The sequence below is a fragment of the Bordetella hinzii LMG 13501 genome (assembly GCF_001548475.1).
GTDB classification, from domain to species: domain Bacteria; phylum Pseudomonadota; class Gammaproteobacteria; order Burkholderiales; family Burkholderiaceae_B; genus Bordetella; species Bordetella hinzii.
The window spans coordinates 55,119-166,575 of sequence record NZ_LRUJ01000006.1 but is presented as its reverse complement, the minus strand read 5'-3'; the positions used below and the strand labels follow the sequence as shown (position 1 = coordinate 166,575).

The following is a 111,457-nucleotide window of genomic DNA, read 5'->3' as shown; positions in this document are numbered from 1 at the left end:
TGCCGGCGCCGTCCGTGATGGGACTGCCAAAGGGCAGGCGCGCGCGATAAGACTCATCGATCACCAGCAGCGCCGAACGTTCGCGGCGCGTCTTGAATACCAGGGGCACCACGGCGCCCGCACGCGGGATCGCCTCTTCCACCGTGGATTGCAGTTCGACGTCCAGAGACAGGCTCTCGGGGGATAGCTGCACTTCATTGAGCGAATAGGGTGACAGCGGCACCAGGCCATAACCCTTGCTGTTCAAGCTCGCATTGCTCATATTGGAAATCTGCGCGCCGCCGGCCTCCCGCGCGTCGATCAGGCCGATGCTGTCGGGCAGCAGCTGTCCCAATGTCACGCCACCGCCATGCGCGACAATCCCGCCGCTGCCGTTGACCGCGACCTGCGTGCCATGCTGTTGCCGGTTGAGCGCGCCGGCGATCTGTCCATAGCGCCCCAGGTAATTGGCGTTGAACCCATAACCCGTGCCGTTGTCATCATTGCGCGTTACATCAATGCCGTACGACAGGGAGCGCCGCTCGCCAACCGTGGCGTCATACGAGACGCGCTGCGTATTGCCGCGATTGCGCTGCTGCAATACGCTGCTCCGGATGGCGCCTCCGCCCGACAGGGGGATGGCGAAGTTCAACATGACCTGCTGGTCGCGGCCGAAGCTGCCGTTGCTGGACGTCGCGCTCAGCGACACCCCGACACCCTTGATGCGCGTGCTGTAGCCCAGCTCCCATTGCGTCTGCCTGGCCGCCGAACGCCAGTAATTGCGCAAGGCCCCCGACAGGTAAAGACTGCCGTAGCCGCCCAGCGGCTGGCTCAATGCCAGGTTGAACTCGCCCCGTGGCCGTCCGGCGCGCAGGGCCGGGAATCCGCGCGAGAGGGTATCGGACAGCGTCCAGAATCCTTCGGAGGAATAACGCAAGGTCGCCAGGCGCACGACGGTCCGCGTGGGCTCGAGCGTCTTGCTGTAGGAAAGGCGATAGCTCGTGCCGAAAGAATCGGCCCGCTCCATGGGGCGCGCGCGCGCCCAGGTGGTATCCAGGCTGACCGCGCCGACCGGCGTGTTGAAAGCGGCGCCTATCGCCATGGCGGCATAGGCCTGGCCGGCGGCAAGCAGGCCCCCATACAGATTGACGCCGTCGTGCACGCCCCACCGGCCGCTCGCCTGCGCCACCCAGGGCGTGACCGCCGTGCGCTGGCCGCCCGCATAACGCCCGCCGCTCAGGGCATACTGGAGCTGGCCCTTGCGGATCAGGCGCACCGCATTGCCAAACGGAACCGTAAAGCGCTGAACCGATCCATTGGCCTCGGTCACGACCACGGTCAGGTCGCCGCCGTATCCCATTGGAGAGTAATCGTCGATGGCAAACGGACCGGGCGCGACACTGCCCTGATAGATGACACTATTGGCCTGCAGAATACGGACCGTGGCCTGGCTGGCCGCGACGCCTCTCACGGTGGGCCGATAGAGCCGCTCCGAATACGGCAACATGGCGGGGTCCGTGGACAGCATCACGCCCCGTATCTTGTAGGGGCTGAAGTACTCCGAGCCGGAATAGATGTCGCCCAGCACCAGCCGCGCGCGCCAGGACGGGATATCCGTCTGCAGGCTCGTGCGTTGCGAGCGGAAATCGGTTCGGCCGCCCGAGTGGCTGAAATAGGCGCTATTGCGCAGATACCAGCCGCCCACGTTCAAGCCACTGTCAAGCAGGCCCGTAAACGATTGGAACGAGCCGCCCTTGAAAGCGTAGTGGTTATAGCTATAGCTGTAGTTGCTACGGAAGGCCGTCACGCCGGCCTGCCACTGGTCGGGCGAAATGTCGCGTTGATAACGATTACGTATATAGGCCTGGGGCACGCTGATCGACAACTGCCCCGTGGAAAAGTCATAACTCTCCACACTATCCGGGTAGATCTCCGTCACGCCGACACAAGCACCAGCTGCCAACTCAGCCCGGAGTCCCGGGTCCAGCGCATCCAGATTGACCCCCAACGTTTCCAGCTGCCCTTGGTCGAAGCAGGCACGCGCGTCCGCGAAGTCACGCTGCGGCGGCGGATCGCGGAAACGCACCAGCATGGGCACGGCGCGCGCGCCGTTGAGCAAGACCTCGACCTGATGCCCTCCCGCTTCCAGTACATTGCGCCGCGCAAAACGCCGCAAGTCGGCCTGGCTGGCCGATCCCCACAGCATCCGGGGATCGAACTGGAGGTCGGCGTGCAATTCGGGTTGCGGCGTGGCCCGCGCATCTTGCAACGCCAGCGTGGCGCCCAGGATGGCTGGCCACAGGCCTGACCGAAACGTGATGGGAAAGCATTTGAAAACCATGATCGGACCCCCGGGCGTGCTAGTGCCTGCCCACCTCCCGCTCAAAGAAATGGATGGAGCCCAGGTCGCTGATGGCGGCGTAACGGATTTGGCGGGGCGTGCTACCGCCCAGGTCCAGCGTCTCGCTGCCGAAGGGCGCGATCATCAACGCGGGATAGCTGCGCGTAGGCTGCTTCTCGGGCCCAAAGGCCAGTTCGCGCAGATTCACGTAGTACGGTGTCGGGTTGGCCACAGCGAGCTTGCCGTTCGCACCGACCTTGAACTCGAGCGATGCCGGCGCCGTCTCGGCCGAACCGGCCAACCCCTTCGGACGGTAGAACAGCTTCAGGCGTGAACGCACGCTGATCTGCAAGATGGCGCCGGCGTCCTCGGCCCCCTCGGCCTTGGGCGGCACGTCCAGCACATTCAGCCAGAACAGTGACTCGCGGTCCTGGGGCAGCGCCTTTCCGCCTTCGGTGTGAAAGATGCGCAGGGCCTGGCCTTTGCCCGGCTCGACACGAGCCAGGGGCGGCGTCAAAAAGAACGGCACGTTCATCTCATCGGGGGTGGCCTCCGCCCGGCCGTCATCGATCCAGGCCTGCATCAGCGACGCCGTATTGCCGTCATTGGTCATTTTCACGACCACTTCAGGAGCGCCCGCCTTGTAGACCACGCGAGTGCCTTCGATCACGAGGCTGGCCTGGGCTACCGTGCTCACCGCCAGGCCCAGGGCGGCCGCGCATGCGCGCATCATGATGCGGCGCCAGAACGTTACTGCAGGCAAGACATCGCCCGCGCCGCGCATGACGCGCTGCGTTGAAATATTCATGGTCAGGATCCAATACAAGTGCCGTCGCCTACCGCGGCGTGTGGAGTACGACGCTGGGAGGCGCCAGCCAAGCCGTAGACGGGTGACTGCCGCCCCGGGGTCAGGGATACATCACGGAAAACTGCACGGCAGTACCGGCATGGCTCGGAGCAATGGCTCCGTCAGATATTCGCTTGTAACGGGCGATAAAGCGCGCGGTCGCGTTGTTATCCGCCACTCGGAAGGTATTGCCTGCAAGCGCTTTTTGCACATCCGGCGTGCTGCCCATGGGGATCTGCACGCCGTCCAGGCCCGTGAGCTCGATACGCAGATGCTCGTAGGGCGTGCCCGCCGCACCCGCGCCGGGGACAGCGGTGTCGGCCGCCGCCAGCTGATACGGGATCAGCGTATGGGTGGCATAGTCCGTGGTGTGCCCCGGCTCGAAGTAGATGTGCACATCCTGGCCATCAATGCCCGCGGGACATTCGCTCAGGTTGATGTTGAACACTGTCGCGCCGGCCGTGTCGTTGACATTCTTGATCGCCGCCGTGGATATCTTGGGCAGGCGGACATCGATATTGGCGGGCGGCTCGGCGCCCTCGATCTTGCAAGTGGTGTCAACGATTTCACCTCGGATCGTGATAGTGCCGTCTGCGGCATGAGACGCCCCGATCATGCCGAACAGGGGAATCAGAAGCAGGGTTTTTCGCATGGAATGCATGGCTTATTTCGCATGAAAAATTAAGGGAGATCGCTCTCGCTTCCATTCATGATGACGGACGCCACAATAGAAGACCCAGCACAGGGAAATCCCCTTTCAGGTGTTGCCTTGAATGGAAATGAGATAAGAAGAATCTTATTGAGACCAGCCTCATCCACCTATCAGCTAACGCCCTCTGATTCGTAGGAAATTTCTCATTAAAGACCGGCAAGCAAGACGAGTCCCAGACTCCAGAGATCGGATGACTGTTCTTATCGTCATCCCGGATCGCGCCAAAAAAAAAAGCGGAAAAGGGTCTCCCCTTTTCCGCTCAGGTCAGTAGGTCCGGTCTATTTGGCCGTTTTGTAGCTCACGCGATAGTTCTTGCCTCCGACGTCTTCGACCTTCAGCCGGAACTTCTGCGGCGCACCTTGTGATGGATTGCTCGTCAGCTCCTTGCCGTCAAGTGCCATCAACTGCTCGCGCTTGGTGATGGTGATGCTCTCCGGTCCATTCGGACCGGTGAATTTAAAGGTGAAAGGCTTGGCCAGCTTGCCTTTGATATCCTTCATCTGATTCATTTCCGACACCAGTTTCTGCGCCATCTTTACCTGTTCCTGTACGGCATATCGGCCGCCCTGGGGTTGAGGTTTGGACTTGACGGGAGGCTTTGGCTTGGGCAGAGGTTCCGGGTCAGGGTTGCGCTTCGGTCCACTATCGACATCGTCGATGTTCTGTGGATAGACCCATTCCGCACGCTGCGGTTTTGGCAGCTCCGTCACCGTCGCCATCTCGGTATTGATAACCTTGGTCCTGACGATCACTGGCGGGAAACCCGGATCCACCAACTCCGCATACTGCGGCTTGCGCGGATCCGTCACCGTCGCTACCTCGGTATTGATAACCTTGGTCTTGACGACCACCGGCGGATGTTCGATCACAACGTCTTCCTCTGGCTCGACCTTCCGCTTGAGCTTGTCCCCCAGGGGCTTGAGAGAGACCGACAGCACCGACTCGCCGCCCGCGTAGTACTCCTCGCGAGTGATCTCATGCTGCTTCTTCTTGTCGGTATTGAGCGTTCCCTCGACACCCTTGGCGGCGCGCACCTTGGAAGGATCACCGATGTCGATGGTGGCCTTGTTGGTCGCCTCGACATGGTCGCGCGCATCGCGCCCATACTCGACGTTGACCATGGGCAGGCCCGTCGTGGGATTGATCCCGGTCGATGCGCCGCCCTTGCCGCCGTCCTTGTCGATCTTGTCGTGCAGTTCGGTCGCCGTGATCTTGCCTCCCACGTCGACCGACCCCGAGCTTCCGGTCAGATGCGCTCCGGCGAGATCGAGGTCCCCGCCGGATCTCAGATTCAGGCTGCCGCCCGCGCTGATACCTGCCTGCTCTCCCACGACCTTGGCATTGTCGTGATGGTGCTCGGCCGCGAAGCCCACGGTGGCCGAGGCCGAGCCTATGGTCTTGGTGTTGATGCTGGCGACCGCGCCCACCGACCAGGTGCCGCCTTCAGCCTTCTTGTTGACATCATTTTGCAGGCTCACGATACGTGTATCGCCCGCGACATCGATATTGGCGTCCTGGCCGGCCTTGACCGTCGCGCCCTCCAGCGAGAGATCTCCGCCCGACTTGATGTTGACCTCGCCGGCCTCGATCTTGGCATTCTGGTAGGTCTTGCTGTCCTCGGTGGTCACCATGTGCGAACCCGAGAGGCCAGCGGAGAGCCCGACGCCAGCCGAGCCCAAGGCGGCATTGACTCCACCATTGATCGAACCCGCGAGCGACAGCGAATGGTCCTCGCCGTGTGTGACCGTCGTGGACTCCGCCGCCCGCAAGGAAACATCGCCCTTGGCCTCGAGGGAGACGATGTCACCGCCCTTGAACTGCGTGCCCACGAGCGAAATATCGCCCTTGCCGGCAACCAGCTTGATATTGCCGCCGAAGGTCTGGGTGTTCTCCTTGGTCTCCGTGGTGTCGCTGTGCCCCCACTCGCCGCCTATCTTGACCGTACCCGTAATCGAGCCGGTATCCGAGAACACCAACTGCGTCGCCTCGGTGGCCGCCATGGCGGCGGCCAGGGCCGGATCGATCTTGCGTTTCGGATCGTCGCGGGTCTGGGCGATCATGTCGCCAAACCGCGAAGCCGTGGTCGCGATGGAAGAACCGGCGCTGACTTCGCTGCCCAGCGTGAAGCGGGAGTACGAAGTCTGGGCCTTGAGCTCATCGACATACTTGGTGGTCTTGATATCGCCCGCCTCGATGGTCAATCCACCCGAAGCGTCGCCAGCCGGAAGACCAGCCCGGTCGCCGTTGATGTCGGCGCCCCCCAGATCGGCCGTACCGGCAACCTTGACCGTGCCGTCGCCGACATTGAATTGGGCGTTGTCATAGGTCTTGCCGTGCAGCGTGCTTTCCTCCGTCGACACGGAAAAGCCGACATTCAGGCGGGCGCCCGCCATCTTTCCACGCCCGGCCTTGGCCTGGCCACCCGCCTCGCTGCCCAGTGAAGCGCTGGCCTCATAGCCGCCCGCGCCCGCCGCGGCGCCCAAGGACAGCTCGCGGCGGCTTTCCTTGGTGTAGCCATACAGATGGTTCTCGCCCGCCTTCAGGGCAAGATTGCCACCGATGTCGATATCGCTCTGGCCGGCGCTCACCGTGCCGCCGGTGACCTCCATATCGCCCTGGGTCCTGACCACCAGTTTGCCCGCCGTCAGCGTGCTGCCCACATCGCTGGCACTCGCGGACTGCTCCACGGTGATGGTCTGCGACAAGGCAGCCAGGGCTTCGCCCAGGCCGTGGGTCACCTCGAACGAGAAATGCGAGCCCACTTCCTTGGCCGCCCCCAGCTTGATTGTGCCGGCCTGCATGTCGAGCGTGTCCTCGGCGTTCAGGACCGCACCCTCGGTCTTGATTTCCGAGGCGGCCAGCTTGACGGACTCGCCGTCGACCTGCGGCGCCCCGTCGCGCGTCACCAGGCGGCCCTTCTCGTCATAGCCCATGCCGACAATGATGTCCAGTTTGCCGGTGGCTTCGAGATCGACGTTCTTGCCCTCCACGACGCCGCCTGCCAAGAGGATATCCTTGCCCTGCACCTTGGCCTCGCCATCGCTGGATATCCCGCCGGAGACGCCGCCCGTGTTGGTCAGGTTCACCTTGCCCTCGCCGGCGCGGATATCCACATCGCCGCCCACGAATGCGGCGTTGTGGACCGCGACATCCTCTCCGCCGGTATTCACGCTGATCGAGCCGGCGGATGCCACGACGGCACCACCTTTCTTGCGCATCGCATCGGCAGACTTCTGGCTCGTGCCGGCCAGATAGACGCGCGGCATCAGTACCTGGGCGCCATCGATGGTGACCCAGGTGTACCAGACGATGTCTTCCTTCAGTTCGGCGATCTGCTCTGCCGTGAGCGGCTTTCCGACTTCCAGGCCCAGACGCGCAGCGGCGTCGGCGCCACTGTCCATCATGGCCTTGACCGTGGCGGCGCTGCCGCTGCCCATCCGGCCTTCCGTGCCGCCCAGTTGCCGGGCGCGTTCGCGCAGGATCATCTGCGTGTCGAAGTAGTTGTCGCCGCTGACAAGCGTACCGTGTTGCGGCACATAGCCCAGCCGCTTGAAGAAGTAGTCCGAGCCGTAAAACTGCTTTTGATCGATGAATTTCAGGCGCGTCTCGAAGAACGGCCTGGGCAGCGCCCCGGCGTCAGGCGTCGAGATATCCTCGCCCTCCTGGCGCGCTGTCACCCGGCCGAACATGAAGCGGTTGCTCAGCAGATCTTCCAGGACCGGATCTTCGAACGACAAATCGATGTCCTCCTCCGGATGTCCCAGGACAAAAGTGCCGTCCAGCGTACCGGCCAAGGTCGAGATCGAACTCTTGCCTATCTTGGCCGGCTGACGCCGCGTGGCGTCCGCGGCAGCCTCCGACGCGCTCTGGGTGGCGTTGCCGCCCATGATCATGCCGCCACCCGTGTGCTGGACGCCCTGCACGCCAGCCATCACCGTCTGCGCCATGGGATAGAAATCCAGCTTGCCTCCACGGCGCCCTGCCTTGAATTCCTTCCAGCGGCCGGCCACCTCATGGGGCGACAAGCCACGCCAGTCCGCGCCCAATGCCGCGCCCAGGACTTTTTGCAGCATGGGGGCCTTGCTCATATCGGCTGCCGCCAGTACCGGCGTCAGTGCGGCCGTGGGGTGATAACCGTAAGCAACGAAAAGACGGTGCCAACGATTGGGGTCCGCGAGGATATAGTCCAGCATCTCATAAAGGGAATCGAACCCCCCCCAATGGCCATGGGCGATCGCGCCCTGGTCCTGGACCCAGGTCTCATACCCGCCTTTCTTCCTGTTCATCTTCAGGAAATCCAGGACATCCAATTGACGGGACAAAGAGCGGTTCTCGACGCTGCCATCGACATGCAGCGTCCCGCCCGCCAGAATCGTGCCTTCGTTATAGACGCTGGCGTCCCGGCCTTTTTGCTCATGCTGATTCAGGTCGACATCCCCGCCGGCTCGCATCACGCCCTGCTTGACCTCGAGATCCGCGATGGGGCGGCGGACTTCAAAATCATGGATGATGGTCTTGACCCAACGCCCCGTCTGCCAGTAGCCCAGGCTATGCGAACCGGTGACGCGCTCTTCCGGCTTGTCGCTGATACGAATCTCGCCGCTCAGTTCGGAAACATTTTCAATCCACGGCGCGTCGACGACCAGCTTGCCGCCGGACTCGATCCGGCCCACCTCGTTGCGCACCTGGGCCGAGGCCTTCAGCGTGATATCGCCATTTTGGGCCAAGACCCAGGCATCCGGCCGATTGAGGATGTTGCGGCCGCGCATGCTGACATTGCCGCTCGCCCACATCAACGATCCGGCATGATTGGCGATATCCCCCGACGCGACCATATCGAGGTTGCCCAGCGCGGCGATCTGGGTGTGGTTATCGATATTGCCCGCGCGGGCCTTCATGACGACGTTACCTGGATTCTGCACCCCTTCGCCGCGCACCGCGATGGAGCGCGCATCGAGGGTGAGCGTGCCGTTGGCGGTGGGCGACTGGCGCCCGGCATCTATCGTCAAGCCCGCCGGGTCCGTAATGACCAGGGTCAGGTCGTGACCGGCGCTGAATGTCCCGGTATTGGCGTAGTCGTGGGTCGTGGCGTGCAGATCATGGCTGGCTTCGATGGCGCCGGCGTTGTCCAACGCCTGTGTGGTCAACGTGGCGTCATCGACGTGGATACTGCCTCCGGCGCGGTTATCCAGGGTGCGGGCGTCGGCCGTCAATTGCCCGACCTTGATCTCCCCGGCATTGGTCAGCGTTTGCGCCACCGCCAGCTCGGCCTGGGTGGCCGCCATCATGCCGGTGGCCTGGTTGTCGACGCTTTTCGCGCGCAGGTCCAGCGCCTTGGCCCGCAGCAAACCTTCGTTGACAAAATCGCCGCCCGCCTGCGCCTGCAGCGCGTCCAGGCTGCGCAACACCGCTTTCTGCCCCAGGTTGCGGATGTCCCCCTGGGCGGCCAGGCTCATTGCCCGGGCCTGGATCTTGCCCTGGTTTTCGATCCCGCCGTCCGCCTTGACGCTGAACGTGCCGCCGATACTGTGCACGCCCGCGTTGTACAGGTCGCGGGTCGAAATATCAAGATCCCTGGCCCGGAGTTCGGTGCGGGAGCCAAAGCGGGTGTCACCGGCGACCGTCAGTTTCATGAAGTGGCCGGCCTGGACCTTGCCATCGATGTCCACGCTGCCGGCGCGCACCTGCAGGCTGTTCCCCTCCCCGTCGTCTCCCACGGCGATGAGTTCGTTCGTCGAGCGATAGACGCCGTCGACATCGAACGTTGCCCCTCTCTCGCGCACCGTGACCTTACCCTCGCTGTCGAAGCTGTTGGCGCTGACTTCGAGCCCATGGCTGTCGAAGCGGCCGGTGGCCGCATTGCGGATCGCCGGCCGGGAGGCGTCAGGCGCCAGGCCCGCGACCGTGATCTTGTGCGAGGACGCGATGAAGCCGCTGTTGTTCAACTCGGCGCCGACCCGGATATTCAGCTGGTGATCGCCATCCGGCCGGCCGGCGCCACCCCGGCCTCCCAGGTTCGATATCTCCGCCAGATTATCCAGCTTGCCTCGCGCGGAGACGCTGACCCCTCCGTGAGAGGACAGCTCGAATTCGTTCTTGATGTTCTGCGCTGACACCGTCAGCTTCTGTTTACCGTCGATAAGGCCGAGGTTGTGCATGTCGCCGGTAAGCTCGACTGTCACCTCGCCCTCCCTGGTCGCGATGATGCCCCGCTGGTTCTCCAGGTGAGCGCCTTTGATCAGGACATCGCCCGCCAGCGCCCGCACGCCCCCGTCCGAACCAATGGATGCACCCGGAAGAAGCTCGCCCGAGCTTGCCTTCTCCACGATCGGACGGCCATCTTCCAGTCTGACCACGGAATCCACGATAGGGGCGTCGCCTTCATCGAGGCCATGGAAACTGCCCATCAGCACGACGCGCCCGGTCGCCTCGATATCCACGCTGTTGGCCGTGCCGGCCTTGCCCGAGGCCTCCACCATCGCATTGCGAAACACCACGTTGTGCGCCTTGACCGCCAGGGTATCGGTCTTGATGGCGCGCGACACGACGAGACTGCCTTGCCGGACCGATATATTCAGTCCGCCCCGGAACAGGGAAGCGTCTCGCTCGCCGGTACCGATGCCCGGACCCAATTGCATATCGCCTCGCTCGGCGGTCAGATCCGCGCCCTGCGCGCTCGCCGCACTGTCCAGGGTCAGGTGACGGCCCGCGTTGACGGAAAGCCGTCCCGTGGCTGCGGCCGCGGCAACCTTGATGTCCGCCCCGGAATGCATGTGAACCCCGCGGGCCTTCACGGTGCCGACCTCGACATTGCCACTCGCATCGATCGAAATGTCGCCGGGCGAGGCCAGCATGCCCGGCTGGCGCACTCCCAGGCCGGCGTCGGTGGCAATGAGCGCGATGGCCTTGCCGTGCATGGCGCCGGCGGCGCTGCCATCGATGGCATATCCGGTATGGGCCCCGGCCGCCCCACGAACACGGCCCACGGCGCTGGTCAGGTCGCGGGTCGACGTGTCGAAACTGCCGCTGCCGGCCACGGCCTTGATGTCGGTCAAGCCGCCGGTGCCATCACCGATCACGCCGTCGATCTGGATCATCTTGGCGATCAGGTCGAAGGTGCTCAGGCCGTCGGTGTTGACCCCGCCGCCGCCGACGGTGATCTTGCCCTGGTCAACGCCCAGCGTGACCCGGCCATCACGCGCGCTCGGCACGCCGGTGGACAGGGTCAGGCTGTTAGTGTTCAGGGTGCTCAGGCCGTTGACGCTGATGCCGTTGGGATTGGCGATGATGAGGTTGGCCTTGCCGCCAAAGACCTCCAGCGTGCCCTGCAGGCTGCTCGGGCCGGTGCCGGTGACTTCGGACAGGATGGTGCTGGCCAGCGTGGCGCCCAGATTCGGGTTGCGGCTGATCTGGCCGGCGATCTGCGAGCGGCCGTCGACCGTGCTGTTGTTGAACACGACCCCGGGCGCCACGGTATTGAGCTGCTGGAACTGGTTGTGCGACAGGCCATGGGCGTCGGGCGCGGCGATATTGACGATCGGCACGCCGGACGCCGAATGATGCGTCGTTGTCGCGCCACCTGCCGGGACGACCTGGGCGGATGACTGTCCCGCCAGGCCAAAGGCCAGACACAAGGCCGATGAGAGCAGGCTCAAGCGGGCCGGGCAGCTGTCGCCCTTGCGCGTGCGCGCGGTCTTGCGGCGGCCGGCGGTCTTGATCTCGGAGACGGGGACATACATCCCAAGCACTTTGCTGAATATCAATCGATAGAGCGAGGCGTTCACGGAGGATTCCTGTCAACGTTTTCAGTTATTGCGGCGGATCGGGCTTCTGCTTTGCCTGATGGCCGGGTTCGATAGGGAAAGACTGGCGCACATGATGCAGATCACGGGTTGGGCGCAACACTTGACGGTTTCCTAAGCAGATGTAGGATTTTTCTTAACAGGGAGAGAGCACATGCCCGCCCCTCTGGAATCCAGGACAAGGAGCTAGGCAATTACCCCGAGCAGCATCGGACAGCACAGGACTAATTAACCCTTGCGCCGGCCCGCGGGCCGCCAGTCCTGACTCGGGAAAAGCGTATGATTGACGGCGCGCTTGCGCCCACCGATAAAAACAGACTCAAGGAGATCCCCATGCAACAGGCCCGCGCCGGCCTGGGCACGCCATCCGGCTTGTCGACTTCCCAGGCCGCGGCCAGCCGTCCTCTGGTCGGCGTGCTGTTGCTGATCCTGTCGCTATGGACGCTGTCCTGCCTGGACGCCAGTGGCAAATGGGTCATGGCCGCGGGCGTGCCGCTGCTGGTGCTGTGCTGGGTGCGCTATGTCGTGCACCTGATCCTCGTGACCGCGCTTATCGTGCCGGCCCGCGGCAAGGGCATCCTGCGCGCCAAGCGGCCTCGCGACCAGATCCTGCGCGGCGCGGCCATGTTCTGCGCCACCCTGATGTTCTTCACGACCTTGCGCTATCTGCACCAGGCCGAAGCCACCGCGATCAATTTCCTGGCGCCCCTGATCGTGTTGTCCGTCGCGCCCTGGATCCTGCGCGAACCGCCGCGGCTGTCGCGCTGGATCGCCTGTGGCGTGGCCTTTCTGGGCGTGCTGATCGTCATCCGGCCGGGCGGCGGCCTGGACCCGGTGGGTGTGGTCTTCGGCCTGTTGACCGCGCTCTGCTTCGCGGCGCAATTCATCCTGACGAGGCGGGTGGCCAGCGACGACGCCTATACCTCGCTGATCTGGAGCGGCCTGGTGGGCACGGCCTGCCTGACGGCCGCCCTGCCCTTCATTCTGCCGCCCGCGCTGCCGGTGCTGGCGCAACTGAGCCCGCTCAACTGGCTGGTGCTGGTGTCGACCGGCCTGTCCGGCGCCTTGGGGCACTTGCTGCAGATCGCCGCCTATCGCAATGCCTCGGCCTCCACGCTAGCGCCGTTTGTGTATCTGCAGATCGTCAGCGCCACGACCATGGGCTGGCTGCTGTGGGGACATTTCCCGGATGCGCTGACCTGGCTGGGCATCGCCATCATCTGCGCCAGCGGCATCGTGATCGGCATGCTGGAATGGCGCCGCGCCGGCAGGCGCTAAAACGGCCGGCGCTAGGCCTGCAGGCGCCCGGCGGCCAGCACCAGCTGGCGGTCGCAGCGCGCCGCCAGGTCCGGATCATGGGTGACCAGCACCAGGGTGGCCCCGTGCTCGCGATGCAGATCGAACATCAGGTCGATGACGGTTTGCCCGGTGGCCGCGTCCAGGCTGCCGGTGGGTTCGTCGGCGAACAGCAATGAAGGATCGACCACGAAGGCGCGCGCCAGCGATACGCGCTGCTGCTCGCCGCCGGACAGCGTGCGGGGATAGTGGTGCAGGCGCGCGCGCAGGCCGACCCGTTCGAGCATGAGCTGGGCCGCCTGGCGGGCCTCGGCGCCGGGCTTGCCGGCCAGCTCCAGCGGCAGCATGACGTTCTCCAGCGCCGTGAGATTGGGCAGCAGCTGGAAGGATTGGAAGACAAAACCCAGATGGCTGGCCCGCAGCCGCGCCCGTCCGTCTTCGTCCAGCGCGAACAGGTCCTGTCCGGCCAGGCGGACCTTGCCTTCGGAGGGAACATCCAGGCCGGCCAGCAGTCCGAGCAAAGTGGACTTGCCCGACCCCGAGCTGCCCGTGATGGCGACAGCCTCGCCGGCACGGATCGTAAAATCGAGGCCATCCAGTATGGTGAGCTCACCCGTGGCGTCGGCCACGCGCTTGCCCAGACCCACCACTTCTATCGCGTTCCTGTTATCCATGCGCTCATTTTTCCGTGTTTTGTCCGCATCGCTGTTGATGCTGGCGATGCTGCCGGCGGCACAGGCTCAGACCGCGGCCGCCGCGCCGGGTTCCCATACCGTGCTGGTGGTGGGAGATAGCCTGTCAGCCGAATATGGCCTTGCGCGGGGCTCCGGCTGGGTGCCGCTGCTCGCCCGCCGCGTGTCTGAACAATACCCGAATTACCAAGTCGTCAATGCCAGCATCAGCGGCGACACCACCAGCGGCGGCAAGGCGCGCCTGCCCGCCCTCCTGGCCCGGCATGCGCCGGCCGTCGTCGTGCTGGAGCTGGGCTCCAACGATGCCTTGCGCGGCCTGGCCCTGGACATGACCGAAAGCAATCTCACCGCCATGACGCAACAGGCCAAGTCGGCCGGCGCCCGCGTGCTCATCGTCGGCATGCAGATTCCGCCCAACTACGGCCGGGACTACGCCGAGCGCTTCGCCCGCGTGTTCCAGACCGTGGCCCAGAAGGAGCAAGCCGCGCTGGTGCCCTTCCTGATGGAAGGCATGGCGACCGACCGCGCGCTTTTCCAGGCCGATGGCATACATCCCAATGAAAAAGCCCAGCCGACGCTGTTGGACAACGTCTGGCCGGGCCTGGAACCCTTGCTGCGCGCGGATCAGCCTTCGGCGGGCTGATCTCCCTTGATGACAGAAGCCGCGGCGGGCAGGATCTGGACTTTGTAGGCCTCACGCAGCATCTTGAGCACCGCCTGGTCTTCGGCCTCGCCCCAGGCGCTGCCCAGCTGGCGGCCCAGCATCGCGGCAGCCTGGGCATCGGGCTGGCCGGCCTCGACCTTCTCCAGGCGGACCAGCACATAGTCATTGCCCGAAGCCACGCCGGCATAGGCCGGCAGCTTGGCGGCATCCAGGCGCATGGCGGCGTCCACCAGGTTGCGCGGCAGGTTGGCCGGGTCCTGGCGGGAAATGGTCAGCGCGGCGGCAAAGCCTTCGGCCTGGTCCTGGGCTTGCAGCGCCTTCAGGGCCTGTTCGCCGGCTTCGCGGGCGGCCTGGGCCGAGCGCTCATCGAGCAGGCGAGCGCGGATGCTGTCCTTGACCTTGTCCAGCGGCGGAATCTGCGAGGGCTCGACCGCCGCCACGCGCAGGGCCAGCAAGGTGTCCGGCGCGAGCTCGATGACCCCGGTGTTCTGCTTTTCGCGCAGCACGTCGGCGGCAAACAGCGCCTGGCGCACGCGCGGGTTGTCCAGCATGGCGGCATCAGGGCTGGCCGAGGCCGAGCCGGCGCCCGCCTGGTCGGCCGGCAGCAGGCCGCCGCGGGTGATGCCGGCCGCCGTGCGCAGCTTCAGGCCCAGGGCGTCCGCGGCGGGCTGCAGGCTGTCGCGCTGGTCATAGACGGCGCCTTGCAGCTTGGTGGCCATTTCGGCGAAGCGGGCCGAGGCCAGCTGCTTGCGGATCTCGGCGGTGATCTGCTCCTTGACTTCGGCCAGGGGCTTGACCTGCGCCGGCTTGATCTCGGTGACTTTGAGAATGTGGAAGCCGAACGGGCTTTCCACCACGCCGGAGACGGCCTCTTTGGCCAGGCCGGCGATGGCCTGCTGTACGCTGGGGGGCACGGAGTTGGCGGCGATCCAGCCCAGGTCACCGCCCTGCGCGGCCGAACCGGCATCCTGCGACGCTTGCTTGGCGAGGTCGGCAAAGCCGGCCGGATTGGCGGCGGCCTGGCGGGCGATTTCCTCGGCCTTGGCGCGGGCGGCCTTGCGCGCGTCCTGCGACTCGCCGGCCGGAGCATTGATCAGGATGTGGCTGGCACGGCGCTGCTCGGGCGTGCCGAAGCGGTTCTTGTTTTGTTCGTAATAGGTGGCGACGTCTTCGTCCTTGACCTCGATGCCCTGCGTGGCGGCGGCTTCGTCCAGGACCAGGTATTGCGCCTGGACCTGCTCGGGCACGCGCAGCGACTCCTTGTTGGCGTCGTACCAGGACTGGATGTCCTGTGGCGTCACGGTGACCTTGGAACGGTAGTCCGCGGCGGCAAAGCTGCGCAGCTGGATGGTGCGCTTCTGGGTGAGGGCCTGCTCGACGTCCTGGACCACGGCTTGCGGCGCGCGGGCGGACAGGCCCACGGGTTCAAGCACGCGGGCCACGGCGAGATCGCGGCGCAGGCCGTTCTCGAAGGCCGTGGGCGACAGGCCCTGGGCGGCCAGCACTTGGCGATAGCGTTCAGGCGAGAAGCGGCCGTCATCCTGGACCTGGGGAATGGCGGCGATGGTGTTGCGCAGCGTCTCGTCGGAGACCGAGAAACGGTTGTCGATCGCGACCTGGGCCAGCAGGCGCTGGTCGATCAGCTGATTGAGCAACTGTTCGCGCATGGCGGGCGTATCCAGCACGGCCGGGTCGAATTGCGTGCCCAGGCGCTGGCGGAATTGCTCCAACTGGTTGCGGTGGGCCATGTCGAATTCCGACTGTTTGATTCCCTGCCCCGCGACGCTGGCCAGCTCGGGTTCGCCATTGACGAAATGGGTGTAGCTCTGCACGCCGACCAATGCGAATGACGGCACGATCAGAAGCAGCAGGATGAACTGCATCCAACGCCGATGGGTGCGAATAAATTCAAACATGTATTTCCTGTTGCCAGATTGGCGCGGCCCCGTGCCAAGCCAAAAACGCATAAAAAAAGGCGAAGACAATTCGCCCGGACGCTCGCCCGGACCCCGCAGCGCTCTTGATACAGAACCGTGCCGGGCCAGCCGCCGGAGTTTACCACCTCCGGGGCCCCTGCCCACCCCCCGTCAGGGCGAGCCCCGTCCCTCGTTAGGGAGTATGCTTGCATGCCGTGAAACCCGCTGTTTCCGACCCGTATTTCTTGCTTGAGGTCTTGCACATGACGTCCCCCCTGCCGGCCTGGCCCTATTCTCCTTATATTGCCCATCGCGGCGGCGGCCATCTGGCCCCCGAAAACACCCTGGCGGCCATGCATGTCGGCGCGGCGCAGGGGTTTACGATGTTCGAGTTCGACGTGAAGCTCAGCCGCGACAATATCGCCATTCTGATGCACGATGACGACGTCGACCGCAGCACGGATGGCAGCGGCCCGGCCCGGGACAAGACCTATACCGAACTCTCCCTGCTGGATGCCGGCAGTTGGCATTCACCGGCCTATGCGGGCGAGCCGGTGCCCAGCTTTGTCTCGGTCGCGCGCTACACGCGCGCCAACGGCATTGCCTGCAATGTGGAGATCAAGCCCTGCCCTGGGCGCGAAGCGGAGACGGGCGCCGAAGTCGCGCGCCTGTGCGCCGAATACTGGCAAGGCGCCGCGGTGCCGCCCCTGCTCTCTTCCTTCGAGGAGGCGTCGCTGGCCGAGGCCCGCCGCGTCGCCCCGCATCTGCCCCGCGCCCTGCTGGTCGAGAAAGTGCCCGCCGACTGGCGCGAACGCCTGGCGCGCCATGGCTGCATCGCCCTGAACATCAACCAGAAGGACGCCACGCCCGAGCTCATCGAGGCCGTGCACGCCGCGGGCTATCGGATCGCCGCCTGGACGGTCAATGACCCGTCCCGCGCCCGCGAACTGCTGGCCTGGGGCATGGACGCCATCTTTACCGACAAGCTGGCCGATATCCGGCCGACGGCGTAAAAGGGCCGCCGTGTTCAGCTATCGCCACGCTTTCCATGCCGGCAACCATGCCGATGTCCTCAAGCATGCCATCCTGATCCACACGCTGGAGTATTTCAATCGCAAGGACGCGCCCTACTGGGTGGTGGACACCCACGCCGGCGCCGGCCTGTATGCGCTGGATAGCGACTGGGCCAGCAAAAACGCCGAGTTCGCCGACGGCATCGGCCGGCTGTGGGAGCGCGATGACCTGCCTGCCTTGCTGGCCGACTATGTGGCGCGGGTGCGGGCCTACAATCCTTCGGGCAAGCTGCGTCATTACCCGGGCTCGCCCTGGCTGACGCTGGACGCCTTGCGTGACCGAGACCGCCTGCGCCTTTTCGAGATGCACCCGAATGAATCCGGCATCCTGGTCAACAACCTGGAGCAGCGCGACCGGGTGTCGCTGCGCCAGACCACGGTCTACGCCACCGACGGCTTTGAAGGGGTGAAGGCGCTGCTGCCGCCGCCCACGCGGCGCGGCATGGTGCTCATCGATCCTTCGTATGAAGACAAGCAGGACTACCGCCGCACCCTGACGGCGGTCAAGGAAGGCGTCAAGCGCTTTGCCACCGGCACTTATGCCGTGTGGTATCCGCTGGTGCAGCGGCGCGAGGCCGGCGAGATGGCCCGCATGCTCGAACGCCTGCCGGTCAAGAGCTGGCTGCATGCCACCCTGAGCGTCAAGCGTCCGGCCGGCGACGGCTTCGGCCTGCACGGCAGCGGGATGTTCCTGGTCAACCCGCCCTGGACGCTGGAGGCCGCCCTCAAGGAGGCCATGCCCTATCTGGCGCGCGAATTGGCCCAGGACGACCGCGCCGGGTTCACGCTGCAATACGTGGAGAATCCCGGCCGCGCCGCCTGAACGGCCGCCCTCAGGCGGCGCGCTTCGCGCCGGCCTGGGCCAGGCGGGCCGCCGCATCGCGCAGGGCGGTGCGCAGGCCCTCCTCCACCACGGGATGGTAGAAGGGCATCTCCAGCATCCGGGCGATGGTCAGCTCCTGCTGCGCCGCCCAGGCCAGCAGATGGCCAATATGCTCGGCGCTGGGGCCTATCATTTCGGCGCCCAGGAAGCGGCCCGTGGCAATGTCGGCATAGACGTGCAGCAGGCCGCGGTTTTTCAGCATCACGCGCGAACGCCCCTGGTCGCTGAAATCCACCGCGCCGGTCACATATTGGCCGGCCTCCAGGCGCGCATGGGGCGTGCCCACCAGCGCGATCTGCGGGTCCGAAAACACCACGCCCAGCGGCGCGCGCCGCAAACCCGGGCGCACGTCGGGAAAGCGCGCAGCATTCTCGCCCGCGATGCGGCCTTCGTCAGCCGCCTCGTGCAGCAAGGGCGCATCGGCGTTGGCGTCGCCGGCAATGAAGATGGCCGAGTCGCCGGCCTGCATGGTCAGGCGGTCAAAGCGCGGCACCCCGCGCGCGTCGAGTTCGAGCGTCGTGTTCTCCAGGCCCAGCTTGTCGACATTGGGCCGGCGGCCCGTCGCCACCAGCGCGTATTCGAAACGCTCGACATGCTCGGTATTGTCCAGGGCGATGTAGCGGACCTCGACCTCGTCGCCGATGCGCTGGGTCTCCAGCACGCGGGCATCCGGATCGAGGTAGAACTCGCCTTGGAAGATCTTGCGCGCCGCCTGGCGCACGGCGGGGTCGCTGATGCCGCCCAGGCTGCCGCTCACGCCGAAGACGCGCACTTTCACGCCCAGGCGCGCCAGCGCCTGGCCGAGTTCCAGCCCGATGACGCCGGGCCCGAAAACGGCCACGCTGGCCGGCAGCGTGTCCCAGGCGAAGACGTCGTCGTTGACCACCAGCCGGTCGCCCAGGGCCTGGAAAGGCGGGGGGATGGCCGGCCGCGAGCCGGTGGCGATGACCACGCGGCTGGCATGGACCTCGGTGTGATCGTCCACGCGCAGCACCCCATCGCTGACAAAGCGCGCATAGCCGTGCAGCTTATCCTCGGCGGGAAGGTTCTCCACGCCCTCGAGCACAAATCCCACGAAACGGTCGCGCTCGCGCTTGACCCGGTCCATCACGGCGGGACCGTCCACGCTCACCGGGCCGGCTACCTGCACACCGAAGGCATCGGTATGGCGGGCCGCATGGGCCGCTTCGGCGGCCGCAATCAGAAGCTTGGAGGGCATGCAGCCCACGCGGGCGCAGGTCGTGCCATAAGGACCGCCCTCAATGATGACGGCGCGCTTGCCGGCGGCGCGCGCGGCCCGGTAGGCCGCCAGCCCGGCCGTGCCGGCACCGACGACGGCGATATCGGTATGCAGGGTTTTCATGTCTTTCCTTTGATCTGCAAGCGCGCGTGCCCGCCGGCCACCGCGCAAGGCGGCCGGCGGGCACGACGCAAGGGAGAGGGAAGCGCGGGGCCTGGCCGCCCCGCCACGATCAGGCGAAGTGCGCCTTCAGGTCATCGAGGCCGCCGATGAGCTTGCCGTTGATGAAGACCTGCGGAGCGGTGCCGCGGCCCGAGACCGCGCCGATCACACGGCCACGTACCTTGTGCTCCAGCGGAATCTCGATGGGGTCATAGCCCTTGGCGTCCAGCAGGGCCTTGGCCTCGACGCAGAAGGGGCAACCCGGCTTGGAGAACACCACGACTTGGTCGGGCTTCTTGGCGGCCGGAGCGAGGTAGGCCAGCATGGTGTCGGCATCCGAGACCTCGAAGGGGTCGCCTTCTTTCTCGGGCTCGATGAACATCTTCTTGACCACGCCGTCTTCGACCAGCATGGAGTAGCGCCAGCTGCGCTTGCCAAAACCGAGGTCGCTCTTGTCGACCAGCATGCCCATGCCGGCGGTGAACTCGCCATTGCCGTCGGGCAGCAGCGTGATGTTGGCGGACTCCTGGTCCTTGGCCCATTCATTCATTACGAAGGTGTCGTTGACGGACACGCAGATGATGTCGTCCACGCCGTTGTCGAAGAAGGTCTGGGCCAGTTCGTTGTAGCGCGGCAAATGGGTCGAAGAGCAAGTGGGCGTGAACGCGCCGGGCAGGGAGAACACAACCACCGTCTTGTTCTTGAACAGGTCGTCGGTGGTGACCTTCTTCCAGGTATTGTTCTCGCGCACGGGGAACGTCACGTTGGGAACACGTTGGCCTTCGTGGTTTTGCAGCATCTAGCTCTCCTGAGGTGTTGGGAAGGTGGTGGGGCCACCGAAGGCTCTACTTTAAATTTTTACTATTGATTTATCCAATTCAATTATTTTAATTGATCAATAGTTAATCCCAATCACCCAGGAGAAATCAATTATTGTTTTTTGGGATCATAACCCGCTTCGCGGATGGCGGCCTCGATGGCGGCCGCCTGTTCGGCGGGACTGACCGTGACGCGGTGGGCGGACAGGTCCACCTCCACCGCGGCGCCGGGCACGGCGCGCTGCACGGCCTGGGTGATGGATTTGACGCAATGGCCGCAGGTCATATCGGCGACGGTAAAGACAACGCTCATGTTGGACTCCAGGAAAAGGTGGCGACAGGCCACCGCAAGACCCAGCTTAAAGATTCCCATAATGGGAAGGTCAAGCATAAAATAAAGGTTGACCTTCCCATTATGGCAAGGATCAGACTGCATGCATTGCAGACTCATGGGATTTTCCATCATGACCGCTTCCTCGCTTGCCTCCGGCCATCTCGAACTCGCCATCGAAGGCATGACCTGCGCCTCTTGCGTCAAGCGGGTCCAGAATGCGCTGGCCGCCGTGCCCGGCGTGAGCCAGGCCAATGTCAATCTGGCCACCGAGACGGCCCAGCTGGAGCTGCGCGATGCCGATCCCCAGGCGTTGGTGGCCGCCGTGGCCCGCGTCGGCTACGAGGCGCGGCCGCTGGCCGCCGATGACCACCATGCCGAAGCACTCGCCGGCCAGCGCGCCGCCGAGGCCGATCGCCTCAAGCGGGCCTTCGGCTGGTCGCTGGCGCTGACCCTGCCCGTCTTCATCCTGGAAATGGGTTCGCACCTGCTGCCCCCCATGCACCACTGGGTGATGGATACGCTGGGCCAGCAGAACAGCTGGCTACTGCAATTCGTGCTGACCACGCTGGTATTGGTGGGCCCGGGCCGGGCGTTCTTCAGCAAGGGCTTTGCGGCGCTGGCGCGCCGCGCCCCCGAAATGAACTCCCTGGTGGCCCTGGGCTCCGGGGCGGCCTGGGCGTATTCGGTCGTGGCCACCTTCGCGCCGCAGTGGCTGCCCGAAGCCTCGCGCAACGTCTATTTCGAAGCGGCCGCCGTCATCGTGACGCTCATCCTGCTTGGGCGCATGCTCGAGGCCCGCGCCAAGGGCAAGACGGGCGCGGCCATCCAGCGCCTGATCGGCCTGCAGCCGCGCACCGCGCGCGTGCTGCGGGATGGCCAGGCGGTGGATATCCCGATCGACCGCGTGCGCATGGGCGACATCGTGATGGTGCGGCCGGGCGAGAAGGTCCCCGTGGACGGCGAAATCACCGAGGGCCATTCCTATGTGGACGAGTCCATGCTGACAGGCGAGCCTGTGCCGGTCGAAAAGCAGGCCGGCGACCAGGCCACCGGCGGCACGTTGAACACCTCGGGCAGCTTCAGCCTGCGCGTGACCCATACCGGCTCGGACACCGTGCTGGCGCGCATCATCCGCATGGTGGAAAACGCCCAGGGCGCGCGCCTGCCCATCCAGGCCCTGGTCGACCAGGTCACCGCCTGGTTCGTGCCGGCCGTCATGGCCGCGGCCACCCTCACCTTCCTGGCCTGGCTGGTCTGGGGTCCCTCGCCGGTGCTGAGCCATGCCTTGGTGGCCGCCGTGGCGGTCCTCATCATCGCCTGCCCCTGCGCCATGGGCCTGGCCACGCCGACCTCCATCATGGTGGGCACCGGCCGCGCCGCCGAACTGGGCGTGCTCTTCCGCCAGGGCGATGCGCTGCAAGGCTTGCGCGAGGTCCGCAGTGTGGCCTTTGACAAGACCGGCACGCTGACCCTGGGCAAACCGACGCTGACCGATATCGCGGCGGCCCCGGGCATGGAGCGCGCCACGGTGCTGGGCTGGCTGGCCTCGGTACAGGCCCGCTCCGAACACCCCATCGCCCACGCCATCGTCACCGCCGCCCGCCAAGAGGGGCTGGCGCTGGCGCCGGCAGAGGCGTTCGAAGCCATCACGGGCGCCGGGGTGCGCGCCCGCGTCCAGGGCCGTAACATCGTCGCCGGCGCGGCCCGCCTGATGCAGGCCGAGCACGTGGATGTCTCCAGCTTTGGCGACCTGGCCCGCCAGTGGGGCGAGGCGGGCAAGACGCCCATCTACGTGGCCGCCGATGGCCGCGCCGTGGCCATGATGGCCATCGCCGATCCCATCAAGCCTTCGGCGCGCGCCGCGCTGCAGGCGCTGCACCGCCTGGGGGTGCGCACGGCCATGATCACGGGCGACAACCCCCATACGGCCGCGGCCGTGGCCCGCGAGCTGGGCATCGACGATGTGCGCGCCGAAGTCCTGCCCGACGGCAAGGTCGAAGCGCTGGAATCGCTGCGCGCCGCTTACGGCAAGGTCGCTTTCGTGGGCGACGGCATCAATGACGCGCCTGCGCTGGCGGCCGCCGACGTGGGCATCGCCATCGGCAGCGGCACCGATGTGGCCATCGAGGCCGCCTCGGTGGTGCTGATGGCCGAGGACCTGCGCGGCGTGCCCAATGCGCTGGCGCTCAGCCAGGCCACCATGCGCAACATCCGCCAGAATCTGTTCTGGGCCTTTGCCTATAACGCCGCCCTGATCCCGGTTGCCGCCGGCGTTCTCTACCCCGCCTTCGGCCTGCTGCTTTCGCCCATCTTCGCGGCCGGCGCCATGGCGCTGTCCAGCGTCTTCGTGTTGGGCAACGCGCTGCGGCTCAAGGCGTTGCGCCCCCTGGGAGACCACGCATGAATATCGGCCAGGCCGCGCAGGCCAGCGGCATTTCCGCCAAGATGATCCGCTATTACGAGAGCATCGGCCTCATCCATCCCGCCGCGCGCAGCGATTCGGGCTACCGGCGCTACGGGGAGGACGACCTGCACACGCTGCGCTTTATCCGGCGCGCGCGCAATCTGGGGTTTTCGGTCGAGCAGATGCAGGAGCTGCTGGCCCTATGGCGCGACCGCAGCCGCGCCAGCGCCGACGTCAAGCGCATCGCGCTGGAGCATGTGGCCGAACTGGAGCGCAAGGCCGCCGAGCTGCGCGAGATGGCCGATACGCTCAAGCACCTGGCCCATCATTGCCACGGCGATGACAGGCCGGACTGCCCCATCATCGCCGACCTGAGCCAGCCGCGGACTTAGGCCGCCTCCTGCGCCGCCTGCGCCTGTTCGGCCTTCAGGCGCGCCTGTTCCTGCACGCGCAGCACGTCCGCCTCGGGCAGCGACTCGAACACGGCGATGGATTCGACATGGCCGGTGTGCGGGAACATATTGATCACGCCGGCGGCCTTGAGCACATAACCGCCCTCATGGACCATGATGGCCGCGTCGCGCGCCAGCGTGGCCGGGTTACAGGACACGTACACGATGCGGCGCGGACGCTCGGCCGGCGTCAGCAGCGACAGGGCCTGCGCCACCGCTTGCGCGCCTTCGCGCGGCGGGTCGATCAGCATGCGGTCGAAGTAGCCCAGGCCGCGCAGCCAGGACACATCCACCTCGAACAGATTGAGCGTCGCGAAGCGGGTGCGGGCGGCCAGGCCGTGGCGCGCGGCGGCTTCGAGCGCCCGGTCGGTCAAGGCCTTGCTGCCCTCCACGCCCACCGCCTCGCGGCCGCGGGTGGCCAGCGGCAGCGTGAAATTGCCCAGGCCGCAGAACAGGTCCGCCACGCGGTCGGTCGGCTGGACATCCAGCAGGGTCAGGGCGCGCGACACCATGGACCGGTTGATGGCATGGTTGACCTGCGTGAAATCGGTGGGCCGGTATGGCATGCGCAGGCCGAACTCGGGCATGCTGTAGGCCAGGGCATCGGCGTGGGCCGGATCCAGCGCATGCACGGTGTCCGGGCCCTTGGGCTGCAGCCACCACTGCACATCGTGCTGGGCGGCAAAGTCGCGCAGGATGGCGATATCCTGGTCGCTGAGCGGCTCGAGATGGCGCAGGACCAGGGCCGTCACGGCGTCGCCCAGCGCGACCTCGATCTGCGGCATGCGGTCAGGGCGCGACATGGCCGCGATCATGCCGCGCAAAGGCATCAGCAGCGCGCTCACATGAGGCGGCAGCACATGGCATTCGCGCATATCGGCCACATAGCTGCTCTTGCGCTCATGGAAACCGACCAGCACGCCACCTTTCTTCGGCACGACGCGCACCGACAAACGGGCGCGATAGCGATAGCCCCAGGTCGGGCCGTGCAGGGGCGGCAGCACGCGCTGCGGCCGGATCTTGCCCACGTGCCAGAAAGTGTCCTCGAGCGCGCGCTGCTTGATGGCGACCTGGGAGGTCGGCTCCAAGTGCTGCATGGCGCAGCCGCCACAGACCCCGAAATGCGGGCAGCGCGGCGCCACCCGTTGCGACGAAGGCCTGAGCACCGTCTCGACGCGGGCGATCTCATAGGAAGGTTTTTTGCGCACGGTGGCGGCGAGCACGCGCTCGCCCGGCAGGGCGCCTTCCACGAACACCACTTTGCCATCGCGGCGGGCAATACCCCTGGCTTCCAGGTCCAGGGACTCGATATTCAGAACTTCGTCGGCCATCTTGCAAGCGTCCAGATTCTTAGACAGCCGAGCATTGTAATCGTGCCCGCGGCGCCGGGTGGCCGGAGCCCCCGCCCGGCCGGCACCCGGCGCCGCCGGGGTCAGAAGCTGCGCGATACCGAAAAGACGGCGCCCAGGCGGCCCGAGGGATGGCCGTACTTGGTAGGCAGCCAGTTGTCCTTGCTCGCACCCACGGCGGCCAGGCCCAGCACCCAGCCCTTCAGGTCCTTGGTGATGCCCAGCTTGTAGTCCACATAATGACCGATCTCGTCGCCGTTCATATTGACCTGGTTCTTGAGCTTTTGATAGCCCAGGTGCCCGACCAGGCCCCAGCCGTCGCCCAGGTCGAAGTTGGCCGTGCCGTCCAGGTACCAGGTGCCCTTGGTGTCCGGCGCGCTGAAGAAATCGCTGGGGGTATACGAGTACTTCAGCGAGTAATTGGCATAGCTCACGCCGATATAGAGATCGGTGTTGTTGTAGTTGCCGCCCTTGGGCGAGCTGGAGCCCGGGTAGTAATAGTGCAGCACGCCCACATCGAGGCCCAGGCCGCCGCCCACATCGCCCTTCCAGCCGCCGTAGAAATCCATTTCCAGGTTGCCGTCGGTGAACACGAAGCTGGAGACGTTGGAGTTCCAGTTGCCAAGGTAGAAGCCCGAGCTGTGGTTCAGGTCGAAGCCCAGCTGCACGGCCGGGCGGAAATCGGTCTGCGAGTATCCACGGAAGCGGTAGTCGCTGACGATGGCGGCATTGCCGCTCAGGGAGAAGCCGGCGCCCAGGTCAGTGGGTTCCGCATGCGCGGGGAACACCGTGACGGCGCCAAGCGCCAGAGGCAGGCAAAGCAAGGTCTTCTTCATCATTCCTGGATCCTGATTGATTGGATGTGGGGCAGACGCCAGGCGTCCGTCCTGCCGACCGTGTGGGCTGACCGGCGCACACAATCAGAAGCATTTTCCGTGCCAGGTTTTTGAAAGCGTCCTGCCCTATCTGCGCCCCTCTTCATTGCACTATTGCGGTGCCAGCTGCAATTCAGGGACAGGCCGATAGCCTTGAAATGGTGAAACCCTCGTCGCCACGCCCCAGGATGGCGCGCAAATTGAAAAACCCGGCCGAAGCCGGGTTTTCGTCATCCGCCGAGGACGGTTTACTGGGCCGCGGCGGCCGGTTGGGCTTCGGCGCCGGGTTGGGCGGGGCGGCCCGGACGGTGTTCGCCGCGCTTGGCGTGGCGCTCCTGCATCTTGGCCACGCGCTCTTTGACGATCTGCGTTACCTGGGCGCGTTGGCCGTCGTTCAGGCTATCCCACACGGCCAGCCACCGATCGCGCAGCTGGGTCTGCTGGCCTTCGAACTGCTGGCGGCGCTTGTCGCCTTCGGCGGCCAGGGCGCGCGGATCGAGCTTGCCCGCCTTGAGCTGGGCGTCAAGCAGCTCATGCTGGCCGCGGCCGGCATCGCGGCGCGCCTGCATCGCCTGGCGGGAGGCATCGCGGGCCTGGTCGAACAGGGCCTGCTGCTTGGCGTCGAGCTTGAGCGCCTCGACCTGCGCCTTGGACAGGGGCCCCAGGCCAGGCACCCACAGGCCGTCACGTTCCATCATGGGACCGCGATGATGGGCTGCCGCGGGCGCCGTGCCGGGCGCGGCGATGGCGGGCGCGACCGCCGTGCCGGCGGCAATCGCCATGGCCAGGGCGGCGAGCGAGGAACGAATAGCGGATCGGGACATGGTTGATCTCCTGAATTGAAAGAATGCAGGGTCATTGTGCGAGCCCGCGGATTTCATTCAGGTTTCAGTCAAGCCAGGCAATGTTTCAGTCGATTGCTTGCCGGCTCCGGCGGCGGCTCAGCTCGCGTCCCAGGCCGCCAGGTATTCTTTCCAGTGCGGCGCATCGCTGGCGGCCAGCGTGTCGCGCACCAGGGCGATCTCGGCGTCATAGGCCGCGTGATCCAGCTCGCCGCGCAAAAAGCGGAAGCGGCAATAGACCAGCCAGGTGTTGACGACGTCGGTCTCGCAATAGGCCCGCACGGCGTCGGCCTGGCCTTGGTTCCAGGCTTCCCAGACCTTGCTGCCGTCCATGCCCAGCTTGCCCGGAAAGCCGCAAAGCTTGGCCAGCTCGTCCAGCGGCGCATTGGCGCGGCCGTTGTACTTGGCCAGCACATCCATGAGATCGAGATGGCGGGTGTGATAGCGGCTCAGGTAGTTGTTGTACTTGAAATCGCGATCCTCGTCGCCCCAATCCCAGTAGCGCGGGGCGGGCACGCCATGGATGAGACTGCGGTAGTGCAACACGGGCAGGTCGAACCCGGAGCCATTCCAGCTCACCAGCCGCGGCGTGTAGCGCTCGATGGTCTTGAAAAAGCCGGCCAGCAGCGCGGCTTCGGGATCATCGGGCTGGCCCAGCGTCTTGACGCGAAAGCCCTGGTCATCGCGGAACACACAGCCCACCACCGCCACGCGGTGCAGGTGCAGCGGCAGGAAATCGTGGCCGACCGCCTCGCGGCGCGCCGCGAAGGCGCGCTCGGCGACTTCGGTGTCGTTGAGGTCCGGGCCCCAGCCGTGCAGCCGGCGCAAGCCGGCCACATCGGGCAGGGTCTCGAGGTCGAAAACCAGGGTGGGTGTCATCGCGCCGGCAGATATTGCATGGGATCGACCGGCGTGCCCTGGCGCCGGATCTCGAAATGCAGCTTGGGCGCGTTGGTGTCGGACTGCCCGAGCTCGGCGATCTTGGCGCCGCGCTTGACGTCCTGGCCGGTCTTCACGAGCAGGGCCCGGTTATGGGCATACGCCGTGATGAAGCCGTTCTGGTGATTGATGATGATCAGGTTGCCCAGGCCGCGCACGCCGTTGCCGCTGTACATGACCTTGCCGTCGGCGGCGGCCACGACCGGGTCGCCCGGATTGCCGGCGATGTCGATGCCCTTGCTGTTGGCATTGAAAGTCTGCAGGATCTGGCCGGTGGAGGGCCAGCCCCAGTTGATCACGCCGGCATCGGCAGCTCGCGTGACGGGCTTGGTTTCGGCCGGCGCGGGAGCCGGCGTGGCCGGGGTGGCCGGCGCCGGGGCGGGCTCGCCGCCCGTGGCGCCGCCTTCGGCCGGCTCGAGCGGCTTGGCCGGGATCTTGCCGCCGGTGATGGGTTGCGGCTGGCCGCCGCCGCTGCCCGACAGCTTGAGCACCTGGCCCACGTGGATCTGGTTGGGATCGGACAGGTTGTTCAGACGCTTGATCGTGTCGACGTCGACGTTGTTGGCGCGCGCGATCTTGAACAGGGTGTCGCCAGATTTGACAACATAGCTTCCCGGCGTGGCCGAGGCGGTGGAAGCCGGCGGGTTGGTCAGGTCGACCACCGGCGCGCGCTGGCCCTTGCTGGCGCAGCCGGCCAGGGCGATCAGGCCCAGCACGCCTAGCCAGCGCACGGACCGGTTGGTATTCATGAAAAAAGTCCCGGTCAGTGGCAACTGCCCGTTGAGCATACGTATCTCCTGTTTGCTCAAGATTGTATTCCTGCCTTCAAAGGAACGAACCGCACGGCCTCAAGCTCCGTGCGCTTCCAGCTTGCGGTGCCGGTTCGTTCTATTAGTACCAGCCGCTGGCTGGTCGAGCCCTCGGGCGCGATCAGCCGGCCGCCCGGCGCCAATTGGTTCAAGAGCGCCTGGGGAATGGCCAGGCCGGCGGCAGCCACAACAATAGCATCGAATGGCGCCACACCGGGAACGCCCTGGGTGCCATCGCCGTAGATCAGCCGCACGCGCGTGGTGAGCTTGAGGGCGCGCAGATTGGTGCGCGCCAATTCATAGAGGCCGCGGATGCGCTCGATGGCGTGCACTTCCCTCACGAACTGGGCCAGCACGGCGGCCTGATAGCCGCAGCCGGCGCCGACCTCCAGCACCCGCGTGGGCGTGCGGCCCTCGCAGACGGCGGCGATCATGCGCGCCACCGCCCAGGGCTGCGAAATGGTTTGGGAGTGCCCGATGGGCAAGGCGGCATCCTCGTAGGCGCGGCTGGCCAGGGCCTCGTCGACGAACAGGTGGCGCGGCACGGCGGCCATGGCGTCGAGCACGCGGTCGTCGGTTGCGCCCTGCTGGCGCAGGCGCTGCACCATGGCCTGGCGCAGGCGGTCGGAGTTCAAGCCCAGGTTGGCCGGGCCCGCGGCCGGCTTCAGGGGCTCGGGACGCTGCAGGGTGGCGGCCGAAATGCGGGTATTGCTGTTGGCCGGCGTGTAGCCCGGCCCCAGGCCCTGGCGCGGATAGCCGCCCGCGCCTTCCTTGGGGTCTATACGTTTGCGCATAGGGGGCTCGCCCATTGGCCGACCAGATCGAGCTGGGCGTGTTGTGTCAGGTCCAGCCGCAGGGGGGTGAGCGACACCGCGCCTTCGGTGATGGCGTGGAAGTCCGTGCCCGGGGCGGCATCGGCGGCCAGGCCCACCGGGCCGATCCAGTACACCGTATCGCCATAGGGCGTGGTGGTCCGGACCACGGGCTCGGAAGGATGGCGCTTGCCCAGGCGGGTCACGCGCAGGCCGCGCATGTCCTCGTAGGGCCGGTTGGGGATGTTGACGTTGAGCAGGATGGGCGCGGCCAGGGGCTCGGCGATCTGGCGCTCGACCACGCGGCGCGCGGCGCGCGCGGCCGACTCCAGGTGGGCCCACCCTTTTTCGACCAGCGAGAAGGCGATCGACGGGATGCCGAACAGATAGCCCTCGCTGGCGGCGGCCACCGTGCCTGAATACAGGGTGTCGTCGCCCATGTTGGCGCCGTTGTTGATGCCGGAGACGACCAGGTCGGGCCGCGCGTCCATCAGGCCGGTCAGCGCGACGTGGACGCAATCCGAGGGCGTGCCGTTGACATAGACGAAACCATTGGATGCCGTGCGTACGGTCAGCGGCCGGTTCAGGGTGAGCGAGTTGGAGGCGCCGCTGTGATTGGTTTCCGGCGCGACCACCGTCAGCTCGCCCAGGCCCGAGAGCGCGTCGACCAGCGCTTCCAGTCCGGGCGCGTTATAGCCATCGTCGTTGGAAACCAGAATCCGCATTACATCTCCACAAGGCGGCCAGCGGCCGACAGGCTGCGATTGTACCGTTACCACGATGACAATCGGCGCAAGAACGGGTGGACAGCGGCGGTCGGCGGGGTAGAATCGCCAGCCACGACACCATGCGGCGCTCCCGGCGCCGCCCACCAAAGGGATTCTGATACGCCATGGTTCTGACCGAGCCCTCGCCGCTGTTCGCCGTGCTTCTCATCGTGCTGGCCTACCTGGTCGGCTCCATTCCCTTCGCGGTGGTCGTCAGCAAGCTCATGGGCCTGCAGGACCCGCGCAGCTACGGGTCCGGCAACCCCGGCGCCACCAATGTGCTGCGCACCGGCAACAAGGCGGCCGCCGCCCTGACCCTGCTGGGCGACGCGGCCAAGGGCTGGTTCGCCGTCTGGCTGGCGGTCCAGCTGGCGCCGGGCCTGTCGGCCCTGACCTATGCGCTGGTGATGCTGGCCGTCTTCCTGGGCCACCTCTACCCGGTCTTCCTGGGTTTCAAGGGCGGCAAGGGCGTGGCCACGGCGCTGGGCGTCCTGTTCGCCCTCAGCCCCTGGCTGGCGCTGGCCACCGTGGCGACCTGGCTCATCGTGGCGGTGTTCTCGCGCTACTCGTCGCTGGCCGCCCTGGTGGCGGCCTTTTTCGCCCCGGTGTACTACTTCTTCGGCGGCGGCGTGGCCTGGAACATGAGCGCCCCGGCCGCCGCCGCCCTGGTCGCCATCAGCGCCCTGCTCTTTTACCGCCACAGCGCCAATATCGACCGGCTGCTCAAGGGCAAGGAAAGCCGCATCGGCAGCAAGAAGGCCTAGCCGGCCAGCTTGCGGAACATCGTGCGCCGCGTGTTGCAGAAGGCCGGGCGCACGCGCGAACTCCAATCGCTGGCGCGCACCGCCAGCCAGGGCTCGCTGCCGAAGGTCTCCCGGGTCACCAGGTCATAGGCCGCGTGATAGCGCGGGCTGCCGTCGGGGCAGCGCCAGCGTCGCGCGCGCACCGTGCCCGGCACCCCGGCCAGGCCGGGCAGGTGCTCGTCTTCGTACCAGGCATTGAAATCCGTCTCCCTCTCCGGCAGCACATCGGTCTCGACCACATAGTGCCAGGCGGCAGCCTGCCCGTCGGAGCGGCCCGGCAGGTCGGTCAACAGGTCCAGCACGCGGGTCTGCGCCCCGGGGTAGCGCTCATCGACCAGGGCCCGCATGGCCGCCAGGCCCTGGACCGAGGCGGAACTGCAATAGACATAACTGAAGTCGCTGCCGGCATCGACGGCAACGCAGATCTCCACGCGCGCCTGCGGGCAGGCCGCCAGCATATGGCCGCGCAGATCGCGGGCGTCGGCCTCATCGAGGGCCTGGCCCATGATGCGCAGCAAAAGGGTTTGCATCGGCATGGTCGTCATCCGGGTCAATGGCCCACCCGCAAGGCGACGAGCAAGCGGGAGACCATGTTATAGGCGGCCGCCGTGGCGGTCAGGTCCAGCAGCCCCTGCTCGGTGAAATGCGCGCGCAGGGGATCGAAGACCGCGTCAGGTACGTCGATGTCGCGCGTCATGGCGTCCGTATAGGCCAGGGCTTCGGCCTCGCCGGGCGCCAGGCCAGGGATCTCGGCCGGCGCCGGATGGGCGCGCAGCGCCTGCAACGTCCCGGGCGCCACGCCGGCAGCCAGGGCATGCGGCACATGGGCTTCGAACTCATAGGGCGCGCGGTTGAGGATGGCCACCCGCAGGATAACCAGCTCGCGCAGGCGCGCCGGCAGCGAATTGCGGTTGCGCACCGCGCTCAGCATGGCTTCCCACCCTTCGCAGACCGGGGGACTGTTGAGCAGCACCTGGTAAAGCGGGGAGATGCGGCCGCGCGCGGCCTGGATGCGGGCCTCCAACGGCGCCAATTCGGGGCGGGAGCCCGGCGCCACGGGCGCCAGGCGGGATGCTTCGGTCATGCGCTTACTCCGGTTTGATCTGTTTGCGCTCGATCAGCGAGGACCATTTCTGGCGGTCCTGCTGGATAAGGGCCGCGAACGCCTCGGGCGTGGACGGCGCCGGCTCGGCGCCGAAGGCCTGCAGGCGCTGGCGCGTGCCGGCGTCCTCCAGCGTGGCGCGCACGGCCTGGTTCAGTGTAGCGATCGTCGCGGGCGGCGTGGCGGCCGGCGCGAGCAAGCCGTACCAGTTATTGGATTCCACGCCGGCGATGCCCTGCTCGGCCAGGGTAGGCACCTGCGGCAGCAGGGGATGGCGGGCCGGTGCGGCCAGCCCCAGGGCCTTGAGCTTGCCGCTCTGGATATGGCCGATCAGGCCGGGCACGTCGCCGAAAAAGCCCGCGACCTGGTTGCCCATCACATCATTGATGACCGGGGCGGCGCCCTTGTAGGGCACGTGCATGACCTTGGCCTGGCTGGCATCGGCGAACATCTCCAGGGTCAGGTGCGGAATGCTGCCCACGCCGGACGAGCCGATCGCCACGGGCTGCGAGCCTGCCTTGGAACGCTGGACGAAATCGGCCGCGTCCTTGGCGGGATTGGCCGGATTCACCACGAAGACGGTCGCGTTATTGACCACCAGGGACACCGGCGCGAAGTCTTCCGTGGGCCGGTACGGCAGGTCTTTGTAGAGCGCCGGGCTGATGGCCACGGCCCCCACGCTGGTCAAGAACAGCACCGAGCCGTCGGCCGGCGCCTTGGCGACGAAGGCCGCGCCGATGTTGCCGTTGGCGCCGGCCTTGTTCTCGACGATGACTTGGCGGCCCAGCGCTTTGCCCAGGCGCTCGGCCAGCACGCGGCCCACGAGGTCGACCGGGCCGCCCGGCGGGAAGGCCACGATCAGGCGCACCGGCTGTTCGGCACGGGCGGGCGCGCCGCCGGCCAGGGCGCACAGGGCCAGCGCGCAGGCGATTAGGGATTTTTTCATGTCTGTCTCCTGTTATGGGATGGGCTAGGGTCAGTCGGATGCGTACAGCCGGGCGGGGTTGTCGACGAGGATGGCCTGGCGCAGCGCCGCATCGGGCACGGCCAGGAACAGGGCATCGGCCAGCTCGCCGTCGTCGGGCATATCGCCGCGCACATTCGGGTGCGGCCAGTCGCTGCCCCAGAGCACGCGCGCCGGCATGGCCTCGGCCAAGGCCCGCATGAAAGGCAGACCCTCGTGGAAAGGCCGCCTGCCCTGGCTGATGCGGTCGATGCCGGAAATCTTGACCCAGGCGCCGGGTTCGCCGGCCAGCCCCAGCAAGCCCCGGAAAGCCGGATCGTCCAGGCCGCGGGCGGCCTGCACCCGGCCCATGTGGTCCACCACATAGGGCAGCGGCAGGCGCTTGAGCAGGGGCAGGAGAGCCGGCAGGCCGGCCCCGTCGACGTGCAGGCACAGATGCCAGCCCAGCGGCGCGATGCGCGCGGCCAGGGCGAGCACCGTGGCCGCGTCGGGCGGCGTGCCCAGATGCGGCACGAAATTCAGACGGGCGCCGCGCACGCCGGCCGCGTGCAGGGCCCGCAGGCCGGCCTCGGCGATATCGGGCGCCACGACCGCCACGCCCCGGTAGCGCCCCTCGGAGCGCGCCAGCGCGTCCAGCAAGGCGCTGTGGTCCGAGCCATGGCAGGCGGCCTGCACCACCACCGCGCGCGCCACCCCGAGATGCCGATGCAGCGCGGCCAGTTTCTCGTAGGGCGCGTCAGGCGGCGTGTAGCTGCGGCCGTCGGCATAGGGAAAGCGCTCGTGCGGCCCGAACACATGGCAATGCGTGTCCCAGGCGCCCGGCGGCAAGGCATGGCCGGGAGGGCTGGGATGGTCTAGCGGAGGCAGGCAATCCGGCATCGTGCACCCAAGAAGAGAAAGACCGCCATGTTGCGCGCCCGGCCACCACCTAACAATGCTATATCTATGATTTCAGTTATGCTTTTGTTCTATATCGTCAGCGAAGCACCAGGCGCATGGACCTCAAACAGATCGAATACTTCGTGAACGTGGCCGAACGCCGCAGTTTCTCGCGCGCGGCCGAAGCGCTGGACGTGGCCCAGCCCACGCTCAGCCGCCAGGTCCGCCTGCTGGAGCTCGAACTGGAGCAGCATTTGCTCTACCGCAACGGGCGCGGCGCCGAACCCACCGAGGCCGGCTTGCGCTTTCTGGGGCATGCGCGCGGCCTGCTGGCCCTGGCCGAACGGGCGCGCGAGGATTTGCGCGGCCTGCGCGCCACGCCCAGCGGCAAAGTGGTCGTGGGCCTGCCGCCGCGTATCGCGCGCGTGCTCACCCCGCCCTTGGTGGCGGCTTTCCGGCAGGCCTATCCGGAGGCCGCCATCACGGTGGCCGAGGGCCTGTCGGCACAGATGCGCGAATGGCTGCTGTCGGGCCGCGTGGAGCTCGCCCTGCTCTATGACCCGCCGGCCACCCCGCAGCTGGCGACCGAACTGCTGCTGCGCGAGGAGCTGGTGCTGGTGGCCGCGCGCCAGCGCCAGCCGGCCTTGCCCGAGCGGCTGGCCCTGGCCGACCTGGCCGGCATCCCGCTCATCCTGCCCAGCCTGCCCAATGCCATCCGCACCCTGGTCGAAGGCGTGTGCCGGCGCCATGGCGTGCGCCTGAACGTGGTGACCGAGGTGGATGCCGTGCAGACCATCGTGGAGCTGGCCTCCCAAGGCCAGGCCTGCGCGCTCCTGCCTCGCTCGGCCGCCCTGGACGACGGCGCGCTGGCGGTCTGCCGCATCGAGGCGCCGCGGATCCGCAATCAGCTGGTGCTGGCCACGCCCCGCCAGCGGCCCGCCACCCGCCTGGCCGAGGCCACGGCCAGGCTGATGCGCGGCATGGATCTGCAGGCGCTGCTGTACCGGCAGCCGGCCTAGCGTTCAGGCCGCCTTGAGTTCGTCCAGGTCCCAGCGCGGGCGCACGGTGAAAGCGTGGTCGCCTTCGGCCAGGTCGGCCAGGCCGGCCTTGACACGTTCGGCCGCGGCGAAGGCGATCATGGCGCCGTTGTCGGTGCACAGCGCAAGCGGCGGAAAATAGGCGGTGGCCTTCATGCGGGGCAGCACCTCGCCCAGGCGCTGGCGCAGCAGCTGGTTGGCGCCCACGCCGCCGGCCACCACCAGCCGGCGCAAGCCGGTGTCTTTGAGCGCCCGGATGGACTTGGCGGCCAGCACCTCGATGATGGCCGCCTGCGTCGCCGCGGCGAGGTCAGCGCGTGTCCGCGCATCGAGTTCGCCATGCTGGGCGGCGGCCTTGACGCGGGTGAGCACCGCCGTCTTCAGGCCACTGAAACTGAAATCCAGGTCGCCGCTGTGCAGCATCGGCCGCGGCAGCTCGAAACGGCCGGCATCGCCCTGCTCGGCCAGGCGCGACAGCGCCGGGCCGCCGGGATAGCCCAGGCCCAGCAGCTTGGCCGATTTGTCGAAGGCCTCGCCCGCCGCGTCGTCCAGCGTCTCGCCCAGCAGGGTGTAGCGGCCCACGCCGTCGACCCGCATGAGCTGGGTATGGCCGCCCGACACCAGCAAGGCCACGAAAGGGAAGTCCGGCCGGGGATCGGCCAGCAGCGGCGAGAGCAGATGCCCTTCGAGGTGGTGGATGGCGATGGCCGGCAACCCCAGGGACCAGGCCAGCGATTGGGCCACGCTGGCGCCCACCAGCAAGGCGCCGGCCAGCCCCGGGCCGGCCGTATAGGCCACCGCGCCGATATCGGCGCGCCGCAGGCCGGCGCTGGCCAGCACTTCGCGCGTCAGCGGCACGATGCGGCGGATATGGTCGCGCGAGGCCAGCTCGGGCACCACGCCGCCGTATTCCTGGTGCATCGCGATTTGCGAATGCAGCGCATGGGCCAGCAGGCCGCGTTGCGTACAAACGGCAGCCACGCCCGTTTCGTCGCAAGAGCTTTCAAAACCGAGAATAATCATGGCCCTGGAGTTTACACGGTGCCAAAATACGCCATGCGCGGGGGGGCCGCGCTTTTTCTTAATCCGCACGCTACCGGGAATAATAATGCTGGAGAAGCTATTCAAACTGCGCGAGCACGGCACCTCGGCCAAGACCGAAGTCGTCGCCGGGCTGACGACCTTCCTGACGATGTCATACATCATCTTCGTCAACCCGGACATCCTGTCCTCGACCGGCATGGACCGCGACGCGGTCTTCGTGGCCACCTGCCTGGCGGCGGCGCTCGGTTCGCTCATCATGGCCCTGGTGGCCAACTGGCCGATCGGCATGGCCCCGGGCATGGGGCTGAACGCCTTTTTCGCCTTCACCGTGGTCAAGACCATGGGCTACACCTGGGAGCAGGCGCTGGGCGCGGTGTTCATCTCCGGCGTCATCTTCCTCATCCTGACCATCTCCGGCATCCGGGCCTGGCTGATCCGCGGCATCCCGCACTCGCTGCGCAGCGCCATCGCCGCCGGTATCGGCCTGTTCCTGGCCATCATCGCGCTGTCGAACGCCGGCATCGTCGTCCCCCACCCCGCCACCAAGGTGACGCTGGGCGACCTGCGCGGCCACGCGCCGCTGTTCGCCATCCTGGGTTTCTTCATCATCGCCGTGCTCGATGCGCTGCGCGTGCGCGGCGCCATCCTGATCGGCATCCTGGTGGTGACGGTGCTGTCCATGGCGCTGGGCTACAACGACTTCAAGGGCGTGTTCGCCGCGCCGCCCAGCCTGGCGCCCACCTTCATGAAGCTGGACATCATGGGGGCGCTGCATGCCGGTTTCGTGCACGTCATCCTGGTCTTCGTGCTGGTCGAAGTGTTCGACGCCACCGGCACGCTGATGGGCGTGGCCAAGCGCGCCGGGCTGGTCCCCGAAGACCGGCCCAACCGCCTGGGCCGCGCGCTGTTCGCCGACAGCACCGCCATCGTGGCCGGTTCGGTGCTGGGCACCAGCAGCACCACGGCCTATGTCGAAAGCGCCTCGGGCGTGCAGGCGGGCGGACGCACCGGCATGACCGCCCTGGTCGTGGCGCTGCTGTTCCTTGCCGCGCTGTTCATCTCGCCGCTGGCCGGGTCGGTGCCCGCCTACGCCACCGCGCCCGCCCTGCTCTATGTCGCCGGCCTGATGATGCGCGAGCTGATCGATATCGATTGGGACGACGTCTCGGAAGCCACGCCGGCCGCGCTGACCGCGCTGGTCATGCCCTTCACGTACTCCATCGCCAATGGCCTGGCCTTCGGTTTCATCAGCTATGTGGTGCTCAAGACCTTCACCGGCCGCATCCGCGACGTGCACCCCGCGACCTGGCTGGTGGCCGCGCTCTTCGTGGTCCGCTACGCCTTCTTCCCCGAGTGAATCCGGGCGGGGCCGGGGGCATTTGCCCCTGGCGCCGATGGGGTCGATATAGCGAGGCTATCGACCCGCCCGGCGGCAAGGTTGCTCGGACCCTGGCTTGAAAAGGCCGATACACTCCCCGTATTGAAAATCAGCTGTTCATAGCCGGCATCACGGCCGGCATGAAGACGGAGCCCGTATCAATGAGCGCATTGGCCAGCATCCCTTTTTCGGTCCTCGACCTCGCCCCCATCGTCCAGGGCGGCACGCCCGCGGACGCCTTCCGCAATACCGTGGACCTGGCCCGGCATGTCGAGCGCCTGGGCTACCGGCGCTTCTGGCTGGCCGAGCACCACAACATCACCGGCGTGGCCAGCAGCGCCACCGCCGTGCTCATCGGGCTGGTGGCAAGCCAGACCCGCACGCTGCGCGTGGGCTCGGGCGGCATCATGCTGCCCAACCATGCGCCGCTCATCATCGCCGAGCAGTTCGGCACGCTGGAAAGCCTCTACCCGGGCCGCATCGACCTGGGCCTGGGCCGCGCGCCCGGCAGCGACGGCGCCACGCAGCAGGCGCTGCGCCGCGGCCCGCGCAGCGGGCTGGAATTCCCGTCGCTGGTCGAAGAGCTGCGCGCCTACCTGGCGCCCGAGCGGCCCGGCCAGGCCGTGCGCGCGATTCCCGGCGCCGGCCTGGACATCCCGATCTGGCTGCTGGGTTCGAGCGACTTCTCGGCCCGCATGGCCGCCGAGCTGGGCCTGCCCTTCTCCTTTGCCGGGCATTTCTCACCCGAGGGCATGGCGGCCATGCGCCTGTACCGTCACCTGTTCAAGCCCTCGGCCGCGCTGGCCCGCCCCCATGCCATGATAGGCGTGCCGGTCGTGGCCGCGCCGACGGACGAAGAAGCCCGCTTCCTGTCGACGACGCAGCAGCTCAAATTCCTGTCCCTGATCCGCGGCAACCGCCTGCCGCTGCAGCCTCCGGTCGAAAGCATGGACGGCCACTGGAACGAATGGGAACGCGCCGCGGTCGAACAGAAACTGGGCGCGGCCATCGTCGGCGGCCCGGAGACGGTCAAGCGCAAGCTGGAGGACATCGTCGCCCGCACCGAGGCCGACGAGGTCATGATCGTGTCGGATTTCTATCGCCACGAAGACCGGCTGCGCTCCTATGAAATCGTCGCCGCGCTCAAGCAGGACGCCGGCGTCGCGCGCAGCGCCTGACGCCACCACCCGGGTTCGGATACCGAACCCGCACTTGAATCGCGGTCCCGGACCGCGCAAACTGGGTGAAACCCGCCCCTATCGCCGTCACCCGGCAAGGACTACGCCATGAGCATCGTCGAACTCACCAAAGACTCTTTCCAGGACGCCATCACGCCCGACGGCACGCTGATCATTGATTTCTGGGCCCCCTGGTGCGGCCCCTGCCGCGGCTTTGCGCCGGTGTTCGAGCAGGCCGCCGAAAAGCACGGCGACGTGACCTTCGCCAAGGTCAATACCGATGTCGAGCAGGAACTGGCCGGCGCCCTGGGCATCCGCTCCATCCCGACACTGATGGTCTTCCGTGAAAAAGTGCTGCTGTTTTCGCAACCCGGCGCGCTGAGCGCCGGCCAGCTCGATGAGCTGCTGACCAAGGTCAAGGACGTTGACATGGCCCAGGTGCACCGCGACATCGCCGAGGCCCGCGACAAGGCCGACGGCGAGCAGGCCTGAGCCTCAGCCGCCCGCCCCGGGCGGCCGCAACACCTCCCAGGCGGACTGGCCGCGCGTGATATTGGCCGCCACGCGCGCCAGCCCGGGCTCGGCCTCCACGGGCATCTCCAGCAACAGGGTCACGCCCGAGGCGTCGAACTGTTCTTCGAGGATCTGCGCCCCCGCTGGCGCCAGCCGCGCGCGCAGCAGCGGCTGCTCGGCAAAGCCGCAGCGGCAACTGACCCGCAAGGTGGGGACGATGTCCAGGTACTGGCCGGCGCGCAGGCAGTTGGCCGCGCAGCCGCCATAGGCGCGCACCAGGCCGCCCGCCCCCAGCTTGATGCCCCCGAACCAGCGCACCACCAGCACCGCGACGCGGTCCAGCCCCTGGCCGTCTATGGCCTGCAGGATGGGGCGTCCGGCCGTGCCGCCCGGCTCGCCGTCATCGTTGTAGCGGTATTCGTTGCCGATGCGATAGGCCCAGCAATTGTGGGTGGCCTCCGGCACGCTGTGCGCCGCGAAGAAAGCCATGGCCTCGGCCACGCTCGCGACCGGCGCGGCGTGGGCGGCAAAGCGGCTTTTCTTGATGTCTTCCTGGAAGGCGCAGGCGGCGGCGAGGGTTTGCGGCATACCGCCGGATTGTACCGCCCGGCTCAGCCGTGGCAGTCGGGCACTTCCTGGTCCAGGTAGACGTCGAAGGCGACGTCGCGCGCCCATTTGGCGGTCATGGCGTTCCAGCTGCCGTTGGCCTGCCAGGTGCGCATTTCGCTCTGCAGCCAGGCCGCCTCGGGCGCCGGCGCCAGCCAGCCCAGCTCGGCGCGGCGGCCTTCGGGCGGCAGGGTCGAGGAAAACTTGCGCCACTCGGGAAAACGCATGAGCGCGTTCCAGACCCCATCGTCGATCAGCGCGATGTCGCATTGCCCTTCGCGCACGGCGACCAGCGCATCGGACGGGACACGATACGGCTGCACCACGGCGTCATGGGCCCGGGCCAGGGCCTGGGCCCGCGTATTGGCCCGGGCCATGCAGACGCGCTTGCCGGCCGCCTGCGACCAGTTGCGCATCGGGGTGTCGCTGCGGATGACGGCCTTGGGCTGGACGGTATAGCGGCTGCCCACCCAGCCCTGCTCCGGCGCCGTGCCGTCGGCGCGCTCGGCGAGCACGACATCGGCGCGGCCCTCGGCCAGCGCGGCCTGCGCCTGCGCGGCAGGCACCTCGACCAGCACCAGCGGCAGGCCCAGGCGCTCGGCCAGGCGCGCGGCGGCGGGCTGCTCCAGTCCTTCGGGCGTGCGCAGCTTGGCGCCCGCCACGGGAGCCGGCGCCAGCGCCGGCACGCCGACGCGCAGCTCGCCGCGCGCCCGCGCCTGGGCGAAGGCCTCCTGGGCCTGCGCCGCCGTGCCGCACAGGGCGGCCAGGGCGAGCAGCAAGGACGGGAGCAAAGCCGGTTTCATGGCGTCATACGTATTGGTAGCGCAGCAGGCGGTGCTTGAGGTTTTCAAGCACGAACTGGTCGATCAGCGCGGCCAGGACGGCAATAACCAGGATGTTGGCCATCACGCCCGTCATGTCGGCGATCTCGCCCGAATAGGCGAGCGAACGGCCCAGGCCCTTGCCGAAACCGATCAGCATCTCGGCCGAGATCAGCGCCCGCCAGGCGTTGCCGAAGGCCAGCTGCGCGCCCGTGATCAGCTCGGGCATCACCGCCGGCAGGTAGACCCGCTTGACCAGGCCCCAGGGCGAGGCTCCCATGACGCGGGCCGCCGAGACATGCACGCGCTGCACCGACTCGGTGGCATTCATCACGCTCAGCGCGGCCGGGAAGAAAGCCGAGAGGGCCACCACCACGATGATGGGCGTATTGCCGAAGCCCATCACGATGAGAAACAGCGGCACCCAGGCGATCGAGGGAATCGACTGCAGGATGACGATGGCGCTGCGCAGCACCTCGCGGAAGAAGAACAGCAAGGCCGCGATCAACCCAAAGCCGATGCCGGCCAGCAAGGCCAGGCCATAGCCCGCCCCGAGCCGCGCCAGCGTCCCGGCCAGGGCCTGGTGGAAACTGCTTTTGCCGATTTCCTCGAACAGACGGCCCAGGACCGCGGGCACGCCGGGCATCAGGAAGTCGGGGAGGATCCAGGCTGCCGTCTGCCACAGCAGCAAAATGAAGAGCACGCCAAGCACCCCGGCCAGGTGCTTGCGCGTGCCGGTCACACGGGAGCTCAAAGTTTGCGCGCCTCTTGCCAGGACAGATCGACAATCGACGATACGTCATAGGGCTTGCCATCACGGGTCTTCAGCGAGCCCTGGGCCTGAAGGATATCGGCGATTTCCTGCATGCGCTTGGTGTCTTTGTCGGTCAGGGCCGGCGTGAACACCTGGGTGCGGATGGCCTCGCTGATCACCGTCTCGCGCGGCAGCTCGCCGCGTGCCAGGGTCTTGAGCGTGGGTTCGGCAATGAAGTAGGAGGCAATCAGCTTGGACGCTTCATCGGGCTTGTTCTGCAGCAGGTCGATGGCGGCCTTCTGGGCGTCCAGGGCCTTCCAGACGTCGTCCTTGCGCTTGGCCAGGACCTCGCCCGAGGTGATCACCACCATGCACGGGAACGGCCAGGACTGGCCCACTTCATAGATCTGCTTGACCGGCGCGACCAGCTGCGCGATGCGGTCATAGGGCTCGAACAGGAAGGCCGCGTCCACGCGCTTGCCCACCAGCGACTGCACGGCCACGGCGGGGCTGACGCCCATCACGTTGACATCGCCGTCGCCCAGCTTGCCTTCCTTGAGCACCACGCCCTTGAGCACCACGTCGGCGGTGCTGCCTTCGGCCTGCGAGGCCAGCGTCTTGCCCTTCAGGCCGGCGATGTCCTTGATGCCCGAATCATCGCGCACCAGGAGGGAGTGATAGCCCTGCTGGGCGCCGCCTACCACCTTCAGGTCGGCGCCCTTGGAGGCCCAGGCCACCGCATTGGTAAAGCCCAGCACGCCGATGTCGAGCTGGCCCCCGACGATGGCCTTGATGAGGTCGGTACCCGATTTGAACTCGATCAGTTCGGAGTCCAGGCCCGCTTTCTGGTAATAGCCGCCTTCCTGGGCGACGATGGCCTGCGCGTCGTCCATGACGCGCAGATAGCCCACGCGGAATTTCTCGGCCGCCATGGCCGGCGCGGCGGCCAGGAGCGCCGCCGCCAGGGGCAGCGACAACCATTGCTTGAACTTCATATGTGTCTCCAGTATTGCGGGTGAGGGCAAGCCCGGCTTGCCCGGCGAATCAGGCGGCCAGGGCCTGGGCGGCGTGGTCTTCGTCCACGGCAATGCCCAGCAGGCGCAGGATCTCGCGCTTTTCGCCGGCCAGGTCGGCCAGGTCATGCGTCTTGGCGCGATGGGCGAGATTGAACTCGCGCAGCACACGGGCCGGACGCGGCGAGAAGACGACGATACGGTCGGCCAGGAACAAGGCCTCGTCGACATCGTGGGTGACCAGCAGCACCGTGGGCTTTTCTTCGCGGATCAGCTGGCGCAGCACGTCCTGCAGGCTGAGCCGGGTGAGCGCGTCCAGCGCGCCGAAGGGTTCGTCCATGAGCAGGGTCTGCGGCTGGGCGATGAAGGCGCGGGCCAGCGCGGCGCGCTGGCGCATGCCGCCGGATACCTGGTGGGGGTAGTAGTGCTCGAAGCCGGCGAGCCCAACCCGGGCCAGCCAGGCATCGGCGCCGGCGCGGGCCTGGCGCTTGGGCGTCTTCTGGAACTCCAGGGCCAGGGCCACGTTGTCGCGCAGCGTCAGCCAGGGATAAAGCGCGTGCTCCTGGAAGACCAGGGTGCGGCTGGGATGCGGGCCGGCCACGGGCTGTCCATCGGCCAGCACCCGGCCTTGCGTGGCGCTCTCCAGGCCGGCGGCCAGGTGCAGCAAGGTGGATTTGCCGCAGCCCGAGGGGCCGACCAGGGCGACCAGTTCGCCGGTCTTGAACTCGCTGCTGAAGCCATCGACGACGCGCAGGTCGCCGAATTGCTTGTGGACGTGATCGAAAGTCAGATTCATGGGCATCTCGGCCGCCGCGAGGCGGCTTGGGGGTTGCTTCGTAATCTAACAATCAGTTATATGAACTCAAACGATATTTATCGCATGTTTTAACAACTTAAAGCTATATAACGAGGGGCGCGCCTTACTGCCGCGCCATCCAGTCCAGGAAGGCCGCCACCGGGGGATGCCGTTCGCGGCCGGGCGCGCACAGCACGGCATAGGCGGCACCGGGCACGCTGACCTCGGGCCGCAGGGGACGCAGCAGCCCATGGGCAACGCTGTCGGCCACCATCAGCGAACTGGCCAGCACCAGGCCCTGGCCGGCCACCGCGGCTTGCAGGGCGTGGTTTTCCTCTTCGTAGAGCCGCCGGGGCGCGGCCTGCCAGGGCAGGCCCGCCGCCTGGCACCAGGCCTCCCAGGCCTGGGCATAGAGCGTCGAGTCGCGCCAGTGCACGCTGATGAGCGTAGGCAGGCCGGCAACGGGCCGGGCCAGCAGCGCCGGGGCGCCATAGACGGAAAAGCGCTCGCGCAGTTCGGCGGCCTGGTAGAGGCCGGGATAAGGACCCTGCCCGTAGCGGATAGCCAGGTCCAGGCTGGCGTCCTGCAACAAATCCAGCACTTCGGGCCGCGTGTCCAGCCGCAGATGCAGGCCGGGATGAGCGTCGTAGAAGCGGCCCAGCCTCGGCACCAGCCAGAGGGCGGCGAAAGACGGCGTGGTGGTCACCGTCAAGCTGCCCTCGGCGGGCGCGGGACGCAGCCGGTCCAGGGTCTGGGCCAGCTCCAGGAGCGCGCCATGCACGGTATGGAACAGTTGCGCGCCCCGCGCGGTCAGGCGCGCGCCGCGCGGCAGGCGGTCGAACAGGGCAAAGCCCAATTGGCGCTCCAGGGCGCGGATCTGGTGCGACACGGCCGTGGGCGTGACCGCGAGTTCGGCGGCGGCGCGCTTGAAACTCGACAGGCGCGCCACGGCCTCGAAGACGCGCAGCCCGGGCAACGGCAGGCGGGCAAACATGGCAAGACCTCCACCAGCATGCAAAGAGATGAATTTATCTCACCCATGGCGAGCAAGCATCATTTGGCAACCCGTGGCGCGGTGAATAGATTGGCGCTTTCAGCCCAGGAGCCATGATGAAATCCGATCACCCTTCCCTGCTTATCCTCGTCGGCAGCCCGCGGCGCGACGGCAACAGCGCCCGGCTGGCCCGGGCCGTGGCCGAAGGCGCGGCCGAGGCCGGCAGCCGGGCCACCGTCTGCCACGCCGATGACTACATCGCCGGCGCCCTCGTCGACACGCGCCACCAGCCGCCCCCGGCCGACCGCTATGAGGCGCTATTCCTGGAACATTTCCTGCCCGCCGACGGAGTGGTCTTCGCCACGCCCATCTATTGGTATGGCATGTCGGCCCAGATGAAGGCCTTTTTCGACCGCAGTTTCAGCTATTACTCGGCGGCCAATCCACGATCGCGGCAGGTGCAACAGGCGATGTCGGGCAAGCGCCTGGGCCTGGCCGTGGCGTCCGAGGAAAGCTATCCGGGCGTGGCCCTGGGCATCGTGCACCAGGTGCAGGAGTACAGCCGCTACACCCATTCCGCCTTCGTGGGCTATGTGCACGGGGTAGGCAATGCGCGGGGCGAGGTCGAGCATGATCCGCGCCGGCCGCTGGAGGCGGCGCGGGAGCTAGGCAGGGAGTTTTTTGCGCGGCGCTATACGGACTATCGCATGGACAGCCCGCGCGCCACGCGGGTCTGGGACGATCAGCCCTCGATGCCGCGCGAGGACAGGTAGTCTTCGTAGCCGCCGCGGTAGTCGACGATCTCGCCCGAAGGCAGGATTTCGATCACGCGCGTGGCCAGGCCGCTGACGAATTCGCGGTCGTGCGAGACAAAGAACAGCGTGCCCTGGAACTTCTCGAGCGCGAACTGCAGCGACTCGATGGATTCCATGTCGAGGTGGTTGGTAGGCTCGTCCAGCAGCAGCACGTTGTGGCGGCCCAGCATCAGGCGGCCGAAGGTCATGCGGTTCTTCTCGCCGCCGGACAGCACCTTGGGCGCCTTGGGCAGGTCGTCGCTGGAGAACAGCAGGCGGCCCAGGGCCGATCGGATGGCCTGATCATCGTCGCCCGGCTGGCGGTAAGCCGCCATCCAGTCGAACAGATTGATGTCGGTCTGCTGGAACTGATCGGAGACGTCCTGGGCCATATAGCCCATGTCGGCGTTCTCCGACCACTTCACCGTGCCGGAATCCGGCGCCAGGTCCATGGCCAGCAGCCGCAGCAAGGTGGTCTTGCCCACGCCATTGGCGCCGATGATGGCGATCTTCTCGCCCGCCTCGACCATGGCCGAGAAATCGCGGATGACCGGCGCATCGTAGCTCTTGCACAGGCGCTCGACCGTCACGGCCTGGCGGTGCATGACCTTGTTCTGTTCGAAGCGGATATAGGGGTTCTGGCGCGAGGACGGCTTGACTTCGACCTGCTCGGCCTTGATGCGGTCGATCTGCTTCAGGCGCGAGGTGGCCTGGCGTGACTTGGACTTGTTGGCCGCGAAACGGCGCACGAAGTCCTGCAGCTCGCTGATGCGTTCCTTGGCCTTGGCGTTGTTGGCCGTCAGGCGCTCGCGCGCCTGCGTGGAAGCCAGCATGTAATCATCGTAATTGCCCGGGTAGATTCGGATATCGCCGTAGTCCACGTCGGCCATGTGGGTGCACACCTGGTTCAGGAAGTGGCGATCATGGCTGATGATGATCATGGTGCTCTGGTAGCCATTGAGCACGTTTTCCAGCCAGCGGATGGTGTTGATGTCCAGGTTGTTGGTCGGCTCGTCCAGCAGCAGCACATCGGGATTGGAGAACAGCGCCTGGGCGAGCAGCACGCGCAGCTTCCAGCCCGGGGCGATTTCGCGCATCAGCAGGTTGTGCTGGTCCACGGCGATTTCCAGGCCTAGCAGCAGTTCGCCTGCCCGCGCCTCGGCGGTATAGCCGTCATATTCGGCGAACTTGGCCTCCAGGTCGGCCGCCCGCATGTAGTCATCTTCGGTGGCTTCCGGATTGGCGTAGATGGCATCGCGCTCGGACATGGCGGCCCACATCTCGGTGTGGCCCATCATCACCACGTCCAGCACCCGCACGTCTTCGAAGGCGAACTGGTCCTGGCGCAGCTTGCCCAGGCGCACGCCCGGCTCGAGCGACACATTCCCGGCGGAGGCTTCGAGATCGCCGCCGATGATCTTCATGAAGGTGGACTTGCCCGAACCGTTGGCCCCGATGAGGCCATACCGGTTGCCCTCCCCGAACTTGACGCTGACGTTCTCGAAAAGCGGTTTGGGACCAAACTGAATGGTGAGATTGGCAGTAGAGATCACGGTGTCTGATGAATATGCTGATACAGGCCACGAGCGCCCGGACGAGATCGGCGCGATGCCCGGCCGATATGACGGCGCCGATCGACGGGCCGGCCCGGCAGGGCAAGCAAAGCGCGAAGGCGCAAGGCCACAGCCGGTGGAGTAAACCTGACAGTGTACCAAGCCCGGCGGATTTGTGCCCCGGTCCGTCCCCGGCCGGGGACGGAATCCGCCCAAAAGCGGGCTCAGTGGTGGTGTTCGTCGATCACCAGGTGGGCCAGGCCGCGCTCGGTCGCGATCCCGACCTTCTGCCCGATCGGCAGCGTGGCCTTGAGATCGCCATGGCCATAGGGCAGACCGGTGACGACGGGCACCTTGACCTCGCGGCGCAGCCACTTGATGACCTCGGGCAGATCGTAGCCCTGGTCATGGGCGGCCAGCTTGTAGTCGCTGAACCCGCCCAGCAGGATGGCCTTCTGCTTTTGCAGTACGCCGGCCTGGGCCAGCTGGGCCAGCATGCGCTCGATGCGATAAGGATGCTCGGAGACATCTTCCAGGAACAGGATGCCGCCGCGCACCTTGGGAAAATAAGGCGTGCCCAGCAGGGACATCAGGGTGGCCAGGTTGCCGCCCCACAGCACGCCGCGCGCATCGACCGCATCGGCGTCGCGCGTCTCGAAGCTCAGGATCTCCAGCTCGCCGCGCATGATTTCGCCGAACAACGCCACGGTGAGCTCATCGGTACGCTTGCCGCCGAAGTCGCGCACGGCGGTGGCGCCGGTATAGCTGACTGCGCCGGTGCGCGCCAGCAAGGCCAGGTTGAAGGCCGTGAAATCGCTCATCCCCACAAAGCGCTTGCCGCTGTCGGCCATGGCCTTCCAGTCGATATGCGGCAGCAGGCGCGACAGGCCGTAGCCGCCGCGCGTGGCCATCACGATGGGCTGTTTCTGGGCCGCCGCGCGCGCCAGGCCGGCCAGGCGCTGCTTGTCGGTGCCGGCAAAACGCTGGTGCGTGGCCAGCGCCGAGCGGTCGAGCACGGTCTTGAAGCCTTCGGCGGCCAGGCGTTGCCGGGCCAGCTCGATGGTCTGCGGATCGCGCACCGCCGAGGACGGCGACACCAGGTAGATGCCGCCGGCCGCGGCCGGATGATGTTCGCAAGCCGGCCCGCATTCATGGTCGTGGCCCTCGTGATGGGCGGCCTTGGTGTTTTTCTTCATGCTGTATTTTCCTTCTTGCGGCGTTCGCGGAAGAACGCCCGCAGCAGATCCGCGCAGGGCTGCGCGAGCACGCCCCCGCTTACCGTGGTGTGATGATTGAGTTGAGCCACCGCGCCGACGTCGAGCACGCTGCCGCAAGCCCCGGTCTTGGGGTCGTGGGCGCCATAGACTACGCGCGCCAGGCGCGCATGCAGCATGGCGCCGATGCACATGACGCAGGGCTCGAGGGTGACATAGAGCGCCAGGCCCGGCAGGCGGTAGTTGCCCAGCTGGCGGGCCGCCGCGCGCAGGGCCACGACTTCGGCGTGCGCCGTGGGATCGGCATCCAGGATAGTGCGGTTGTAGCCGGCGCCCAGCACCTGGCCCCGGCCATCGACCACCACCGCGCCCACCGGCACCTCGCCGGCCTCATAGGCCAGGCGCGCCTGGTCCAGCGCCAGCCGCATATAGACGTCGTCGGCCGCCACGGCCATGCCGTCAGCCACCGTAGGTCCTGGACTTCAGGGAGACGCTGCCGGCCAGGCCGATGAGGGCGGCCTCCAGCAATTGATACAACTCGGCTTCCTCGTCGTAGCGCGCGAAATTGAGATTGGACACCCGCCCCTGCTCGACAAAGCCCCAAGCCCGGCTGCGCTTGTCGCGGTGGCTGGGATCCCAGACGCCGAAGGCATAGCCGCCGGCGCGGCGGATGAGCGAGAAGCAGGGAATGTCGGTGTAGCCGTCACCGACGAAGACCATCTGGTCGAAAGGCACGCGCAGCCTGTCTTCGGGCACCTTGCGGTTGACCTCGAAGGGTTTGTTGCGGAACTCCGGTCCCACCAGCCCCTTCTGGATGTGGAAGAGATAGCGGGTCTTGTCGGTAAAGCTGACGATGCGGCGCGGGAAGCTGATGCCGCCGTCGTCGTCGTAGATGAATTCGGAAGCCCAGATGTCGGTGAATTCGGCCGCGATGGGCGTGGCGCGCACGATGTCGCCGATGCCGCTGGAGATCAGGTAGAACTCCAGCTGGATGCGGGGATGGGCGGCGCGCACGGCTTGGCGCAGACGGCCGAAAAGCGTGGCCACGCCCTTGTGCAGGGGCAGCCTGGCGCCCCACTCCCGCAGCCGCTCGCGCGTGATCGCCCCATGTCCGCCCTGGCGGGAGAGCTCGATCATCTTGTAGAGATAGGCGGGTACCGGATCCCAGTCGCCCTGCGACAGGAGGGGATCGACGGATTCTTTCCAGAAGGCGGCGGTGTCCACGCCCATGCTTTCCAGAAAGCCGGTGGTGCTGTCCGGGGCCAGCGTGTCGTCGAAGTCGAATACCAGGGCGATGACGTCGGACATTCGGGGGCAATTGAAGTGGGAGAGCCCCCATTTTGCCTGAATGCGGCCCGGGTTGCTGCGGGGCGGCCCCGGCCGCCCCGTGTCCGGGATCAGCGCATCGGCATGGGCGCCGGCTGCAGGCTGCCGGGCGCGGTGGCCGGCGCCCCGCCCTGGGGCATGGCGCCAGGCGTGCCCGCCGGCACCTGGATCACCGTCTCGCGCAGGATGCCGCCCCCGGCCACGCTGCCGCGCGTGGTGGTGTTGGCCGTATCGGTCATCTGGGTGATGCAGTCCTGGCGCTGCTGGCCAGGCAGGGAATCGCAGCGGCGCATGCGGTTCTGGTCGAGGCTGCCCGAACCATTGCCCAGGCGGTTGCGGCGCGCCTCGTCGCGCGCGGCACCCGCCTCGCGCAGGCAGGTCTTGCGATCCTCGGTGCTCATGCCGGCATTGCAGCGGGCCACCTCGCGTTTGTAGACGGCGTCGGGCGAGTTGTCGTCGGCGGCGTGGGCGGGGCTGGCGGCCCACAGGGCGGCGCCCAGGGCCAGCGCCGAGCAGGCGCCCAGCGACAGTCGGCGGAGGGAATATGCTTGTTTCATGGTCATCTCCTGTTTGGGTTGACAAGCCGGATACGATCCGGGGACCAAAGCTGACAGCTGTAACACCCTTACCTTACGCAAATCCGGCCCGCCGAGCATGCGCAAAATGTTACAGAGCTGTCCAAGCGTAATGCCGTCAAGGCTCGCTGCTGGCGCTGGTGCGGGGCACGTTGGGCCCCACCTCGGCGTCCCGGTTACGGTAGACCGCAGCGCGCATGAGCATCATGCCGGTGACCGGCGAGGTCAGCACCAGCAGGATGACGATGACCACTTCATGGAAAACGGGGCGCGACGCCTGGTAGGAAAACACCAGGATAGAGGCCAGCAACACGCTGCACGCGCCCAGGGTATTGCCCAGCGTGGGCGCATGGATGCGGGCGTAGAAATGCCCGAAGCGCAGCAGCCCTACCGCGCCGGTCAAGGCCAGCATGCCGCCGGCGACCAGCAGCAGGCTGGCCGGCACGGCGATCCACCACGGAATATCGGCGCCGATCATGGTTCGATGACCTCCCCTCGCAGCAGGAACTTGGCCATGGCCGTGGAACCGACGAAGCCGAACAGCGCGATCAAGAGCGCGATGTCGAAATACACGCCCGTGCCCACGCGCAGGCCGAAGACCAGCATGATGAGCATGCCCTGGATATAGACCGCGTCCAGGGCCAGCACGCGATCCTGGGCGGTGGGTCCGCGCAGGATGCGGATGACGGCACAGCCCAGGCCGATCCCGAAGCAGATCAGCGCGAAGGACGCCGACCAATAAAGTAACAGGCCCATTATTCGAATACCTCCATCAGCGTGCGCTCATAGCGTCCCTTGACCAGCGCCACCCACTCGTCTTCGTTCTGCAGGTCGAGCACATGCAGGGTGAGCGCGTTGTCGCTCGAGATGTCGACGACGACCGTGCCCGGCGTGTAGGTCAGGATGCAGACCAGCATGGCCTGGCCGTGCGGATCGCGCAGGGTCAGCGGGATGCGCATAAAGCCTGGCGACATGGCCGCATGGGGCCGCCAGATGAGCTGGGTGACCGCCCAGTTGGAGCGGACGATATCCACCAGCACGCGGCAGAACAGCCCGGGCAGCAGATAGAAGCGGCGCGGCTTGGCCTTGAGCGGCCGCAGCCGCGTGGAGGCCCAGCCCAGCCACAGCGCCAGGGCGCCGCCCAGCGCGACCTGCCCCCAGGACAGCGATTCGTTGAGCAGCAGCCAGAGCAGGAACATGCCCAGCGGCAGGAGCATTTTGCCGAAGAGGTCGCGCATCTCAGTGGTCCTCCCCGATCACGCGCACCGGCTGCTTGGAGAGCACGGCCTCGATATAGGCGGCCGGCGTATCCAGCGACTGGGCGGCCGCGTCCAGATAGGCCGACACCGGCCCGGCGGCGGCCACCAGCGCCACGCACAGCAGGATGAGCACGGCCACGGGGCCGGCCTCGAGCACCCGCAGCCGCGGCGTGGAGCGCTCTTCGCCGCTCCAGAAGATGCGGATGCCCGCGCGGCCCAGCGCCATCAGGCCGGCCAGGCCGGACAGGAGCACGGCGGCCACCAGCAGCCAGGCATCCAGGGGCGGCGCGGACGTATTGGCCGCTGTCACCGCCGCCGACAAGAGCGAGAACTTGGCCACGAAGCCCGACAGCGGCGGCAGGCCGGTGACCAGCAGCGCGCAGGACACGAAGGCCAGCCCCAGGAAGGCCATGGCCGCCGGAATCGCCACCCCGACCACGTCGTCCGAGCGATTGGGCGCGGCGGGGTCGTCGAGGTCGAAACTGTCCATGGTCACGGCCAGCACGTTGGCCCCGAAGCTGCGCGTGCGCTCGACCAACTCGGTCAGCAGGAAGAAAGCGCCGGTGGCCAGCACGGAGCTGAGCAGATAGAACAGGGCCGGCCCGGTCAGCGTCACGCCCGGCATGCCCAGCGCCGTCAAGAGCGTGCCGGCCGAGACGATGACGCAATAGCCCGCCAGTTTTTCCATCTGCTGCGAGGCCAGGATGCCCACGCCGCCGAAGATCAGGGTGGCCAGCCCGACGGCGAACATCCAGTCCAGGCTGAAGGCCGAAGGGGCCCCGGTGGGCAGCAGCAGCGAGCCGATGCGCAGCAGCGAGTAGATGCCGACCTTGGTCATGATGGAGAACATGGCCGCCACCGGCGCGCAGGCCGAACCATAGCCGCTGACCAGCCAGAAGTTCAGCGGCCAGGCGCCGGCCTTGACCAGGAAGGCCACGCCCAGGATGGCCGCCCCGGCTTCGAACAGGCGCCGGTCGGTGCCGACCAGCGTGCCCGCGCGCACGGCCAGGTCGGCCATGTTCAGCGTGCCGGTTACGCCGTAGATGAGCGCGATGCTGATCAGCAGCAGGAAGGACGCCACCAGGTTGACGGCGATGTATTGCAGCCCGGCGCTGACCCGGGCCGCGCCGGAGCCATGCAGCAGCAACCCATAGGAAGCCGCCAGCAGCACCTCGAAGAACACGAAGAGGTTGAACAGGTCGCCCGTCAGGAAGGCGCCGTTCAGGCCCATGAGCAGGAACTGGAACAGCGAATGGAAATGCACGCCCGCGCGGTCCCAGCGGGCCAGGGAGTAGATCAGCGTGGCCAGGCCCAGCGTGGCGGTGAGCGTGAGCATGACGGCCGCCAAGCGGTCGACCACCAGCACGATGCCGAAGGGCGCGGGCCAGTCGCCGGGCAGATAGACACCGATGCCGGTGGGCCAGATGCCGTGGGCGCCGCCGGCCAGGGCCAGGAGCGCGATGGCGCTGCCCAGCTGCAGCAGCGTGGAGACGACGGCGATGAAGGCGCGTTCGCGGCGCCGGGTATCGGCCAGCAGCAGCATGACGGCGCCGGCCAGCAGCGGCACCGCGATGGGATAGATGGGGAGATGTTGCTGCCAATCGATCAAGATTCGGGCTCCCGGCCGTCAACGTGGTCGGTGCCCGTCAGGCCCCGCGAGGCCAGCAGCACCACTAGAAACAAGGCCGTCGTCGCAAAGCCGATGACGATGGCGGTCAGGACCAGGGCCTGCGGCAGCGGATCCGCGTAGACGCTGGGGTCGGGCGGCACCAGCGGATCGACCACCGGCGGGCGCCCCACCGTCAACCGCCCCATGCCGAAGATGAAGAGATTGACGGCATAGGAGATGAGCGACAGGCCCATGATGACCTGGAAGGTCCGGGGCCGCAGCAGCAGCCAGACGCCGGAGCCGACCAGCACGCCGATGGCGATTGCGTATATCCATTCCATGTCACGCTCCCTTGATCGCGGTGTCGGCTTCGGCCTGCGCTTCGGCCGCCAGCTTGCGCTGCGCGCGCAAGGACTGGTGGGCCAGCGCCACCAGCACCAACACGGTCGCGCCGACGACCAGCATGTAGACGCCGAGGTCGAACAACAGCACGCTGGACAGATGGATCTTGCCCACCAGCGGCAGGTGGAGGTCCCAGGCCAGCGCCGACAGGAAGGGACGCAGGGCCAGCCAGGCCGAGACCGCCGCCGCGCCGGCGGCCAGCAGCCCCAGGCCGACCCAGTGCTGCGGGTTGAGCCGGCTGCGCGATTCCACCCAGTACACACCGCCCACCATGTATTGCAGGATGACCGAGGTCGCCATGACCAGGCCGCCGACGAAGCCGCCGCCCGGCAGATTGTGTCCGCGCAGCAGCAGATAGACCGACACCAGCACGGCCACCGGCAGCAGGAGGCGCACCAGCACGGCCGGAATGCGCATCGCGCCTTGCGGCAGCGGCGACTTGGTGTCTGGCGCGGGCGGCGCCTGGCCGGGCAGCAGCCCGTCCTGGTCGCGCTGCTGGCTCGGCATCTCGATGCTTTCCTGGGCCGGACGGAAGCGGCGCAGCAGCGCGTAGACCGTCAGGGCCACGATGCCCAGCACCGTGATCTCGCCCAAGGTGTCAAAGCCGCGGAAATCCACCAGGATCACGTTGACCACATTGGTGCCGCCGCCTTCGGGCAGGGCTTCCTCGACAAAGAAGGAGGAAATGGTGTCGCCCACCGGACGGGTCAGCATGGCGTAGGCGATGGCGCTCATGGACAGGCCGGCCAGCGCGGCCAGGCCCAGGTCGCGCGCGCGTCGCAGGCGCGCCTTCAGGCCGGGACGTTCATCCTCGCCCTCGCCCACGATGCGCCGCGGCAGCCAGCGCAGGCCCAGCAGCAGGAGCACGACGGTCACGACCTCGACGGCCAGCTGCGTCAGGGCGAGATCGGGCGCCGAAAACCAGACAAAGGTGAGGCAGGTCACCAGCCCCGCGCCGCCGGACAGCGTCAGCGAGGCCAGGCGGTGGTATTTGGCCTGGTAGGCCGCGCCCAGCGCGCAGGCGCCGCCGGCCAGCCAGAGCAATAGGAAGACCGGGTCAGCCGGCGTGCGCGGCCCCTGCCCGTCCAGCCAGCCCGGCACGCGCAAGGGCAGCCAGGCCACCAGCAAGGTGCCGATCACGATGACCAGCATCTGCACCTGCAGGCGCGGCGAGGCCAGGCGGCGCAGCAGCCAGCGCGCGGCCACGGAGCTGGCCTCGAAGAGATATTCGAACGTGCGCCGGCCATCCATGCGGTAGATGAAGGGCACATGTCCCGGATGGGCCGCCTGATGGGCGCGCAGCGCCAGGTAGAGCAGCACCCCGGCGGTCATGGCCACCAGGCTCATGACCAGCGGCAGGTTGAAGCCGTGCCAGACAGACAGGCTGAACTGCGGCATGTGCACGCCCAGGATGCTCTGCGCGGCCATGGTGAGCACGGGCCCGACGGTCAGTCCGGGCACGACGCCGATCACCAGGCAGAGCAGGACCAGCAACATGCTGGGAAACAGCATCCAGCGCGGCGGTTCGTGCGGCGCACGCGGCAAATCGGTGGCCGGCGGGCCGAAGAAGACCTGCAGGATGAAGCGCAGGGAATAGGTCACGCTGAAGGCGCCGGCCACGGTGGCCATCAGCGGCAGCCCATACTCCAGGAAGCGGTCGCCGGTGATGAAGGTGGTTTCGGCGAAGAACATTTCCTTGGAAATGAAGCCGTTGAGCAGCGGCACGCCCGCCATGGACGCGGCGGCCACCATGGCCAGCGTGGCCGTCAGCGGCATGGCGGAATACAGCCCGCTCAGGCGATTGACGTCGCGCGTGCCGGTCTCGTGGTCGACGATGCCGGCCGCCATGAACAGCGAAGCCTTGAAAATGGCGTGGTTGACCATGTGGAAGATGGCCGCCACCAAGGCCAGCGGGCTGTTCAGGCCCAGCAGCAGCGTGATCAGGCCCAGGTGGCTGATGGTGGAATACGCCAGCACGCCTTTCATGTCCTGCTGGAAGATGGCCGCGTAGGCGCCCAGCACCAGCGTGCACAGCCCCGCCCCGCCGATGATCCAGAACCATTCGTCGGTGCCGGCCAAGAGCGGCCAGAAGCGCGCCAGGAGGAAGACCCCGGCCTTGACCATGGTGGCCGAGTGCAGATACGCCGACACCGGCGTGGGCGCGGCCATGGCATTGGGCAGCCAGAACTGGAAGGGAAATTGCGCGCTCTTGGTGAGCGCGCCCAGGGCCACCAGGGCCAGGGCGGCCGGATACCAGGGGTCGGCGCGCACCAGGTCGCCCGAGCGCAGTACCACGTCCATGTCGTAGCTGCCCACGATATGGCCCAGCAGCAGCACCCCGCCCAGCAGACAGAGGCCGCCGGCGCCCGTGACCGTCAGCGCCATGCGCGCGCCGCGCCGCGCGTCGGCGCGATGATGCCAGTAGGCGATCAGCATGAAGGAGGCCAGGCTGGTCATTTCCCAGAACATGACCAGCTGGATCAGGTTGCCCGACAGCACCACGCCCAGCATGGCGGCCATGAAGGCCTGGAAAAAGGAGAAAAAGCGCGGCACCGGGTCTTCGGGCGACATGTAGTAGCGCGCATAAAGCACCACCAGCGTGGCCATGCCGGAGACGATGAAAGAGAACAGCCAGGCAAAGCCGTCCATGCGCAGCGCGAACTGCAAACCCAGCGCCGGCGCCCACGATATCTGGGCCCGTATCACCTCGCCTGCCGCGATCTGGGGGTAGAGGCTGGCCACCAGCAAGGTGGAGGCCAGCGCGACCAGGCCAGCCAGCCAGGCTTCCGCGTTGCGGGCATTTGCCGGCAACAACGCGGCGCACAGGCTGCCGGCGAACGGCAGAGCGAGAATGAGTATTAGCGACATGGCGCTCCGGGAAAGGTCCGGCTCTTCTCTTGCGGTCAGCGAGAGATGAGCGTGAAGCCTGATAGGCGGTCGGAAGACGCCCTGGTTCGACCCATACTACCGCTCGCCGCCGTCCTGAATAAGACAACACATTCCTCCAGGGCGGCGGGCGCGCTGGGGGACACTACGGAGGGGGTTCTGGCGAAATCGGCCAGGAGACTCAGACGAAAAATATCAGATTCTTGTAAGTTACGCACGAATAACTGCGATTAACCCGAGGATCATTGCACAATAATTGCGCAATCGACGGAGTTTGACGCGGCGCAATATTTCCGCCTGACTTCGGGTAAGCCCGGCTATCTCCCGGCCCGCTTTTTGTGTGGAATGCCGCGCCCGGCCCACAAAGCCGGATAGGCATGTTTTGAACTTGCGGCAAGGGGCGGACCGCCCGCCGCGCTGAGGAGATAGCCCCATTATGAAAATCCGTACCCTGCTGTGCGCGGCGCTTGGCGCCGCGGTGCTCGCGTCGCCGGCCATGGCCGACTACCCCGACCGGCCCATCCGCCTGATCGTGCCCTTCGCGGCCGGCGGCACCACCGACATCGTGGCGCGCGTGGTCGCCGAAAGCCTGGGCCGCGAGCTGGGCCAGGCCATCGTGGTCGAGAACAAGGGCGGCGGCGGCGGCGCCATCGGCGCGGAGGCGCTGGCCCGTTCGGCGCCGGACGGCTACACCCTGGGCATGGCCACCGTCAGCACCATGGCGACCAATCCGGCCACCAATCCCAAGACGCCCTACAACCCGCTGAAAGACTTCACGCCCATCATCAACCTGGTCAACGTGCCCAATGTGCTGACAGTCAACCCCAAGGTGCCAGCGCAGAACCTGCAGGAGTTCGTCGCCTTGCTCAAGGCCAATCCGGGCAAGTACAGCTATGCCTCGGCCGGCACGGGCGGCATCTCGCACCTGGATGGCGAATTGTTCAAGTCCCTGACCGGCACGCCCGATTTCATCCATGTGCCTTACCGCGGCTCGGGCCCCGGCCTGAACGACACCATCGCCGGCCAGGTGAGCGCGCAGTTCGACAACCTGCCCTCGTCGATGCCGCACATCCAGTCGGGCAAGCTGCGCGCCCTGGCGGTCGCCTCCAGCCAGCGCGTCCCGGGCCTGGAGAATGTGCCCACCTTCGCCGAGGCGGGCATGCCGGACATGAACAACATGGCCTGGTATGGCCTGGTGGCGCCGGCCGGCGTGTCCCCGGCCGTGGTGCAGCGGGTGCACGACGCCGCCGCGCGCGCGCTGAAGGACCCCAAGACAGCCCAGCGCCTGATCGACGGCGGCTCGCAGATCGACGGCGGAACGCCCGAGGCCTACGCCGCGCTCATCAAGCGTGAACTCGAACTGCGCCAGAAGATCGCGCGCGAGCAGAAGATCCAGCTCACCGAGTAAGCGCATCGAGGTGGCGCACCGCCACCCCCATGTCCTGCCACGCCTCGGCGTGGCAGGTGAACAGCAGGATCTGATGCCGCGTGGCGGCATCGAACAAGGCCCGCTTGACCCGCTCGCGCCGGCTGCCGTCGGCATGCACCAGGGCGTCGTCCAGCACCAGCAGGGTCGGCCGTCCCGCCTGCCGCAGAAGGTCCGCGTAGGCCAGGCGGGCCAGCAGCCCCAACTGCTCGCGCGTGCCGAAACTCAGGGCGGCCAGGGCATCCTCGGTCTCGGCGCGCGCCAGCGCCACGGGCAGCAGGTTGTCATCCAGGCGCAGATCCGCGCCCGGAAAGAGCAAGCCCAGATAATGCGACAGGCGCTCGGACAGCGGCCGCAAGAGGCGGCGCGTGGCGCTCTCGCGCTGTTCGCCCAACAGCCGCCAGAGCAGGTCCAAGGCCGCCGCGCGGCGCGCATAGTCGTCGCGCAGGCGCCCGGCGCGCTGCCATTCGGCCTCGGTCTCGGCCAGCCGCTCGCCCAGCCCCTGGGCGCCGGCCTGCTCCAGCCGGCCCTGCAATTGCAGCAGGCGCGCATGGCGTTCCTGCTGCGCCTGGCGCGCCAGGTCGGCCGAGCGCGCATAGCGCTCGGCGTCCTGCTTGACCAGGTCGGGCCGTTGCGCGGCCAACGCCGCCTCGGCCTGCTCGGCCTGGCGCCGGCACGCCTGCTCGCGCGCTTCGGCCTGGGTGAATTGCACCGCCCGCGCCGCCCGGCGCGCGGCTTGCGTCTCGTCATCGAAAGCCGCCTGGCGGCTTTCGTACTGTTCGCGCAGCGCGCCGGCCCGGCCCAGGGCCTGGACATGGTTGGCCTCGGCCTCGCGCGCCAGGCGCTGCGCGGTCTCGGCCTGCGCCTGGCAGCGGCGCAGTTCATCACCGGCCGCGGCCAGGCGCGGCTCCAGGTCGTCGCCCGGCGCCTCGGGCGCCAACTGGGCCTGCAGGCGTTCGCGCGTGCGCGTGGCCTCGGCCAGTTCGGCGCGCCGGGCCGCCAGCCCTTGCGGAGCATGCGCGGCCAGGGCCAGCCTGGCTTGCGCCAGCTCGCGTTCCAGTTGCTCGGCCCGCGCCAGCCGCGCTTCGCCCTGCGCCAGGCTGGGCACGCCGAGGGCGGACAGGCCTTGCGCCAGCCGCGCCTGGGCGTCGGCCAGCTCCCGCCGCAAGGCCGGCAGATCCTGTCCGCCGGGCTGGATGAGCAGCGCGCCCAGCCCGGGCAGCCGGAGCTCGGCGGCTTCGGACAACAAGGCTTCGCCCTCGCCGCGCAACGCCTGTCCGTCCAGCGTCAGGCTGGCGCCGGGCTCGAGGATGTGGCGGATGCGCGTGGCCGCGGCCTCCTGGCGCAGGCGCAAGCCCTCGCATTGCTGTCCGAGCTTGCGCAAGGCCGCCAGGCGTTCGGCATCGATGCGCGCCTGGCGCCATTGGGCCTCGAGGTCCGCGGCCTGGGTCTCGGCCGCCTGGGCGGCGTCCAGCGCGGCCGCCAGGCGCGCCTCGTCATTGAGCACCCGCCGCAGCGCATCACGCATCTCGGCCTGCCGGCGCGCTTCCTGCAAGGCCTCCACTGCCGCGCGCGCGCCCTGCAGTGCCGCCTCGGCCTGCTCGCGGGCCTGGGCGGCGCGCGCCGCGGCCTCGGCGGCCTGGGCCACGGACCGGGCCGCGCCGGCGGCGTCGGCACGCAGCTGCCCGAGCGTCTCGGCATCCTGCTGGTCGCGGGCGGCCTGCTCGCGCAGCGCCTGGGCCAGGCGCTGCGCCTCGTCGGCGTCCTGGCGCAAACGCTGCACGGCCTCTTCCTGGCGCACCAGCGCCTGCAGCTGGGCGCGCGCCTGCGCGGCCTGCTGTTCCAGCGCCAGCCAGGGCGCTTCGCGTTCATTGTGTTCGTACTCGGCCCGCCACAGGGCCAGGCGGTCGACATCGGCGTCCAGCTCGGCGCGCTCGCGCAGCAGGGCCTCGCGGGCCTGGCCCAGGCGCGCCCAATTGTCCTCGGCCGCCTTGTAGGCGCCCTTGGGCTTGCCGCCGCGCGCATCCAGCAGCGCCGCGCGCGCTTCCTGGACCTGCGCATGCAGGCGGTCGCCGTCCTGGCTGGCCAGCTCGCCGGTGATCCGCGTCAGGGCCTCGCGCACTTGCGCGCCGGCATGCTGGGCGGGCTCGGCGATGTCCTGGCCGCTGCCTTGCGCGATCCACAGCAATCCCGGCACCCCGGCATGCTCCGGCCGGCTCTGGCCGCGCCCCGGGATCTCGAAGCCGAGCAACTGGGCCAGCGCCTGCTCGGCCGCCTCGCCCTCCAGGCGCTGGCCGTCGATCAAGAGCTCGCAGCGCGCCCGGTGCAGGAACTGCTTGCGCAGTTCGTACTGCCGGCCGGCATGCTCGAACGCCACCGTGACCGAAGGCCGCGCGCCGGCCATGCCATAAGGCGCCAGGTCGGCCACCTTGCTGGTGCTGTAGCGCTCCAGGAAGGCCGCCCTCAGCGCCAGGGCATAGGTGGATTTGCCGGCCTCGTTGGGCCCGGCGATGATGTTCAATCCGGGATCCAGGCGCTCCAGCGCCGCCGGCTCGCGGAACTTGCGGAACTCTTGCAAGGCGATGCGATGCAGCCTCATGCGCCGCGCTCCTCGCGCGCCAGGCGCATCAGGATGCGCAGCGCCTCGCGCGCGACCGGGGCGGCTTGCGGATCGCCCTGCATGGCGCGCAGCCGCGCGGCCACTTCGCCCACATAGCCGCCGCCGTCCAGGGCGGCGAAGTCGGCCTCGTCGGGCTCCAGGCCGAGCGCCTCGTGCTCCAGGCGCAGCGCGCGCAGCCGGGCCTCGGCGCGGCCGATAGCCTGGGCCAGGCGCTCCCAGGCGGCCAGCGACACACTGCCGCGCAGGCTCAAGCGCAAGACATCATCGGCCTGCAGGGCCTGCAGGCGCGCCTCCAGCATCTCGGCATCGGCCGGCAGCGCAAGTTCCACGTCCCAGTCCAGCCAGCGATAACGGCCCACCGCCACCTGCTCGACCTCGGGCTCGCCCCCGGCCAGCCGCACGTGCAGCGCGAAACCGGGCGCATTGCCGCGAAACCGGTCGGGCTCGGGCGTGCCCGCATACCAGCAGCGCGCGCCCACGCGCAGGCAGCCATGCCAGTCGCCCAAGGCCAGGTAGTCCAGGCGCGCGCGCTCGGCGCGGTCCGGCGCGATGGGATTGGCCGCATCGGCCGACTCCGGCAGACGCCCGGCCACGCTGCCATGCGCCAGGCCCACGCGCGGCAGGCCGGGCGGGCTTTCCAGGCTGTCGAAGACGCGCGTGACATCATCATAGGTATGGCGCTGGGTCAGCGGCGCGGCCAGCACGGCCAAGCCTGGCAAGGCGATCACGCCGGGCTGCAGCGCAAGATGCACATTGGCGGGAATGCAGTCCAGCTGGCGCGCGCGGGTCCACACGCTTTCGGCCAGGGCCGCGTCGTGGTTGCCGGGAATCATCACCCAGGGCCCGGCATAGCCGGCCAGCGCGTCGAATAGACGCCTGATGCTGCGGTCGGAGACGGCCTGGGTGTCGAAGACATCGCCGGCCACCAGCACGGCGTCCACGCCGCGCTCGCGCGCCAGCGCGGCCAGCCGGGCGACCGTCTCCAGGCGGGCCTCGGCCAGCACGGCGGCATCGTCATCGTCGAACTGGCCGTACTGCCGGCCTATCTGCCAATCGGCGGTATGCAGGAAGGAAATCGGGCGGGAGCTCATGCCCGGATTGTGGCACAAGCCCCCGCGGCGCAAAGCGCCTTGCGCGGCCGTCAGGCGCGGCTCTGGCCCAGGCGCAGGCCGCCGGCGCCGCGGCGCATGTCGCGGTAGCGCGAAATCGCCAGATCATCGGCACGGATGGCCGGCTGGCGGCCCATGACGATATCGGCCATGAGCTTGCCCGACCCGCAGGACATGGTCCAGCCCAGGGTGCCATGGCCGGTGTTCAGGAAGAGGTTGTCATGGCGCGTGGCCCCGACGATGGGCGTGCTGTCCGGCGTCATGGGGCGCAGGCCGGTCCAGAACTCGGCGGCCGGCACGTCGCCGCAGCCGGGGAAAAGATCCTCGACCACCATTTCGAGCGTGGCGCGGCGCTGGGGCTTCAAGCGCAGGTCGAAGCCGGCCAGCTCGGCCATGCCGCCCACGCGGATACGCTCGTCAAAGCGCGTGATGGCGATCTTGTAGGTTTCGTCCAGCACGGTCGACACGGGCGCGGCCTGGGCGTCGGTCATGGGAATGGTGAGCGAATAGCCCTTGACCGGGTAGACCGGCAGGTCCAGGCCCAGGGGCGCGAGGAAGTCGCGCGTATAGCTGCCAAAGGCGGCGACATAGGCGTCGGCCTTGAGCAGCTCGCCGCCCACGCGCACGCCGCTCACGCGGCCGCCTTCCAGCGCCAGCCCGTCGACGGCCTGGTTGAAACGGAATTGCACGCCCAGGCCGGCCGCCAAGCCGGCCAGCGCGCGCGTGAAGCGGCGGCAATCGCCCGTCTCGTCATTGGGCAGGCGCAGGCCGCCGGCCAGCTTGTGCAGGGAGCGCGCCAGGGCCGGTTCGGCCGTGGGCAGGCGATGGCGGTCCAGCAGTTCATAGGGCACGCCCACTTCCTCGAGCACGGCGATATCGCGCCGCGCCGCCTCGAGCTGCGCCTCGGTGCGGAACAGCTGCAGCGTGCCCTGGGCGCGCTGCTCATACTGGATGCCGGTGGCCTGGCGCAGTTCGCGCAGGCAGTCGCGGCTGTACTCGGCCAGCCGCAGCATGCGCTCTTTGTTGACCGCGTAGCGATCAGCCGTGCAATTGGCCAGCATCGCCGCCATCCAGCGCCACTGCCAGAGGCTGCCGTCGATGCGCAAGGCCAGCGGCGCATGCTTCTGGAACAGCCATTTGAGCGCCTTGGCCGGAATGCCCGGCGCCGCCCAGGGCGTGGAATAGCCCGGCGAGACCTGGCCTGCGTTGGCGTAACTGGTCTCGTCGGCCGGGCCGGCCTGGCGATCCAGCACAGTCACCTGGGCCCCCTGGCGAGCCAGATAGTAGGCCGTGGTGGTGCCGATGACGCCGCTGCCCAGGACGATGATATGCATAGCAATCCCCGTGATTCTGCTATTGGTCGGTTGATCCCCATAGTCTAGGATGGCATAGGCAGTGAAAATCACTAAAAAAATTCATTTGGCATTAAAATTTCGCTGGCAACACGGATTTTCCCGCCACTGGGGAGTGAAATGCGCGAACTGGACCGCACCGACCAGAAAATCCTCGATATCCTGCAACGCAACGGGCGTATTTCCATTACCGACCTGGCCGAGCAAGTCAATCTGTCGGCCACCCCGTGTTCCGAGCGTGTCAAGCGCCTGGAGCGCGACGGCGTCATCGCCGGCTACCACGCCCGGCTCAATCCCGCCGCCCTGGGCAAGACGCTGCTGGTGTTCTTGGAAATCCGCCTGTCGGCCAAGTCGGGCGATGTCTTCGACAAGGTCAAGCAAGAGCTGATGTATGTGCCCGAGGTCATGGAATGCCACCTGGTGTCGGGCGACTTCGACTATCTGGTGAAAGCCCGCCTGTCGGAGATGGCCGAGTACCGGCGGCTGCTGGGCGAGATCCTCAAGCGCCTGCCCGCCTCGGCCGAATCGCACAGCTATGTGGTCATGGAAGAGATCAAGGAATCGCTGTATTTGCCGGTGGATCGCTGAGCCGGGCCGGCAAGCCCCGTTCTAGTACCATTGGCGCCTGATTGGACGCCTGCTGTCCGGAGTTGCTCAAATGTCCCGACGCCTTTACCGCTATTTCTTTCTTGGCCTGATCACGATCCTGCCGATCGCGCTCACGCTCTATCTGCTGTTCATCTTCCTGGCCTGGACGGAAGCCATCGCGCTGACCTTCCTGCGGCCCTTCATCGGCAATTTCTACATCCCCGGCCTGGGGCTGCTGCTGGGCATCCTGGCCATCCTGGCCATCGGCTACCTGGTCTCCAAGGAGCGCGTGCAGCGGGTGCTGCTGTTTCTGGAAATGCCGTTCACCAACCTGCCGGTGGTCAAGAGCATCTATTCCTCGCTCAAGAGCTTTGCCGATTATTTTTCTTCGAGCGCCAAGTCCACCTCGCAGCAAGTGGTGGTGCTGCGCATGCCCGGCAATCCGCTGGAGGTCGTGGGCCTGATCACGCGGCGCAGCACCGAGGGCCTGCCCGAGGGCTTTCTGCCGGGCGAGCGCGTGGCGGTCTACCTGCCGATGGGCTATATGATCGGCGGCTATACCGTGTTCGTGCCCACCGAGTGGGTGGTGCCGATCGATATGTCGGTCGAGGAAGCAATGCGGTCCTCGCTGATTGCCTGGATGGCCCGCGCCGACAATCCGGGACAGGTGCCCCCCACCCCTGCCGCCCCGCCGCCTCCGCCCACCGACCGGCCGGCCTGATCTATGCTGTAGCAGTCGCGGGCCCGCGGGCCCGCCCCCACCCGCCGGCCACGGCCGGCGCTTGCCACCAGGTGCTTCATCCATGCAGCCCAGCGCAATCTCCGCCGCCCGTGATCCGGGCGGTATCCGTATTCTTCCCGGCGCCCAGGACAGCCTGGCGGCCGCCCGGCGCTTCCTGCAGGCGCGCGGGCTGGACGCCCACGCGCAATGCGACGCCGCGCCCGACGGTTCCGTGCGCATCCAGGCCCGGCCCGAATTCGCCCGGCGCCACCTGCCCGAGGGCGATACCACCGGCCTGGTCCACAGCCTCGGCCTGGACACCCGCGGCGACGCCGATCTCGAACAGGAAATCGTGCTGGCCATGCTGGCCTGTCCGGTCGCCTTTCCATTTCCCGATGTCGCCGAGCTGGAAGCGGCGCTGCGCATCCGCCGCAATATCGTGCGCGCCGCGACGCGCACCGCACTGGCCTTCGACACGGAGCAGGCCGAGCGCCCCGCGGATTACTGGACCTACGACGAAGCCACGGGCTTTACCATCCTGCCCGGCCGTTCGCTGATCGAAGGCCTGACGCTGGCCACCCAGCCCCAAGTCTCCGGCCAGACCTATGCGTTCTCCTGCTATCGCGCCACCGAATATGTGACGGTGCTGGGCATCGCCCAAGAACTGCAGCAGAGCAACCCGGAACTCTATGCCCGCCTGCAGCGCCAGTGGGAAACGCGCGCCGTGATGTCGGGCCGCTTCCATGACGCCTTCCTGCGCGAGTACGGCTCGCTGGACGAGCCGCTGCCGCCGCGCTTCTACGTGCCGGGCGACAGGCTGTGGTTCCGCAACCCGGATGCCCATTCCTCCAACGTCGAGGGCTATGAGGGCTCCTGGGTCTTCTACCTGGGCTCGGGCCTGTTCAATAATTTCTGGAAGCGCGACCAGCCCTATACCCTCACGCACAAATGCCTGGAGATCTACCATTGGCGTGACGGCGCGCGCCTGAACGAGCAGGGCAAGCTTTTCATCGACGAAGACATCGTCGAGGCCCGCGTGGCCCAGACCGAGGCCCAGCCCGCCGCCCGCCAGGCCGTGCTCGAGCGCATGCTGCGCATCCGTGATCCGCAGGGCGTGTACGCCGAAGGCGGCTGCATCGACGCCACCCGCGAATGCGCGCGCTGGGTGCTGCCCGGCCACGCCGACATCGCCCTGCCCGAATTTCCCCAGGCGCTGTCCTGACCTCCTGGCCAAACACCATGTCTCATCTGATCGTCCATGGCGGCACCGCGTTGCGCGGCAAGATCGTGCCGTCCGCCAACAAGAATGCCGTCCTGCCCATCCTGTGCGCCACGCTGCTCACCGACCAGCCGCTGCGCCTGATCGGCGTGCCCGAAATCACCGACGTCAAGAAGATCCTGGAGATCTTCCGCCTGCTGGGCAGCGATGTGTCGGTGGACTTCTCCACCGGCGTGCTGGAACTGCACCACCGCGCCACCGCCTTCGACCCGGCCCGGCACCACCTGCCCGAGGAAATGCGCTCGTCCATCATGCTGGTGCCGCCGCTGCTGGCCCGGTTCGGCGTGGCGCGCCTGGAGAACGACGTCAAGGGCTGCACGCTGGGCGTGCGCGAGATCGATCCGCACGTGGAGGTCTTCGAACGCTTCGGCGCGCGCATCGAGCGCGCGCCCGCCTCGCTCATCGTGCGCGCCGACGGCCAGATGGCGGCCAATGACCATTGGCTGGACTATGCCTCGGTCACCACCACCGAGAACTTCGCGCTTTGCGCGGCGTCGGCGCGCGGCGTCTCGACACTGGTCAACGCCGCCTCCGAGCCGCATGTGCAGGAGTTCTGCCGCTTTCTGGAGATGCTGGGCGTGCCCATCAGCGGTATCGGCACCTCGCATCTGCGCATCGAAGGCGGCCGGCGCCTGGGCGGCGGCGAGTTCCGCTTTGACGAAGATTTCCACGAGATCGCCACCTTCCTGGCGCTGGGCGCCATCACCGGCGGCTCGATCACCGTCAAGAACTCCGCGCCCGGGCAGTTTCCGCTCATTGACCGCACCTTCGCCAAGTTCGGCGTCGAAGTCGAACACCGCGATGGCTGGTCGCAGGCGCACTGCGACGGGCCGCTGCGCGTGCGCCGCCCCTTCACCCAGAATATCCTCACCAAGGTGGAGGCCGCGCCCTGGCCCTACCTGCCCGTGGACCTGCTACCCATTTTCATCGCCCTGGGCGTGCGCGCCGAAGGCAGCGCCATGTTCTGGAACAAGGTCTATGACGGCGCCATGGGATGGTCGGTGGAGCTGTCCAAGTTCGGCGCCCACGTCTTTCTGTCGGACCCGCATCGCCTGATCACTTTCGGCGGCCTGCCGCTGAGCCCGGCCAAGGTCGAAAGCCCCTACATCATCCGCGTGGCGATCGCGCTGCTGATGGTGGCCGCCAGCATCGAGGGCCGCTCGGAGATCATCAACGCCCTGCCCATCCGCCGGGCGCACCCGAACTTCGTCGAGAACCTGTGCTCGGTCGGCGCGCGCGTGGAGTGGGCCGAAGGGGAATAGCGCCCGCCATGCGGCAGCGCCTGGCCGACCTCCTGCAGGCCGATGGGCCGCGCCTGGCGCTGCTGCGCCAGGTGCGCGCCCTCGCCCTGCCCGACGCCTGGATAGGCGCGGGCTTTGTGCGCAATGCCGTCTGGGACATGCTGGCCGGGCGTCCGCCCCGCCTGCCCGCCGACATCGATGTGATCTGGTTCGACCGCGCGCGCGCCCAGCCGCTGCGCGACACGGCGCTGGAGCGCCGGCTAGCGCGCACCGGCCCGCCAGCCCCCTGGTCGGTCAAGAACCAAAGCCGCATGCATGCGCGCAACCAGGATGCACCCTATGCCTGCTGCGGCGATGCCCTGCGCGCGTGGCCCGAAACCGCCACCGCCGTCGCGGTGCGGCTAGATGCCTTCGACCGCATCGAGATCCTCGCGCCGCTGGGCCTGGACGATCTGTTTGCCGGCATCGTCCGCCCCACGCCACGTTTCCGAGGCGCCAAGCATGTCCAATTCCAGGCCCGCCTGCAGGACAAGCAAGGCTGGCGCAGTGGCCTTTCCTGCGCTTGCTGCCCTGATCCCCGCCCCGACGTCATCCGGGCCATCCCCGCGGGCCGGCGATATGAAGCGAAAACAAAACAATGCGCGAATAGGATTATGTATTTTCGCTTTTGTTGTTTTATGATGTAAACATGACACTAAACCCCCGCCAGAGCGCACTTTTGGAACGTGTCCGATCCCAGGGATCGGCCACCATCGAAGAGTTGGCGCGCGCCTTCGACGTGACGCTGCAGACCGTGCGCCGCGACGTGAACCTGCTCGCCGACGCCGGCATGCTGTCGCGCTTTCATGGCGGCGTGCGCAGCGAAGCCTCGACCATCGAGAACATCGCCTATCGTCAGCGCCAGGGCCTGCATGCCGAAGCCAAGCGGCGTATCGCCGAGGCCGTGGCGCACGCGGTGCCCGATGGCTGCTCGCTGCTGATCAATATCGGCACGACCACCGAGGCGATCGCCCGCGCCCTGCTCAAGCACCGCGGCTTGCGGGTCATTACCAACAACCTGCATGTGGCCGACATCCTCTCGGACAACCCGGATTGCGAGGTCATCGTCGCCGGCGGCGTGGTGCGCCCGCGCGACCGGGGCATCACCGGCGAGGCCACCATCGAGTTCATCCGCCAGTTCAAGGTCGACATCGGCCTGATCGGCATCTCCGGCATCGAGGCCGACGGCACGCTGCGCGATTACGATTTCCGCGAAGTGCGCGTGGCCCGGACCATCATCGAGCAGTCGCGCGAGGTCTGGCTGGCCGCCGACAGCAGCAAATTCCAGCGCCAGGCCATGGTCGAACTGGCGCCGATTTCCCGCATCACCCGTTTTTTCACCGACGCCGAGCCGCAAGCGCCGCTGGCCCAGATCCTGCGCGACGCCGGCGTGCGCTATCACGTCGCCACCGACGCCTCCTGATTTTTCCCCCGACATGAACCCAAGCACTCCCGACGCCATGCCCTCGCGCGCAGATCTTCTCGCCCGCCTGGAAACCTCCGAACCCTGGGACGTGGTCATCATCGGCGGCGGCGCCACGGGCCTGGGCACCGCCGTGGACGCCGCCTCACGCGGATTCCGCACCCTGCTCATCGAGGGCGCGGACTTCGCCAAGGGCACGTCCAGCAAGGCCACCAAGCTCGTGCATGGCGGCGTGCGCTACCTGGCGCAGGGCAACATCAGCCTGGTGCGCGAGGCGCTGCACGAACGCGGCCTGCTCAACCGCAATGCGCCCCACCTGGCGTGGCCGCTGGGTTTCGTGGTGCCGGCCTATTCGCTGCTGGACCAGCCTTTCTATGGCGTCGGCCTGAAGATGTACGACATGCTGGCCGGCGCGCTCAACCTGGCGCCCAGCCGCTGGCTGTCGCGCGATGAGACGCTGGCCCATGCCCGCACGCTGGCGCCCGCGGTCAAGGGCAAGCGGCTTCGCGGTGGCGTGCTGTACTACGACGGCCAGTTCGACGACGCGCGCCTGGCCGTCTCGCTCATGCGCACGCTCTTTGACCAAGGCGGCACGGCCATCAACTATGTGCGCGTCACCGGCCTGAGCCGCGATGCGCAAGGCCGCGTCGACGGCGTGCAGACCGAGGACGTCATCGGCGGGGCGCGCCATGCCATACGCGGCAAGTGCATCGTCAACGCCACCGGCGTGTGGGTCGACGCGGTGCGCCGCATGGACGACCCGGCCGCGCAGACCATGGTGGCGCCCAGCCAGGGCGTGCACCTGACATTGCCGCGCGACTTCCTGCCCGGCGACGAAGCCATCCTGGTGCCCAAGACCGACGACGGCCGCGTGCTCTTCATGGTGCCCTGGAACGGCCACACCATCGTCGGCACCACCGACACTGCGCGCCAGGACCTGCCCGCCGACCCGCGCCCGCTGCCGGGCGAGGTGGAGTTCATCCTCGAGACAGCGGGGCGCTATCTCACGCGCCAGCCCACGCGCGCCGACGTCACCAGTGTGTGGGCCGGGCTGCGGCCGCTGGTCAAGGCCACGGGCGAAGCGTCGACCAAATCGCTATCGCGCGAGCACACCATCCTGGTCTCCAAGAGCGGCCTGATCACCGTGACCGGCGGCAAGTGGACCACTTACCGCAAGATGGCCCAGGACGTGGTGGACACCGCCATCGAAAAACAACTGCTGCCCCAGGCCGCCTGTCGCAGCGCCGACCTGCGCCTGCACGGCGCGCCCGCGCCCGGCACCCGCCTGGCCGAGCCCCAGGGCACGCCCGACAGCTATTACGGCACCGACCTGCCGGCCTTGCGCGCCCTGCCCGGGGCCGATCGCATGCTGGTCAAGGCCAGCGGCCTGACCGAAGCGCATGTGCGGTACGCGGCGCGCCATGAGATGGCGCGCACGGTCGAGGATGTGCTGGCGCGCCGCAACCGGGCGCTGTTCCTGGATGCCGAAGCCGCGCAGCTGGCCGCGCCCGAGGTGGCCCGCCTGCTGGCCCAGGAACTGGGCCATGACGCGGCCTGGCAACAGCGCACGCTGGCCGACTTCGAGGCCGTGGCGGCGACCTTCCGCCTGCCCGCCTGAAACCGGCTCAGCCGCGCGCCAGCGCGGCCAGCAGGGCCCGGGCGGCGCCGGCCGACGAGGCTGGATTCTGCCCGGTGATCAAGAGCCCGTCGCGCACCACATGCTCGGCAAATGGCTGGGGTGCGGCGCTATAGCTGGCGCCCAGCCGCTTGAGCTCGTCTTCCACCAGGAAGGGCACGACCGCCGTCAATTGGACCGCCGCTTCCTCGGCATTGCTGAATCCGGTCACCTGGCGCGCGGCCACCAGCGGCGTGCCGTCCGGCGCCTTGGCATGGCGCAACACGCCGGGCGCGTGGCAGACCGCGGCCACCGGCTTGCCGGCGGCCAGCATGGCCTCGATCAGGCCGACCGAATGGCGGCTTTCGGCCAGGTCCCACAGCGGGCCATGCCCGCCCGGATAGAACACCGCATCGAAATCCGCCGCGCTCAGCTCGTCCAGCTTGCGCGTGGCGGCCAATTGCGCGCGCGCCGCGTCGTCAGCGGCAAAGCGCCGTGTCGCATCGGTCTGCGCATCGGGCTCATCGCTCTTGGGGTCCAGGGGCGGCTGCCCGCCGGCGGGCGACGCCAGCGTGATCCGGGCGCCCGCCTCGCGCAGCACGTAATACGGCGCCGCGAATTCCTCCAGCCAGAAACCGGTCTTGCGGCCGGTATCGCCCAAGCGGTCATGCGACGTCAACACCATGAGTACCCTCATGCTTCGTCTCCCACGCGCACAATGCGCTTGCCGGCGTTTTCGCCGCGCAGCAGGCCGATGAGGCCACGGCCCGCGGCCTCCAGGCCCTCCACGACATCCTCGCGGTACTTGATGTAGCCCTGCTCCAGCCACGCGCCCATCGTCTGCCTGAACTCGCCGAAACCGTCGGGATAATCCTGCATGATGATGAAGCCCTGCATGCGGATGCGCTTGCGCAGCACGGCGCCCATGAGGGCGGGCAGGCGGTCCGGGCCGGCCGGCGGTTCGGTGGCGTTATAGGCCGAGATCAAGCCGCATACCGGCACGCGGGCACGCGGGTTCAGGCGCGGCAGCACGGCGTCGAAAACCTTGCCGCCCACATTCTCGAAATACACATCGATGCCGTCGGGCGTGACCTCCGCGAGGCGTCCGGCCAAGTCGGCGGCCCGGTGATCCACGCAGGCGTCGAAGCCCAGTTCCTCGACCGCGTAGCGGCACTTGTCCACGCCGCCGGCGATGCCCACGACGCGGCAGCCCTTGATGCGGGCCACCTGCCCCACCACCGACCCTACCGCGCCGCTGGCCGCGGCCACGACCACGGTCTCGCCCGGCTTGGGCTGGCCGATATCGAGCAGGCCCATGTAGCCGGTATAGCCCGGCATGCCCAGCACGCCCAGGGAATAGGAAGGATGGCGGGCGTCCACCCTGAGCAAGCCGCGGCCATCCGACAGGGCATAGTCCTGCCAGCCGCTTTGCGCCAGCACCCATTCGCCCACCGCATAGTCCGGATGCTGGCTGGCGGCCACGCGGCAGACCGTGCCGCCGACCATGACCTCGCCCAGCGCCACCGGCTTGGCATAGGAGGGCGCATCGCTCATGCGCCCGCGCATATAAGGATCCAGCGAGAGATAGACGGTGCGCAGCAGGACCTGCCCGGGCCCGACTTGCGGCACGGCCTCGGTCTCCAGGCGGAAGTCGGTTTCCAGGGGCTCGCCCTGGGGGCGGCGGGCGAGCACGATGCGGCGATTGACGGTAGCGGATTGCAGGGTCATGCGCGGCCTCCTTGGCGGTATCCATTCCCTTTTACACCAGGGCTGCGGCGGCGCACAAAACCCGGCCCTCTTTTAATTAACTTTTTCATTAATTAGAATGGGCCGCATGGCTGCCTCCCGTCCCGTCCGCCGTCCGGGCCGCCCCGCCCAACCCGATGCCAGCGCCACCCGCGCGCTGTTGCTCGATACCGCTACCGCGCAATTCGCCCGGCATGGCGTGGCCGCCACCACCCTCGCGCGCATCGCGCGCGCGGCCGATCTCACGCCGGCCATGGTGCATTACTACTTCCGCAATCGCGAGGCGCTGCTCGATACCCTGGTGAGCGAGCGCCTGGTGCCGCTCATCGAGTATGTCTGGGAGCCGCCCGCCAAGGCCTGCGGGCCGCGCGAGATGGTGCGCGCCATCGTGGCCCGCCTGATGGAGTGCGCCGCCCAGCGCCCCTGGTTGCCGCCGCTGTGGATGCGCGAGGTCGTCAACGAAGGCGGCGAACTGCGCGAGCGCGTGCTGGCCCATCTGCCCATCGACCGGCTGCGCGGCTTCGCCCAGGCGCTGGCGCAAGCGCAGGCGCGTGGCAAGGTCCATGCCGGCATCGATCCCCGCCTGGTCTTTCTATCCATCCTCGGCACGACCCTGCTGCCGCTGGCCACCGCCGGCATCTGGCGCCGTGTGTGGGCGCAGGAGCCGGCGCTGGATACGGCGGCCGTCGCCGCCCACGCCTGCGCCCTGATCGAGCACGGGCTTTTCCCTTCTCCTTCCCGCCGCCCATGACCCTGCCCATGATCCCGTCCATGATCCGGCTGGCGCGCCTTGCCGCCCCCGCCCTGGCGTCCTGCCTGCTTGCGGCCTGCGGCCGCGAAACGGCGACAGCCTATCAAGGCTATGCCGAAGGCGAATTCGTCGCCGTGGCGCCCGTTCAAGCGGGGCGCCTGCTCACGCTGCGGGTCGAGCGCGGCGGCCAGGTGGATCAGGGCGCGCTGCTGTTCACGCTGGAACACGACCGCGAAAGCGCCGCCCGCGACGAAGCCCGCGCCCGGCTGGCCGCCGCGCAGGCGCAGCTGGCCGACACGGCCAGCGGCAAACGGCCGCCCGAAGTGGAGGTGGTGCGCGCCCAGCTGCTGCGCGCCCAGGCCGAACAGACGCGCAGCGATGCCCAGCTCGCCCGCGACACGCGCCAATACCAGGATGGCGGCATCTCGCGCCAGGAGCTGGACAACAGCCGGGCCCTGGCCAATGCCAACCGCGCGCAGGTGCGCGAGCTGCAGGCACAGTTGCAAGTCGCCGCCCTGCCCGGCCGCGACCAGCAACGCCAGGCCCTGCAGGCCGATGTCCAGGCCGCCGAGGCCGCGCTGGCGCAGGCCGACTGGGCCCTTGCGCAACGCCGCGCCGAGGCGCCCGCCGCCGCCCTGGTGTTCGACACGCTCTACCGCCCTGGCGAATGGGTGGCCGCCGGCAGCCCCGTCGTGCGCCTGCTGCCGCCGGGCAATATCAAGCTGCGTTTTTTCGTGCCGCAGGACGACCTGGGACGCCTGCGCGTGGGCCAGGCCCTGAAGGTGGCGTGCGATGGCTGCGGCGATCCCATCCCCGCGCGCATCAGCTATATCGCCACCCAGGCCGAGTACACCCCGCCCGTGATCTACAGCCGCGAAGTGCGCGGCAAGCTGGTCTTCATGGTCGAAGCGCGTCCGCAGGCCGGCCAGGCCACGCGCCTGCACCCCGGCCAGCCCGTGGATGTGCGGCTGGACGGGACGGCGCAATGACGGACAGCGCGCCGGTCATCGACGTGCAGGGCCTGTCCAAGCGCTTTGGCGGCAAGCTGGTGGTCGACCAGGTGTCGCTGCAGGTCGGGCGCGGCGAGATCTACGGTTTTCTCGGGCCCAATGGCAGCGGCAAGACCACCTGCATCCGCATGATGTGCGGCCTGCTCACGCCCGATGCCGGCAGCGGCACCTGTCTGGGCTACGACATCCTGCGCGACAGCGGCAGCATCAAGCGCCACGTCGGCTATATGACGCAGCGCTTCTCCTACTGGGAAGATCTCACCATCCGCGAGAATCTCGACTTCGTGGCCCGCATCTACGGGATGCCCCGCCGCCGCGAAGCCGTGGACCGGGCGCTGGAACAGCTGCGCCTGCAAGGCCGCGCCAGCCAGCTGGCCGGCTCGTTGTCGGGCGGCTGGAAACAACGGCTGGCCCTGGCCGCCTGCCTGCTGCACGAGCCGCGGCTGCTGCTGCTGGACGAGCCCACCGCCGGCGTGGACCCGACGGCGCGGCGCGACTTCTGGGAGGAGCTGCATGCGCTGGCCGCGCAAGGCATTTCGGTGCTGGTCAGCACCCACTACATGGACGAGGCCGAGCGTTGCCACAAACTGGCCTACCTGGCCTATGGGCGCATGCTCGCCCAGGGGACGGCCGAGAGCATCACCGCCAGCCAGCGGCTGGAGACCTGGGCCGTGCGCGGCGCCGACCTGGTGCCGCTGGGCCAATGGCTGCGCGGACAGCGCGGCGTGGCCCAGACCGTGGCCTTCGGCAATGCCCTGCACGTCAGCGGCCAGGCGGGCGGCCCGCTGGAGCAGACCCTGCGCGAGGCCGCCCTGGCGCGCGGCCTGAAGATAGAGCCCGTCGAGACCAGCCTGGAGGACGTCTTCATCTACCTCATGAGCCGCGCCAGCGACAACTTCGGGAGCCGGCCATGACGACGCCGCGCGGAGCCGGCCGGTTTTTCTCCTGGAGCCGCTGGTGGAGCATGGTCCTGAAGGAGTTCCTCCAACTGCGCCGCGACCGCATCACCTTCGGCATGATCATCGTCCTGCCGCTGGTGCAGCTCGCGCTCTTCGGCTACGCCATCAACACCGATCCCAAGCAACTGCCCACCGCCGTGCTGGCGGCCGACCAGAGCGAGTTCACGCGCAGCTATGTGGCGGCCATGTCGGCCTCCGATTACTTCAAGATCGTGCCGGCGCTGAAGGACGAGGCCAGCGCGCGCCGGGCCCTGGCGCGCGGCGACGTGCTCTTCGTCGTGTCCATCCCGCCGGACTTCACCCGCAAGCTGCTGCGCGGCGAACGGCCGGCCTTGCTGATCGAAGCCGACGCCACCGATCCGCTGGCCACCGGCATGGCCATCGGCGCGGCCGCGCAGCTGGCCGACAGCGTCGCGCGCCGCGACCTGACCGGGCCGCTGGCCCGCCTGGCCGGCGGCCCGCCCGCCTTCGACGTCCAGGTGCACAGGCTCTACAACGAAGAACAGGTCTCGCAATACAACACCGTGCCGGGCCTGATCGGCATGGTGCTCACGCTCACCCTGGTGATGATCACGGGGCTGGCCATGACGCGCGAGCGCGAACGCGGCACGATGGAGAACCTGCTGGCCATGCCGGTCACGCCGCTGGAGGTGATGACGGGCAAGATCATGCCCTATATCGCCATCGGCCTGATCCAGGCCACCATCACGCTCACCGCGGCCCGCTTTGTCTTCCATGTGCCCTTCGAAGGCAGCCTGCTTGCCGTCTACCTCACCACCCTGCTGTTCGTGGCGGCCAACCTCACCGTGGGCATCACCCTGTCTTCCGTGGCGCAGAACCAGCTGCAGGCGCTGCAGCTGGCGATGTTCTACTTCCTGCCCAATCTGCTGCTCTCGGGCTTCATGTTTCCCTTCCTGGGCATGCCGGCCTGGGCGCAAGCCATCGGCAATGTCCTGCCGCTGACCTATTACAACCGGCTGATCCGCGGCATCCTGCTCAAGGGCAATGGCTGGATCGACCTGTGGCCCAGCATCTGGCCGCTGGTCGTCTTCACACTTGTCATCATGGGCCTGGCCCTGCGGTTCTACCGCCGCACCCTGGACTGAGCATTCCCATGGCCATTCATGCTTCGTTCGCGAAATACCTCCCCGGGCTGGTCCTGCTGCTGGCCGGTTGCGCCGCGGGCCCCGATTTCCAGCGCCCCGTCTCCGAGGCCGCGCCGCTGGAGCTCCCTGCCCGCGTGGGCCAGGACGGCGACGCGCAGACGCTGCGCGCCGGCGCCGACGTGCCGGCGCAATGGTGGCAGCTCTTCCGCTCGCCGGTCCTGGACGGGCTGGTGCGCCAGGCCCTGGCCGACAGCCCCACGCTGGCCCAGGCGCGCGCCAAGCTCGCGCAGGCGCGCGAAGCCGTCAACGCCGAGGCCGGCGCACGCCTGCTGCCGGCCGTCGACGCCAGCCTGTCGGGCGTGCGCCAGCGCGTCGATCCCTCCTCGATGGGGATCGCCGTGCCCCAACCGCCGCCCTTCACGCTGTATAACGCTTCGATCTCGGTGGCCTATACCCTGGACGCCTGGGGCGGCGAGCGGCGCGCCGTCGAGGGCTATGCGGCCGAGGCCGAGCGCGCGGCCTATGAATGGCAGGCGGCCCGCATGACATTGGCGGCCAATGTGGTCACGACCGCCATCCGCCAGGCCGGCCAGCGCGAAACGCTGCAGGCCGCCACGGCCCTGGCCGAGGCGCAGCGCGAGCAACTGCGCATCGTGCGCAAGCGGCTCGATGCGGGCGCGGTCTCGGAACGCGAATGGCGCGCGCAGGCCGCGCTCGCGGCGCAGACCGAAGCCCAGCTGCCGGCGCTGCGCCAGGCGCTGGCGCGCAGCACGCACCAACTGGCCGTCTACCTGGGCCGCGATCCGGCCTCGCTGCCGGATACCGGCCTGACGCTGGCCGGCCTGGCGCTGCCGGCCGAGGTGCCGGTCAGCGTGCCGTCGGCGCTGGCGCGGCAGCGCCCCGACATCCTGGCCGCCGAAGCGGCCTGGCACCGCGCCGCCGCCGACGTCGGCGTGGCCACCGCCAATCTCTATCCGCGCCTGACGCTGAGCGCCGGTTTCGGCACCCAGCGCACGCACGCCGGCGACCTGGGCAATGGCGTCAACATCTGGAATCTCGGGCTGGGCCTGGCCCAGCCGCTGTGGCGGGGCGGCGAACTGCGGGCCCGCAAACGCGGCGCCGAAGCCGCCTATGAGGCGGCGGCGGCAGCCTATCGCGACACGGTTCTGCAGGGCTGGCAACAGGTCGCCGACAGCCTGCGGGCGCTCGAGCACGATGCCCAGGCGCTCACGCGGCGGCGCGAGGCCGAGGCCCAGACCGAGGCCGTCTACGCCACCGCCAGCCGCCAGTACCGCGAGGGCGGCATCAGCCAGCTGGCGCTGCTGGATGCCCAGCGCCAGCTGCTGGCCGCGCGCCGCGACCGCATCGAGGCGCTGACCAGCCGCTACACCGATACGGCCGCGCTCATGCACGCCCTGGGCGGCGGCTGGTGGAACGAGGCGCCCGCCGAGCCGGGCGTATGATGGAGGCTGTTCCGGCCCTTCTTCTCCCACATGGACGTCTTTGAGCAACTGCAGGACCTGCTGACCGCACAGGCGGCGCCTTTCCGCCTTCTGCGCCACCCGGCCGCCGGCAAGTCCGTCGAAGTCGCCGCCCTGCGCGGCACCGAGGTCAGCCAGGGCGCCAAGGCCTTGGTCTGCCGCATCAAGATGAGCTCCACCCAGCGCAAGCATGTGCTGGCGGTGTTTCCGGCCGACGCCCAGGCCGACCTGGAGGCCATCGCCCGGGCCGCGGGCGGCAAGAAGGCGGCGCTGGCCTCCCATGAACTGGCCCGCGAACTCACCGGCTGCGAAATCGGCGCCATCCCGCCCTTTTCCTTCAACCCCGGCCTGCATCTGCTCGTCGATCCCACGCTGCGCCAGCGCCACGACGAGATCGTCTTCAATGCGGGCCGCCTGGATGCGTCCATCATCATGCGCACCGACGATTATTTCCGCATCGCCCAACCCGAACTCGCTGCCTTCGTGCGCGCCTGATATGTGCCTGGCCGTCATCGCCCTGAACCACGTGCCCGGGATACCGGTACTCATCGCCGCCAATCGCGATGAATTCCATGAGCGCCCCACCGCGCCGGCCATGGCCTGGCCTGGCGAGCCGCGCCTGTACGCCGGACGCGATCTGCGGGCCGGCGGCACCTGGATGGGCGCGGCTGACAACGGCCGCTACGCCGTCATCACCAACTACCGCGAGGTCGGCCGGCAGGTCCCGGGCGCGCCCTCGCGCGGCGCGCTGGTCGAGCATTATCTCGGCGGCGGCATGGCTGCGCGCGACTACATCGCCGATGTCGCGCGCGAAGGGGCGCGCTACAACGGCTTCAACCTCGTCGTGGGCGATGCCCAAGGGGCCTGGTACTACAGCAACCGGGGAACCGCGCCGCGCTATCTGGCCCACGGCGTCTATGCGCTGTCCAATCATCTGCTGGATACCCCCTGGCCCAAACTGGTGCGCCTGAAAGCCTCGGTGGCGCGCGTGCTGGACCGGGGTCCCCAGCCGAACCTGCCAGCGCTGTTCGCGGCGCTGGACGATCGCGAGCCGGCCGATGATGCCTCGCTGCCGCGTACCGGCCTGCCCCTGGCGCGCGAACGCCTGTTGAGCAGTCCTTTCATTGTCAGCCCCGACTACGGCACGCGCTGCTCCACGGTGCTGCTCTGGCGCGATAATGGCGAAGGCGAGCTGCACGAACGCAGATTCACGCCCGAGGCGCGCCTGGCCGGCGAGACCGACCTGGCCTTCCGGGCCTCATGAATCGATCCGAAACCCTCCGGGCGGCGAACTTCGCCGTCCGCGGATGATCCAATAAGGCCTGCGATCGTCACCGGGTTGCGCAGGCGCGCAGTCCGGTGGCGGCCGCTCTCTTCAGAGGAGTCTCTATCATGAAGAAAACCCGCGAACGCGCGATGATCGCCGCCCTGGCCGCGGCCGGCCTGATGGCCGCCAGCGGCGCCGCCCTGGCCCAGCCGCATCATGACGGCCACCTTGCCAACCTGCCGCAAACCCACCACCAGGGAGACGTGCAGTTTCTGTCGGGCGGCATAGGCGAAGGGCAATCCGATGCCATCAAGGCCGCGGCCGGCCAGTACCGCCTCATGCTCACCTTTGCGCAGCGCGCCCCCGGCGGCCCGGCCCAATACCTCGCCGACATCCCGGTCGAGGTCCGCGATGCGCAGGGCCATGTCGTCCTGAAGACCGTATCGGAAGGCCCCTATCTGCTGGCCAACCTGCCGGCCGGCAGCTACACCATCAAAGCCAGCGCCAACGGCCAGGACAAGGTCCAGCGCGTGGCCGTCGGCGCCTCGGGCACCGCGCGCGCCATGTTCGAATGGCAGTAAGCCCGCCGTGCCGGGCCGCGCGCGGCGGCCTCAGCGCCCCGCGAACAGGATCAGGATATTCAGGATGAGCGCGGCCAGCCAGGCCAGCGAGCGCAGCGTGCCGTACCCGCCCACATAAAGGGCCAGGTAGACCAGACGCACCACGACCCAGGCGCCCATGAGCACGGCCAGGTGCGCCGGTGCGGCCTGCGTATACAGCGCGAACAATACCGCCGCAAAAAAGAAGGGCAAGGCCTCGAAGCTGTTGGCCTGGGCAGCATTGGCCCGCCCGCGCCAGCCTTGCTGCGCGTCCAGCCAGGGACGCGGGTCGCGGTTATCGAAGCCCCGGCCGCCAGCCTTGCTGGCAATCGAGGCCACCAGGGGCAGCATCGCCGCCGCCACCATCAACAAGGCAATATGGGTCATGCGCCGTCCTTTCGCCGGCACCTGCCGGGCTGCCCACACCTTAGCACCGGCGCGATTCACGCGCATTTTTTCCTTGGCCGCGCGGCCCGCCGCCGCGCCCTGCCTACAATGCCGCTTTACCCGGACAAAACCGCATGACCGCCTCCCTGCTGCCCTGGATGCTGCTTTTCCCGGCCTATGCCCTGCTGTGGTGGCCCGCGGCGCGCAAGCCGGGCGCGGTCTTGCTGCTGGCCGGCCTGGGCCTGGCCGCCTGGCAGCAATGGCTGCTGCCGCCGGCGCTCCTGGCCTTCGGCCTGCTGCTGGCCGGCGCCGCGCTGCAACGCCAAGGCAGCACGGCCATCGCGCTGGCCGGCCACGTCCTCTTCATCTTCACGGCGCTCGCGCTGGCCTTGCATCTGCTGCCCGGCTTTCGCAACCCGCTGGTCATCGACGGCGTGCTCAAGCCGGGTTCGGCGCCGCTGCGCATGTATCTCAATCTCGACAAGCCGCTGGCCGCATGGTGGGTGTTGTGCGTCATGACGCCGCCCCTGCTGCGCCATGGCTGGCGCCACAGCCTGGGCACGGGTCTTGCGGCGGCGCTGGGCGCGGCGCTGGCCTGCCTAGGGCTGGCCTGGTATGCGGGCGCGATCGCCTGGGCGCCGGGCTGGCCCGCGCAAGGATGGCTGTGGCTGGTCAATAACGCGCTGCTCGTGACGCTGGCCGAAGAGGCCTTTTTCCGCGCGTATCTGCAGCGGCAGCTCACGCCGCGCCTCGGGGCCGCGCCGGCCTGCCTGCTGGCCGCCCTGCTCTTCGGCTTGGCGCATTTCGCCGGCGGCCCCAGCCTCATGGCCCTGGCCGCGCTGGCGGGTCTCTTCTATGGCTGGGCCTATCACCGGGGCGGGCTGGCCGCGGCCGTCCTGGCGCATTTGCTGCTGAACACCGCGCACTTCACGCTTTTCAGCTACCCCGCCTTGGCCTAATCCTCGCCCACGCGGCCCCTGAGACGCTTGATGTCGCCGCGTTGCACCTTGCGCTGCACGCGGCGGCGCTGCGACGCCAGGGTGGGCCGCGTCGCCCGGCGCGGCGGCGCCTTCACCAGGGCCTGGCGCAATACGGCCAGCAACCGTTCGACCGCCTCGGCGCGGTTCTTGTCCTGGCTGCGATAGGCCTGTGCCTTGATGATCAGCACCCCCTCTTTGGACAGGCGCCGATCCGGCATCGCCAGCACCGCTTCCTTGACCGCGTCGGGCAGGGACGAGGCGCGCACATCGAAGCGCAGATGCACCGCGCTGGCCACCTTGTTGACATTCTGACCACCCGCGCCCTGGGCCCGGATCATGCCGAAGTCCAGTTCGCGTTCGTCGAGATAGAGGGAATCCTGAATGTGCAGCATCGCCATGGCGCCCGGCCGGTCAAACCTGAATTGAACCACGCCCGCGCCGTCCGCGGGCCGGCCCTGGCAAGACCTCCTGTTCGATGCCCGGCATCGCGCCGCGATTGACACCCGGCGCCCGCGCTCTTATGCTGTTCTGACAAACATAACTATTGTTCTGTCTAACAGAACACTCAAGGAGACTCCCCATGTTTACCAAGGTCTTATCGCTCATGGCCGCCGCGTGCCTGGCCAGTTCCGCCGCCCATGCCGGTCCCGCCGGCCCCGCCTATCCCGAGCGGGAGATGACCATGGTCGTGCCCTATCCGGCCGGCGGCAGCACCGATGCCACGGCCCGCCTGGTGGCCGAGCAGATGGGCAAGGTGCTGGGCCAGACCGTCATCATTGACAACCGCGCCGGGGCGGCCGGCAATATCGGCGCCAACTATGCGGCCCGCGCCAAGCCCGATGGCTACACCCTGCTCATGGCGCCCAGCGGCCTGATCGCCAATATGGCGCTGTACCAGAACCTGCCCTATGACCTGCTCAAGGATTTCAAGCCGGTCTCGCGCATCGCCCGCATCCCCAACGTGCTGGTGGTCGGCGAAGGCAACCCCGCTGGCTCGCTGTCCGAGCTGATCGACATGGCCAGGCAGGCCAAGACGCCGCTGACCTATGCGTCCGCCGGCTCGGGCACGGGCCAGCATCTGGCCGGCGCCCTGTTTGCCAACAAGCTGGGCATCGAGCTGACGCATGTGCCCTACAAAGGCGGGGCGCCGGCCCTCACCGACCTGATAGGCGGACGGGTGGACATGATGTTCGCGCCGCTGGTCGAAGTCATTTCCTATATCCGGGCGGGCAAGCTGAAGGCCCTGGCCGTGACGACGCCGGAGCGCGCCTTCGCCCTGCCCGACACACCGGCCGTAAGCGAGAAGATTCCCGGTTTCGAGGTGTCGCTGTGGAACGGGATCCTGGTGCCCAAGGGCACGCCCGACGAGGTCGTCGCCACACTGAACCAGGCGGTCCAGAAAGCCATCGCCAGCGACCGCATGCAGGGCATCCTGCGCGAGCAAGGCTCCATCCCCGCGCCCAACACCCCGGCGCAGATGCAGGCGCTGCTGGCAGCCGAGAAAGACAAGTGGGCCGAGATCGTTCGCATCTCGGGCGCCCAGCTGCAATAAACCAAGGAGACAGGAACATGGCTGACAACACCGGCGCGCACGCGCCTTTCAGCGAGCGCGAATGGGCCGCGCGGGTCGATCTCGCGGCCTGCTACCGCCTGGTCGATCACTACGACATGTGCGACATGATCTACAACCACATCTCGGCGCGCGCGCCCGACGATGAAGAAGCTTTTCTCATCAATCCCTTCGGCCTGATGTACGAGGAAATCACCGCGTCCTCGCTGCTGAAGGTCGATATCGAAGGCAACATCCTGTACAACCCCTGGCAGGAGTACTCCATCAACAAGGCCGGCTATGTCATCCATAGCGCCATCCATGCGGCCCGGCCCGAGATCGGCTGCGTCATCCATACCCATACGCCGGACGGCATGGCCATCTCCGCGCTGGAATGCGGGCTGCTGCCCATCACCCAGACAGCCATGCGTTTCGGCAAGGTGGCCTACCACGATTACGAGGGCGTGGCGGTGGATGAGGACGAGCGCGAACGGCTGGTGCGCGACCTGGGCGACGCCGAGGTGATGATCCTGAAGAACCATGGCCTGCTGGCCGTGGGCAGGACCGTGCAGGAGGCCTTCAACAACATCTATCGCCTTGAGCGCGCCTGCCGCACCCAGGTCAAGGCCATGAGCTGCAACAGCCGGATCATCATTCCCGAGGCCCAGGTGATCCGCAAGACCAACGACCAGCTCCGGCTGCAGCCCAGCGCCGACACCCCGGACACGCGCAAGCCCTACGGCATCCTCGAATGGCCGGCCATGCTGCGCATGCTCGACCGACGCGACGACTCCTACCGCAGTTAAACCATGCCGACACTCTTGCTGTCCGAGGCCATCGCCTCCCGCTACCGGCGCGACATCGCCACGCTGACCGGCGCGGCCTGGCGCATCGCCGTCGCCGCCCCCGATCTTTCCGATGCCCAGCTCGAGGATGTCCGTATCGCCTTCCTGTCCAGCGACGTGCTGGGCGGCTCGACCCGCGACGTCCATGAACCCTCGATGCAGATTTTCTGCGACCTTCTGCTGCGCGCGCCCGGCCTGGCCTGGCTGCAAGTGCCCTCGGCCGGCGTGGATCGTCCGGTGTACCAGGCGCTGGCCGGCCGGGGCGTCGCCATCACGACGGCCGCGGGCGCGGCCAGCGAAACGGTCGCGCTGAGCGCGCTGACCGGACTGCTGGCCCTGTCGCGCCGCCTGCCGCTCTGGGTCGAAGCCAAGCGCACCCGCACCTGGCTGAACCTGCGCTCAGGCCCCGGCGAGCCGCGCGAGCTCAGGGGAGAAAAGGTGCTCATCGTGGGCTGCGGCCGGATAGGCAGCCACCTTGCCCGGCTATGCCAGGCCCTGGGCATGCGCACGCATGGCCTGCGCCGCAGCCCCGCCGCCGCGGCCGCGCCCTTCGATGCCATGGGGACCTTGGACGAGCTTGGCGATGCCGTCGCCACCGCCGACTGGGTGGTGGCGGCCTGCCCGCTCACGCCGCAGACGCGAGGCTTGTTCAGCGATGCGGTCCTGCGCCGCTTTGCGCCGCATGCCTCCTTCATCAATATCGCGCGCGGGGGCGTGGTCGACGAGGCCGCGCTCATCGATGCCCTGCGAAGCGGGCGCATGGAAGCGGCCTATCTGGATGTCTTCGAGGTCGAACCGCTGCCGGCGGCCTCGCCGCTGTGGGAGCTGCCCAATGTGCTGCTCTCGCCGCATAGCGCCGGCGATACGCGGGGCCGCCACGCGCGCATCGCCGAGATCTTTCTTGCCAACCTGAAGCGATGGCTGCATGGCCAGGCGCTGGATAACCTGGTGTCCTTGGACGCCCAACACTGAAAAGACAACCATGTCCGACATCCTCGCCAAACCCATGCTCATCGATGGCCAATGGGTGAGCGCCGCCAGCGCCTTCGTCACGACCAACCCGGCCACCGGCCAGCCCAATTTCGAGATCGGCGCGGCCGGCGCCGCCCAGGTCGACGCGGCCGTGGCCAGCGCCCGGCGCGCCGCGGAGCGGCCATCATGGCGCGACATGCTGCCGCATCAACGCGCCGCGCTGCTGCGCCGCATCGCCGACGGCATGGACCGCAACGCCCAGACGCTGGCGCGCCTGCAGATGCTGGAAAACGGCAAGATCTGGAGCGAATGCCAGGCCCAGGTGGCCAGCGCCGCGGCCACCTTCCGCTATTACGCCGGCGTATGCGAGACCCTGGGCGCGGAGCTGACGCCGCCGCGCGGCAACTATCTATCGATGACCCGGTACGAGCCCTATGGCGTGATCGCCGCCATCACGCCCTGGAACTCGCCGCTGACCATGGAGGCGCAGAAAGTGGCGCCGGCGCTGGCCGCGGGCAATGCGGTGGTTCTCAAGCCCTCCGAAGTCACGTCAGCGCCCGCGCTCGAACTGGGCCGCATCGCCCTGGAGGCCGGGCTGCCGGCGGGCATCCTGAATGTCGTCACCGGACTGGGTGGCGGCGCGGGCAGGCAGCTGGTGGAGCACCCGGATGTGCGCATGGTGTCGTTTACCGGCGGCACGGCCAGCGGCCGCGCCATCGCGCGGGCGGCGGCCGAGAAACTCATGCCGGTGGCGCTGGAGCTGGGCGGCAAGTCGCCCCACATCGTCTGCGCCGACGCCGACCTGGATGCCGCCGTCGAAGGCGTCGTCGGCGGCATCTTCGAGGGCAGCGGGCAATCCTGCGTGGCCGGATCGCGCTTGCTGGTCCAGCGCGGCATCCAGCAGGCCTTCCTGGAGAAACTGCTGGCCCGCACGCGCGCCATCCAGGTCGACCTGCCGGATGCGCCGGGCGCCGGCATGGGGCCCATCGCCTCTTTCGCGCATCGCGAGAAGATCGAATCCATGGTGGCCCGCGCCCGCGAGCAGGGCGGCGAGATCCTGGCGGGCGGACGCCGGCCTGAGGCCGAACGCCTGGCGCGGGGCGCCTTTTACGAGCCCACCATCATCGGCGGCCTGCCGGCCGACGCCGAAGCGGTGCGCGAAGAAATCTTCGGGCCGGTGCTGGTGGTCCTGGCCTTCGACGACGAGGACGACTTGCTGGCGCAGGCCAATGACAGCGTGTATGGCCTGGCCGCCGGCATCTGGACCGCGGACTACCGACGGGCCTGGCGCGTGGCGCGCCAGCTGCAGGCCGGCAGCGTCTGGATCAACACCTACAAACAGCTTTCCATCTCCACGCCATTCGGCGGCTACAAGCAAAGCGGCATCGGACGCGAGAAAGGCGTCGACGGCTTGCGGCTGTACCAGCAATGCAAAGGCGTTTACTTCGCCATGTAGGCATCGGATCACTTGACCAAGGAACTGCAATGACGACTTTCAAACGTGCCGGCTTCATCGGCCTGGGCGTGATGGGCGAACCCATCTGCCGCAATCTGGCGCAGAAATCCGGCCTGCCCGTCATGGGCTGCGACCAGAACCCCGCCGGTTTGGCCCGCCTGGCCGCGCATGGCGTGCAGGCCGCCGATGCCGCCGGCATCGCGCGCGACTGCGACATCATCTTCCTGTCCCTGCCCTCGGGCGAGGTGGTTGAAAAAGTCGTGCAGGGCGAGCAGGGCCTGCTGGCCCTGGCCCGTCCGGGCCAGGTCATCGTGGACACCAGCACATCGGCGGTGGACACCACCCGCCGCCTGGCCGAGGCCTTCGCGCGCAGACAGGCCATCTTCATCGACGCGCCGGTGGCGCGCACCCGCGCCGCCGCCGAGGCCGGCAAGCTGTCGGTCATGGTCGGCGCCGATGCCGACGTCTTCGAGCAGGTGCGGCCGCTCATCGCCACCTTTGCCGAGGAGATCACGCTTTGCGGCGGCGTGGGCAGCGGCCAGGTCGTGAAAATCCTCAACAACATGGTCTTGTTCGAGACCGTGACCGCGCTGGCCGAGGCGCGCGGCATCGCGCGGCGCGCCGGCGTGGACCCCAAGGTCATCCTGGAGACCTTCACGCGCGGCTCGGCCGACAGCTTCGCATTGCGCAACCACGGCCTAAAAGCTATCCTGCCCGGTGACTTTCCCGAGAAAGCCTTCCCGGTCACCTATGCCCGCAAGGACCTGAACTACGCGCTGCGCCTTGCCGAGCAGACCGGGATTGCCGCCAACGGCGCCCGCAATGTGGATCATTGGTTCGAGGCCGCGCTCGCGCAAGGGCTGGGCGAACGCTACTGGCCCGTCATCAGCCAGCTGATCGACGCCGCGCGCGAGTCCCCGGACCGCCAGGGCCCGGGAATGCCGCCGCCCTGAACCCTGATGCCTTGCTATCCATGAGCCCTGCCGCCCCTTCCGACGCCAGCGATGGCGTGGCCGCCGTCGAGCGCGCCCTCGCCATTGTCGACGCCATCGCCCAACGCACCGAGCCCATCAGCCTGGCCGACTTGTCGCGCGCCACGGGTTTCTACAAGAGCACCTTGCTGCGGCTGATGGTCTCGCTGGAGAAATACAGCCTGGTGACGCGGCGCCCCGATGGGCGGTATGCGCTGGGCCTGTATGCCCACACGCTGGGACGCGCCTACGAGGACACCTACCGCCTGGCCGAGACCCTGCAGCCGCTGCTGCAAGCCCTGGTGGACCAGGGCACTGAAAGCGCGTCCTTTCATGCCTATCACGATGCCGATACGCGCATCTGCCTGTTGCGGGTCGATTCCCACCACTCCACCCTGGACCGCATCCGCGTGGGCGACCTGCTGCCCCTGGCCAAGGGCGCGGCCGGCCGGCTGATCGCCGCCTACCTGCTGCGAGGCGAATCGCCCAGCCAGGCCGGCCTGGTGCTGACCTCCATGGGCGAGCGCGATCCGGCCTGCGCGGCGGTGGCCAGCCCGGTCTTCGGCCCCGACAATGAAATGCGCGGCGCCATTTCGCTGTCCGGGCCCCAGGAGCGCTTTACCGCCACGGCCATCAAGAAAATGTCCAAGCTGGTGCAGGCCAGCGCCGCCCAGGCCACGCGCGCCCTGGGCGGGCGATGGCCGGCATAGGCCGACGGCGGCCATAGACGGTAAAATGGCGGTTTGCATTTTCCCGGCTGGCGCTTTGGCCGCCGGTTCTTCATGACTTACTCCGCCAAAGAAATCTTCAAGACGCTGCAGGGCGAAGGCGCCCAGGCCGGGCGCGCGGCGGTGTTCTGCCGCTTTTCGGGCTGCAATCTTTGGTCCGGCCGCGAGAGCGACCGCGCCACGGCGGCCTGTACCTTCTGCGATACCGATTTCGTCGGCACCGATGGCCAGGGCGGCGGCAAGTTCCGCGATGCCCAGGCGCTGGCCGAGACCATCGCCCGGACCTGGGGGCCGCAGACCCGTGACCGCTACGTGGTGTTCACGGGCGGCGAGCCGCTGCTGCAGCTGGACGAGGCGCTGATCGCCGCCGTGCATGCGCAAGGCTTCGCCATCGCCATCGAGACCAACGGCACCCTGCCCGTGCCCCCCGGCGTGGACTGGATCTGCGTCAGCCCCAAGGGCCGCGCGCCGGTGGTGCAGACGCGCGGGCAGGAGCTCAAGCTGGTGTTTCCCCAGCCCGACACGCCGCCCGAGGCCTTCGCCGGCCTGGATTTCGAGCATTTCTTCCTGCAGCCCATGGACGGCCCCCTGCGCCTGGCCAATACCGAAGCGGCGGTCAGTTATTGCATGGCGCATCCGCAATGGCGCCTGAGCGTGCAGACCCATAAATACATAGGCATTCCATGATTGTCCGATTCACCCGCGGGGGTGGCCGTTGATTTCCGTCACCCGCAGGCTGGAGTTCGATGCCGGCCACCGCATCCCCGATCACCGCAGCCAGTGCCGCAACCTGCATGGCCATCGCTATGTGCTGGAGATCACCCTGACCGGCGACGTCGTGCAGACGCCCGGGCAGTCCGATACCGGCATGGTGATGGACTTCTCCGACATCAAGCACATCGCCAAGACGCATGTGGTCGATGTCTGGGACCATGCCTTCCTGGTCTATGAGGGCGACACGGCCGTGCGCGACTTCCTGGCCACCCTGCCCGGCCACAAGACCGTGGTGCTGGACCGCATCCCGACGGCCGAGAACCTGGCGGCCATCATCTTCGATCAGCTCGCGCCCCATTATCAGGACGCCTACGGCCACCATCTGCGGCTGGCGCGCGTGCGCCTGTTCGAAACCCCCAATTGCTGGGCCGACTGCGACGGCGCCTGAGCCCCCGACCGAAAGCGCCGATCCGGCGCTTTTTTCATTCCTGAGTCAGCTTTCCACCCATAGCCGGAATCCATGGGAATTATTGCGATTTCCTATTTATTAGCTTCCTACTAAATAGGATACAATGCGATTCATGAACACCGATTCCCAACTCATGGCCATGACCGCAAACCTCATGGTGCTCTCGCGCGCCTACCGCAGCGCCGCGGACAAGGCGCTGGCCGACTTCGGCCTGTCCCAGGCCACGGCCTGGCCTGTCATCCTGACCGGCCGCCTGGGCGACGGCGTGCGGCAAGGCGCCCTGGCCGAGGCCCTGGGTGTCGAAGGCCCTTCGCTGGTGCGCGTGCTGGACCACCTCGTGGCCGCCGGCCTGCTGGAGCGCCGCGAGGATGCCCAGGACCGGCGGGCCAAGACGGTGCACCTGACCGCGTCCGGCCAGGCCCTGCGCGAACAGGTCGAGGGCGTGCTGGTGCAGCTGCGCCGCCAGATCTTCAAGGACATTCCCGAAGCGGACCTGGACACCTGCCTGCGCGTCTTCGAGCAGCTCAAGAGCGCCCTGGGACGCGAATCGGCCGTCTCGCGGGAGGATTTCCAGCGATGAAACTGCCCAGCCTCGAAGAGGCCATGTTTTCGCTCAAGTGCTTCGCAGGCGCGATTTCGGCGCTGTACCTGTCGTACAGCATCGGCCTGCCGCGCCCCTTCTGGGCCATGACGACGGCCTATGTCGTCTCGCAGCCCTGGTCGGGCGCCGTGCGCTCCAAGGCGGTGTATCGCCTGGGCGGGACTTTCTTCGGCTCGGCCATGACGGTCTATACCGTGCCCCGCCTGGCGAACTACCCCGTGCTCATGACACTGGCCATGGTGCTCTGGGTCGGCCTTTGCCTGTACATCGCCGTGCTGGACCGCACGCCGCGCTCCTATCTGTTCATGCTGGCCGGCTACACGGCGGCCATGATCGGCTTTCCCAGCGTGAGCGACCCGGCCACGGTGTTCGATACCGCCCTGGCCCGCGTGGAAGAAATCAGCCTGGGCATCATCTGCGCCACCTTGGCGCATAGCCTGGTGTTTCCGCGCGGCATCGGCCGGCCGTTGATGGGCCGGCTGGACGCCACGGTGCGCGATGCCCGCAGCTGGATCCAGGAGGTCATCAAGCGCGTGGGCGAACGCGACGAGAAAAAAGGCGCCAAGGACCGCCGCACGCTGGCCAATGACATCACCCAGCTGCGCCTGATGGCGACCCATGTGCCGTTCGACACCGGCAATATCCGCTGGACGGCCAATGCCCTGGCGGCCATGCAGGACCACATCATCGCCCTGACGCCCGCCGTCTCGGCCGTCGAAGACCGGCTGCAGGCGCTGGCGGCCGCCGGCCGCGAGCTGCCGCCCCCCGTGCGCGCGGTCATGGACGAGATCTCGGCCTGGATGGACAACAGCGCCCATGCCACCCGCGAGCAAGCCGTGCGCCTGCGCGCCGCCCTCACGCGGCTGGCGCCCGCCATCCAGGCCGAATCCGACTGGGACGACGCGCTGCTGACCAGCCTCGTGGTGCGCCTGCGCGAACTGGTCGACACCTATGACGCTTGCCTGGCGCTGCGCCTGGATATCCGCGCCGGCCTGCAAGGCAAGCCGCGGATCTCGGCGCGCCGCCTCACGCGCGGCCCGGCCCTGCACCGCGACCACGGCCTGGCCCTGCTGTCGGCGCTGGCCGCCGGCCTGGCGATCTCGGTGTGCTGCCTGTTCTGGATCGGCACGGCGTGGAGCAATGGGGCCACGGCCGCGCTGATGGCGGCCATCTTCAGCTGTTTCTTCGCCGCCCAGGACGACCCCGTGCCCGGCATCATGCAATTCCTGACCTACACCATCTATTCCATCCCGCTGTCGGCGCTGTATCTGCTGGGCATCATGCCGGCCGTGCATTCTTTCGAGATGCTGGCGCTGTCGCTATTTCCGGTGGCCTTCGTGACCGGCATCTTCCTGGCGCGGCCCACGACGGCGGCCAAGGCCATGGCGGTGTTCTTCGGCTTGACGGGCACGCTGGCCCTGCACGACACCAACACCGCGGACCTGGTGTCCTTCCTGGACACCACGCTGGCCCAGTGTATCGGCGTGGCGCTGGCGGCCATCATCGCCGCGGTCTTTCGCACCGTCAGCGTGGAGTGGAGCGCGCGCCGCCTGCAAAGCGCCAACTGGAAAGAGCTGGCCGCGCTGGCCGGCGCGCACCGCGTGGTCGGACGCCAGGCCTTCGCCGCCCGCCTGCTGGACCGCATCGGCCTGCTGCAGCCGCGCCTGGCCATGGCCAAGCGCCGCGACGACCAGCTGGCCGATGACGCCTTGAAGGATTTGCGCGTGGGCAAGGACATCGCCGAACTGCAGCGCGCGCGGCGCCATCTGCCCGTGGCCGACGCGGCCATCCAGCCGGTGCTGCGCGGCCTGGCCGAGTGTTTCCGCCAACGACTTTCGGGCCAGGACGGCGAACGCTCTCCGGCCTTGTTGACCCATATCGACCGCGCGCTGCAAAGCGTGTGCGCCACGCCCGACTCGGGGCAGGCCGCGCGCGAGCGCGCCGTGGTGGCGCTGGTGGGCATCCGGCGCGCGTTTTTCCCCGATGCCCAGGCTTACCGTCCTCTGATGGCTGTCCAGGAGGGCTGAGAAAAATGATAGGCGAATTCAATTTCTACGGCATTTATTTCCCCTGGCTGCTGGTGCTGGCGCTGCCGGCGCTATTGCTGAGCTGGGTCCTGCGGCGCGTGCTCGCCCGCGCGGGTTTCTATCGCCTCGTCTGGCATCCGGCCCTGTTCGACCTCGCGCTGGCCGTGGTGCTGCTGTATGGCGTCTACCTGATTTCCCCTTATTTCTTCCAGAGATAGCAGTATGAAACTCCCTAACTCGCTCCGTCCGGCCGCGCTCGGCAGATATGCCGTCACCGCGCTTGCCGTGCTCGCCGCGGTCTATGCCGGGTGGCAACTCTGGGTTCACTACGAAGTCGAACCCTGGACCCGCGATGGCCGCGTCAAGGCCTATGTCGTGCAGGTCGCCCCGGATGTGTCCGGCCTGGTGACGGCCGTGCCGGTCCAGGACAACCAGGACGTCAAGGCCGGCGACACCTTGTTCGAGATCGACCGCGCCCGATTCCAGCTGGCCTTCGACCAGGCCGACGCCGCCGTGCGCGCCCAGCAGGTGGCCCGCGAACAGGCCGCGCGCGACGTCAAGCGCAACCGTTCCCTGGGCCAGCTGGTATCGGCCGAGACGCTGGAGCAGAGCCAGACGCGCCTGCAGCAAAGCGAGGCCGCGCTGGCCCAGGCCGAGGTGCAGTTGAATGTCGCCCGCCTGAATCTGCAGCGCAGCCGCGTGCTGGCCGCCGTCGACGGCCGCGTCACCAACCTGGACCTGCGCGTGGGCTCTTATGCCAGCGCCGGGCGGGCCGTGATGGCCCTGGTCGATGCGGGTTCTTTCTACGTCGAGGGGTATTTCGAGGAAACCAAGCTGCCCAATATCCACGAAGGCGATCCGGTGGTGGTCACGCTGATGGGCGAATCGCGGCAGATCCGCGGCCATGTGGAAAGCGTGGCCATGGGCATCGCCGACCGCGACCGCAGCACCAGCGCCAACCTGCTGCCCAATGTGAACCCGACCTTCAACTGGGTGCGGCTGGCCCAGCGCATCCCGGTGCGCGTGCATATCGACGAAGTGCCCGAGGGCGTGCGCCTGGTCGCCGGCCAGACGGCCACCGTGGCCATCGATACCGCGGCCCTGGCCGCCAGGCACTGAGCTGTTCTACCCGACCGATTCTTGAATCCGAAGTCCCGCCATGAATATCCGAACCTTGATCCCGCTGACATTGGCGCTCGCGCTGGCGGGTTGCGGCGCCGTCGGCCCCGACTATCGCGTGCCCGATGACGCGGTGGCCCAGCGGCCCGCGGCGCAAGCGCCCTTCGCCGAAGCCGCCTCCAACCCGCAGCAAGCCCTGCCGCCGCATTGGTGGCGCCTGTACCAGGATCCCGCGCTCGACCAATTGGTCGAAGCGGCGCTGGCGGCCAACACCGACCTGCGCGTGGCCGCCGCCAACCTGGAGCGCACCCAGGCCATGACGCGCGAAGCCCAGGCGCAGCAATCGCCCACGCTGGGCGTGAACGCCTCGCCGACTTTCGGCCATGTCTCGGGCATCCAGGAACTGCAGCCCGATGTCCGCCCGCAGGACCGCTGGTCATATTCCAGCGGCGCCAGCATCTCGTATCAGGTGGATCTCTTCGGCCAGATCCGCCGCGCCATCGAGGCCGCCCGGGGCGATGAACAGGCCGCCCAGGCCGCCTATGACGCCGCCCGCGTGACCGTGGTCGCCGAGACCGCGCGCGCCTATGCCGACCTGTGCTCGGCCGGCATGCAGCTGGCCTCGGCGCGGCACTCGGTGGACGTGCAGCGCGAATCGCTCGATGCCGTGCAGCGTCTGCAGCAGGCCGGACGCGGCACGTCGCTGGACCTGTCGCGCGCGCGCAGCCAGCTGGAACAATTGCAGGCCAATCTGCCGCCCTTCGAGGCCCAGCAACGCACGGCCTTCTATCGCCTGGCCGCCCTGACCGGACGCGCGCCGGCCGAACTGCCGCAGACCCTGCTGCAATGCGCCCAGCCGCCACGCCTGGCGCAGACCATCCCGGTGGGCGATGGCGCGGCGCTGCTGCGCCGCCGTCCCGACATCCGCCAGGCCGAACGCAGCCTGGCCGCCGCCACCGCGCGCATCGGCGTGGCCACGGCCGATCTCTATCCCAAGATCTCGCTGGGCCTGTCCGGCGCCTCGGGCGGCCCGGCCACGATGTTCGGCGACCGCGGCACCTTCAGCTGGAGCGTGGGCCCGCTCATCACGTGGACACTGCCCAATACGGGCGCGGTCCAGGCCCGCATCGCCGAGGCGCAGGCCTCGACCAAGGCGGCGCTGGCCCGTTTTGACGGCACCGTGCTCAATGCCTTGCGCGAAACCGAGAGCGCGCTGGTCACCTATGCGCGCCAGCTGGACCGCGATGCCGCGCTGCGCGCCGCGCGCGACCAGAGCGCCCTGGCCGCGCGCCAGGCGCGGCAGTTGTTCCAGCTCGGCAAGACCGATTATCTGACCGTGCTCGACGCCGAGCGCACGCTGGCCAGCAATGAGAGCGCGCTGGCCGCCTCGCAGGCCAGCCTGTCGACCGACCAGATCGCGCTCTTCCTGGCCCTGGGCGGCGGCTGGGAAACGGATGCGCCGCAATAAAGCGGCGCCAGACACCGCGGCGTCTCAATGCACGGTGCTGCCGTCGGGCGGGGCCTGGTTCAGGCCTAGCGCGGCCTCCCAGCTGCGCAGGGGCACGCAGGTCTGCAAGCGCACGATGCCGCGCTGCACCAGGGCCGGATGCAGCTCATGGCCGACGGAGCTGGCGATGTCGATGGTGGCATCGCCATGCAGCTCGTCGAGCCGCGCGTGGGCGGCCTGGGCAAGCGCCACCGGCATGACCGGATCGGTCGCGCCGTGCAGGATGTGGATGGTGGTGTATTGCGGCGGGGCCTTGGGCAGCTGGGCATAGCGGCCCGAGAACGCCAGCACCCGCCCGGCCAGGCCTTCGTGGGCCTGCACGGCCTCCAGCGCCATGATGGCGCCCTGCGAGAACCCCGCCAGGGCGGTATCCGATTGCAGCAGGCCCAGGCGCTGCTGCTGCGCCTGGATATAGGCCACCAGCGGCGGCAGGGCCGCCGCCACGCGCGCCACGCGGTTTTCCTCGGTGACGCCGCGCACCGAAAACCACTGCCGGCCGGCGCCGCCGCCGTCAAACGGCTCGGTGCCGGCCGGGATCAGCACGGCCGAGGCCGGGAAGGCCTGGCGGATGGCCAGGGCCATGCTTTCCAGGCCGTCCGGCGTGCCGCCCACGCCGTGCAACAGGATGAAGAGCTGTTTAACGTCGATTTGCGGCTCGGGCAGGAACTCGATGGCGGTGCCGACGGGTGTATTCATGATGCGGATCCGGTGTCGCTCGGGGCAAGGCCCCATGAGTTCCCATTCTATCCCCGCTCATTCGAATTCGCGGCGCGGGTGCTGGACGATGACCCCGTACCAGCCCAGGCCGGGGTAGGTTTCATAACCCGGCGTGAGCGCATAGCCCACCATACTGCGATCGGCGTTCTGGTAATAGCCGCGAGGCTGTCCTTCATTGCGCAGCAGGCAGCGCTCCTTGAGCAGGCCCTGGCCATCCGAGGCGGCGATGACGCGATCCTTGCTGTCGACCAGCATGCAGCGCGTGCGGCGCCATTCTTCCTCGCTCAGGCCCACCGAGCGCACGATGGTATCGGCCTGCTGCGCCCAGTCGAAGAAGATACCCAGCACACCCAGCGGCTCGCCGTCGCGGTCGGCCCCGGCGCGCACCGCCGTGGCATAGGTGGCGACCTGGGCGTTGTCCAGGAGCGGTTCGCAATGGATGTCGAGCGCGGCGTAATCGCCGCCGCTGGCGGTGGCCATGCCGCGGCGGAACCACTCGGCCTGCGACACGTCGGCGCCCATCACGCGCGGATAGCGCCCGGGGCGGCCGCTGGCCACCACCCTCCCCCGCGCATCGGCGACCCAGAGATCGAGATAGACGGTGTAGCTGTCCAGGATGACGCCCAGCCGCTCGCTGGCGTGGCGGGCGCCCTGGCCGGACGACAGCAGGTCGACCAGCGAGGAATCGGTGGCCCACCAGCGCACATCGCAGGAACGCTCATAGAGGTTACGGTCCATGGTCTCTATCATGTTCAAGGCCAGGTCGCCCAGGCGCCGGCCTTCATGGCCGCGGATTTCCTGCAAGGTGTGCTCGCCGATGCGGATCAGGTCGGCAATCGAGCCGGCCAGCTCCTGTTTCAGGGCATCGGCGATGCTGGTGATCTGCTCGGAGACAAATTGCACCTGGTTGGCCACGACCGCGAAGCCGCGTCCCGCCTCCCCGGAACGCGCGGCCTCGATGCGGGCGTTCAGGGAGAGGTATTTGGCTTGCTGATTGATGTCGACGATGCTGGAGATCTTGTCATTGGAGATTTTTTCCACGCGGCGCGAAAGCTCGACGATCTTCTCGGGAAGGTGGGCCATGATGACTGCTCCTCTTGCAGGGTGAGTGGAAACAGATAAGCCTCCCCAAGCAGGAAGCGTGCCAAGCCGGACCCGGCGCATCGCCTTCCTCTTCCGCCCCTCTTTCGCCTCCCCTTTGGAGCACGGCGCGGGCCCGGGCCTCCCGACTTTGGCGCAGCCATTTGGCACCATTTTGGTGCCGACCGGCTTGGCGGCTTTCCGGTATGATTTACTGTATATTCATACAGTAATACAGGAACACCGGCCATGCCGTCGCCCGAACATATCCACCCCGCGCTCTGGCGGGCCACGCAGCTGGCCCGGGCCCGCGCGCGCGTGGTGCCCACGGGCCACGCCGAGCTGTCCGCGCAATTGCCCGAAGGCGGCTGGCCCCTGGGCTGCCTGACCGAATTGCTCCTGCCTCATGCCGGCAGCGGCGAACTGCGCCTTGTGTCCACGGCCATCGCCGGACGCGGCGATGAGCGCCCGGTCGCCCTGGTGCAGCCGCCCTTCACGCCGCATATCGCCGCCTGGCGGCAATGGCGGCTCGCGCCCGAGCGCCTGCTGTGGGTGGCGCCGGCCAAGGCGGGCGACGCCTTGTGGGCCGCCGAACAGATCCTCAAGCACGCCAGCTGCGCGGCCCTGCTGTGCTGGCTGCCCCAGGCCCGCCCCGAGTCCCTGCGCCGGCTGCATCTGGCCGCCCAGGCCAGCGACACGCTGTTCTTCGCGCTGCGCCCGGCCCAGGCCGCGCACAGCGCCTCGCCCGCGCCGCTGCGGCTGGCGCTGGCGCCGGCGCCCGGCGGCCTGTCCATACATATTCTCAAGCGCCGCGGCCCGGTGTGCGAGACACCGATTTTCCTGCCGCTGGACGGGTCTGCCCCCCGCGCGGCCCACGTCATGGCTTCTCATGCGACTCTGGATCGCCATCCATCTCCATCATCTGTCTCTGGACAGCGTGCAAGCCCGGTGGCCTGAGCCCGGCCATTGCTGCGCCATCCTGGAGCAGGAGCGCATCGTCGCGCTTTCGCCGGCGGCCTGCCGGGCGGGCTTGGAGATCGGCATGCGGCGCGCCAGCGCCCTGGTCTTGGCGCCCGGGGCCGAACTGCTGGCGCGCGATGCGCACGCCGAGACGCGCCGCCTGCACGAGGCCGCGCTGGCCCTGCTGCAATACACCCCGCAGCTGGCGCTGCGCGAACCCGACAGCCTGCTGCTGGATGTCGGCGCCAGCCTGCAGCTGTTTCGCGGCCCCCGGGCCCTGGCCCGGCGCGTGCGGGCCAGCCTGGCCGCGCTCGGGCTGCATGGCCGGCTGGGCATGGGGCCGACGGCCCAGGGCGCCTGGCTCCTGGCCCGGGGCGCGGCCGCCGGCGCCTTGCGCCTGGACAGCCTGGCGCGCCGCCTGGACCCGCTGCCCTTGGCCCTGCTGCCCGAAACCCAGCCTCAGGCCGCGTGGCTGCAAGGCCTGGGCTGCAACAGCCTGGCCGATGTGCGCGCCCTGCCGCGGGGCGGCCTGCAACGCCGCGCCGGCCCCGCCTTGCTGCTGGCGCTGGACCGCGCCTATGGGCAGGCCAGCGAAGCGCATTGCTGGTTCGAGCCGCCGCCGCGCTTTGCCGCCCGCCTCGAACTCATGGACTACGTCGAGCATACCCATGCCCTGATGGACGTGGCCGCCCGGCTGACCGAGCAGCTCAGCGGCTGGCTGCATGGCCGCCGGCGCGCCGTGCGCGCCATCACGCTCGCGCTCGAACACGAACGCGGCCGCCGCGCCCGTCCGCCTTCGCTGCTCACCCTGGCCATGGCCGAGCCGGTCTGGCACAGCCGCCATCTGCTGGGCCTGCTGCGCGAACGCCTGGACCGCCTTGAACTGGCCGCGCCCGTCATCGCCGTGGCCTTGTCCGCGCATGAAACCGTCGAGCCCGAGGCGGTCAGCGATACGCTCTTCCCCGAACCGGGCGGCAATGCCGCCGACCATGCCCGCCTGCTGGATCTGCTGGCCGCGCGCCTGGGACCGGAGGCCGTGCGCCAGCCCGCGCCCCAGGCCGACCATCGCCCCGAAGTCGCCAATCACTGGCAACCCGCCCATCACCGCGCCCGTGTGCGCGATAGCCAGCCCGCCGGCCCCCTGGACCGTCCCTTCTGGCTGGTCGAGCCCGCCCGCGCCCTGGCCGAGCGCGGCCATCGCCCTGTCTACCAGGGCCAGCCCCTGCGCCTGCTGCGCGGCCCCGAACGCATCGAAAGCGGCTGGTGGGACGCCGCGCAGACCCAGCGCGATTACTTCGTGGCCGAAGACGAGGCCGGCGCCCGCTATTGGCTGTACCGCGAGCATGGCGAACGCTGGTTCCTGCACGGGTTGTACGCCTAGATAGCGCCATGGCCACCGATTTGCCCGCCTCCTTGCTGCCCGCCTACGCCGAACTGGATTGCCAATCCAATTTCAGCTTTCTCACGGGCGCCTCGCATCCCGAAGAGCTGGTCGAACGCGCCGTGAAACTCGGCTATACGGCGCTGGCCATCACCGATGAGTGCTCGCTGGCCGGGGTGGTGCGCGCCCATGTCGAGGCCGCCAAGCACCGGGACCTGCAGCTCATCATCGGCAGCCGCCTGTCGCTGGACAACGGCACGCACGCGCCGATCGAACTCGTCCTGCTGGCCCAGGACAAGGACGGCTATGGCAATCTGGCCGAACTCATCACCCTGGGCCGCTGCCGCGCCGAGAAAGGCCGTTATCTGCTGCGCCCCGCCGACCTGGTCGGCGCCCAGGCCTCGCGCGGCATACCGGGCTGTCTTGCCATCCTCACGCCCGCCTATGGCCAGCCTCCCGCCGAGATGGCCGCGCAGGCGCAATGGCTGGCGCGCCACTTCCGGGGCCGTGCCTGGGTCGGCCTGTCGCAATTGCAGCGCTCGCGCGATGACCTGCACCGCGCCGCCGTGCAGGCCGCCGCGCAATCGGCCGGCCTGCCCGTGGTGGCCATCGGCCAGGTGCAGATGCATGTGCGCTCGCGCAAGCCCGTGCACGACACGCTGGCCGCCATCCGCAGCGGCCGCAGCGTGGCGCAATGCGGTTATGACCTGGCCGCCAATGCCGAGCGCCACCTGCGTTCGCGCCTGCGCCTGGCCGGGCTCTATCCGGCGGCCGCCCTGGCCGAGACCCAGGTCATCGCGCAGCGCTGCGATTTCTCCTTGGACGAAATCCGCTACGAATACCCCGACGAAATCGTGCCGGCCGGCCATACGCCCACCTCCTATCTGCGCCACGCCACCTACGAAGGCGCGGCCGGACGCTTTCCCGGCGGGATTCCCGAATCGGTGCGGGGGCTCATCGAGAAAGAACTCGCGCTGATCGCCGAGCTGCAATACGAAGCCTATTTCCTGACCGTGCACGACATCGTGCGCCATGCGCGCAGCCGGGGCATTCTCTGCCAGGGGCGCGGCTCGGCGGCCAATTCGGCGGTCTGCTACTGCCTGGGCATCACGGCGGTGGATCCCAGCAAGGGCAATGCGCTGTTCGAGCGCTTCATCAGCAAAGAACGCAATGAGCCGCCCGATATCGATGTGGATTTCGAGCACCAGCGCCGCGAAGAAGTCATCCAGTACATCTATGGCAAATACGGCCGCCCGCGCGCCGCGCTGACGGCGGTGGTCATCACCTACCGGCCGCGCAGCGTGCTGCGCGACACCGGCCGCGCACTCGGCCTGGACCCGGCCATCATCGACGCCGTGGCGCGCGCCCATCAATGGTGGGACGGCAAAAAGGAAATGCTGCGCACCCTGGGCCAGTGCGGGCTGGACCCGGGTTCGCGCGTGGCCCGGCAATGGGCCATCCTGGCCGAAACCCTGATCGGCTTTCCCCGCCACCTGTCGCAGCATCCCGGCGGTTTCGTCATCTCGCGCGGCAAGCTCTCGCGGCTGGTGCCGATCGAGAACGCCGCCATGGAAGGCCGCAGCGTGGTGCAGTGGGACAAGGACGATCTCGACGCTCTCAATCTGCTGAAGGTCGATGTGCTGGCCCTGGGCATGCTGTCCATGCTGCGGCGCGCGCTCGAGATGGCCGGCCGGCGGCGCGGCGCCCCGCTGGAGCTGCACCAGATCCCGCAAGACGACACGCCCACCTATGACATGATCTGCCGCGCCGACACCGTGGGCACCTTCCAGATCGAATCGCGCGCGCAGATGAGCATGCTGCCGCGCCTGCAGCCGCGCTGCTACTACGACCTGGTGGTGCAGGTGGCCATCGTGCGCCCCGGCCCCATCCAGGGCGGCATGGTTCACCCCTATCTGCGCCGCCGCCAGCGCAAGGAAGACATCGTCTCTCCCGGCAAGGCCGTCGAAGCGGTGCTCGCGCGCACCATGGGCGTGCCCATCTTCCAGGAGCAGGTCATGCAGATCGCCGTGGCCGCCGCCGGCTTCACGCCGGGCGAGGCCGACCAGTTGCGGCGCTCGATGGCGGCATGGCGGCGCAAGGGCGGGGTCGACAAATTCCGCCAGAAGCTCATCAACGGCCTGCTCAAGAACCAATACAGCCTGGAATTCGCCCAAGCGCTGTTCCGCCAGATCGAGGGGTTTGGCGAATATGGCTTTCCGGAAAGCCATGCCGCCAGCTTCGCCCAGCTGGCCTATGCCAGCGCCTGGCTCAAATGCCATGAACCCGAAGCCTTTCTTGCCGCGCTGTTGAATTCCCAGCCCATGGGCTTTTACGCGCCCGCGCAATTAGTGCAGGATGCCCGCCGCCATGGCGTGACGGTGCTGCCGGTCGACATCACCCAAAGCCGCTGGGAAGCCTCGTTCAAGGCCCTGCCCGGCCAGGCCCGTCCGGCCGTGCGCCTGGGCCTGAACCAGGTCAATGGCCTGAAGGAAGCCGCGGGGCTGCGCATCGAGGCCGCCCGCCAGCAACAGCCCTATGCCGACATCGCCGACCTGGGGCGGCGCGCCGGCCTGAACCGCCAGGAGCTCGACGCCCTGGCGGCCGCCGACGCCCTGCGCCCGCTGGCCGGGCATCGCCGCCAGGCCCGCTGGCAATCCGCCGCCGGCGTGCATAGCCGCGACCTGCTGCGCGACGCGCCCATCCATGAAACCGAACGCCCCCGGCTGGCCGCCCCCTCCGAAGGCCAGACCATCGTGGCCGACTACGACAGCACCGGGCTGACCTTGAATCGCCATCCGGTCTCGCTGCTGCGCGCCCAGCTGGCCGCCCGCCGCTTCGAGCCGGCCGAGGTACTCAATACCTATCCGGACCGCCGCCTGGCGCGCGCCTGCGGCATCGTCACCGTGCGCCAGCGCCCCCAGACCGCCAAGGGCACCATCTTCGTCACCATCGAAGACGAAACCGGTCCGGTCAACGTGGTGGTCCGCAACGACCTCATCGAGCGCCAGCGCCGCGAACTGCTGGGCGCCGTGCTGCTCGGCGTCTATGGCACCTGGCAAAACGTCGACAACGTCCGCAACCTCGTGGCGCAGCGGCTGGTGGACCTGTCCGCCCTATTGCAGCAGCTCGACGAAGACGGCCTGCAAGCGCGAAGCCGGAATTTTCATTGACCCCCCAAGGCGCCTGACAGCCGCCAGGTCTACCCCAACAACCTCCGCCAGGCTTGCTGCTTGCCCTCGAAGCCTAGCGCGGCGTGGGCGGGGCTGGTCGAGGGCAGCGCCACCACGCGCAGGCCGCCGTCGCGGCCGGCCAGCATGGGCGTGACGTGGCGGCGGTAGAGCTGGGCCGCCTTGGCGCCGTTCAAGCCGATGACTTCGAGCCGGGGATGGCGGGCCAGAAAGCCGGCGAAGTCATTGGGCACGGCGCTGGCCGCGACAATGGCCGAATCCAGGCTGCCGGGCCGCTCGCAGGCGGCCAGCACGTCCCACAAGGCCACGCCCGCCTCCTGCAAGGCCCGCAGGCGGTCTTCGTAGGGGGCTTCGGCGTTCACGCCGAACAAGGCTTGGGCGATGCGCCAGAAGGCATTGCGCGCGTGGGCGTAATACTCGCCGCGCGCCAGTGAGACCGCGCCCGGCATGGTGCCCAGGATGAGGATGCGCGCATCGGCGCGGGCCGCCGGCGCAAAGCCCCGCAGCGGCGGCACGGCGGCCTCAGCGCGCATGCAGGCGGTCCAGGCGCAGGCGCCCGCGTCCGTCGCTCAGGCGGCGCAGCGCCGCCCAGGACACGCCGATGGCCGCCAGGCCGCTGGCGCCGCACAGCAGGAAGAGAATGAGGATCTGGTACTTCACGGCCTCGACGGGATCCATGCCGGCGATGATCTGGCCCGTCATGATGCCGGGCAGCGTGATGATGCCGGCCGCCGCCATCTGGTTGATCGACGGCACCAGGCCGCGCCGCACGGATTCGCGCATGAGCACTGCGAAGGCCTGCCGCGGCGTGGCGCCCAGCGCGATGCGGGCCTCGATGGCGGCGCGTTCGCGGCGCACGCCGACCAGCATATTGTCCAGCGCCAGGCTGCCGGCATTGAGCACGCTGCCCAGCACGATGCCGACCAGCGAAATCAGATAACGCGGGTCGTACCAGGGATCGGGCCGCAGCGCGGTGCTGAGGATGAACAGCGCGGTGACCGCCGTGGTGCTGACCACGGCCAGCGCGCCGATGCGTAGATTGCCCGCCGCGCTCAGGCGTTCGGCGGGCCGGGCCGCGACTTCGCGCGCGGCCAGCCCCATCATGATCAATACCACGATCGTGGTGAGCCATGGCGCGGCGTTGGCGAAGACCACGCGCAGGATGTGGCCGACCAGCAGCAGCTGCACCACGGTGCGCGCGGCCGCCCACAGGATGCTGCGCTCCATGCGCAGCCGCAGGCCCAGCGAAATCAGGGCGCTCAAGGCCACCAGCGATGCGGCGATGACCAGGTCGCTGGCCTGTAGCGTGAGCACGCCCTGCACGGCGGGCTGGGTCAGGCTGTTCATTGCGGCTCCAGCCGGTGGTTGCGCACCAGGTAGTGCCGGCTCGCCAGCCGCTGCGCCTGGGCGGGATTGTGCGTGACCATCAGGGCCGTCATGCCGCCGGCCAGCGAGCGCCGGATCAGGTCCTCGACGCGCTCGGTGGCGGCCTCGTCCAGCGAAGCCGTGGGCTCGTCGAGCAGGATGACGGGCGGCCGGTCGCGCAAGGCGCGCGCCAGGCCCAGGCGCTGCCGCTCGCCGGTGGACAGTTCGTTGATCTGCGCCTGCAGGATGTCCTGGCGCAGGCCCAGCGCCTCGAACAGGCCTTCCAGGGCCGCGGCATCCATGCCCGGCCCGGGCGCGAAATGCGGCGCCACGGCGTCGTCCCACCAACCGGCCTCGGCCTGGCAATAACGCACGAGCCGGCGCCAGGCCGGCCCCGGCATGCTGGCGCGCGCCACGCCATCGAGCCAGATGTCGCCCTGCCCGGGGTCCAGGTCGGCGACCTGGCGCAGGAAAAGGGATTTGCCGGCGCCCGAGGCGCCCATGATGGAGAGGCACTCGCCGCGCGCCAGGTCCAGGTCGACCGGAACGAAACCGGCGGGCGCCACGCCACGCAGACAGAGATAGCCGCCCTTGGGCGGCAAGGACGAAACGCTCATGGCAGGAAAACGGTGACGCGGGACATGGACGGCATTATGCCGCCCTGCCCCGCATCCGGCCAGCCGGGCTCAGGCCGCCAGGCGGCGCTCGATCTCCGACTTGGTATGCGACAGCGCCGGCGGCAGGCCGCGGGCCAGCTGCTCGAAGAGCTCGCCATGCAGGCCCAGCTCTTCGCGCCAGGCCGGCGCATCCACCGAAATCACCTGCTGGAACTGGTCGGGCGTGAATTCCAGGCCGGTCCAGTCGATATCGCCATAGGCCGGCGAAATGCCGAAGACCTGCTCCTGGCCGCCGGCCTCGCCGTCCAGGCGGCCCAGCATCCACTTCAGCACGCGCATATTCTCGCCAAAGCCCGGCCAGACGAACTTGCCGTCCGGGCCCTTGCGGAACCAGTTCACGCAATAGATGCGCGGCAGCTTGGCGCCGGCATCGGACAGCCGTTGGCCCACGGTGAGCCAGTGGTTGAAGTAGTCGGCCATGTTGTAGCCGCAGAACGGCAGCATGGCGAAGGGATCGCGGCGCACCACGCCCTGCTTGCCCGCGGCCGCGGCCGTGGTCTCCGAGCCCATGGTGGCGGCCATGTAGACGCCTTCGACCCAGTCGCGCGCCTCGGTCACCAGGGGCACCGTGGTCGAGCGGCGGCCGCCGAAGATGAAGGCGTCGATCGCCACGCCCTGCGGGTTTTCCCATTCCGGATCGATGGACGGGCACTGCGAGGCCGGGGCAGTGAAACGCGCATTCGGATGGGCCGCCTTGCGGCCGGTCTCGCGCGCGATCTCGGGCGTCCAGTCCTGGCCCTGCCAGTCGATCAGATGCGCCGGCGGCGTGTCGGTCATGCCTTCCCACCACACGTCGCCGTCATCGGTCAGCGCCACGTTGGTGAAGATGACATTGGCCTTGAGCGTGGCCATGGCATTGAAGTTGGTCTTCTCGCTAGTGCCCGGGGCCACGCCGAAATAGCCGGCTTCGGGGTTGATGGCGCGCAGGCGGCCGTCGGCGCCCGGCTTGATCCAGGCGATGTCGTCGCCGATGGTGGTGACTTTCCAGCCATCCATGCCCGCCGGCGGGATCAGCATGGCGAAGTTGGTCTTGCCGCAGGCCGAGGGGAAGGCGGCGGCCACATGATATTTGCGGCCCTTGGGCGAGGTCACGCCCAGAATCAGCATGTGCTCGGCCAGCCAGCCTTCGTCGCGGCCCATGGTCGAGGCGATGCGCAGCGCGAAGCACTTCTTGCCCAGCAGCGCATTGCCGCCGTAGCCCGAGCCGAAGCTCCAGATCTCGCGGGTCTCGGGATAGTGGACGATGTACTTGACCGGATTGCAGGGCCAGGCCACGTCGGCCTCGCCGGCGGCCAGCGGCTTGCCCACGCTGTGCACGCAGGGCACGAACTCGCCGTCGGCGCCCAGCACATCCCACACCGCGCGGCCCATGCGGGTCATGATGCGCATGTTCACGGCCACATAGGGGCTGTCGGAAAGCTCGACGCCGATATGGGCGATGGGCGAGCCCAGCGGGCCCATGGAGAACGGCACCACGTACAGGGTGCGGCCGCGCATGGCGCCTTCGAACAGGCCTTGCAGCGTGGCGCGCATCTCGGCGGGCGCGGCCCAGTTATTGGTCGGGCCGGCGTCTTCCTCGCGTTCGGAGCAGATGAAGGTGCGGTCTTCGACACGGGCGACGTCGGAGGGATCGGACCAGGCAAGATAGGAATTGGGGCGCTTCTCGGCGTTCAGGCGGCGCATGGTACCGGCCTGCACCATCTGCTCGCACAGGCGGTCGTATTCCTCTTGCGAGCCGTCGCACCAAACCACGCGCTCGGGTTGCGTCAAGGCGACCACGCTCTGTACCCAGTCGATCAAGCGGGCGTGCTTGACATAGGACGGGACATTCAGCGGCGGCAGTTTGACCTCGGCGGTTTGCGTCATACGGTAAATCTCCTGGAGATGGCTAAGGATGCTGCGCGGCGCCGTTGCGGGCGCCGCGAAAAAAACGTGGCCCGGCGGACCAGGTCCCCGGGCAATGCGGCCATCATACTTGGGAGAATGCGGGCCGACCAAGCGACTTCACCGCCATTTACCCCTGGATACTACGGGTTTACCCCAGGAAATCCCGCGATTTTCGGCCGATTCCACGTCCGCCCGCCGGGCGGCATGGCGGCGTCGGGCGCCCGCGTCGGCTATGACATAATCGGCCAGCCTTCGGGCCCTCTCTTTTTTCCGCATATGAGCATCCCTGTTTTCCCTCCCCTGAACGCCGAGCGCCTGTGGGCGCGTGTCGAAACCCTCTCGCGCATGACGCTGCCCGGCCAGCCCTGGACCCGCCGCGCCTTCAGCCCGCTGTTCGACCAGGCGCGCGCCTGGCTGCGCGGCGAATTCGAGGCCGCGGGCCTGGCCTGCCGCATCGACGCCGGCGGCAACCTGGTCGGCCGGATGGCCGGCCGCGATGCCTCGAAAAAACCCCTGGTCACCGGCTCGCATTGCGACACCGTGCCCGAGGGCGGCCGCTTCGACGGCATCATCGGCGTGCTGGCGGGCATCGAGGTGGCCCATACGCTGAAAGATCACGGCCTGACGCTGGCCCACCCCTTCGAGGTCATTGATTTCCTGTCCGAAGAGCCCAGCGACTACGGCATTTCCTGTGTCGGCAGCCGCGCCATCAGCGGCCATCTCACGCCGGACATGCTGGCCGCCCGCAACCCCGAGGGCGAAACCCTGGCGCAAGGCATCGCCCGCGCCGGCGGCGATCCGGCCGCGCTGGGCCGCGCCTTGCGCGGCCCGGGCGAGACGGCCGCCTTCGTCGAACTGCATATCGAACAGGGGCCGGTGCTGGAAACGCGCGGCCTGCCCATCGGCGTGGTCAGCAATATCGTCGGCATCCGGCGCTCGCGCATCGTGGTGCAGGGCCGGCCCGACCATGCCGGCACCACGCCCATGGACATCCGCCGTGACGCCCTGGTGGGCGCGGCGCGCGTCATCGACGCGGCCCATCGCCGCGCCAGCGGACTGGCCGGCAAGCCGCACTATGTCGTGGCCACCGTGGGGCACCTGACGCTCACGCCCAACGCGGCCAACGCCGTGCCCGGCCGGGTCGACATGACACTTGAGGTGCGCAGCGACAGCCACGAGGTGCTCGATGCCTTCACCCCGGCCGTGCTGCAAAGCGTGGCGGCCGACCTCGCGGCGCTGCGCCTGACGATACAGGCCGAGCCGCTGTCGCGCGCCGAACCCACCGATTGCACGCCCCTGGTGATGGACGCGGTGCGCAGCGCCGCCCAGGCCCTGGGCTACGCCACCCTGACGCTGCCCAGCGGGGCGGGCCACGATGCCATGTACATGGCGCCCACCGGCCCCATGGGCATGATCTTCATTCCCTGCCTGGACGGCCGCAGCCACTGCCCCGAAGAATGGATCACGCCCGCGCAGCTGCTCGACGGCACGCGCGTGCTCTACCAGACCCTGCTCGAACTGGACAAACTGCCCTGAAATCATGGACCAGATCGATATCGACGACAGCACCGCCGACCGCAGCCTGCTCGACGCCCCCGGCCTCTCGCTGGTGGTCTTCCATAGCCTGACCTGCCCGAATTGCCGCATCGCGCGCCAGCGCCTGCCGGCGTTCGAACTGCCGGCCGAACGCATTTTCTGGATCGACGCCGGACGCAACGGCGGGCTGGTCGAACGCTATGAGGTCTTTCACCTGCCGGCCATCCATGTGGTGCGCGACGGCGCCTACTACGGCCCCATCAGCGCCCAGTTGGCCGACTGGGACCTGCGCCAGCAGATCGCCCAGGCCCTGGACAACCACCCGGCCGAATTGCCATGACGCCAGCCCGCCAGCCGCTGGACGGCTTCGCCACCGGCACCATGCTGGTGCTGTGCCTGTGCTGGGCCTTCCAGCAGATCGCCATCAAGCTGGTGGCCCAGGACGTCGCGCCGCTATTGCAGATCGGCCTGCGTTCGGCCTTTGCCGCCGTGGTGCTGGGCCTGGTGCTGCTGCGTGCCGAAGGCCCGCGCTTCTGGCGCGACGGCAGCGCCCGGGCCGGCCTGGGCGTGGGCCTGCTGTTCGCCCTGGAGTTCGTGTTCGTGGCCCTGGGGCTGCACTACACCACGGCCTCGCACATGGCGGTGTTTCTCTATACCGCGCCCATCTTCGCCGCCCTGGGCCTGCACGCGCGCGTGCCCGGCGAACGGCTCAAGCCCCTGCAGTGGGCGGGCGTGGCCCTGGCTTTCGCGGGCATCGCGGCGGCCTTCCTGGGCAAGCCCGCGCCCACCGACGCCGCGCCCAATATGCTGCTGGGCGATTTCCTGGGGCTGCTGGCGGGCGCGGCCTGGGGCCTGACCACCGTGGGCATCCGCGCCAGCCGGCTGTCGGAGGCCCCGGCCGCCAAGACCCTGTTCTACCAGATGGCCTGTGCCGCCGTGGCGCTGCCGCTGCTGCACGCGCTGATGGGCGGCGCCCCGCCCGCCTGGACGGCCCCGGCCCTCTACAGCCTGCTGTTCCAGTGCGTGGCGGTGGCGCTGTTCAGCTATCTGGTCTGGTTCTGGCTGCTGCGACGCTACCTGGCCACGCGCCTGTCGGTGCTGTCCTTCCTGACGCCGCTGTTCGGCGTGGGCCTGGGCGTGGCCCTGCTGGACGAGCCGCTCGACGGTCATTTCGCCGCGGGCGCCCTGCTGGTGCTGGCGGGCATCACCCTGGTGAGCGCCGCCGGCATGCTGCAAGCCTGGTGGACGCGCCGCCAGGCCGGCTGAGCCCGGCTCAGCCCTCGCCGCGCAAGGCCTGCAGGCGGGCGCGCTGGCGGCCCTGGGCATCGAAGTTCTCCGGCGCCAGCCATTGCTCGAACGCCGCCCGCCGCGCCGGCCATTCGCCGTCGATGATGGAAAACCAGGCCGTGTCGCGCGAACGGCCCTTGTAGACCACGGCCTGGCGGAAGATCCCCTCGAACTGGAAGCCCAGCCGCAAGGCGGCCTGGCGCGAAGGCGCGTTCAGGCTGTCGCATTTCCATTCATAGCGCCGATAGCCCAACTCGTCGAAGACCCGCCGCATCAGCAGAAACTGCGCCTCGGTGGACACCGGCGTGCGCTTGAGCAGGGGCGAGAAGGTCACGTGGCCGACCTCGGCCACCCCATTGGGCGGATCGATGCGCATGAGGGCCAGGGTGCCCACGGCCCGGCCGCTGGCGCGCGCGATGACGGCGAAGTGCAGCGGATCCTCGCTGGCGGCGGCGCGCTCGCAATACTCGCGATAGCCCTGCGCCGTCTCGAAAGGCCCCACCCCGAGATAGGTCCAGTCGCGCCCGTCGGGCGCGGCGCGGTAGGCGGCGAACAGGTCTTCCGCGTGGCGCTGGGCGTCCAGCGGCTCCAGGCGGCAATAGCGGCCCTCGAGGGGCGTGCGCGGCGGCCGTGGCCGTGGCGTCCAGCCCGGAAGGGGTTCGCCGATGGGCTGGTCATAGGGGTTCAGCAAAGCCATGAGGATCTCCGCGCGGCAAGGTTGGCAAGGATGTCTGACTCTAGAAGAATCCGTGGCATCATAGAAAGCACCATAACAAAGTATTTTTCTAGTGCCACGTCGCGCCATGGAAGACCCTACCCGCCTCGTCCTGCTGGACGCACCCCTGTCGCCGGGCGGCATCCCGCTGCAGCGCCAATTGCTGCAGCGCCTGAAGACGGCCATCCTCGAAGGCCGTCTGGCGCCGGGCACCCGGCTGCCGGCCTCGCGCAGCCTGGCCGAGGCGCTGTCGATTTCGCGCAACACCGTTTCCATCGCCTATGAGCACCTGGCCGCCGAAGGCTATGTGCTGGCTGACCGCCAGGGCACGCGGGTGGCCCCGCTCACCCGGCAGCGCAAAGCCCAGCCCGAGCCGGCCCTGCAGGAACCGGCCCGCGTGGCGCGACGCCTGACGCGGCTGGTGCGCACGCCGCGCGGCACGGGCGCCTATCTGGCGCTGCGCCCGGGCCAGCCGGCGCTATCGCACTTTCCGGCCGCGGCCTGGCGCCGGGCCCTGGACCGCGCCATGCGGCGCGGCGGCGCGGACACCCTGTCCTATGGCGAGCCGGCGGGCGAGCCGGAACTGCGCGCCAGCATCGCCCGCTATCTGGGCGTGGCGCGCGGCGTGCACTGCCTGCCCGGGCAGGTCGTCATCACCGAGGGCACGCAGGAGGCGCTGGCGCTGTGCGTGCGCCTGCTGGCCGACCCGGGCGACATCGCCTGGGTCGAGGACCCCGGCTACCGGGGCGCCAAGACCGCCTTCTTCGCCGGCGACCTGGACGTGCGTCCCAAGCCCGTGGACACCGACGGCCTGCGGCTGCAGGCGCGGGACTGGGCCGAAGGGCCGCCGCGCCTCATCTATGTGACGCCCTCGCACCAATACCCCACAGGCGGCGTCATGCCGGCGGCGCGGCGCCTTGACCTGATCGCCCAGGCGCGCCGGCATCAATCGTGGATCATCGAAGACGATTACGACAGCGAATTCCGCCATCATGGCGAACCCATCGCCGCCATGCAGGGCATGGCCCCGCAGGCGCCGGTGCTCTATATCGGCAGCTTCAGCAAGACCATGTTCCCGTCGCTGCGCATCGGCTTCGTGGTGCTGCCCGAACGCCTGGTCGACGCCACCCGCGTGGCGGTGGCCGAACTGCTGCGCGGCGGACACCGCCACGAGCAGCTGGCGCTGGCCGACTTCATCGAAAACGGGGAGTTCAGCCGCCATCTGGGACGCATGCGGCGGCTGTACCGCGAACGCCAGCAGGCGCTGCGCGCCGCCCTGGCGCGCAACCTGGACGTCGAGCATACGGTCGAGGGCGGCCAGTGCGGCCTGCACCTGACGCTGCGCCTGCCCGCCGACTATGACGACCGGCGCATTGCCGTGAACGCCCCGGCCCACGGCATGCAGCCCCAGCCGCTGTCCAGCTTTGCGCTGGCCGCGCCTGAAAACGGCCTGGTGCTGGGCTACGGCAATACGGCGGCGGAGCTTTTCGATCCGCTGACGCGGCGCCTGGCGCAACTCACCCGCCAGGCCAGGCAGGCGGTGCCGGCCTAGCCGATCAAGGCGCCCAGCAAGAGCGCGGTGAGCACCAGCCAGAAAATACCGCTCAGGATGGAGCCCCGCGCAAAAGCCTTGATGCCGGCCCACAACATCATCAGGCCGATCAACAGCAGCGCGAAGTTCATCACGTTCGGGCTCATGCCCAGCGAGGCCGCCATCCCGCTGAAAAAATCACCCAGGGCGCCGAAAAAGCCGCCGAAAAGCCAATGCAGGGCGTCGGACACCCATTTGATGCCCTGGCCCACCGCCGCGCCGGCGCTGCTGAAAAAACCCGTCTCTGCTTGCATGACACCTCAGCCGTCCACTTTGCATGGTTATATCCGATTTGGCTGCCGGGGCCGGGTTTGGAGAAAACCCGGAACGCGGTTTAATAGCGATGGTCGCCGGCGCAGCCGGCCTTGCAACAAGGATACTCATGGCTTTCGATTTTGACCTGTATGTCATCGGCGCGGGCTCGGGCGGTGTGCGCGCGGCCCGTTTCGCGGCGGGCTTCGGCGCCCGCGTGGCGGTGGCGGAGAGCCGCTACCTGGGCGGCACCTGTGTCAATGTGGGATGCGTGCCCAAGAAGCTGCTGGTCTACGGCGCCCACTTCAGCGAAGACTTCGAGCAGTCCGCCGGCTTTGGCTGGACGCCCGGCCATCCCGGCTTTGACTGGCACACGCTGATCCAGAACAAGAATCGCGAAATCGAGCGCCTGAACGGCATCTACCGCAATCTGCTGGTCAACAGCGGCGTGACGCTGCACGAGGGCCATGCCCGCATCGTGGACCCGCATACGGTCGAGATCAACGGCAAGCGCCATACGGCCGAACGCCTGCTGATCGCCACCGGCGGCTGGCCCTTCGTGCCGGACATCCCCGGCAAGGAACATGCCATCACCTCCAACGAAGCCTTCTTCCTGAAGCAGTTGCCGCGCCGCGTGCTGGTGGTGGGCGGCGGCTATATCGCGGTCGAATTCGCCTCCATCTTCAACGGCCTGGGCGCCGACACCACGCTGGCCTACCGGCGCGATCTCTTCCTGCGCGGCTTTGACCAGAGCGTGCGCGAGCACCTGCGCGACGAACTGCAGAAAAAAGGCATGACGCTGCGCTTTAACACCGACATCGCGCGCATCGACAAGCTGCCCGACGGCACGCTGGCCGCCACCTTGCTCGACGGCTCGGTGCTGGAGACCGACTGCGTCTTCTATGCCACCGGCCGCCGCGCCATGCTGGACAACCTGGGGCTGGAGAACACCGCCGTCAAACTCAACGACCAAGGCTATGTCGCGGTCGACGAGCTGTTCCAGACAGCCGAACCGTCCATCCTCGCCCTGGGCGATGTGATCGGCCGCGTGCCGCTTACGCCCGTGGCGCTGGCCGAGGGCATGGCCATCGCCCGCCGGCTGTTCCGCCCCGAGGAATACCGTCCGGTCGACTATGACCTGATCCCGACCGCGGTCTTCAGCCTGCCCAATATCGGCACCGTCGGCCTGACCACCGAAGAAGCCCTCAAGCGCGGCCACCGCGTCAAGCGCTTCGAGAGCCGCTTCCGTCCCATGAAGCTGACGCTCACCGATTCCCAGGAGCGCACGCTGATGAAGCTGGTGGTCGACGCCGATACGGACCGCGTGCTGGGCTGCCACATGGTGGGCCCGGAGGCCGGCGAGATCATCCAGGGGCTGGCCGTGGCCTTGAAGGCCGGCGCCACCAAGCGCGTGTTCGACGAAACCATCGGCATCCATCCCACGGCGGCCGAAGAGTTCGTCACCATGCGCACGCCGGTGGCCGACTGAGGCGCGCTCAATCGCGGGCGAGCAAGGCCTCGTAGACCGCCGCGTCGCCCGCCGAGTAACAGCAGAAGATGACGCGCCCGATGCCGGGCGCGCCGCGCAGGGCCTGGCGGACTGCCTCCAGGGCGACCGGCGCGGCCCGCTCCAGCGGGTAGCCGTAGACGCCGGTGCTGATACACGGAAAGGCGATGCTGTGCAGCGACTGCGCGGCGGCCAGCTCGATCGAGCGCCGGTAGCAGGCGGCCAGCAAGGCCGCCTCGCCGTGGCCGCCGCCGCGCCATACCGGCCCGACCGCATGGATCACGAAGCGCGCCGGCAGCGCAAAGCCCGGCGTGATCCTGGCCTCGCCCGTGGGGCAGCCGCCCAGCGCGCGGCAGGCCCGCAGCAGGCCCGGACCGGCCGCCCGGTGGATGGCGCCGTCCACTCCGCCCCCGCCCAGCAAGCTGCTGTTGGCCGCGTTGACGATGGCGTCGACCGACAGGGTGGTGATGTCGGCCAGTTCGACTTCCAGGCTCACGCGGGCGCTCCGATGCGGCGCAGGAAATCCATGGCCGCCGCCGGCGCCAGCGGCTTGTGCCCATTGATGAAAAAGACATAGACATCGCGCGGCGTCCCGACGCCGATGTCGGGCAATCGCCGCGGCAGGGCGGGGCTGTGCCCCGCCGCCCATTGCCGCGCGCAGCGCGCCCAGGCATCGAGCACGGCCGGCGCGTAGCCATGGGCAATCCCGGCGTCGGCGGCCATCAGGCGCACATAGACCAGGTCGGCGCAGGTGCTGTCGGTGATGGACACGAACCTGGGGCTATCGGTCAGCACGGTCGCCACGCCATGCGCGCGCGCCAGGCGCAGATAGTCGTCGCAATCGAAGCTGGGGTGGCGCACATCCAGGACATGGCGCAGGCGCCGGCCTTCCAGCCGCGCCGGCAGCAGGCGCAGGAAGGCCTGCACATCGTCATGGTCGAAGACCTTGGTATCGGGCAATTGCCACAGCAAGGGTCCCAGCTTGTCGCCCAGGCGGTCGATGCCGCTTTCGAGGAAGCGCCTGACCGAGTCGGCGCCCTGGCGCAGCGCGCGGCGATGGGTCGCATAGCGCGGCGCCTTGAGCGCCAGCTTGAAGCCCTCGGGCACCTCGGCCGCCCAGGCTGCGAACGTGGCCGGCTTCTGGCTGCC

104 protein-coding genes and 1 pseudogene (2 of these 105 only partly in view) are annotated in these 111,457 nt (G+C 68.3%); 50 read left to right on the top strand and 55 right to left on the bottom strand.

The features are described 5' to 3' along the window. The 4 genes from AXA74_RS06350 to AXA74_RS06335 form a co-directional block, all read right to left on the bottom strand. A protein-coding gene (locus tag AXA74_RS06350; protein ID WP_126623575.1) for a fimbria/pilus outer membrane usher protein crosses the window boundary here: on the bottom strand, positions 1–2,320 show its 5' portion. 185 nt of this gene lie to the left of the window's left edge; the window shows 2,320 of its 2,505 coding nt (coding positions 1–2,320); the start codon lies at positions 2,318–2,320; its stop codon lies off the left edge, out of view. Between the two features lie 19 nt (positions 2,321–2,339). Then, positions 2,340–3,128 carry a fimbrial biogenesis chaperone gene (locus AXA74_RS06345; RefSeq protein WP_060833145.1) on the bottom strand — a complete coding sequence of 263 codons (789 nt, stop codon included), beginning with the start codon at positions 3,126–3,128 and terminating at the stop codon, positions 2,340–2,342. A 100-nt stretch (positions 3,129–3,228) separates the two neighbouring features. Beyond that, positions 3,229–3,828 carry a fimbrial protein gene (locus AXA74_RS06340; RefSeq protein ID WP_185844193.1) on the bottom strand — a complete coding sequence of 200 codons (600 nt, stop codon included), beginning with the start codon at positions 3,826–3,828 and terminating at the stop codon, positions 3,229–3,231. Between the two features lie 329 nt (positions 3,829–4,157). Beyond that, entirely contained in the window at positions 4,158–11,663 is a 7,506-nt protein-coding gene (locus tag AXA74_RS06335; RefSeq protein ID WP_126623574.1) for a two-partner secretion domain-containing protein, read from the bottom strand. A gap of 351 nt (positions 11,664–12,014) precedes the next feature. Between AXA74_RS06335 and AXA74_RS06330 the strand changes: the two genes are divergently transcribed. Further along, positions 12,015–12,959, top strand: a complete 945-nt coding sequence (locus tag AXA74_RS06330) for a DMT family transporter (RefSeq protein WP_032955215.1) — start codon at positions 12,015–12,017, stop codon at positions 12,957–12,959. 11 nt (positions 12,960–12,970) lie between these two features. Here the strand turns inward: AXA74_RS06330 and AXA74_RS06325 are convergent, their stop codons facing one another. Next, positions 12,971–13,651 carry an ABC transporter ATP-binding protein gene (locus AXA74_RS06325; protein ID WP_029580770.1) on the bottom strand — a complete coding sequence of 227 codons (681 nt, stop codon included), beginning with the start codon at positions 13,649–13,651 and terminating at the stop codon, positions 12,971–12,973. On the opposite strand from AXA74_RS06325, the gene AXA74_RS06320 reads away from it, so the two are divergent. After that, positions 13,650–14,312 (top strand): arylesterase, encoded by a 663-nt coding sequence (locus tag AXA74_RS06320; RefSeq protein ID WP_029580769.1) that lies wholly within the window; start codon positions 13,650–13,652, stop codon positions 14,310–14,312. The two genes, AXA74_RS06325 and AXA74_RS06320, sit on opposite strands and share 2 nt — an antisense overlap. On the opposite strand, the gene AXA74_RS06315 is transcribed toward AXA74_RS06320, so the two are convergent. After that, entirely contained in the window at positions 14,294–16,249 is a 1,956-nt protein-coding gene (locus AXA74_RS06315) for a SurA N-terminal domain-containing protein (protein WP_029580768.1), read from the bottom strand. The genes AXA74_RS06320 and AXA74_RS06315 overlap by 19 nt on opposite strands. 263 nt (positions 16,250–16,512) lie before the next feature. Between AXA74_RS06315 and ugpQ the strand changes: the two genes are divergently transcribed. Both ugpQ and AXA74_RS06305 read left to right on the top strand, forming a co-directional pair. Continuing rightward, positions 16,513–17,262: a glycerophosphodiester phosphodiesterase gene (gene ugpQ, locus AXA74_RS06310; protein ID WP_032962805.1), complete on the top strand. Its 750-nt coding sequence runs from the start codon at positions 16,513–16,515 to the stop codon at positions 17,260–17,262. A gap of 10 nt (positions 17,263–17,272) precedes the next feature. After that, positions 17,273–18,145: a 23S rRNA (adenine(2030)-N(6))-methyltransferase RlmJ gene (locus AXA74_RS06305; RefSeq protein ID WP_029580766.1), complete on the top strand. Its 873-nt coding sequence runs from the start codon at positions 17,273–17,275 to the stop codon at positions 18,143–18,145. Positions 18,146–18,155: 10 nt separating this feature from the next. Here AXA74_RS06305 and AXA74_RS06300 read toward each other — a convergent pair whose 3' ends face one another. The 3 genes from AXA74_RS06300 to AXA74_RS06290 form a co-directional block, all read right to left on the bottom strand. Next, positions 18,156–19,568 (bottom strand): dihydrolipoyl dehydrogenase, encoded by a 1,413-nt coding sequence (locus AXA74_RS06300; protein ID WP_032962804.1) that lies wholly within the window; start codon positions 19,566–19,568, stop codon positions 18,156–18,158. 109 nt (positions 19,569–19,677) lie between these two features. Continuing rightward, positions 19,678–20,406 (bottom strand): glutathione peroxidase, encoded by a 729-nt coding sequence (locus AXA74_RS06295; RefSeq protein WP_029580764.1) that lies wholly within the window; start codon positions 20,404–20,406, stop codon positions 19,678–19,680. A 131-nt stretch (positions 20,407–20,537) separates the two neighbouring features. Further along, complete coding sequence (locus AXA74_RS06290; RefSeq protein WP_029580763.1) at positions 20,538–20,738, bottom strand: heavy-metal-associated domain-containing protein; 201 nt, start codon at positions 20,736–20,738, stop codon at positions 20,538–20,540. 151 nt (positions 20,739–20,889) lie between these two features. Here AXA74_RS06290 and AXA74_RS06285 point away from each other — a divergent pair, with 151 nt between their 5' ends. Together AXA74_RS06285 and cueR are read left to right on the top strand one after the other, a co-directional pair. Next, on the top strand, positions 20,890–23,163 hold the full coding sequence (locus AXA74_RS06285) for a heavy metal translocating P-type ATPase (protein WP_029580762.1): 2,274 nt from the start codon (positions 20,890–20,892) through the stop codon (positions 23,161–23,163). Then, complete coding sequence (gene cueR, locus AXA74_RS06280; RefSeq protein ID WP_029580761.1) at positions 23,160–23,555, top strand: Cu(I)-responsive transcriptional regulator; 396 nt, start codon at positions 23,160–23,162, stop codon at positions 23,553–23,555. The genes AXA74_RS06285 and cueR overlap by 4 nt, the downstream gene beginning before the upstream one ends. Here the strand turns inward: cueR and rlmD are convergent. The 7 genes from rlmD to surE all read right to left on the bottom strand — a co-directional run bounded on the left by rlmD (position 23,552) and on the right by surE (position 29,966). Next, a complete protein-coding gene (rlmD, locus tag AXA74_RS06275; protein WP_032979541.1) occupies positions 23,552–24,946 on the bottom strand; it encodes a 23S rRNA (uracil(1939)-C(5))-methyltransferase RlmD in 1,395 nt (464 codons plus the stop codon). The genes cueR and rlmD overlap by 4 nt on opposite strands. Before the next feature lie 101 nt (positions 24,947–25,047). After that, complete coding sequence (locus AXA74_RS06270; protein WP_032955234.1) at positions 25,048–25,800, bottom strand: TorF family putative porin; 753 nt, start codon at positions 25,798–25,800, stop codon at positions 25,048–25,050. Between the two features lie 287 nt (positions 25,801–26,087). Next, positions 26,088–26,663, bottom strand: a complete 576-nt coding sequence (locus AXA74_RS06265; RefSeq protein ID WP_029580758.1) for a periplasmic heavy metal sensor — start codon at positions 26,661–26,663, stop codon at positions 26,088–26,090. Positions 26,664–26,780: 117 nt separating this feature from the next. Beyond that, on the bottom strand, positions 26,781–27,560 hold the full coding sequence (locus AXA74_RS06260; RefSeq protein WP_032979540.1) for a 3'-5' exonuclease: 780 nt from the start codon (positions 27,558–27,560) through the stop codon (positions 26,781–26,783). Next, a complete protein-coding gene (locus AXA74_RS06255) occupies positions 27,557–28,408 on the bottom strand; it encodes a peptidoglycan DD-metalloendopeptidase family protein (protein WP_029580756.1) in 852 nt (283 codons plus the stop codon). Before AXA74_RS06255 ends, AXA74_RS06260 begins: the two co-directional genes overlap by 4 nt. Positions 28,409–28,425: 17 nt before the next feature. Further along, a complete protein-coding gene (locus tag AXA74_RS06250; RefSeq protein WP_029580755.1) occupies positions 28,426–29,223 on the bottom strand; it encodes a protein-L-isoaspartate(D-aspartate) O-methyltransferase in 798 nt (265 codons plus the stop codon). Continuing rightward, positions 29,208–29,966: a 5'/3'-nucleotidase SurE gene (gene surE, locus AXA74_RS06245; protein ID WP_029580754.1), complete on the bottom strand. Its 759-nt coding sequence runs from the start codon at positions 29,964–29,966 to the stop codon at positions 29,208–29,210. The genes AXA74_RS06250 and surE overlap by 16 nt, the downstream gene beginning before the upstream one ends. 167 nt (positions 29,967–30,133) lie before the next feature. Here surE and plsY point away from each other — a divergent pair, with 167 nt between their 5' ends. Then, entirely contained in the window at positions 30,134–30,772 is a 639-nt protein-coding gene (gene plsY, locus AXA74_RS06240) for a glycerol-3-phosphate 1-O-acyltransferase PlsY (protein WP_029580753.1), read from the top strand. On the opposite strand, the gene AXA74_RS06235 is transcribed toward plsY, so the two are convergent. Genes AXA74_RS06235 through AXA74_RS06220 form a run of 4 tightly spaced genes read right to left on the bottom strand, consistent with a single transcriptional unit; the run spans position 30,769 to position 33,756 of the window. Beyond that, positions 30,769–31,347, bottom strand: a complete 579-nt coding sequence (locus AXA74_RS06235; protein WP_029580752.1) for a DUF4286 family protein — start codon at positions 31,345–31,347, stop codon at positions 30,769–30,771. The two genes, plsY and AXA74_RS06235, sit on opposite strands and share 4 nt — an antisense overlap. Positions 31,348–31,361: 14 nt before the next feature. Then, complete coding sequence (locus AXA74_RS06230; protein ID WP_029580751.1) at positions 31,362–31,895, bottom strand: carboxymuconolactone decarboxylase family protein; 534 nt, start codon at positions 31,893–31,895, stop codon at positions 31,362–31,364. Positions 31,896–31,899: 4 nt separating this feature from the next. Then, entirely contained in the window at positions 31,900–32,859 is a 960-nt protein-coding gene (locus AXA74_RS06225) for a Bug family tripartite tricarboxylate transporter substrate binding protein (RefSeq protein WP_032955208.1), read from the bottom strand. A 30-nt stretch (positions 32,860–32,889) separates the two neighbouring features. Further along, entirely contained in the window at positions 32,890–33,756 is an 867-nt protein-coding gene (locus AXA74_RS06220; protein ID WP_185843210.1) for an amidohydrolase family protein, read from the bottom strand. Positions 33,757–33,872: 116 nt separating this feature from the next. Between AXA74_RS06220 and AXA74_RS06215 the strand changes: the two genes are divergently transcribed. Then, positions 33,873–34,775, top strand: a complete 903-nt coding sequence (locus AXA74_RS06215; protein WP_029580748.1) for a LysR substrate-binding domain-containing protein — start codon at positions 33,873–33,875, stop codon at positions 34,773–34,775. 3 nt (positions 34,776–34,778) lie between these two features. Here AXA74_RS06215 and tsaD read toward each other — a convergent pair whose 3' ends face one another. Further along, the gene (tsaD, locus tag AXA74_RS06210) at positions 34,779–35,816 is read right to left on the bottom strand and encodes a tRNA (adenosine(37)-N6)-threonylcarbamoyltransferase complex transferase subunit TsaD (protein ID WP_029580747.1); all 1,038 of its coding nucleotides are present in this window, start codon (positions 35,814–35,816) and stop codon (positions 34,779–34,781) included. An 85-nt stretch (positions 35,817–35,901) separates the two neighbouring features. Here tsaD and AXA74_RS06205 point away from each other — a divergent pair, with 85 nt between their 5' ends. The 3 genes from AXA74_RS06205 to AXA74_RS06195 all read left to right on the top strand — a co-directional run bounded on the left by AXA74_RS06205 (position 35,902) and on the right by AXA74_RS06195 (position 38,885). Next, on the top strand, positions 35,902–37,194 hold the full coding sequence (locus tag AXA74_RS06205; protein ID WP_029580746.1) for an NCS2 family permease: 1,293 nt from the start codon (positions 35,902–35,904) through the stop codon (positions 37,192–37,194). Between the two features lie 182 nt (positions 37,195–37,376). After that, positions 37,377–38,393 (top strand): LLM class flavin-dependent oxidoreductase, encoded by a 1,017-nt coding sequence (locus tag AXA74_RS06200; RefSeq protein ID WP_029580745.1) that lies wholly within the window; start codon positions 37,377–37,379, stop codon positions 38,391–38,393. A gap of 108 nt (positions 38,394–38,501) precedes the next feature. Further along, a complete protein-coding gene (locus AXA74_RS06195; protein ID WP_029580744.1) occupies positions 38,502–38,885 on the top strand; it encodes a thioredoxin family protein in 384 nt (127 codons plus the stop codon). A gap of 3 nt (positions 38,886–38,888) precedes the next feature. Here AXA74_RS06195 and AXA74_RS06190 read toward each other — a convergent pair whose 3' ends face one another. The 6 genes from AXA74_RS06190 to AXA74_RS06165 form a co-directional block, all read right to left on the bottom strand. Further along, positions 38,889–39,494 (bottom strand): IMPACT family protein, encoded by a 606-nt coding sequence (locus AXA74_RS06190; RefSeq protein ID WP_032955207.1) that lies wholly within the window; start codon positions 39,492–39,494, stop codon positions 38,889–38,891. Positions 39,495–39,517: 23 nt separating this feature from the next. Beyond that, positions 39,518–40,315, bottom strand: a complete 798-nt coding sequence (locus AXA74_RS06185; protein ID WP_032955206.1) for a type 2 periplasmic-binding domain-containing protein — start codon at positions 40,313–40,315, stop codon at positions 39,518–39,520. A 4-nt stretch (positions 40,316–40,319) separates the two neighbouring features. After that, a complete protein-coding gene (locus AXA74_RS06180) occupies positions 40,320–41,075 on the bottom strand; it encodes an ABC transporter permease (RefSeq protein ID WP_032955205.1) in 756 nt (251 codons plus the stop codon). Between the two features lie 8 nt (positions 41,076–41,083). Next, positions 41,084–42,082: an ABC transporter substrate-binding protein gene (locus AXA74_RS06175; protein WP_032955204.1), complete on the bottom strand. Its 999-nt coding sequence runs from the start codon at positions 42,080–42,082 to the stop codon at positions 41,084–41,086. Positions 42,083–42,131: 49 nt separating this feature from the next. Continuing rightward, the gene (locus tag AXA74_RS06170) at positions 42,132–42,896 is read right to left on the bottom strand and encodes an ABC transporter ATP-binding protein (RefSeq protein WP_029580738.1); all 765 of its coding nucleotides are present in this window, start codon (positions 42,894–42,896) and stop codon (positions 42,132–42,134) included. Positions 42,897–43,020: 124 nt separating this feature from the next. Further along, entirely contained in the window at positions 43,021–43,890 is an 870-nt protein-coding gene (locus AXA74_RS06165) for a LysR substrate-binding domain-containing protein (protein WP_032955203.1), read from the bottom strand. Positions 43,891–44,006: 116 nt separating this feature from the next. Here AXA74_RS06165 and AXA74_RS06160 point away from each other — a divergent pair, with 116 nt between their 5' ends. Next, positions 44,007–44,663 carry a flavodoxin family protein gene (locus AXA74_RS06160; protein ID WP_032979539.1) on the top strand — a complete coding sequence of 219 codons (657 nt, stop codon included), beginning with the start codon at positions 44,007–44,009 and terminating at the stop codon, positions 44,661–44,663. Here AXA74_RS06160 and AXA74_RS06155 read toward each other — a convergent pair. From AXA74_RS06155 to AXA74_RS06105, 11 genes are all read right to left on the bottom strand, one after another. Next, the gene (locus AXA74_RS06155; RefSeq protein WP_029580735.1) at positions 44,633–46,237 is read right to left on the bottom strand and encodes an ABC-F family ATPase; all 1,605 of its coding nucleotides are present in this window, start codon (positions 46,235–46,237) and stop codon (positions 44,633–44,635) included. The genes AXA74_RS06160 and AXA74_RS06155 overlap by 31 nt on opposite strands. 224 nt (positions 46,238–46,461) lie before the next feature. Continuing rightward, positions 46,462–47,433 carry an LD-carboxypeptidase gene (locus AXA74_RS06150; RefSeq protein WP_029580734.1) on the bottom strand — a complete coding sequence of 324 codons (972 nt, stop codon included), beginning with the start codon at positions 47,431–47,433 and terminating at the stop codon, positions 46,462–46,464. Further along, the gene (gene tadA, locus AXA74_RS06145) at positions 47,430–47,879 is read right to left on the bottom strand and encodes a tRNA adenosine(34) deaminase TadA (protein WP_029580733.1); all 450 of its coding nucleotides are present in this window, start codon (positions 47,877–47,879) and stop codon (positions 47,430–47,432) included. The genes AXA74_RS06150 and tadA overlap by 4 nt, the downstream gene beginning before the upstream one ends. A gap of 31 nt (positions 47,880–47,910) precedes the next feature. Continuing rightward, on the bottom strand, positions 47,911–48,759 hold the full coding sequence (locus tag AXA74_RS06140; RefSeq protein WP_032973445.1) for a haloacid dehalogenase-like hydrolase: 849 nt from the start codon (positions 48,757–48,759) through the stop codon (positions 47,911–47,913). Positions 48,760–48,848: 89 nt separating this feature from the next. Then, positions 48,849–49,334 carry a hypothetical protein gene (locus AXA74_RS06135; RefSeq protein WP_029580731.1) on the bottom strand — a complete coding sequence of 162 codons (486 nt, stop codon included), beginning with the start codon at positions 49,332–49,334 and terminating at the stop codon, positions 48,849–48,851. 136 nt (positions 49,335–49,470) lie between these two features. Further along, positions 49,471–49,830, bottom strand: coding sequence for a monovalent cation/H(+) antiporter subunit G (gene mnhG, locus AXA74_RS06130; RefSeq protein WP_029580730.1), 360 nt, complete (start codon positions 49,828–49,830; stop codon positions 49,471–49,473). Continuing rightward, positions 49,827–50,108, bottom strand: a complete 282-nt coding sequence (locus AXA74_RS06125; RefSeq protein WP_032955200.1) for a K+/H+ antiporter subunit F — start codon at positions 50,106–50,108, stop codon at positions 49,827–49,829. The genes mnhG and AXA74_RS06125 overlap by 4 nt, the downstream gene beginning before the upstream one ends. Further along, positions 50,108–50,590, bottom strand: coding sequence for a Na+/H+ antiporter subunit E (locus tag AXA74_RS06120; RefSeq protein ID WP_029580728.1), 483 nt, complete (start codon positions 50,588–50,590; stop codon positions 50,108–50,110). The genes AXA74_RS06125 and AXA74_RS06120 overlap by 1 nt, the downstream gene beginning before the upstream one ends. 1 nt (position 50,591) lies before the next feature. After that, positions 50,592–52,220 (bottom strand): monovalent cation/H+ antiporter subunit D, encoded by a 1,629-nt coding sequence (locus AXA74_RS06115; protein WP_029580727.1) that lies wholly within the window; start codon positions 52,218–52,220, stop codon positions 50,592–50,594. Then, positions 52,217–52,561 (bottom strand): Na+/H+ antiporter subunit C, encoded by a 345-nt coding sequence (locus tag AXA74_RS06110; protein WP_005014186.1) that lies wholly within the window; start codon positions 52,559–52,561, stop codon positions 52,217–52,219. The genes AXA74_RS06115 and AXA74_RS06110 overlap by 4 nt, the downstream gene beginning before the upstream one ends. A 1-nt stretch (position 52,562) precedes the next feature. Further along, on the bottom strand, positions 52,563–55,490 hold the full coding sequence (locus tag AXA74_RS06105) for a monovalent cation/H+ antiporter subunit A (protein ID WP_032962799.1): 2,928 nt from the start codon (positions 55,488–55,490) through the stop codon (positions 52,563–52,565). 454 nt (positions 55,491–55,944) lie between these two features. Here AXA74_RS06105 and AXA74_RS06100 point away from each other — a divergent pair, with 454 nt between their 5' ends. Next, the gene (locus AXA74_RS06100; RefSeq protein ID WP_029580725.1) at positions 55,945–56,916 is read left to right on the top strand and encodes a Bug family tripartite tricarboxylate transporter substrate binding protein; all 972 of its coding nucleotides are present in this window, start codon (positions 55,945–55,947) and stop codon (positions 56,914–56,916) included. Here the strand turns inward: AXA74_RS06100 and AXA74_RS06095 are convergent. From AXA74_RS06095 to AXA74_RS06085, 3 genes are read right to left on the bottom strand one after another with little or no spacing between them, the layout of a single operon-like run. Continuing rightward, positions 56,906–59,533 (bottom strand): AAA family ATPase, encoded by a 2,628-nt coding sequence (locus AXA74_RS06095; protein WP_060833142.1) that lies wholly within the window; start codon positions 59,531–59,533, stop codon positions 56,906–56,908. The two genes, AXA74_RS06100 and AXA74_RS06095, sit on opposite strands and share 11 nt — an antisense overlap. Further along, positions 59,530–60,645, bottom strand: a complete 1,116-nt coding sequence (locus AXA74_RS06090) for a metallophosphoesterase family protein (protein WP_029580723.1) — start codon at positions 60,643–60,645, stop codon at positions 59,530–59,532. The genes AXA74_RS06095 and AXA74_RS06090 overlap by 4 nt, the downstream gene beginning before the upstream one ends. Positions 60,646–60,695: 50 nt before the next feature. Next, positions 60,696–61,997, bottom strand: coding sequence for a D-amino acid dehydrogenase (locus AXA74_RS06085; RefSeq protein ID WP_029580722.1), 1,302 nt, complete (start codon positions 61,995–61,997; stop codon positions 60,696–60,698). 138 nt (positions 61,998–62,135) lie between these two features. Between AXA74_RS06085 and AXA74_RS06080 the strand changes: the two genes are divergently transcribed. The 7 genes from AXA74_RS06080 (at position 62,136) to AXA74_RS06050 (ending at position 68,924) form a co-directional block, all read left to right on the top strand. Next, a complete protein-coding gene (locus AXA74_RS06080) occupies positions 62,136–62,603 on the top strand; it encodes a winged helix-turn-helix transcriptional regulator (RefSeq protein WP_029580721.1) in 468 nt (155 codons plus the stop codon). 70 nt (positions 62,604–62,673) lie between these two features. Beyond that, entirely contained in the window at positions 62,674–63,324 is a 651-nt protein-coding gene (locus tag AXA74_RS06075; RefSeq protein WP_032979643.1) for a DUF502 domain-containing protein, read from the top strand. Positions 63,325–63,406: 82 nt separating this feature from the next. Further along, positions 63,407–64,546, top strand: a complete 1,140-nt coding sequence (locus tag AXA74_RS06070; RefSeq protein WP_029580719.1) for a hypothetical protein — start codon at positions 63,407–63,409, stop codon at positions 64,544–64,546. 17 nt (positions 64,547–64,563) lie between these two features. Beyond that, the gene (locus tag AXA74_RS06065; RefSeq protein WP_029580718.1) at positions 64,564–65,865 is read left to right on the top strand and encodes a UDP-N-acetylglucosamine 1-carboxyvinyltransferase; all 1,302 of its coding nucleotides are present in this window, start codon (positions 64,564–64,566) and stop codon (positions 65,863–65,865) included. A gap of 8 nt (positions 65,866–65,873) precedes the next feature. Beyond that, positions 65,874–66,530 (top strand): nucleotidyltransferase family protein, encoded by a 657-nt coding sequence (locus tag AXA74_RS06060; protein ID WP_080700998.1) that lies wholly within the window; start codon positions 65,874–65,876, stop codon positions 66,528–66,530. 2 nt (positions 66,531–66,532) lie between these two features. Further along, positions 66,533–67,306, top strand: coding sequence for a DeoR/GlpR family DNA-binding transcription regulator (locus AXA74_RS06055; RefSeq protein WP_032955685.1), 774 nt, complete (start codon positions 66,533–66,535; stop codon positions 67,304–67,306). 13 nt (positions 67,307–67,319) lie between these two features. Then, the gene (locus AXA74_RS06050) at positions 67,320–68,924 is read left to right on the top strand and encodes a glycerol-3-phosphate dehydrogenase/oxidase (RefSeq protein WP_032955686.1); all 1,605 of its coding nucleotides are present in this window, start codon (positions 67,320–67,322) and stop codon (positions 68,922–68,924) included. A 7-nt stretch (positions 68,925–68,931) separates the two neighbouring features. Here the strand turns inward: AXA74_RS06050 and AXA74_RS06045 are convergent, their stop codons facing one another. Both AXA74_RS06045 and AXA74_RS06040 read right to left on the bottom strand, forming a co-directional pair. Next, on the bottom strand, positions 68,932–69,618 hold the full coding sequence (locus AXA74_RS06045; RefSeq protein ID WP_029580714.1) for a type 1 glutamine amidotransferase domain-containing protein: 687 nt from the start codon (positions 69,616–69,618) through the stop codon (positions 68,932–68,934). Continuing rightward, a complete protein-coding gene (locus AXA74_RS06040) occupies positions 69,615–70,649 on the bottom strand; it encodes an NADP-dependent oxidoreductase (protein WP_032955687.1) in 1,035 nt (344 codons plus the stop codon). The genes AXA74_RS06045 and AXA74_RS06040 overlap by 4 nt, the downstream gene beginning before the upstream one ends. Positions 70,650–70,755: 106 nt before the next feature. Here AXA74_RS06040 and AXA74_RS06035 point away from each other — a divergent pair, with 106 nt between their 5' ends. From AXA74_RS06035 to AXA74_RS06000, 8 genes are all read left to right on the top strand, one after another. After that, entirely contained in the window at positions 70,756–71,418 is a 663-nt protein-coding gene (locus tag AXA74_RS06035) for a TetR/AcrR family transcriptional regulator (RefSeq protein ID WP_095075255.1), read from the top strand. Beyond that, positions 71,415–72,407 (top strand): HlyD family secretion protein, encoded by a 993-nt coding sequence (locus AXA74_RS06030; RefSeq protein ID WP_029580711.1) that lies wholly within the window; start codon positions 71,415–71,417, stop codon positions 72,405–72,407. Before AXA74_RS06035 ends, AXA74_RS06030 begins: the two co-directional genes overlap by 4 nt. Further along, the gene (locus AXA74_RS06025) at positions 72,404–73,342 is read left to right on the top strand and encodes an ABC transporter ATP-binding protein (protein WP_032979644.1); all 939 of its coding nucleotides are present in this window, start codon (positions 72,404–72,406) and stop codon (positions 73,340–73,342) included. Before AXA74_RS06030 ends, AXA74_RS06025 begins: the two co-directional genes overlap by 4 nt. Continuing rightward, positions 73,339–74,493, top strand: a complete 1,155-nt coding sequence (locus AXA74_RS06020) for an ABC transporter permease (protein WP_032955689.1) — start codon at positions 73,339–73,341, stop codon at positions 74,491–74,493. Before AXA74_RS06025 ends, AXA74_RS06020 begins: the two co-directional genes overlap by 4 nt. A gap of 8 nt (positions 74,494–74,501) precedes the next feature. Next, on the top strand, positions 74,502–75,956 hold the full coding sequence (locus AXA74_RS06015; protein ID WP_029580708.1) for an efflux transporter outer membrane subunit: 1,455 nt from the start codon (positions 74,502–74,504) through the stop codon (positions 75,954–75,956). A 30-nt stretch (positions 75,957–75,986) separates the two neighbouring features. Continuing rightward, positions 75,987–76,469, top strand: coding sequence for a YbaK/prolyl-tRNA synthetase associated domain-containing protein (locus tag AXA74_RS06010; protein WP_029580707.1), 483 nt, complete (start codon positions 75,987–75,989; stop codon positions 76,467–76,469). Between the two features lies 1 nt (position 76,470). Then, positions 76,471–77,238: an NRDE family protein gene (locus AXA74_RS06005; RefSeq protein ID WP_032955690.1), complete on the top strand. Its 768-nt coding sequence runs from the start codon at positions 76,471–76,473 to the stop codon at positions 77,236–77,238. Between the two features lie 128 nt (positions 77,239–77,366). Beyond that, entirely contained in the window at positions 77,367–77,822 is a 456-nt protein-coding gene (locus AXA74_RS06000; protein ID WP_029580706.1) for a carboxypeptidase-like regulatory domain-containing protein, read from the top strand. A gap of 30 nt (positions 77,823–77,852) precedes the next feature. On the opposite strand, the gene AXA74_RS05995 is transcribed toward AXA74_RS06000, so the two are convergent. Further along, the gene (locus AXA74_RS05995) at positions 77,853–78,227 is read right to left on the bottom strand and encodes an MAPEG family protein (RefSeq protein ID WP_029580705.1); all 375 of its coding nucleotides are present in this window, start codon (positions 78,225–78,227) and stop codon (positions 77,853–77,855) included. A gap of 134 nt (positions 78,228–78,361) precedes the next feature. Here AXA74_RS05995 and AXA74_RS05990 point away from each other — a divergent pair, with 134 nt between their 5' ends. Further along, positions 78,362–79,186: a CPBP family glutamic-type intramembrane protease gene (locus tag AXA74_RS05990; RefSeq protein ID WP_032955691.1), complete on the top strand. Its 825-nt coding sequence runs from the start codon at positions 78,362–78,364 to the stop codon at positions 79,184–79,186. On the opposite strand, the gene arfB is transcribed toward AXA74_RS05990, so the two are convergent. Further along, the gene (arfB, locus tag AXA74_RS05985; RefSeq protein WP_029580703.1) at positions 79,183–79,599 is read right to left on the bottom strand and encodes an alternative ribosome rescue aminoacyl-tRNA hydrolase ArfB; all 417 of its coding nucleotides are present in this window, start codon (positions 79,597–79,599) and stop codon (positions 79,183–79,185) included. The genes AXA74_RS05990 and arfB overlap by 4 nt on opposite strands. Before the next feature lie 188 nt (positions 79,600–79,787). Here arfB and AXA74_RS05980 point away from each other — a divergent pair, with 188 nt between their 5' ends. The 13 genes from AXA74_RS05980 to AXA74_RS05920 all read left to right on the top strand — a co-directional run bounded on the left by AXA74_RS05980 (position 79,788) and on the right by AXA74_RS05920 (position 92,126). Continuing rightward, positions 79,788–80,759, top strand: coding sequence for a tripartite tricarboxylate transporter substrate binding protein (locus AXA74_RS05980; protein ID WP_032955692.1), 972 nt, complete (start codon positions 79,788–79,790; stop codon positions 80,757–80,759). Between the two features lie 17 nt (positions 80,760–80,776). Further along, positions 80,777–81,562 (top strand): class II aldolase/adducin family protein, encoded by a 786-nt coding sequence (locus AXA74_RS05975; protein ID WP_029580701.1) that lies wholly within the window; start codon positions 80,777–80,779, stop codon positions 81,560–81,562. A 3-nt stretch (positions 81,563–81,565) separates the two neighbouring features. Next, positions 81,566–82,573, top strand: a complete 1,008-nt coding sequence (locus AXA74_RS05970; RefSeq protein ID WP_032955693.1) for a D-2-hydroxyacid dehydrogenase — start codon at positions 81,566–81,568, stop codon at positions 82,571–82,573. Between the two features lie 10 nt (positions 82,574–82,583). Next, a complete protein-coding gene (locus tag AXA74_RS05965; protein ID WP_032955694.1) occupies positions 82,584–84,029 on the top strand; it encodes an aldehyde dehydrogenase in 1,446 nt (481 codons plus the stop codon). Between the two features lie 29 nt (positions 84,030–84,058). Beyond that, positions 84,059–84,982, top strand: coding sequence for an NAD(P)-dependent oxidoreductase (locus AXA74_RS05960; protein WP_048940069.1), 924 nt, complete (start codon positions 84,059–84,061; stop codon positions 84,980–84,982). 20 nt (positions 84,983–85,002) lie between these two features. Beyond that, positions 85,003–85,710, top strand: coding sequence for an IclR family transcriptional regulator (locus AXA74_RS05955; RefSeq protein WP_029580697.1), 708 nt, complete (start codon positions 85,003–85,005; stop codon positions 85,708–85,710). Between the two features lie 72 nt (positions 85,711–85,782). After that, positions 85,783–86,415 carry a 7-carboxy-7-deazaguanine synthase gene (gene queE / locus AXA74_RS05950; RefSeq protein ID WP_029580696.1) on the top strand — a complete coding sequence of 211 codons (633 nt, stop codon included), beginning with the start codon at positions 85,783–85,785 and terminating at the stop codon, positions 86,413–86,415. A gap of 28 nt (positions 86,416–86,443) precedes the next feature. After that, positions 86,444–86,890: a 6-carboxytetrahydropterin synthase QueD gene (gene queD / locus AXA74_RS05945; protein ID WP_029580695.1), complete on the top strand. Its 447-nt coding sequence runs from the start codon at positions 86,444–86,446 to the stop codon at positions 86,888–86,890. A 133-nt stretch (positions 86,891–87,023) separates the two neighbouring features. Next, positions 87,024–87,491 (top strand): MarR family winged helix-turn-helix transcriptional regulator, encoded by a 468-nt coding sequence (locus AXA74_RS05940; protein WP_032955695.1) that lies wholly within the window; start codon positions 87,024–87,026, stop codon positions 87,489–87,491. After that, entirely contained in the window at positions 87,488–89,539 is a 2,052-nt protein-coding gene (locus tag AXA74_RS05935; RefSeq protein ID WP_029580693.1) for an FUSC family protein, read from the top strand. The genes AXA74_RS05940 and AXA74_RS05935 overlap by 4 nt, the downstream gene beginning before the upstream one ends. Before the next feature lie 5 nt (positions 89,540–89,544). Then, positions 89,545–89,757, top strand: a complete 213-nt coding sequence (locus AXA74_RS05930; protein WP_029580692.1) for a DUF1656 domain-containing protein — start codon at positions 89,545–89,547, stop codon at positions 89,755–89,757. 4 nt (positions 89,758–89,761) lie between these two features. Continuing rightward, entirely contained in the window at positions 89,762–90,658 is an 897-nt protein-coding gene (locus AXA74_RS05925) for an efflux RND transporter periplasmic adaptor subunit (RefSeq protein WP_029580691.1), read from the top strand. 40 nt (positions 90,659–90,698) lie between these two features. Continuing rightward, the gene (locus AXA74_RS05920; protein ID WP_029580690.1) at positions 90,699–92,126 is read left to right on the top strand and encodes an efflux transporter outer membrane subunit; all 1,428 of its coding nucleotides are present in this window, start codon (positions 90,699–90,701) and stop codon (positions 92,124–92,126) included. 24 nt (positions 92,127–92,150) lie between these two features. On the opposite strand, the gene ypfH is transcribed toward AXA74_RS05920, so the two are convergent. Further along, positions 92,151–92,861: an esterase gene (ypfH, locus tag AXA74_RS05915; RefSeq protein ID WP_029580689.1), complete on the bottom strand. Its 711-nt coding sequence runs from the start codon at positions 92,859–92,861 to the stop codon at positions 92,151–92,153. A 57-nt stretch (positions 92,862–92,918) separates the two neighbouring features. After that, positions 92,919–93,965 (bottom strand): methyl-accepting chemotaxis protein, encoded by a 1,047-nt coding sequence (locus AXA74_RS24770; protein ID WP_029580688.1) that lies wholly within the window; start codon positions 93,963–93,965, stop codon positions 92,919–92,921. 246 nt (positions 93,966–94,211) lie between these two features. Between AXA74_RS24770 and imuA the strand changes: the two genes are divergently transcribed. The 3 genes from imuA to AXA74_RS05895 are packed head-to-tail and all read left to right on the top strand — an operon-like array spanning position 94,212 to position 99,473. Beyond that, positions 94,212–94,919, top strand: a complete 708-nt coding sequence (imuA, locus tag AXA74_RS05905; protein WP_029580687.1) for a translesion DNA synthesis-associated protein ImuA — start codon at positions 94,212–94,214, stop codon at positions 94,917–94,919. Continuing rightward, entirely contained in the window at positions 94,852–96,303 is a 1,452-nt protein-coding gene (locus tag AXA74_RS05900) for a Y-family DNA polymerase (RefSeq protein ID WP_032955697.1), read from the top strand. Before imuA ends, AXA74_RS05900 begins: the two co-directional genes overlap by 68 nt. Positions 96,304–96,311: 8 nt before the next feature. Continuing rightward, positions 96,312–99,473 carry an error-prone DNA polymerase gene (locus tag AXA74_RS05895; protein WP_032979645.1) on the top strand — a complete coding sequence of 1,054 codons (3,162 nt, stop codon included), beginning with the start codon at positions 96,312–96,314 and terminating at the stop codon, positions 99,471–99,473. A 29-nt stretch (positions 99,474–99,502) separates the two neighbouring features. On the opposite strand, the gene AXA74_RS05890 is transcribed toward AXA74_RS05895, so the two are convergent. From AXA74_RS05890 to AXA74_RS05875, 4 genes are all read right to left on the bottom strand, one after another. Next, a complete protein-coding gene (locus tag AXA74_RS05890; protein ID WP_032979646.1) occupies positions 99,503–100,024 on the bottom strand; it encodes a DNA-deoxyinosine glycosylase in 522 nt (173 codons plus the stop codon). After that, positions 100,014–100,838 (bottom strand): ABC transporter permease, encoded by an 825-nt coding sequence (locus AXA74_RS05885; RefSeq protein WP_048940066.1) that lies wholly within the window; start codon positions 100,836–100,838, stop codon positions 100,014–100,016. The genes AXA74_RS05890 and AXA74_RS05885 overlap by 11 nt, the downstream gene beginning before the upstream one ends. Next, entirely contained in the window at positions 100,835–101,473 is a 639-nt protein-coding gene (locus AXA74_RS05880) for an ABC transporter ATP-binding protein (RefSeq protein ID WP_029580682.1), read from the bottom strand. The genes AXA74_RS05885 and AXA74_RS05880 overlap by 4 nt, the downstream gene beginning before the upstream one ends. A gap of 69 nt (positions 101,474–101,542) precedes the next feature. Then, the gene (locus tag AXA74_RS05875; RefSeq protein WP_029580681.1) at positions 101,543–103,399 is read right to left on the bottom strand and encodes a phosphoenolpyruvate carboxykinase (GTP); all 1,857 of its coding nucleotides are present in this window, start codon (positions 103,397–103,399) and stop codon (positions 101,543–101,545) included. A gap of 297 nt (positions 103,400–103,696) precedes the next feature. On the opposite strand from AXA74_RS05875, the gene AXA74_RS05870 reads away from it, so the two are divergent. The 3 genes from AXA74_RS05870 to AXA74_RS05860 are packed head-to-tail and all read left to right on the top strand — an operon-like array spanning position 103,697 to position 106,222. Beyond that, on the top strand, positions 103,697–104,956 hold the full coding sequence (locus AXA74_RS05870) for a Zn-dependent hydrolase (RefSeq protein ID WP_029580680.1): 1,260 nt from the start codon (positions 103,697–103,699) through the stop codon (positions 104,954–104,956). A 4-nt stretch (positions 104,957–104,960) separates the two neighbouring features. After that, on the top strand, positions 104,961–105,296 hold the full coding sequence (locus AXA74_RS05865; RefSeq protein ID WP_029580679.1) for a thioredoxin family protein: 336 nt from the start codon (positions 104,961–104,963) through the stop codon (positions 105,294–105,296). Further along, on the top strand, positions 105,293–106,222 hold the full coding sequence (locus AXA74_RS05860) for a DMT family transporter (RefSeq protein ID WP_032955701.1): 930 nt from the start codon (positions 105,293–105,295) through the stop codon (positions 106,220–106,222). The genes AXA74_RS05865 and AXA74_RS05860 overlap by 4 nt, the downstream gene beginning before the upstream one ends. 19 nt (positions 106,223–106,241) lie before the next feature. Here the strand turns inward: AXA74_RS05860 and AXA74_RS05855 are convergent. Further along, positions 106,242–106,940 (bottom strand): annotated as a pseudogene (locus tag AXA74_RS05855) (GNAT family N-acetyltransferase); the annotation flags it as partial. A 106-nt stretch (positions 106,941–107,046) separates the two neighbouring features. Here AXA74_RS05855 and pdxR point away from each other — a divergent pair. Continuing rightward, on the top strand, positions 107,047–108,510 hold the full coding sequence (gene pdxR / locus AXA74_RS05850; protein ID WP_029580676.1) for a MocR-like pyridoxine biosynthesis transcription factor PdxR: 1,464 nt from the start codon (positions 107,047–107,049) through the stop codon (positions 108,508–108,510). Here pdxR and AXA74_RS05845 read toward each other — a convergent pair. Beyond that, complete coding sequence (locus tag AXA74_RS05845) at positions 108,507–108,803, bottom strand: hypothetical protein (RefSeq protein WP_029580675.1); 297 nt, start codon at positions 108,801–108,803, stop codon at positions 108,507–108,509. The genes pdxR and AXA74_RS05845 overlap by 4 nt on opposite strands. 128 nt (positions 108,804–108,931) lie before the next feature. Between AXA74_RS05845 and gorA the strand changes: the two genes are divergently transcribed. Further along, positions 108,932–110,290, top strand: coding sequence for a glutathione-disulfide reductase (gene gorA, locus AXA74_RS05840; protein ID WP_029580674.1), 1,359 nt, complete (start codon positions 108,932–108,934; stop codon positions 110,288–110,290). 7 nt (positions 110,291–110,297) lie between these two features. On the opposite strand, the gene AXA74_RS05835 is transcribed toward gorA, so the two are convergent. Further along, positions 110,298–110,804: an O-acetyl-ADP-ribose deacetylase gene (locus AXA74_RS05835; protein ID WP_029580673.1), complete on the bottom strand. Its 507-nt coding sequence runs from the start codon at positions 110,802–110,804 to the stop codon at positions 110,298–110,300. Then, positions 110,801–111,457, bottom strand: partial view of a DUF72 domain-containing protein gene (locus tag AXA74_RS24625; RefSeq protein WP_029580672.1) — the 3' portion only. It continues 147 nt past the right edge of the window; the window shows 657 of its 804 coding nt (coding positions 148–804); the start codon falls outside the window, past its right edge; it ends in the stop codon at positions 110,801–110,803. Before AXA74_RS24625 ends, AXA74_RS05835 begins: the two co-directional genes overlap by 4 nt.

What these genes read in the sequence shown, in the direction of transcription:
- AXA74_RS06260 (WP_032979540.1), bottom strand. Translation starts at nt 27,560, where the DNA reads ATGACACCCACCCTGGTTTTCGACCTCGAGACCCTGCCCGATGTGGCC.
- AXA74_RS06200 (WP_029580745.1), top strand. Translation starts at nt 37,377, where the DNA reads ATGAGCGCATTGGCCAGCATCCCTTTTTCGGTCCTCGACCTCGCCCCC.
- AXA74_RS06025 (WP_032979644.1), top strand. Translation starts at nt 72,404, where the DNA reads ATGACGGACAGCGCGCCGGTCATCGACGTGCAGGGCCTGTCCAAGCGC.
- mnhG (WP_029580730.1), bottom strand. Translation starts at nt 49,830, where the DNA reads ATGATCGGCGCCGATATTCCGTGGTGGATCGCCGTGCCGGCCAGCCTG.
- rlmD (WP_032979541.1), bottom strand. Translation starts at nt 24,946, where the DNA reads ATGGCCGACGAAGTTCTGAATATCGAGTCCCTGGACCTGGAAGCCAGG.
- ypfH (WP_029580689.1), bottom strand. Translation starts at nt 92,861, where the DNA reads ATGAATACACCCGTCGGCACCGCCATCGAGTTCCTGCCCGAGCCGCAA.
- imuA (WP_029580687.1), top strand. Translation starts at nt 94,212, where the DNA reads ATGCCGTCGCCCGAACATATCCACCCCGCGCTCTGGCGGGCCACGCAG.
- AXA74_RS06235 (WP_029580752.1), bottom strand. Translation starts at nt 31,347, where the DNA reads ATGCCGATGCAAACCCTTTTGCTGCGCATCATGGGCCAGGCCCTCGAT.
- AXA74_RS06135 (WP_029580731.1), bottom strand. Translation starts at nt 49,334, where the DNA reads ATGAAACAAGCATATTCCCTCCGCCGACTGTCGCTGGGCGCCTGCTCG.
- AXA74_RS05940 (WP_032955695.1), top strand. Translation starts at nt 87,024, where the DNA reads ATGAACACCGATTCCCAACTCATGGCCATGACCGCAAACCTCATGGTG.
- AXA74_RS05845 (WP_029580675.1), bottom strand. Translation starts at nt 108,803, where the DNA reads ATGCAAGCAGAGACGGGTTTTTTCAGCAGCGCCGGCGCGGCGGTGGGC.
- AXA74_RS06175 (WP_032955204.1), bottom strand. Translation starts at nt 42,082, where the DNA reads ATGAAGTTCAAGCAATGGTTGTCGCTGCCCCTGGCGGCGGCGCTCCTG.
- AXA74_RS06190 (WP_032955207.1), bottom strand. Translation starts at nt 39,494, where the DNA reads ATGCCGCAAACCCTCGCCGCCGCCTGCGCCTTCCAGGAAGACATCAAG.
- AXA74_RS05865 (WP_029580679.1), top strand. Translation starts at nt 104,961, where the DNA reads ATGGACCAGATCGATATCGACGACAGCACCGCCGACCGCAGCCTGCTC.
- ugpQ (WP_032962805.1), top strand. Translation starts at nt 16,513, where the DNA reads ATGACGTCCCCCCTGCCGGCCTGGCCCTATTCTCCTTATATTGCCCAT.
- AXA74_RS06080 (WP_029580721.1), top strand. Translation starts at nt 62,136, where the DNA reads ATGCGCGAACTGGACCGCACCGACCAGAAAATCCTCGATATCCTGCAA.
- pdxR (WP_029580676.1), top strand. Translation starts at nt 107,047, where the DNA reads ATGGAAGACCCTACCCGCCTCGTCCTGCTGGACGCACCCCTGTCGCCG.
- AXA74_RS06090 (WP_029580723.1), bottom strand. Translation starts at nt 60,645, where the DNA reads ATGAGCTCCCGCCCGATTTCCTTCCTGCATACCGCCGATTGGCAGATA.
- AXA74_RS05875 (WP_029580681.1), bottom strand. Translation starts at nt 103,399, where the DNA reads ATGACGCAAACCGCCGAGGTCAAACTGCCGCCGCTGAATGTCCCGTCC.
- AXA74_RS06265 (WP_029580758.1), bottom strand. Translation starts at nt 26,663, where the DNA reads ATGTCCCGATCCGCTATTCGTTCCTCGCTCGCCGCCCTGGCCATGGCG.
- AXA74_RS05975 (WP_029580701.1), top strand. Translation starts at nt 80,777, where the DNA reads ATGGCTGACAACACCGGCGCGCACGCGCCTTTCAGCGAGCGCGAATGG.
- AXA74_RS06270 (WP_032955234.1), bottom strand. Translation starts at nt 25,800, where the DNA reads ATGAAGAAGACCTTGCTTTGCCTGCCTCTGGCGCTTGGCGCCGTCACG.
- AXA74_RS06330 (WP_032955215.1), top strand. Translation starts at nt 12,015, where the DNA reads ATGCAACAGGCCCGCGCCGGCCTGGGCACGCCATCCGGCTTGTCGACT.
- AXA74_RS06005 (WP_032955690.1), top strand. Translation starts at nt 76,471, where the DNA reads ATGTGCCTGGCCGTCATCGCCCTGAACCACGTGCCCGGGATACCGGTA.
- AXA74_RS06225 (WP_032955208.1), bottom strand. Translation starts at nt 32,859, where the DNA reads ATGAAAAAATCCCTAATCGCCTGCGCGCTGGCCCTGTGCGCCCTGGCC.
- AXA74_RS05930 (WP_029580692.1), top strand. Translation starts at nt 89,545, where the DNA reads ATGATAGGCGAATTCAATTTCTACGGCATTTATTTCCCCTGGCTGCTG.
- AXA74_RS06065 (WP_029580718.1), top strand. Translation starts at nt 64,564, where the DNA reads ATGTCTCATCTGATCGTCCATGGCGGCACCGCGTTGCGCGGCAAGATC.
- AXA74_RS06285 (WP_029580762.1), top strand. Translation starts at nt 20,890, where the DNA reads ATGACCGCTTCCTCGCTTGCCTCCGGCCATCTCGAACTCGCCATCGAA.
- AXA74_RS06010 (WP_029580707.1), top strand. Translation starts at nt 75,987, where the DNA reads ATGGACGTCTTTGAGCAACTGCAGGACCTGCTGACCGCACAGGCGGCG.
- AXA74_RS05955 (WP_029580697.1), top strand. Translation starts at nt 85,003, where the DNA reads ATGAGCCCTGCCGCCCCTTCCGACGCCAGCGATGGCGTGGCCGCCGTC.
- AXA74_RS06095 (WP_060833142.1), bottom strand. Translation starts at nt 59,533, where the DNA reads ATGAGGCTGCATCGCATCGCCTTGCAAGAGTTCCGCAAGTTCCGCGAG.
- AXA74_RS06165 (WP_032955203.1), bottom strand. Translation starts at nt 43,890, where the DNA reads ATGTTTGCCCGCCTGCCGTTGCCCGGGCTGCGCGTCTTCGAGGCCGTG.
- AXA74_RS06195 (WP_029580744.1), top strand. Translation starts at nt 38,502, where the DNA reads ATGAGCATCGTCGAACTCACCAAAGACTCTTTCCAGGACGCCATCACG.
- AXA74_RS06185 (WP_032955206.1), bottom strand. Translation starts at nt 40,315, where the DNA reads ATGAAACCGGCTTTGCTCCCGTCCTTGCTGCTCGCCCTGGCCGCCCTG.
- AXA74_RS06015 (WP_029580708.1), top strand. Translation starts at nt 74,502, where the DNA reads ATGGCCATTCATGCTTCGTTCGCGAAATACCTCCCCGGGCTGGTCCTG.
- AXA74_RS05870 (WP_029580680.1), top strand. Translation starts at nt 103,697, where the DNA reads ATGAGCATCCCTGTTTTCCCTCCCCTGAACGCCGAGCGCCTGTGGGCG.
- AXA74_RS06105 (WP_032962799.1), bottom strand. Translation starts at nt 55,490, where the DNA reads ATGTCGCTAATACTCATTCTCGCTCTGCCGTTCGCCGGCAGCCTGTGC.
- AXA74_RS05990 (WP_032955691.1), top strand. Translation starts at nt 78,362, where the DNA reads ATGACCGCCTCCCTGCTGCCCTGGATGCTGCTTTTCCCGGCCTATGCC.
- AXA74_RS06085 (WP_029580722.1), bottom strand. Translation starts at nt 61,997, where the DNA reads ATGCATATCATCGTCCTGGGCAGCGGCGTCATCGGCACCACCACGGCC.
- AXA74_RS06060 (WP_080700998.1), top strand. Translation starts at nt 65,874, where the DNA reads ATGCGGCAGCGCCTGGCCGACCTCCTGCAGGCCGATGGGCCGCGCCTG.
- AXA74_RS05995 (WP_029580705.1), bottom strand. Translation starts at nt 78,227, where the DNA reads ATGACCCATATTGCCTTGTTGATGGTGGCGGCGGCGATGCTGCCCCTG.
- AXA74_RS06020 (WP_032955689.1), top strand. Translation starts at nt 73,339, where the DNA reads ATGACGACGCCGCGCGGAGCCGGCCGGTTTTTCTCCTGGAGCCGCTGG.
- AXA74_RS05980 (WP_032955692.1), top strand. Translation starts at nt 79,788, where the DNA reads ATGTTTACCAAGGTCTTATCGCTCATGGCCGCCGCGTGCCTGGCCAGT.
- AXA74_RS06220 (WP_185843210.1), bottom strand. Translation starts at nt 33,756, where the DNA reads ATGCCGGATTGCCTGCCTCCGCTAGACCATCCCAGCCCTCCCGGCCAT.
- AXA74_RS05900 (WP_032955697.1), top strand. Translation starts at nt 94,852, where the DNA reads ATGCGACTCTGGATCGCCATCCATCTCCATCATCTGTCTCTGGACAGC.
- AXA74_RS06320 (WP_029580769.1), top strand. Translation starts at nt 13,650, where the DNA reads ATGCGCTCATTTTTCCGTGTTTTGTCCGCATCGCTGTTGATGCTGGCG.
- AXA74_RS06255 (WP_029580756.1), bottom strand. Translation starts at nt 28,408, where the DNA reads ATGCTCAACGGGCAGTTGCCACTGACCGGGACTTTTTTCATGAATACC.
- AXA74_RS06230 (WP_029580751.1), bottom strand. Translation starts at nt 31,895, where the DNA reads ATGACCGAAGCATCCCGCCTGGCGCCCGTGGCGCCGGGCTCCCGCCCC.
- tsaD (WP_029580747.1), bottom strand. Translation starts at nt 35,816, where the DNA reads ATGATTATTCTCGGTTTTGAAAGCTCTTGCGACGAAACGGGCGTGGCT.
- AXA74_RS06100 (WP_029580725.1), top strand. Translation starts at nt 55,945, where the DNA reads ATGAAAATCCGTACCCTGCTGTGCGCGGCGCTTGGCGCCGCGGTGCTC.
- AXA74_RS06150 (WP_029580734.1), bottom strand. Translation starts at nt 47,433, where the DNA reads ATGAAGAAAAACACCAAGGCCGCCCATCACGAGGGCCACGACCATGAA.
- AXA74_RS05895 (WP_032979645.1), top strand. Translation starts at nt 96,312, where the DNA reads ATGGCCACCGATTTGCCCGCCTCCTTGCTGCCCGCCTACGCCGAACTG.
- AXA74_RS06055 (WP_032955685.1), top strand. Translation starts at nt 66,533, where the DNA reads ATGACACTAAACCCCCGCCAGAGCGCACTTTTGGAACGTGTCCGATCC.
- AXA74_RS06125 (WP_032955200.1), bottom strand. Translation starts at nt 50,108, where the DNA reads ATGGGCCTGTTACTTTATTGGTCGGCGTCCTTCGCGCTGATCTGCTTC.
- AXA74_RS06160 (WP_032979539.1), top strand. Translation starts at nt 44,007, where the DNA reads ATGAAATCCGATCACCCTTCCCTGCTTATCCTCGTCGGCAGCCCGCGG.
- AXA74_RS05965 (WP_032955694.1), top strand. Translation starts at nt 82,584, where the DNA reads ATGTCCGACATCCTCGCCAAACCCATGCTCATCGATGGCCAATGGGTG.
- queE (WP_029580696.1), top strand. Translation starts at nt 85,783, where the DNA reads ATGACTTACTCCGCCAAAGAAATCTTCAAGACGCTGCAGGGCGAAGGC.
- AXA74_RS06215 (WP_029580748.1), top strand. Translation starts at nt 33,873, where the DNA reads ATGGACCTCAAACAGATCGAATACTTCGTGAACGTGGCCGAACGCCGC.
- tadA (WP_029580733.1), bottom strand. Translation starts at nt 47,879, where the DNA reads ATGCGGCTGGCGCTGGACCAGGCGCGCCTGGCCTATGAGGCCGGCGAG.
- AXA74_RS05925 (WP_029580691.1), top strand. Translation starts at nt 89,762, where the DNA reads ATGAAACTCCCTAACTCGCTCCGTCCGGCCGCGCTCGGCAGATATGCC.
- AXA74_RS06140 (WP_032973445.1), bottom strand. Translation starts at nt 48,759, where the DNA reads ATGTCCGACGTCATCGCCCTGGTATTCGACTTCGACGACACGCTGGCC.
- AXA74_RS05960 (WP_048940069.1), top strand. Translation starts at nt 84,059, where the DNA reads ATGACGACTTTCAAACGTGCCGGCTTCATCGGCCTGGGCGTGATGGGC.
- AXA74_RS05890 (WP_032979646.1), bottom strand. Translation starts at nt 100,024, where the DNA reads ATGCGCGCTGAGGCCGCCGTGCCGCCGCTGCGGGGCTTTGCGCCGGCG.
- AXA74_RS06315 (WP_029580768.1), bottom strand. Translation starts at nt 16,249, where the DNA reads ATGTTTGAATTTATTCGCACCCATCGGCGTTGGATGCAGTTCATCCTG.
- AXA74_RS06040 (WP_032955687.1), bottom strand. Translation starts at nt 70,649, where the DNA reads ATGACCCTGCAATCCGCTACCGTCAATCGCCGCATCGTGCTCGCCCGC.
- AXA74_RS05920 (WP_029580690.1), top strand. Translation starts at nt 90,699, where the DNA reads ATGAATATCCGAACCTTGATCCCGCTGACATTGGCGCTCGCGCTGGCG.
- surE (WP_029580754.1), bottom strand. Translation starts at nt 29,966, where the DNA reads ATGCGGATTCTGGTTTCCAACGACGATGGCTATAACGCGCCCGGACTG.
- cueR (WP_029580761.1), top strand. Translation starts at nt 23,160, where the DNA reads ATGAATATCGGCCAGGCCGCGCAGGCCAGCGGCATTTCCGCCAAGATG.
- AXA74_RS05885 (WP_048940066.1), bottom strand. Translation starts at nt 100,838, where the DNA reads ATGAACAGCCTGACCCAGCCCGCCGTGCAGGGCGTGCTCACGCTACAG.
- AXA74_RS05860 (WP_032955701.1), top strand. Translation starts at nt 105,293, where the DNA reads ATGACGCCAGCCCGCCAGCCGCTGGACGGCTTCGCCACCGGCACCATG.
- AXA74_RS06075 (WP_032979643.1), top strand. Translation starts at nt 62,674, where the DNA reads ATGTCCCGACGCCTTTACCGCTATTTCTTTCTTGGCCTGATCACGATC.
- arfB (WP_029580703.1), bottom strand. Translation starts at nt 79,599, where the DNA reads ATGCTGCACATTCAGGATTCCCTCTATCTCGACGAACGCGAACTGGAC.
- AXA74_RS06205 (WP_029580746.1), top strand. Translation starts at nt 35,902, where the DNA reads ATGCTGGAGAAGCTATTCAAACTGCGCGAGCACGGCACCTCGGCCAAG.
- AXA74_RS06030 (WP_029580711.1), top strand. Translation starts at nt 71,415, where the DNA reads ATGACCCTGCCCATGATCCCGTCCATGATCCGGCTGGCGCGCCTTGCC.
- AXA74_RS05880 (WP_029580682.1), bottom strand. Translation starts at nt 101,473, where the DNA reads ATGAGCGTTTCGTCCTTGCCGCCCAAGGGCGGCTATCTCTGTCTGCGT.
- AXA74_RS06120 (WP_029580728.1), bottom strand. Translation starts at nt 50,590, where the DNA reads ATGCGCGACCTCTTCGGCAAAATGCTCCTGCCGCTGGGCATGTTCCTG.
- AXA74_RS06340 (WP_185844193.1), bottom strand. Translation starts at nt 3,828, where the DNA reads ATGCATTCCATGCGAAAAACCCTGCTTCTGATTCCCCTGTTCGGCATG.
- AXA74_RS06290 (WP_029580763.1), bottom strand. Translation starts at nt 20,738, where the DNA reads ATGAGCGTTGTCTTTACCGTCGCCGATATGACCTGCGGCCATTGCGTC.
- AXA74_RS05935 (WP_029580693.1), top strand. Translation starts at nt 87,488, where the DNA reads ATGAAACTGCCCAGCCTCGAAGAGGCCATGTTTTCGCTCAAGTGCTTC.
- AXA74_RS06035 (WP_095075255.1), top strand. Translation starts at nt 70,756, where the DNA reads ATGGCTGCCTCCCGTCCCGTCCGCCGTCCGGGCCGCCCCGCCCAACCC.
- AXA74_RS06045 (WP_029580714.1), bottom strand. Translation starts at nt 69,618, where the DNA reads ATGAGGGTACTCATGGTGTTGACGTCGCATGACCGCTTGGGCGATACC.
- AXA74_RS06300 (WP_032962804.1), bottom strand. Translation starts at nt 19,568, where the DNA reads ATGAAAACCCTGCATACCGATATCGCCGTCGTCGGTGCCGGCACGGCC.
- AXA74_RS06110 (WP_005014186.1), bottom strand. Translation starts at nt 52,561, where the DNA reads ATGGAATGGATATACGCAATCGCCATCGGCGTGCTGGTCGGCTCCGGC.
- AXA74_RS06325 (WP_029580770.1), bottom strand. Translation starts at nt 13,651, where the DNA reads ATGGATAACAGGAACGCGATAGAAGTGGTGGGTCTGGGCAAGCGCGTG.
- AXA74_RS06170 (WP_029580738.1), bottom strand. Translation starts at nt 42,896, where the DNA reads ATGAATCTGACTTTCGATCACGTCCACAAGCAATTCGGCGACCTGCGC.
- AXA74_RS06250 (WP_029580755.1), bottom strand. Translation starts at nt 29,223, where the DNA reads ATGCGCAAACGTATAGACCCCAAGGAAGGCGCGGGCGGCTATCCGCGC.
- AXA74_RS06050 (WP_032955686.1), top strand. Translation starts at nt 67,320, where the DNA reads ATGAACCCAAGCACTCCCGACGCCATGCCCTCGCGCGCAGATCTTCTC.
- AXA74_RS06295 (WP_029580764.1), bottom strand. Translation starts at nt 20,406, where the DNA reads ATGCTGCAAAACCACGAAGGCCAACGTGTTCCCAACGTGACGTTCCCC.
- AXA74_RS06000 (WP_029580706.1), top strand. Translation starts at nt 77,367, where the DNA reads ATGAAGAAAACCCGCGAACGCGCGATGATCGCCGCCCTGGCCGCGGCC.
- AXA74_RS05970 (WP_032955693.1), top strand. Translation starts at nt 81,566, where the DNA reads ATGCCGACACTCTTGCTGTCCGAGGCCATCGCCTCCCGCTACCGGCGC.
- plsY (WP_029580753.1), top strand. Translation starts at nt 30,134, where the DNA reads ATGGTTCTGACCGAGCCCTCGCCGCTGTTCGCCGTGCTTCTCATCGTG.
- gorA (WP_029580674.1), top strand. Translation starts at nt 108,932, where the DNA reads ATGGCTTTCGATTTTGACCTGTATGTCATCGGCGCGGGCTCGGGCGGT.
- AXA74_RS24770 (WP_029580688.1), bottom strand. Translation starts at nt 93,965, where the DNA reads ATGGCCCACCTTCCCGAGAAGATCGTCGAGCTTTCGCGCCGCGTGGAA.
- AXA74_RS06070 (WP_029580719.1), top strand. Translation starts at nt 63,407, where the DNA reads ATGCAGCCCAGCGCAATCTCCGCCGCCCGTGATCCGGGCGGTATCCGT.
- AXA74_RS06345 (WP_060833145.1), bottom strand. Translation starts at nt 3,128, where the DNA reads ATGAATATTTCAACGCAGCGCGTCATGCGCGGCGCGGGCGATGTCTTG.